Source organism: Pseudoalteromonas sp. B131b (genome assembly GCF_037162545.1).
Taxonomy (GTDB): Bacteria; Pseudomonadota; Gammaproteobacteria; order Enterobacterales; family Alteromonadaceae; genus Pseudoalteromonas; species Pseudoalteromonas fuliginea.
Window position 1 is genome coordinate 115,344 of the sequence record NZ_JARLUZ010000002.1, and the last position, 115,343, is coordinate 230,686.

Annotated in this window: 96 protein-coding genes and 14 pseudogenes (1 of these 110 only partly in view); 61 read left to right on the forward strand and 49 right to left on the reverse strand. The window is 38.3% G+C overall.

Translation table 11 applies throughout. The features are described from left to right. The first annotated feature begins 171 nt into the window (after positions 1-171). From P4S65_RS18465 to P4S65_RS18480, 4 genes and pseudogenes are all read left to right on the forward strand, one after another. Positions 172-576 carry a hypothetical protein gene (locus tag P4S65_RS18465; RefSeq protein WP_306724889.1) on the forward strand — a complete coding sequence of 135 codons (405 nt, stop codon included), beginning with the start codon at positions 172-174 and terminating at the stop codon, positions 574-576. A gap of 550 nt (positions 577-1,126) precedes the next feature. Then, on the forward strand, positions 1,127-1,321 hold the full coding sequence (locus P4S65_RS18470) for a phage integrase N-terminal SAM-like domain-containing protein (protein ID WP_337120832.1): 195 nt from the start codon (positions 1,127-1,129) through the stop codon (positions 1,319-1,321). A gap of 82 nt (positions 1,322-1,403) precedes the next feature. Then, positions 1,404-2,378 (forward strand): annotated as a pseudogene (locus P4S65_RS18475) (transposase). Between the two features lie 426 nt (positions 2,379-2,804). Continuing rightward, positions 2,805-3,293, forward strand: a complete 489-nt coding sequence (locus P4S65_RS18480) for a GNAT family N-acetyltransferase (protein WP_096794423.1) — start codon at positions 2,805-2,807, stop codon at positions 3,291-3,293. A gap of 87 nt (positions 3,294-3,380) precedes the next feature. On the opposite strand, the pseudogene P4S65_RS18485 reads toward P4S65_RS18480, so the two are convergent. Further along, positions 3,381-4,960 (reverse strand): annotated as a pseudogene (locus tag P4S65_RS18485) (tetratricopeptide repeat-containing sulfotransferase family protein). An 88-nt stretch (positions 4,961-5,048) separates the two neighbouring features. Next, positions 5,049-7,466 (reverse strand): TonB-dependent receptor, encoded by a 2,418-nt coding sequence (locus tag P4S65_RS18490; protein WP_337120833.1) that lies wholly within the window; start codon positions 7,464-7,466, stop codon positions 5,049-5,051. Between the two features lie 478 nt (positions 7,467-7,944). Here P4S65_RS18490 and P4S65_RS18495 point away from each other — a divergent pair, with 478 nt between their 5' ends. The 3 genes from P4S65_RS18495 to P4S65_RS18500 all read left to right on the forward strand — a co-directional run bounded on the left by P4S65_RS18495 (position 7,945) and on the right by P4S65_RS18500 (position 10,308). Next, positions 7,945-9,039: an NADH:flavin oxidoreductase/NADH oxidase gene (locus tag P4S65_RS18495; RefSeq protein WP_337120834.1), complete on the forward strand. Its 1,095-nt coding sequence runs from the start codon at positions 7,945-7,947 to the stop codon at positions 9,037-9,039. 73 nt (positions 9,040-9,112) lie between these two features. Then, positions 9,113-9,319 carry a hypothetical protein gene (locus tag P4S65_RS21970; RefSeq protein ID WP_337149895.1) on the forward strand — a complete coding sequence of 69 codons (207 nt, stop codon included), beginning with the start codon at positions 9,113-9,115 and terminating at the stop codon, positions 9,317-9,319. Continuing rightward, entirely contained in the window at positions 9,319-10,308 is a 990-nt protein-coding gene (locus P4S65_RS18500) for an MFS transporter (protein ID WP_442961884.1), read from the forward strand. The genes P4S65_RS21970 and P4S65_RS18500 overlap by 1 nt, the downstream gene beginning before the upstream one ends. Before the next feature lie 81 nt (positions 10,309-10,389). Here P4S65_RS18500 and P4S65_RS18505 read toward each other — a convergent pair whose 3' ends face one another. The 4 genes from P4S65_RS18505 to P4S65_RS18520 form a co-directional block, all read right to left on the reverse strand. Beyond that, positions 10,390-11,253: a DMT family transporter gene (locus tag P4S65_RS18505; protein WP_337121194.1), complete on the reverse strand. Its 864-nt coding sequence runs from the start codon at positions 11,251-11,253 to the stop codon at positions 10,390-10,392. A 284-nt stretch (positions 11,254-11,537) separates the two neighbouring features. Then, on the reverse strand, positions 11,538-12,278 hold the full coding sequence (locus tag P4S65_RS18510) for a FadR/GntR family transcriptional regulator (RefSeq protein WP_337120835.1): 741 nt from the start codon (positions 12,276-12,278) through the stop codon (positions 11,538-11,540). Positions 12,279-12,720: 442 nt separating this feature from the next. Next, positions 12,721-13,716, reverse strand: a complete 996-nt coding sequence (locus P4S65_RS18515; protein ID WP_096794429.1) for a Gfo/Idh/MocA family protein — start codon at positions 13,714-13,716, stop codon at positions 12,721-12,723. Positions 13,717-13,744: 28 nt separating this feature from the next. Then, positions 13,745-14,752, reverse strand: a complete 1,008-nt coding sequence (locus P4S65_RS18520; protein WP_033030711.1) for an AraC family transcriptional regulator — start codon at positions 14,750-14,752, stop codon at positions 13,745-13,747. Positions 14,753-14,853: 101 nt separating this feature from the next. Between P4S65_RS18520 and P4S65_RS18525 the strand changes: the two genes are divergently transcribed. Next, a complete protein-coding gene (locus P4S65_RS18525; protein ID WP_096794430.1) occupies positions 14,854-16,461 on the forward strand; it encodes a GMC family oxidoreductase in 1,608 nt (535 codons plus the stop codon). Here P4S65_RS18525 and P4S65_RS18530 read toward each other — a convergent pair. From P4S65_RS18530 to P4S65_RS18540, 3 genes and pseudogenes are all read right to left on the reverse strand, one after another. Then, positions 16,447-17,277, reverse strand: a complete 831-nt coding sequence (locus tag P4S65_RS18530) for a class I SAM-dependent methyltransferase (protein WP_096794431.1) — start codon at positions 17,275-17,277, stop codon at positions 16,447-16,449. The genes P4S65_RS18525 and P4S65_RS18530 overlap by 15 nt on opposite strands. Before the next feature lie 3 nt (positions 17,278-17,280). Continuing rightward, positions 17,281-17,681 (reverse strand): annotated as a pseudogene (locus P4S65_RS18535) (hypothetical protein). Positions 17,682-17,748: 67 nt separating this feature from the next. Further along, on the reverse strand, positions 17,749-18,168 hold the full coding sequence (locus P4S65_RS18540; protein ID WP_182716295.1) for a DUF3429 domain-containing protein: 420 nt from the start codon (positions 18,166-18,168) through the stop codon (positions 17,749-17,751). 281 nt (positions 18,169-18,449) lie between these two features. Between P4S65_RS18540 and ahpC the strand changes: the two genes are divergently transcribed. Both ahpC and ahpF read left to right on the forward strand, forming a co-directional pair. Continuing rightward, entirely contained in the window at positions 18,450-19,019 is a 570-nt protein-coding gene (ahpC, locus tag P4S65_RS18545; protein ID WP_337120836.1) for an alkyl hydroperoxide reductase subunit C, read from the forward strand. 155 nt (positions 19,020-19,174) lie between these two features. Next, complete coding sequence (ahpF, locus tag P4S65_RS18550; protein ID WP_096794432.1) at positions 19,175-20,755, forward strand: alkyl hydroperoxide reductase subunit F; 1,581 nt, start codon at positions 19,175-19,177, stop codon at positions 20,753-20,755. Positions 20,756-20,864: 109 nt separating this feature from the next. On the opposite strand, the gene P4S65_RS18555 is transcribed toward ahpF, so the two are convergent. The 3 genes from P4S65_RS18555 to P4S65_RS18565 form a co-directional block, all read right to left on the reverse strand. Then, on the reverse strand, positions 20,865-21,104 hold the full coding sequence (locus P4S65_RS18555) for a hypothetical protein (RefSeq protein WP_096794433.1): 240 nt from the start codon (positions 21,102-21,104) through the stop codon (positions 20,865-20,867). A gap of 32 nt (positions 21,105-21,136) precedes the next feature. After that, positions 21,137-23,161, reverse strand: a complete 2,025-nt coding sequence (locus P4S65_RS18560) for a hybrid sensor histidine kinase/response regulator (RefSeq protein WP_337120837.1) — start codon at positions 23,159-23,161, stop codon at positions 21,137-21,139. Between the two features lie 180 nt (positions 23,162-23,341). Next, on the reverse strand, positions 23,342-23,563 hold the full coding sequence (locus tag P4S65_RS18565) for a hypothetical protein (protein WP_007375621.1): 222 nt from the start codon (positions 23,561-23,563) through the stop codon (positions 23,342-23,344). A 642-nt stretch (positions 23,564-24,205) separates the two neighbouring features. Here P4S65_RS18565 and P4S65_RS18570 point away from each other — a divergent pair. From P4S65_RS18570 to P4S65_RS18580, 3 genes are read left to right on the forward strand one after another with little or no spacing between them, the layout of a single operon-like run. Then, positions 24,206-24,493, forward strand: a complete 288-nt coding sequence (locus P4S65_RS18570) for a hypothetical protein (RefSeq protein WP_007375620.1) — start codon at positions 24,206-24,208, stop codon at positions 24,491-24,493. Next, positions 24,490-26,085 (forward strand): PepSY-associated TM helix domain-containing protein, encoded by a 1,596-nt coding sequence (locus P4S65_RS18575; protein WP_337120838.1) that lies wholly within the window; start codon positions 24,490-24,492, stop codon positions 26,083-26,085. The genes P4S65_RS18570 and P4S65_RS18575 overlap by 4 nt, the downstream gene beginning before the upstream one ends. Further along, positions 26,082-26,327 carry a hypothetical protein gene (locus tag P4S65_RS18580; RefSeq protein ID WP_008134420.1) on the forward strand — a complete coding sequence of 82 codons (246 nt, stop codon included), beginning with the start codon at positions 26,082-26,084 and terminating at the stop codon, positions 26,325-26,327. The genes P4S65_RS18575 and P4S65_RS18580 overlap by 4 nt, the downstream gene beginning before the upstream one ends. Positions 26,328-26,336: 9 nt before the next feature. Here the strand turns inward: P4S65_RS18580 and P4S65_RS18585 are convergent, their stop codons facing one another. After that, positions 26,337-27,173 carry a patatin-like phospholipase family protein gene (locus P4S65_RS18585; RefSeq protein WP_096794436.1) on the reverse strand — a complete coding sequence of 279 codons (837 nt, stop codon included), beginning with the start codon at positions 27,171-27,173 and terminating at the stop codon, positions 26,337-26,339. A gap of 154 nt (positions 27,174-27,327) precedes the next feature. On the opposite strand from P4S65_RS18585, the pseudogene P4S65_RS18590 reads away from it, so the two are divergent. Further along, positions 27,328-28,199 (forward strand): annotated as a pseudogene (locus P4S65_RS18590) (SMP-30/gluconolactonase/LRE family protein). Positions 28,200-28,233: 34 nt separating this feature from the next. Here the strand turns inward: P4S65_RS18590 and P4S65_RS18595 are convergent. Both P4S65_RS18595 and P4S65_RS18600 read right to left on the reverse strand, forming a co-directional pair. Beyond that, positions 28,234-28,689: an NfeD family protein gene (locus P4S65_RS18595; RefSeq protein ID WP_008134418.1), complete on the reverse strand. Its 456-nt coding sequence runs from the start codon at positions 28,687-28,689 to the stop codon at positions 28,234-28,236. A gap of 21 nt (positions 28,690-28,710) precedes the next feature. Next, positions 28,711-29,664, reverse strand: a complete 954-nt coding sequence (locus tag P4S65_RS18600; protein WP_007375614.1) for a slipin family protein — start codon at positions 29,662-29,664, stop codon at positions 28,711-28,713. A gap of 447 nt (positions 29,665-30,111) precedes the next feature. Between P4S65_RS18600 and P4S65_RS18605 the strand changes: the two genes are divergently transcribed. Then, positions 30,112-31,008: a cation diffusion facilitator family transporter gene (locus tag P4S65_RS18605; RefSeq protein ID WP_096794438.1), complete on the forward strand. Its 897-nt coding sequence runs from the start codon at positions 30,112-30,114 to the stop codon at positions 31,006-31,008. Positions 31,009-31,056: 48 nt separating this feature from the next. Here P4S65_RS18605 and P4S65_RS18610 read toward each other — a convergent pair whose 3' ends face one another. From P4S65_RS18610 to P4S65_RS18625, 4 genes and pseudogenes are all read right to left on the reverse strand, one after another. Continuing rightward, positions 31,057-31,908 carry a putative bifunctional diguanylate cyclase/phosphodiesterase gene (locus P4S65_RS18610; RefSeq protein WP_442961895.1) on the reverse strand — a complete coding sequence of 284 codons (852 nt, stop codon included), beginning with the start codon at positions 31,906-31,908 and terminating at the stop codon, positions 31,057-31,059. Between the two features lie 30 nt (positions 31,909-31,938). Beyond that, positions 31,939-33,152, reverse strand: a pseudogene (locus tag P4S65_RS18615) (diguanylate cyclase domain-containing protein); the annotation flags it as partial. Next, positions 33,149-34,051: a hypothetical protein gene (locus tag P4S65_RS18620; RefSeq protein ID WP_337120842.1), complete on the reverse strand. Its 903-nt coding sequence runs from the start codon at positions 34,049-34,051 to the stop codon at positions 33,149-33,151. The gene P4S65_RS18620 and the pseudogene P4S65_RS18615, both read right to left, overlap by 4 nt. A gap of 190 nt (positions 34,052-34,241) precedes the next feature. Beyond that, on the reverse strand, positions 34,242-35,243 hold the full coding sequence (locus P4S65_RS18625; RefSeq protein WP_337120843.1) for a two-component regulator propeller domain-containing protein: 1,002 nt from the start codon (positions 35,241-35,243) through the stop codon (positions 34,242-34,244). 472 nt (positions 35,244-35,715) lie between these two features. On the opposite strand from P4S65_RS18625, the gene P4S65_RS18630 reads away from it, so the two are divergent. From P4S65_RS18630 to P4S65_RS18645, 4 genes are all read left to right on the forward strand, one after another. Then, positions 35,716-36,270 carry an isochorismatase family protein gene (locus P4S65_RS18630; RefSeq protein WP_007375611.1) on the forward strand — a complete coding sequence of 185 codons (555 nt, stop codon included), beginning with the start codon at positions 35,716-35,718 and terminating at the stop codon, positions 36,268-36,270. Positions 36,271-36,406: 136 nt separating this feature from the next. After that, positions 36,407-37,873, forward strand: coding sequence for a methyl-accepting chemotaxis protein (locus P4S65_RS18635; protein ID WP_033030742.1), 1,467 nt, complete (start codon positions 36,407-36,409; stop codon positions 37,871-37,873). Then, entirely contained in the window at positions 37,857-38,384 is a 528-nt protein-coding gene (locus tag P4S65_RS18640) for a DUF6436 domain-containing protein (protein ID WP_007375609.1), read from the forward strand. The genes P4S65_RS18635 and P4S65_RS18640 overlap by 17 nt, the downstream gene beginning before the upstream one ends. A gap of 87 nt (positions 38,385-38,471) precedes the next feature. Then, a complete protein-coding gene (locus tag P4S65_RS18645) occupies positions 38,472-40,625 on the forward strand; it encodes a TonB-dependent siderophore receptor (RefSeq protein WP_096794441.1) in 2,154 nt (717 codons plus the stop codon). A 121-nt stretch (positions 40,626-40,746) separates the two neighbouring features. On the opposite strand, the gene P4S65_RS18650 is transcribed toward P4S65_RS18645, so the two are convergent. The 3 genes from P4S65_RS18650 to P4S65_RS18660 all read right to left on the reverse strand — a co-directional run bounded on the left by P4S65_RS18650 (position 40,747) and on the right by P4S65_RS18660 (position 43,598). Then, positions 40,747-41,304 (reverse strand): TMEM165/GDT1 family protein, encoded by a 558-nt coding sequence (locus P4S65_RS18650; protein WP_096794442.1) that lies wholly within the window; start codon positions 41,302-41,304, stop codon positions 40,747-40,749. Between the two features lie 402 nt (positions 41,305-41,706). Then, a complete protein-coding gene (locus P4S65_RS18655; RefSeq protein WP_007375606.1) occupies positions 41,707-42,834 on the reverse strand; it encodes a zinc-binding dehydrogenase in 1,128 nt (375 codons plus the stop codon). A gap of 86 nt (positions 42,835-42,920) precedes the next feature. Continuing rightward, complete coding sequence (locus P4S65_RS18660; protein WP_007375605.1) at positions 42,921-43,598, reverse strand: glutathione S-transferase family protein; 678 nt, start codon at positions 43,596-43,598, stop codon at positions 42,921-42,923. A 190-nt stretch (positions 43,599-43,788) separates the two neighbouring features. On the opposite strand from P4S65_RS18660, the gene P4S65_RS18665 reads away from it, so the two are divergent. Then, positions 43,789-44,700 (forward strand): LysR family transcriptional regulator, encoded by a 912-nt coding sequence (locus tag P4S65_RS18665; protein WP_096794444.1) that lies wholly within the window; start codon positions 43,789-43,791, stop codon positions 44,698-44,700. A 367-nt stretch (positions 44,701-45,067) separates the two neighbouring features. After that, the gene (locus P4S65_RS18670; RefSeq protein ID WP_337120846.1) at positions 45,068-46,033 is read left to right on the forward strand and encodes an IS30 family transposase; all 966 of its coding nucleotides are present in this window, start codon (positions 45,068-45,070) and stop codon (positions 46,031-46,033) included. 395 nt (positions 46,034-46,428) lie between these two features. Here P4S65_RS18670 and P4S65_RS18675 read toward each other — a convergent pair whose 3' ends face one another. Continuing rightward, complete coding sequence (locus P4S65_RS18675; RefSeq protein WP_242401456.1) at positions 46,429-46,728, reverse strand: hypothetical protein; 300 nt, start codon at positions 46,726-46,728, stop codon at positions 46,429-46,431. Positions 46,729-47,363: 635 nt separating this feature from the next. Between P4S65_RS18675 and P4S65_RS18680 the strand changes: the two genes are divergently transcribed. Continuing rightward, entirely contained in the window at positions 47,364-47,861 is a 498-nt protein-coding gene (locus P4S65_RS18680) for a hypothetical protein (RefSeq protein ID WP_337120848.1), read from the forward strand. A 68-nt stretch (positions 47,862-47,929) separates the two neighbouring features. On the opposite strand, the pseudogene P4S65_RS18685 reads toward P4S65_RS18680, so the two are convergent. Further along, positions 47,930-48,348 (reverse strand): annotated as a pseudogene (locus tag P4S65_RS18685) (group II intron maturase-specific domain-containing protein); the annotation flags it as partial. A 359-nt stretch (positions 48,349-48,707) separates the two neighbouring features. On the opposite strand from P4S65_RS18685, the gene P4S65_RS18690 reads away from it, so the two are divergent. The 7 genes and pseudogenes from P4S65_RS18690 to P4S65_RS18715 all read left to right on the forward strand — a co-directional run bounded on the left by P4S65_RS18690 (position 48,708) and on the right by P4S65_RS18715 (position 52,066). Beyond that, entirely contained in the window at positions 48,708-49,082 is a 375-nt protein-coding gene (locus tag P4S65_RS18690) for a hypothetical protein (RefSeq protein WP_337120849.1), read from the forward strand. Between the two features lie 101 nt (positions 49,083-49,183). Next, a pseudogene (locus tag P4S65_RS21975) lies at positions 49,184-49,453 on the forward strand (transposase); the annotation flags it as partial. Between the two features lie 222 nt (positions 49,454-49,675). Continuing rightward, a complete protein-coding gene (locus tag P4S65_RS18700; protein WP_337120850.1) occupies positions 49,676-50,095 on the forward strand; it encodes an IS1096 element passenger TnpR family protein in 420 nt (139 codons plus the stop codon). 244 nt (positions 50,096-50,339) lie between these two features. After that, positions 50,340-50,417, forward strand: a pseudogene (locus tag P4S65_RS21980) (transposase); the annotation flags it as partial. Between the two features lie 90 nt (positions 50,418-50,507). Beyond that, positions 50,508-50,774: pseudogene (locus tag P4S65_RS21985) on the forward strand (transposase); the annotation flags it as partial. A 361-nt stretch (positions 50,775-51,135) separates the two neighbouring features. Beyond that, positions 51,136-51,507 (forward strand): hypothetical protein, encoded by a 372-nt coding sequence (locus tag P4S65_RS18710; protein ID WP_007375600.1) that lies wholly within the window; start codon positions 51,136-51,138, stop codon positions 51,505-51,507. Positions 51,508-51,871: 364 nt separating this feature from the next. Then, positions 51,872-52,066 carry a (2Fe-2S)-binding protein gene (locus P4S65_RS18715; protein WP_002960627.1) on the forward strand — a complete coding sequence of 65 codons (195 nt, stop codon included), beginning with the start codon at positions 51,872-51,874 and terminating at the stop codon, positions 52,064-52,066. Positions 52,067-52,133: 67 nt separating this feature from the next. Here P4S65_RS18715 and bfr (P4S65_RS18720) read toward each other — a convergent pair whose 3' ends face one another. The 5 genes and pseudogenes from bfr (P4S65_RS18720) to P4S65_RS18740 all read right to left on the reverse strand — a co-directional run bounded on the left by bfr (P4S65_RS18720) (position 52,134) and on the right by P4S65_RS18740 (position 57,881). Continuing rightward, positions 52,134-52,598 carry a bacterioferritin gene (bfr, locus tag P4S65_RS18720; protein ID WP_002958984.1) on the reverse strand — a complete coding sequence of 155 codons (465 nt, stop codon included), beginning with the start codon at positions 52,596-52,598 and terminating at the stop codon, positions 52,134-52,136. A 12-nt stretch (positions 52,599-52,610) separates the two neighbouring features. Next, the gene (bfr, locus tag P4S65_RS18725) at positions 52,611-53,081 is read right to left on the reverse strand and encodes a bacterioferritin (protein ID WP_007375598.1); all 471 of its coding nucleotides are present in this window, start codon (positions 53,079-53,081) and stop codon (positions 52,611-52,613) included. A 540-nt stretch (positions 53,082-53,621) separates the two neighbouring features. Further along, a complete protein-coding gene (locus P4S65_RS18730) occupies positions 53,622-55,757 on the reverse strand; it encodes a TonB-dependent receptor (protein WP_337120851.1) in 2,136 nt (711 codons plus the stop codon). A gap of 74 nt (positions 55,758-55,831) precedes the next feature. After that, positions 55,832-56,901 (reverse strand): annotated as a pseudogene (locus P4S65_RS18735) (PepSY-associated TM helix domain-containing protein). Between the two features lie 101 nt (positions 56,902-57,002). After that, positions 57,003-57,881 (reverse strand): cation diffusion facilitator family transporter, encoded by an 879-nt coding sequence (locus P4S65_RS18740; RefSeq protein ID WP_096794452.1) that lies wholly within the window; start codon positions 57,879-57,881, stop codon positions 57,003-57,005. 244 nt (positions 57,882-58,125) lie between these two features. Between P4S65_RS18740 and P4S65_RS18745 the strand changes: the two genes are divergently transcribed. The 7 genes from P4S65_RS18745 to P4S65_RS18775 all read left to right on the forward strand — a co-directional run bounded on the left by P4S65_RS18745 (position 58,126) and on the right by P4S65_RS18775 (position 67,151). Then, a complete protein-coding gene (locus tag P4S65_RS18745; protein WP_337120852.1) occupies positions 58,126-62,889 on the forward strand; it encodes a PAS domain-containing protein in 4,764 nt (1,587 codons plus the stop codon). A gap of 12 nt (positions 62,890-62,901) precedes the next feature. After that, positions 62,902-63,384: a GNAT family N-acetyltransferase gene (locus tag P4S65_RS18750; protein WP_337120854.1), complete on the forward strand. Its 483-nt coding sequence runs from the start codon at positions 62,902-62,904 to the stop codon at positions 63,382-63,384. A 76-nt stretch (positions 63,385-63,460) separates the two neighbouring features. After that, positions 63,461-63,967, forward strand: coding sequence for a hypothetical protein (locus P4S65_RS18755; RefSeq protein ID WP_007375592.1), 507 nt, complete (start codon positions 63,461-63,463; stop codon positions 63,965-63,967). A 22-nt stretch (positions 63,968-63,989) separates the two neighbouring features. Then, positions 63,990-64,601: a superoxide dismutase gene (locus P4S65_RS18760; protein ID WP_008133824.1), complete on the forward strand. Its 612-nt coding sequence runs from the start codon at positions 63,990-63,992 to the stop codon at positions 64,599-64,601. Between the two features lie 74 nt (positions 64,602-64,675). Continuing rightward, the gene (locus tag P4S65_RS18765; RefSeq protein ID WP_337120857.1) at positions 64,676-66,028 is read left to right on the forward strand and encodes a DNA-3-methyladenine glycosylase 2 family protein; all 1,353 of its coding nucleotides are present in this window, start codon (positions 64,676-64,678) and stop codon (positions 66,026-66,028) included. Then, positions 66,028-66,498, forward strand: a complete 471-nt coding sequence (locus P4S65_RS18770; RefSeq protein ID WP_096794457.1) for a methylated-DNA--[protein]-cysteine S-methyltransferase — start codon at positions 66,028-66,030, stop codon at positions 66,496-66,498. The genes P4S65_RS18765 and P4S65_RS18770 overlap by 1 nt, the downstream gene beginning before the upstream one ends. Positions 66,499-66,557: 59 nt before the next feature. Next, positions 66,558-67,151 carry a thymidine kinase gene (locus P4S65_RS18775; RefSeq protein ID WP_008133830.1) on the forward strand — a complete coding sequence of 198 codons (594 nt, stop codon included), beginning with the start codon at positions 66,558-66,560 and terminating at the stop codon, positions 67,149-67,151. Here the strand turns inward: P4S65_RS18775 and ltaE are convergent. Together ltaE and rlmF are read right to left on the reverse strand one after the other, a co-directional pair. Then, the gene (ltaE, locus tag P4S65_RS18780; RefSeq protein WP_337120858.1) at positions 67,125-68,129 is read right to left on the reverse strand and encodes a low-specificity L-threonine aldolase; all 1,005 of its coding nucleotides are present in this window, start codon (positions 68,127-68,129) and stop codon (positions 67,125-67,127) included. The two genes, P4S65_RS18775 and ltaE, sit on opposite strands and share 27 nt — an antisense overlap. Positions 68,130-68,151: 22 nt before the next feature. Next, positions 68,152-69,084 (reverse strand): 23S rRNA (adenine(1618)-N(6))-methyltransferase RlmF, encoded by a 933-nt coding sequence (gene rlmF, locus P4S65_RS18785; RefSeq protein ID WP_337120859.1) that lies wholly within the window; start codon positions 69,082-69,084, stop codon positions 68,152-68,154. A 128-nt stretch (positions 69,085-69,212) separates the two neighbouring features. Between rlmF and P4S65_RS18790 the strand changes: the two are divergent. Continuing rightward, positions 69,213-70,120: pseudogene (locus P4S65_RS18790) on the forward strand (alpha/beta fold hydrolase). Here the strand turns inward: P4S65_RS18790 and P4S65_RS18795 are convergent. From P4S65_RS18795 to P4S65_RS18805, 3 genes are all read right to left on the reverse strand, one after another. Further along, positions 70,117-71,550: a tetratricopeptide repeat-containing sulfotransferase family protein gene (locus tag P4S65_RS18795; RefSeq protein WP_337120861.1), complete on the reverse strand. Its 1,434-nt coding sequence runs from the start codon at positions 71,548-71,550 to the stop codon at positions 70,117-70,119. The pseudogene P4S65_RS18790 and the gene P4S65_RS18795 sit on opposite strands and share 4 nt — an antisense overlap. Before the next feature lie 242 nt (positions 71,551-71,792). After that, entirely contained in the window at positions 71,793-74,450 is a 2,658-nt protein-coding gene (locus P4S65_RS18800; RefSeq protein WP_337120862.1) for a TonB-dependent receptor plug domain-containing protein, read from the reverse strand. Positions 74,451-74,786: 336 nt separating this feature from the next. Continuing rightward, on the reverse strand, positions 74,787-74,954 hold the full coding sequence (locus P4S65_RS18805; RefSeq protein ID WP_337121196.1) for an oxidoreductase-like domain-containing protein: 168 nt from the start codon (positions 74,952-74,954) through the stop codon (positions 74,787-74,789). A gap of 95 nt (positions 74,955-75,049) precedes the next feature. Here P4S65_RS18805 and P4S65_RS18810 point away from each other — a divergent pair, with 95 nt between their 5' ends. After that, on the forward strand, positions 75,050-75,472 hold the full coding sequence (locus P4S65_RS18810) for a hypothetical protein (RefSeq protein ID WP_033023082.1): 423 nt from the start codon (positions 75,050-75,052) through the stop codon (positions 75,470-75,472). An 88-nt stretch (positions 75,473-75,560) separates the two neighbouring features. Then, the gene (locus P4S65_RS18815) at positions 75,561-76,925 is read left to right on the forward strand and encodes a leucyl aminopeptidase family protein (RefSeq protein WP_149605035.1); all 1,365 of its coding nucleotides are present in this window, start codon (positions 75,561-75,563) and stop codon (positions 76,923-76,925) included. Positions 76,926-76,963: 38 nt separating this feature from the next. Here the strand turns inward: P4S65_RS18815 and gloA2 are convergent, their stop codons facing one another. Together gloA2 and P4S65_RS18825 are read right to left on the reverse strand one after the other, a co-directional pair. Beyond that, entirely contained in the window at positions 76,964-77,350 is a 387-nt protein-coding gene (gloA2, locus tag P4S65_RS18820; RefSeq protein ID WP_096794464.1) for an SMU1112c/YaeR family gloxylase I-like metalloprotein, read from the reverse strand. Between the two features lie 70 nt (positions 77,351-77,420). Then, a complete protein-coding gene (locus P4S65_RS18825) occupies positions 77,421-78,500 on the reverse strand; it encodes a ketoacyl-ACP synthase III (RefSeq protein WP_096794465.1) in 1,080 nt (359 codons plus the stop codon). Between the two features lie 153 nt (positions 78,501-78,653). Here P4S65_RS18825 and P4S65_RS18830 point away from each other — a divergent pair, with 153 nt between their 5' ends. The 6 genes from P4S65_RS18830 (at position 78,654) to P4S65_RS18855 (ending at position 83,020) form a co-directional block, all read left to right on the forward strand. Next, positions 78,654-79,961 carry a metal-dependent hydrolase family protein gene (locus P4S65_RS18830; protein WP_337120865.1) on the forward strand — a complete coding sequence of 436 codons (1,308 nt, stop codon included), beginning with the start codon at positions 78,654-78,656 and terminating at the stop codon, positions 79,959-79,961. 8 nt (positions 79,962-79,969) lie between these two features. After that, positions 79,970-80,374, forward strand: coding sequence for a nuclear transport factor 2 family protein (locus tag P4S65_RS18835; RefSeq protein ID WP_008133851.1), 405 nt, complete (start codon positions 79,970-79,972; stop codon positions 80,372-80,374). Between the two features lie 61 nt (positions 80,375-80,435). Then, complete coding sequence (locus P4S65_RS18840) at positions 80,436-81,677, forward strand: sensor histidine kinase (RefSeq protein ID WP_337120867.1); 1,242 nt, start codon at positions 80,436-80,438, stop codon at positions 81,675-81,677. After that, positions 81,674-82,195 (forward strand): response regulator transcription factor, encoded by a 522-nt coding sequence (locus P4S65_RS18845; protein ID WP_337120869.1) that lies wholly within the window; start codon positions 81,674-81,676, stop codon positions 82,193-82,195. The genes P4S65_RS18840 and P4S65_RS18845 overlap by 4 nt, the downstream gene beginning before the upstream one ends. A gap of 24 nt (positions 82,196-82,219) precedes the next feature. Next, positions 82,220-82,642, forward strand: coding sequence for a thiol-disulfide oxidoreductase DCC family protein (locus tag P4S65_RS18850; RefSeq protein ID WP_337120870.1), 423 nt, complete (start codon positions 82,220-82,222; stop codon positions 82,640-82,642). Positions 82,643-82,741: 99 nt separating this feature from the next. Then, the gene (locus P4S65_RS18855; RefSeq protein ID WP_337120871.1) at positions 82,742-83,020 is read left to right on the forward strand and encodes a peptidylprolyl isomerase; all 279 of its coding nucleotides are present in this window, start codon (positions 82,742-82,744) and stop codon (positions 83,018-83,020) included. 184 nt (positions 83,021-83,204) lie between these two features. Here P4S65_RS18855 and cysB read toward each other — a convergent pair whose 3' ends face one another. Continuing rightward, on the reverse strand, positions 83,205-84,182 hold the full coding sequence (gene cysB, locus P4S65_RS18860; RefSeq protein ID WP_007375573.1) for an HTH-type transcriptional regulator CysB: 978 nt from the start codon (positions 84,180-84,182) through the stop codon (positions 83,205-83,207). Between the two features lie 300 nt (positions 84,183-84,482). On the opposite strand from cysB, the gene P4S65_RS18865 reads away from it, so the two are divergent. Next, complete coding sequence (locus tag P4S65_RS18865) at positions 84,483-85,241, forward strand: hypothetical protein (RefSeq protein WP_337120872.1); 759 nt, start codon at positions 84,483-84,485, stop codon at positions 85,239-85,241. Positions 85,242-86,529: 1,288 nt separating this feature from the next. Here P4S65_RS18865 and P4S65_RS18870 read toward each other — a convergent pair. Next, entirely contained in the window at positions 86,530-87,789 is a 1,260-nt protein-coding gene (locus tag P4S65_RS18870) for an IS4 family transposase (protein WP_337119945.1), read from the reverse strand. 291 nt (positions 87,790-88,080) lie between these two features. On the opposite strand from P4S65_RS18870, the gene P4S65_RS18875 reads away from it, so the two are divergent. Then, entirely contained in the window at positions 88,081-88,599 is a 519-nt protein-coding gene (locus P4S65_RS18875; RefSeq protein ID WP_337120873.1) for a hypothetical protein, read from the forward strand. A 242-nt stretch (positions 88,600-88,841) separates the two neighbouring features. Continuing rightward, positions 88,842-89,150, forward strand: coding sequence for an ISAs1 family transposase (locus tag P4S65_RS18880; RefSeq protein WP_337120874.1), 309 nt, complete (start codon positions 88,842-88,844; stop codon positions 89,148-89,150). 777 nt (positions 89,151-89,927) lie between these two features. On the opposite strand, the gene P4S65_RS18885 is transcribed toward P4S65_RS18880, so the two are convergent. The 5 genes from P4S65_RS18885 to P4S65_RS18905 all read right to left on the reverse strand — a co-directional run bounded on the left by P4S65_RS18885 (position 89,928) and on the right by P4S65_RS18905 (position 93,759). Beyond that, entirely contained in the window at positions 89,928-90,587 is a 660-nt protein-coding gene (locus P4S65_RS18885) for a DsbA family oxidoreductase (RefSeq protein ID WP_337120875.1), read from the reverse strand. 114 nt (positions 90,588-90,701) lie between these two features. Beyond that, on the reverse strand, positions 90,702-91,922 hold the full coding sequence (locus P4S65_RS18890; protein WP_337120876.1) for a M24 family metallopeptidase: 1,221 nt from the start codon (positions 91,920-91,922) through the stop codon (positions 90,702-90,704). A 101-nt stretch (positions 91,923-92,023) separates the two neighbouring features. After that, positions 92,024-92,632 carry a flavin reductase family protein gene (locus P4S65_RS18895; protein WP_337120877.1) on the reverse strand — a complete coding sequence of 203 codons (609 nt, stop codon included), beginning with the start codon at positions 92,630-92,632 and terminating at the stop codon, positions 92,024-92,026. A gap of 9 nt (positions 92,633-92,641) precedes the next feature. Continuing rightward, positions 92,642-93,364 (reverse strand): SDR family NAD(P)-dependent oxidoreductase, encoded by a 723-nt coding sequence (locus P4S65_RS18900; protein WP_337120879.1) that lies wholly within the window; start codon positions 93,362-93,364, stop codon positions 92,642-92,644. Next, a complete protein-coding gene (locus P4S65_RS18905; RefSeq protein ID WP_096794478.1) occupies positions 93,361-93,759 on the reverse strand; it encodes a thiol-disulfide oxidoreductase DCC family protein in 399 nt (132 codons plus the stop codon). Before P4S65_RS18905 ends, P4S65_RS18900 begins: the two co-directional genes overlap by 4 nt. 118 nt (positions 93,760-93,877) lie before the next feature. Between P4S65_RS18905 and ppc the strand changes: the two are divergent. Beyond that, positions 93,878-96,522, forward strand: a pseudogene (ppc, locus tag P4S65_RS18910) (phosphoenolpyruvate carboxylase). 135 nt (positions 96,523-96,657) lie between these two features. Further along, complete coding sequence (gene cdd, locus P4S65_RS18915) at positions 96,658-97,584, forward strand: cytidine deaminase (protein WP_337120881.1); 927 nt, start codon at positions 96,658-96,660, stop codon at positions 97,582-97,584. Between the two features lie 68 nt (positions 97,585-97,652). On the opposite strand, the gene udp is transcribed toward cdd, so the two are convergent. After that, positions 97,653-98,408, reverse strand: coding sequence for a uridine phosphorylase (gene udp, locus P4S65_RS18920; protein WP_096794481.1), 756 nt, complete (start codon positions 98,406-98,408; stop codon positions 97,653-97,655). Positions 98,409-98,873: 465 nt separating this feature from the next. Here udp and P4S65_RS18925 point away from each other — a divergent pair, with 465 nt between their 5' ends. The 9 genes and pseudogenes from P4S65_RS18925 to P4S65_RS18965 all read left to right on the forward strand — a co-directional run bounded on the left by P4S65_RS18925 (position 98,874) and on the right by P4S65_RS18965 (position 111,109). Beyond that, complete coding sequence (locus P4S65_RS18925) at positions 98,874-99,983, forward strand: arginase family protein (protein WP_337120883.1); 1,110 nt, start codon at positions 98,874-98,876, stop codon at positions 99,981-99,983. 88 nt (positions 99,984-100,071) lie between these two features. Then, positions 100,072-100,752, forward strand: coding sequence for a substrate-binding periplasmic protein (locus tag P4S65_RS18930; protein WP_096794483.1), 681 nt, complete (start codon positions 100,072-100,074; stop codon positions 100,750-100,752). Positions 100,753-100,906: 154 nt separating this feature from the next. After that, complete coding sequence (locus P4S65_RS18935) at positions 100,907-102,187, forward strand: hemolysin family protein (protein WP_008134367.1); 1,281 nt, start codon at positions 100,907-100,909, stop codon at positions 102,185-102,187. Positions 102,188-102,495: 308 nt separating this feature from the next. Continuing rightward, positions 102,496-103,664: pseudogene (locus P4S65_RS18940) on the forward strand (efflux RND transporter periplasmic adaptor subunit). Between the two features lie 12 nt (positions 103,665-103,676). Then, positions 103,677-106,810: pseudogene (locus tag P4S65_RS18945) on the forward strand (efflux RND transporter permease subunit). After that, a complete protein-coding gene (locus tag P4S65_RS18950) occupies positions 106,807-107,412 on the forward strand; it encodes a TolC family protein (protein ID WP_337120887.1) in 606 nt (201 codons plus the stop codon). Before P4S65_RS18945 ends, P4S65_RS18950 begins: the two are co-directional and overlap by 4 nt. Further along, the gene (locus P4S65_RS18955; RefSeq protein ID WP_337120888.1) at positions 107,310-108,206 is read left to right on the forward strand and encodes an efflux transporter outer membrane subunit; all 897 of its coding nucleotides are present in this window, start codon (positions 107,310-107,312) and stop codon (positions 108,204-108,206) included. The genes P4S65_RS18950 and P4S65_RS18955 overlap by 103 nt, the downstream gene beginning before the upstream one ends. Before the next feature lie 96 nt (positions 108,207-108,302). Further along, positions 108,303-108,929 (forward strand): TetR/AcrR family transcriptional regulator, encoded by a 627-nt coding sequence (locus tag P4S65_RS18960; protein ID WP_096794486.1) that lies wholly within the window; start codon positions 108,303-108,305, stop codon positions 108,927-108,929. A gap of 560 nt (positions 108,930-109,489) precedes the next feature. After that, positions 109,490-111,109 (forward strand): diacylglycerol kinase family protein, encoded by a 1,620-nt coding sequence (locus P4S65_RS18965; protein ID WP_096794487.1) that lies wholly within the window; start codon positions 109,490-109,492, stop codon positions 111,107-111,109. Between the two features lie 50 nt (positions 111,110-111,159). On the opposite strand, the gene P4S65_RS18970 is transcribed toward P4S65_RS18965, so the two are convergent. Beyond that, positions 111,160-111,468 carry a VF530 family DNA-binding protein gene (locus P4S65_RS18970; RefSeq protein WP_010553962.1) on the reverse strand — a complete coding sequence of 103 codons (309 nt, stop codon included), beginning with the start codon at positions 111,466-111,468 and terminating at the stop codon, positions 111,160-111,162. A 54-nt stretch (positions 111,469-111,522) separates the two neighbouring features. Beyond that, positions 111,523-111,825, reverse strand: a complete 303-nt coding sequence (locus tag P4S65_RS18975) for a DUF1496 domain-containing protein (RefSeq protein ID WP_096794488.1) — start codon at positions 111,823-111,825, stop codon at positions 111,523-111,525. A 122-nt stretch (positions 111,826-111,947) separates the two neighbouring features. Here P4S65_RS18975 and P4S65_RS18980 point away from each other — a divergent pair, with 122 nt between their 5' ends. After that, positions 111,948-112,181 (forward strand): TIGR02647 family protein, encoded by a 234-nt coding sequence (locus P4S65_RS18980; protein WP_007582405.1) that lies wholly within the window; start codon positions 111,948-111,950, stop codon positions 112,179-112,181. A gap of 33 nt (positions 112,182-112,214) precedes the next feature. On the opposite strand, the gene maiA is transcribed toward P4S65_RS18980, so the two are convergent. Continuing rightward, entirely contained in the window at positions 112,215-112,844 is a 630-nt protein-coding gene (gene maiA, locus P4S65_RS18985) for a maleylacetoacetate isomerase (RefSeq protein WP_096794489.1), read from the reverse strand. Between the two features lie 2 nt (positions 112,845-112,846). Further along, positions 112,847-114,148, reverse strand: a complete 1,302-nt coding sequence (gene hmgA, locus P4S65_RS18990; RefSeq protein ID WP_337120890.1) for a homogentisate 1,2-dioxygenase — start codon at positions 114,146-114,148, stop codon at positions 112,847-112,849. A gap of 150 nt (positions 114,149-114,298) precedes the next feature. Between hmgA and P4S65_RS18995 the strand changes: the two genes are divergently transcribed. Then, the gene (locus P4S65_RS18995) at positions 114,299-114,730 is read left to right on the forward strand and encodes a MarR family winged helix-turn-helix transcriptional regulator (RefSeq protein WP_337120891.1); all 432 of its coding nucleotides are present in this window, start codon (positions 114,299-114,301) and stop codon (positions 114,728-114,730) included. Between the two features lie 52 nt (positions 114,731-114,782). On the opposite strand, the gene P4S65_RS19000 is transcribed toward P4S65_RS18995, so the two are convergent. Further along, positions 114,783-115,343: the 3' end of a TonB-dependent receptor gene (locus P4S65_RS19000; protein ID WP_337120893.1), read on the reverse strand. 2,559 nt of this gene lie beyond the right edge of the window; the window shows 561 of its 3,120 coding nt (coding positions 2,560-3,120); its start codon lies off the right edge, out of view — the gene reads right to left on this strand; it ends in the stop codon at positions 114,783-114,785.

A 115,343-nucleotide genomic window follows, 5' to 3' on the forward strand; every position in this document is an offset into this window, starting at 1 on the left:
AGCGCAAGCACACTGAATGAGCGCTTAGTCTGTAGTGGCGCAGCCAAAGCGCTGGATAAAATTGCGATGATTGTTTGTTTACATAATAGGTATGGAGTGCGAATATAATTTAAACAGTTATTGTTATGTAATTTACTAGGTATGTTACTTGGTAATAAAAAGGAACTAACAGTGAATAAAGTCTTAGTGATTATTTTATTGGTGCTTTCGTGGGCAACCCAAGCCGACTCTATCAAAGCGCTAAATGTTGACCGTGCAGTACCAAATAGCATGCACTTATCGTTTGCAAACGATAGCAACATAACCCCTAAAAAAGGGGATTTTAAAATCGTTAATTATGTATTAATGAGCAATGAAGAGGGCGAACGCTGGGCTGTTATAACGCTAACTAACTTATCGTCGGGCAATCGAGAATTAGGCGAGGAGCATTTACTTGCACTTTTTGCTGACGGCAGCCGATTCATGCCAATGGAATTTAAACTCGGTTTTAAAGGCAACGAAACACAATCGGTAACTGTATCGTTTGCCGATTATAAATTCCCTATTTTAAGTGTGTATTCGAGTAACGATTTGTAACTAATATTAGTGCAATTATGCTGCCTTAGAGTATTGTTGCGTATTGTATTAAATGCCAATTTTGTAATTGGCGGGATCACTGAGATACTATTTGTGCTAGTAATACTTACCCAATCAAAAGTATGGTCTTAAAAACAGAATAACAAGCCCCTATAATGGCAAAATAGTGTGCTGTTGGAGTTACTTTTCAGCTTGGTAATATAGCGAAGGTTTTTAAAGTATTGAGTATCTGCAAATTGCATGTATCCATTAGTCGGCTTAGAGCTATAAGCGGTCATTCAGGTGAGTCGTTATTAACTTAGTAAGAATAAGAGGAAACTTTCCCTTTTTTTACATAGCGAAATAATCTACAGTAAGCATAATATTTATAGCTGGTAATAACTTACACTATTTGCTATTAATATAAGTTCACAAAATAAGGACGTTTTCGCGCTAAAATAGGGAAAGTGTCCTTTGATAAAGATGTTGAACTAAGCCGCTACGCGGAGATCCTATTCTGACCATTTGAGCCACACTTACCTTGGGGTTATCCCATATTTGGAGGTAAGTCATGAATACACTCATTGAACAAGTCAAAACTGAAATAGCCTACCGTGGTTATTCACAAAGTACCTGTAAAAGTTACTGCGAGCATTTACTTAAACTCAGCCATTATTTTAATAAACCACTCGATTTAATTACTGATGATGAGCTGAATATCTTTTTTAAAGATCCCGCCATTCGCAAGCTCTCCAGGAATAAATAGAATAGACACCCAATCTAAATTTTGCACTTTATGAAAAGAAGTACTAGGCTTTATTTAGTGCAAAAAACAAGCAGGGTGTCTCATGGCTATCGCAAGAAAGCGTCAAATAAGTTTGGTTGATACAAAATATTACCATTGTATTTCACGCTGTGTTCGTCGTGCATTTTTATGTGGCGAAGACTGTTTTACAGGCAAATCTTACGAGCACCGCAGAGGCTGGGTTGAAGATAAGCTGCTTGAATTAGCGAAGGTATTTTGTATTGATGTATGTGTTTACGCTGTTATGAGTAATCACACCCACTTAGTACTGTATGTTGATGATAAAAAAGCGAATCGATTAAACGATAAAGCGATTATCATTCGCTGGCATAAGCTCTGTAAAGGCACTGTACTTACGCAAAAATATGTACAAGGTGAAAAGCTAAGTAAAGCCGAACTTATCTTTTTCAATCAAACAGTAAACGACTACCGCGAGCGCCTATCCAGTATTAGCTGGTTTATGCGATTACTAAATGAAGATATTGCCCGCAGAGCGAACAAAGAAGATAACTGCACAGGTAGGTTTTGGGAGGGACGTTTTACGTCCCAAGCACTTCTGGATGAAGCGGCACTTGCTGCTTGTATGGCGTATGTCGATTTAAACCCAATTAGAGCCAAAATGGCTAACACCCCAGAGGAGTCAGACCATACCAGCATCAAACAGCGTTTAACGTATGCAAAGGATGGCAAGCAACCAAAACAACTACTGCGCTTTGCAGGCATGCCACGTCAAATTATGCCAAAAGGGCTGCCGTTTGAGCTTAAATCGTACCTTGAACTTGTTGAGTTAACTGGACGTTGTATATGAGAAGACAAACGAGGTTATATTGAAAGTTCGCACCTACCCTTACTCGAAAGAGTGAATATATCCCCAGAAAACTGGTTAAAACTCACCACACAATTTACGCGTGTATTTCATGGTGCAGTAGGCAGGCCAAGTTCACAAGCAAGTTACTGTGAAAATTTAAATAGAAAGCGACGGGCGAATATCAGTAACTGCGAAAAGCTACTTGCATAAAGCTTAAGCTACTCAGTAAAACTATTCAGTAATAAATCACAACTGCACCATGCAGCCATTTTTATGCGTGTGATTTAGGTTTAATAGAGTTAATGACTTATTTAATAGGTGAAATGAAAGTAATCCAGTAGGAAAGGTAAATTTTTAACCTAAAAGATAAATTTTATGACACAGTTTGGCTTGTATAATTAAAGTGGCTGTCTAGTTTCGCCGTAGTTTCGCCGTTTTCTAGTTTCGCCGTTTCTCAAACCCGGTAACCCCTTTCAAAACACTAATTAAAACAACACCAAACGCCCACTTTATATTCTGCATAAAACACTGTAATCGATTGAACCAAAATAGGAACTCAGCTATGGTTAAACCATCAATAAAAATAAATTAAAAACGAGTTAATCTAAAGGCTCGTTAGTTGCCTCGGAGGGATTTGTGATTATTCGTGCGTTTGATAAGGCTGATTATCCTTCAGTGCAAAGTATATATAAGCAAGGTATTGATACCGGAAACGCCACCTTCCAGCAGGTAACTAAAAGTTGGGATGAGTGGAATAATTCAATGCTTAGTCACTCTCGGATTGTGGCAGTGGACAATAATAATATTCTAGGCTGGGCTGCACTTTCAGCCATATCAACTCGAGAAGTATATTCTGGCGTAGCAGAAGTTAGTGTGTATGTTGCACTGGATGCTCAAGGAAAAGGAATTGGGCAAAAATTACTTTCAAATCTAATTTCAGATTCTGAGAGAAATAACATATGGATGCTTCAAGCTGCTATTTTTCCTGAAAATAAAGGTAGCCTCAAACTTCATAAAAATAATAACTTCCGCCAACTAGGTATTCGTGAAAAACTTGGTCAAATGAATAATGTTTGGCGTGACGTTGTACTAATTGAAAGGCGAAGTAAAGTTGTAGGTGTGTAACTTCGCACATTATGATTTATCTCTGCTAGTAATTGGAATAAAGCGACCAGCTTCGCTGCTTTCACTAACCATAATAAAACACGCTTACTAAGCGCTAATACCTTGTTTTAAAAAGTACTCCACTGCTTTATCAGTATGGGGCTTAAACGCCTTCCAACGCCCAATTGCTTTGCTATTTAATGGTTTGCGTACTTGTACTTTACTGGCGGTAGAGACCGGTGCGGTGTTTAAGTGAAAATCTATACATTGCTCCTGCCACTCTAGGTTACAAAAGCTGACTAACTCTTTTATTTGTTGCTCAGGCTGTGCGACTAATTCTTCGTATTTTACTAATTTTATATTGCTGTGCAGGGCGCTGAAGTGCTGCATAAGTTTGTAAAAACGGCTGTAAAATTTTGCTGTGTCGAGTAAATCGAGCGAGTACGCGTAGTAGGGGTTATTAATGGTAAATAATTGGCGGTAGTTACCAATACAGGTGTCCATTGGATCGCGCAGCATGCAAATTATTTTGGCGTTTGGCAGTGCTTTGGTTATTAAGTCGATATAAAAAAGTTAAACGGGAGTTTATCTATAAAGTGTTTATGGCTGCCTGTTATTACGCGTGTTGCATTTAAATAGGTTGACCCAAGCTTATTAAAATCAAGCTCGTAGGCTTTACTGAGTGTTTGAGTGTCGAGTACATGAGGTGTTTGTGTTTGGCTTAGCTTTTTTACACTTAGGCCAAAGTCTTGTAATTCACCGGCTGATTGCACGTCGCTGTGGCTCGATAAAATACGCTCAACCAATGTGGTGCCAGAGCGGGGCATGCCTAATACAAAAATAGGTTCGGCCGTTGGGTTACCTTGTGTTAGCGCTTGTTTATGCTGCTCACTTAAGCGTTTAATATGTTCAAATAAAGCAGTTGAGCTTTTATGATCAAACGGCTGCACAGCACGTTTTGCTACTTTACCTTGCTCTAACACGTTAAAAGCCTCTGAAAATTCACCAAGATCTTGATACTCTTTTGCTAAAGCATGGCCTATATGCAATTTTGCATCAGGGTGTGTTACTTGCTCAAACACGTTTTTTAAGCGCTCAATATGATTGTTTTGCTTACTTACTTTAGTTAAATCACTTAATGCAAAATGACTTTGGTGGTGCAGCGGGTTAAGCGCTATGGCATTTTCAAAAGCGTGTTGGGCTTTATCAAATAGTCCTAAAAACTTAGCGCTTACACCGTAGTTATAATAAAACGGGGGTTGAGCTTTGTTAGCCGCTGTAGCCAGTGTAATAGCATGCTCAAAGTAGTTAAGTGCTTGCTCGTGAATGCCAGCTTGAGTAAGTGCAACGCCGAGTGTGTCGGCATCAAGGGCTTTAGTTATTTGTTTTAATGGCACCGATAGTGCGGTGTTTTTGGCTTTTTGTAATTCGCCAGTAAGTGCGTAACATTTAGCAAGTTGCGCGGTGTATTCAATACTTTGGCCAAGGGTAAGAGCTTTTTCGATGAGCTTTATTGCTTTGTGTATTTGCCCAACAGTTAAATTAACCATTGCTAACAAAAAATACCCATCAGCAAAGTCTGGTTTGAGTGTAACTAACTCCACTAGGGCTTTGTGTGCTTGCTCTATTTTACCTTGGTTTAGGGAGTGTATTGCGCTTTGATGAAGTTGCTTTAAATTTGGCTGCATGGTTTTTGGTAATTATTATTTTGTAAAAGAAAATAAAAAGGCTCAAATAAATTTGAGCCTTACAACATTGTTTAAAAATTACTATAAATTATATTTCAAATTTGTAGTTAAATTTAACACCTACCGTAAGCGGGCGATTAATGTAATGGCCGTAGTTACGTTGTATGTCGGCACCATTTGCTGATGTTATATCGGCATCTGAACGACGAACGGATGTAACCGCGTATTTGTTGAATAGGTTATCAACATATAGGGTAGTTGACCATGCATCAGCTGTTAATTTAGCTGATATATTACTTAAGCTGTAACCTGGTAGTGTTTCGCCGTTGTCACGAAGCCCTACTATTGAAAACACGTCGCTTTGCGCGGTTAAACCGTAGTTTATATCAAGCGTTTTGTCGTTAAATACGTCTGTTTGATAGTTAACACCCATCGAAAATTGGTTTTCAGGCGAGCCAGGTAAACGGTCCCCGTCTTCCGCGCCATCGGTACCATCAGCATTAAACAAAAATGGTGCGTCTGATGTTAGTTCTGCTTTTGTATAAGCATAAGTTGCATAAACCGAGAACGAGTCAGATAAAATTGCACGGGTTGAAATTTCAATCCCTTTTGCATTAGCGCTGCCTGCGTTTGAAAGGTACGTTAATTGACCTATATCTGTAGCGCCTGTAATTTGTGCATCATCCCAATCTACGTTAAATAGCGCGGCGTTAAAGTGAAGTTGGCTTCTAAACCATGTACTTTTAAAGCCTAGCTCGTAGTTTGTTGTGGTATCTGCATCAAAAAGCCTTTCGTCAGCGTTACCACACCCTGTTTGCTGGTTTTTAGGGATAGGATCAGGGCAAACAGCTAGAAGGTTGGAACCGCCAATTCTAAAGCCTTCACTTACTGTTACATAACCCATTACTGAATCAGTGAACTGGTATTTAGCATTGAATTTAAATAAGTTACCGTTATCGCCTGCTTCGTCTTTTTCGTATGCAACGGTGATTTTGTCAGGATCTACTCCACCATACAATGTATTGGCTAGCGGGAAGTCAAAAGCCGCTTGCGACTCTATATCGTATTTGTAAAAACGGGCACCAATGGTCACATCTAATTTGTCGGTAACTTGGTAGCCAACTTCACCAAATAGTGCAGACTCAGTGACGGTACTTTTTGTAAGCTCTAAGTATTCTAATGAGTCAGGTCTTAGCTGCTCGCCACCAAAGTTATCAATAGCGAATTGGTCAAACCCAGGGGTAAACTCTCGGCTTGACGCTTCGGTTTCTGTTTTGTTGTAAAAGCCACCCACAATCCAGTTAAAGTCGCTGTCGCCTTGCGACACTAAGCGAATTTCTTGAGTGAAGGTATCTTCTTCGTCAATTTCACGGGTAAACGTTGAAAACGAAGGGAATTCTTCATAGCCATAATCAAGACGAATAAGTAAGTCTGTTTGATCGCGTTGACCGTCGGCATCAAAGCTCGAAATACCGGTTGCCGATACTAGCTCTGCAAAACCTAAATCGGCTTTTAGCTCAAGGCTTAGTAATTGATCTTTTTTCTCGCGAGGCTCTTCAAAGCGATAAGCTGATTCGTATTTACCTATTACGTCGCTTAAACCGTTGTTTGCATTAAGGCTGTTGTAATGAACAATCGAGCGGCCTTCGCTGTCTTGGTTTTGGTAAAAGTAGTTAAGCGTACCTTCAAACGATTCATTTGGTTTAAAGCGAACAGAAATACGACCAGTAGTGGTGGTTTCGCCGTTGGCGTCTTTTACATTTTTAAGGTTGTTATTAACTGCTGAGCTATCGCTCCAATCTGGATCTGGCAACGATACGCCAGGCTCACGTACTACGTAGCCGTAATCGATAAAACCAGGGTCTTCATATACGTTTAAGCTGGCGCGAACTGCTAATTTATCTTCAATAATAGGAAGGTTAAATATAAAACCGCCTTCGCCACCTAAAGAGTCACTTTCTTTTGTTTGAAACAGGTCGCCGTAAACTTCAAGCGATGTAAAATCAAGCTCAGGCTGTTTAAGCATGTAGCGAATTGCGCCGCCTAATGTGCCTGCACCATAAAGCGTGCCTTGTGGCCCAATTAATACTTCAACACGCTCAATATCTACTAGGCGCATATCTACCGAAACCGGAATTTCGTTAATGTAAGTAGATACGGTGCCGCCATCTGACGATGGACCAGATGAATTAGTATTTAAACCACGAACAATAATAGGCGAGCCAGAGCGGCCACCTTGATCGGTAATTGTTAAACCAGGTACCCAGCGCGCTACATCCGCAAGCTCATTGATATTTTGATCTTTCATAATATCTGCATCAAGGGCTGTAATATTTAACGGTGCATTTTGCACAGAGCCGCTGCGCCTTGTTGCTGTAACTTCGATTACTTCGAGTGATTTGTTTTTAGCTGCAACTTCTTCTTGAGCAAGTGCGGCATTAGGCAATAAAAATACGCTAGAAACAGCGCTCGAAATAGCCAAGGTTAACAAGCTTGGTTTAAACATAAAAAGTGATCCCCAGTTCAAATGTTTTACATTAGTAAATTAAGTTAAGCAGTTTATCAGGGAGTGAAGTAGCTTGGAATATTTAAATTGAATTTTAATTCACTTTTATAGAATAAATATGGTTTATGTGTGGGGTTTTTATTTAGTTAATAGGCAATATATGCAATAGCTTAGTGCTATTAGGTACAGTTAGGTTAAAAATCACACCCTTGTTTAAAGGTAAATAGTCATTCATATTTTTAAGATGGTGTTATGACGTGCTCGTTAAACAAATTATTACATTAAAATTAATATTTCATAATGTCATTACTTATACTTTTATTAGCACTATTAAAGTGTATTTTGATCCCCATTAAGAATGTTAAGTCGCCATTACTAGTGACAGTTTAAGTTATTGAGTGAGCGTGTTTGATTGCCGCTTCGTATTCTCTTTTTTATTTTGTCCGCACTTTTTTGTGCGTGTTTTTAAGGATTAACAATGAGCCAACTATTTTCGCCTTTATCACTTGGGCAAGTAACACTAGATAACCGTATTATTATTGCCCCTATGTGCCAGTATTCAGCCAATAATGGCGCTGCTAGCGATTGGCATACTATTCATTTAGGCCAATTGAGTTTAAGTGGTGCAGGATTACTTATTTTAGAGGCAACAGCAGTAAACCCAGAGGGGCGTATTAGCTATGGTGATTTAGGGCTTTGGAATAATGAAACCCAGCAAGCACTAGGCAAAAGCCTAAAAGCAGTAAGGCAATACAGCCCTATGCCTATTGGTATTCAGTTAGCGCATGCTGGGCGTAAAGCTTCAACTAAAAAACCATGGGACGGTGGCGATGCCATTGCACCTGATGACGTTAATGGCTGGCAAACGCTCGGCCCTTCGGCAATTGGGTACGACGATAAAAGCCCAGTACCAAAAGCAATGAGCCAATCTGACATAGATTCACTAATTAAAGACTTTGTCAGTGCAGCTAAACGCGCTGATGAACTCGGCCTTGATTTAATCGAGCTGCATGGTGCGCACGGTTACCTGTTACACCAGTTTTTGTCGCCACTTTCAAACAAGCGCGACGACAACTACGGTGGTAGCCTAGAAAACAGAATGCGCTTATTGCTTGATGTTTTTAAAGCGGTAAGAGCGGTATTCCCCAGTAATAAAGCAGTGGGTGTGCGTATTTCGGCAACTGATTGGGTTGAAGGTGGCTGGGATTTAGAGCAATCGATAGTGCTTAGTAAAGCGCTTGATGAACTCGGTTGTGACTTTATTCATGTAAGTACGGCGGGCCTAAGCCCAGAGCAACAAATACCAGTTAAACCTAATTTCCAGGTACCGTTTGCAACAGCCATAAAAGAAGCGGTTAAAATGCCTGTTATAGCGGTGGGTTTAATTACACAGGCGCAACAAGCAGAAGATATTATTAGTGAGCATCAAGCCGATGGCGTAGCACTAGCGCGTGGCATTTTATATAACCCGCACTGGCCGTGGCATGCAGCTGCAGAGCTTGGCGCTACAGTAACTGCACCTAAACAATATTTACGTTCAAGCCCACATGGGCAGCCATCACCAATAAAATAAGTAAATTACGAGGTTATAACCCAACCCGCGTTTGCTGGTTGGGTTTTATTATTTTTGTAAAGTAGAGACACACATGACCCAAACAGGCGTTTCAGCGCAACCACTTAGCAATACACTCGTTACTATTATTGCTTTGTGTTGCGGTCTTATTGTTGCCAATATTTATTACGCTCAACCTATTATTGAGTTGCTTGCCCCAGAAGTTGGATTAAGTTCACGCAGTGCTAGCCTTATCGTATCGCTTACACAAATAGGCTACGCTTTGGGGTTGTTTTTTTAGTGCCATTAGCTGACTTAATTGAAAATAAGCGTTTAATGCTTATTACTCTAGCTGTGTCGTTTTTGAGTTTAGTGGGTACGGCACTTGCTGATTCACCTAATGTAATGCTTATTTTATGTTTGATGATAGGTATAAGTTCGGTTTCTGTTCAGGTGCTTATTCCACTTGCTGCGCATTTATCGTCTGACGAAAAACGCGGACAAGTTCTTGGCAATATTATGGCGGGTTTGTTGCTAGGTATTTTGCTGGCAAGACCTATATCGAGCCTAATAGCCGATCACTTTGGTTGGCGCGCTGTATTTTACTTTGCAGCAGGGTGTATGGTGTTTATTGCAGGCGTAATTTATTTTGCTATTCCAAGCAGGCAACCTACTCATAAAACAACGTATTTTAAGTTATTAAAATCGCTTAAGCAGTTAATGATAAGCCAGCCAGTGCTACGCCAACGTTCACTTTTTCAAGCGTTAATGTTTGCATCGTTCAGTTTATTTTGGACAAGCGTACCGGTTGTGCTTGCCCGTGAGTATGGTTTATCCCAATCAGAAATAGCATTGTTTGCACTAGTGGGCGCCGCAGGTGCAGTAGCTGCCCCCATTGTTGGGCGTTTGGCTGATAAAGGTTATACGCATCAGTTATCGTTATTTGCCAAACTAATTGCAGCATTGTGCTTTTTACCAAGCTTATTTGAGTTACCTTACGGCATTATAGTATTGGCATTAACCGGTGTGTTTATTGATTTTGCTGTGCAGGCCAATATGGTATTGGGTCAACGTGCAGTGTACGCACTAGAGCCACAAAGCCGTGCGCGTTTAAACGCTATTTATATGACGAGTATATTTGTAGGTGGCGCAGTAGGCTCGCTTATTGCCAGCCCATTATATGAAGCGGGCGGTTGGACAGGTATTGCATTGGTGGCTACTGTTATGCCGCTTATTTCGTTGATTGGCTATTTGGTTACAACTAAAAAGCAAAGTGAGGCTGTGAGTTAAAAAATTACCGGATACAACACAATAAAGTCACCATGTTGCGTGGTGACTTTATTTGGGTTCTTTAGATTATTTGGTAGTTAATTAAGAAGTCTGTTTTTTTGCGTTTGAAAACGAGCTACCAACAGATGCAATAATTACAAGTAAAATAGCGAGCCACTGCCATAAAGTAAGTAACTCACCCAGTATAATAAACCCTGCGAGCGAGGCTATTGCAGGCTCTAAACTCATCATTACGCTAAACCCTTGTGAAGGCATGTTACGCAGTGCAACCATTTCAAGTGTGTAAGGCAGTGCGCTTGATAAAATAGCAATACCAATACCCAGTGGGATAATTTCCCATGTAAACGCGGCGCTTTGCATAATGCCGCCGTAAGGGACTAGCACTATAGCGGCAACGGTCATTCCCAATGCGACAGTGGCTCCACCAGAGCTTTGTGAGCCTGTTTTTTTACCAAATAATATATAACCTGCCCAACATGCACCGGCACCAAGCGCAAGCGCTACACCTAACGGATCAAGGCTGTCTTGGCCGCTCATATCAGGAAGCAGAAGCAAAATACCGGCAATAGCACACGCCACCCAAAATAAATCACGTTTGCGGCGAGAGGAAAACAAGGCAACAGCAAGCGGACCTGTAAATTCAAGCGCTACACCAATGCCTAGTGGAATGCGTTCAATGGCGTAATAAAACAAAATGTTCATGCCGCCTAAACTTAAACCATACACAATTATAGGAATACGATTACTCGACGAGGGTAAGTGTTTCCAAGGCTTAAACACTAAGCAAAGTATAAAGGCAGAAAAACCAAGTCTAAGGGCCGTAGTACCCTCAGGGCCAACAATTGGAAAAAGCTGTTTTGCAAACGACGCGCCCGTTTGAATGGTCATCATGGCAAGCAGTACACACACGATAGCCAGTAAATAACTTTTTGAAGATGCTTGCATCATACTCCTTAATTATACCAATCTGCATAAATATTTCATTTAGAACAACTAGATACAAAAATTTTTGCCTAGTTCTAGCGTGATTTTCTTATCGTCAAATAGATCCAATACAAGCAGATTGCTATTACAACCAGTTGAATGGCAGGCATAGTATCTTTTTTTATATTTATACGTAAGGTTTTATGTTCAAAAGTAAGGAGGGTTATTCTAAATTTAAGTGGTATTTTTATTGCTAAAGAGGAGAAAAAGCTAGCAATCAGGACGAGTGCTAGCTTTTCATTGTATTAATGAGCGCTTTTTACTAGGCCATCTAAAGAGTAGAGGCCTCGTTTTTCGCTATTTTTACGTTTCACTTCTTCTAAAGCGCGTGACTCAACGGCATCAAATAACGCGTTAATGAGTCGATTAAAATGTTGATGCATTGCTGCACGAGCAGCATTTGCATCATGTTGCTTTAATGCATTATAAATAGCAGTATGTTCGTCCATTACGCATTCGTTGTTATTAGCACATACGCTACTGTAATCAGTTACAATTTGTGCATTAGTTAAGCGTAAATCCCATAAATTAGCGACGGCAAATTCAAGCGCTTTGTTACGCGTTGCACGTGCTATTATTTCATGAAATTCTCTGTCTGCTTGCTCAACATATAAGCCTTCTTGCATGGCTTCAAGCGTCTTGTTTAGTTTTTCAAGTTCTTGTTCTGTAATACTTAACGCTGCTAAAGCTGCAATTTCACCTTCGATGAGTGCACGGGCTTGAGTTAGTTCAAAAGCACTGATTTCTTGGGATTTAATTGGTGCGTCGAGGCTTTCTACTACGTAAACACCTGAACCCGTTTTTACTTCAACACGACCGCGCACTTCTAATGCGATAATAGCTTCTCTAATTGTAGGGCGGCTAACGTCGAACATCTCTGCTAGTTCTCTTTCTGGCGGTAAACGCATGCCAGCAGAAAATTCACCTTGCTTTATTAAAGACTCAACCTTATCAACGATGCGCCAAAATAAGCGACGATTTCCCATATTTTACCTTTATATACCTTAAGGACTGTACGCGCTAGATCTTGTAAAACTTAAAGCGTAGACCAAATGTTAAGACCAAAGGTTACCGTAAAGTTAACCACTATGTCAAAATTGCAAAGTCATATTATAACTAAAATCATAGTACATTATTGGTAATTTTTACATGTATTACCAATTTAATTTAAAATAAATAATTGGTAATCTTGATTGGTAGGTTTTGCTGTGATAGTTTTGCATCGTACTTTTTTGAAACAAATAATTTACATATTGAAAGTGCATGTGCCATTAGCAGCAATTGTAAAAAGTAATTTAAGCCAAATTGATTGCCCATGGAAGGGGGTCGCTCTGGCTTAGGTAATATTGGTAGCTAAGTCATATTATAAAATAAATTACTGTGGGCGTTAATTGTCGTTGGTTAACGCCTACATTTATTTTTAGATCTTTAGGATACCGTGTCGTTTGGGTAAATAACCCCTAATTGTTTACGGGCCTCGTCAAGTACTGCCATCACATTACGTGCTAATTGATGTGTGTTAATGTCCGATTGTAACTTTTTTTGACTAACCATTTGCATAAAATGCTCAACTTCAAATTTCATAAAGTGCTCGTCAAATGCGATAGACACTAACTCACGCTCTCCATTGTTAGCAATAAACTCTATTTTTTTAAGTTGTGATACGGCTTCGATACGAATACGGCCAAGTTCGCCTTGTATTTCGGTTATGTTGTCGCCTTGCGATATTTTGGAGTAACTAATAACAGCTTGTTTATCTGCGTAATTTAGTAATACATCGCCCGCACCATCTACACCTGTATCAAGCAATACGCCACTGGCACTCACGCTTTTTGGTGCGCCCCAAAGTGCAATGAGTAAATAAAGCGGATAGATACCTAAGTCAACCAGTGCACCATTAGCAAACTCAGGTAAAAATGTATTTGGCCGTTCGCCATTTTTGTACTTATCGTAGCGAGATGAATATTGACTATATTGCCCAATGTATTTACGTGGTGTGCCAATTTTTACCATTGCCTGTTGCAGCCGTGCAAAGTTAGGCAAGTGAGTGGTCATCATGGCTTCCATGTAAAGGCGCTGATGCTTTTTTGCTGTAGCTATAATGCTTGCAAGCTCTTTAGAATTGGCTGCTGATGGTTTTTCGCCAAGGACATGTTTACCCGCTTCTAGGCACATAACGGCATATTGTTTGTGTAAGCTGTTAGGGGCGGCTATGTAGACAGCATCGACATTGTGATCTTGGCAAACTTGCTCGATTGAGGTGAAAATTTTAGCTTGTGCATTTTGTGGGTGTTTGGCTAAAAACGCTTCGCCGCTTGATACTGCACGCGAGCACACTGCGTACAAATTAAAATCGTTTAACGTATTTGCAGCGGCTAACAATGTGTCGCTAATAAAATTGGTGCCAACAATAACAAAGTTCATACCCGCTCCTTAGAAAATATAAGAGCGCTTAGTCTATCACTTTTTTAGCCCTGTATGTACGAGGAGAACACCCAAACCAGCGTTTAACATTAGCACATAATGTTGCTTGCTCCTGATACCCTAAAAGCTCAGATATAGTTGATATTGTATATTGGTTCTGCGCTAAGTAATGAGCAGCTAAAGCGCGGCGAGTGGCATCTTTTAGTTTTACAAAGCTCGTATTATGTTTTGCAAGTTCTCGGTGTAGGGTGCGAGGGTGCATACCCAGCGCAGCAGAAATAGTTTGGTTACTGCATTGATAAATAGGCAACATTGGCCTTATTAACGCACTGACTTGGTTGGGTAATGATTGCGTGTGCTCTGCATTTTTGGCTAAAAAACTCAGCGCAGCTTGTACCTTATTTAGCTCTGATTGTTCAAGCTTAAGTGCCAAGTCGCTTTTCACTATTACAATGCCGGCGCTATTACGGTGCTCTATAACGTCACAGCCAAAATAAGCGTTATAAGCGCGAGCGTTAGCACTTAATCTTTGTGGCAAAAATACATTCATTGGTTTACAGCGGTTATTGCTCAGCTTTTTTATAATAGCGAGTGCTAAACCAATGGTAAGCTCAATTGCTTGGCTAATGTTAGGTAAGGGTTTAAGGTTAATTTCGAATGAGAGAAATAAGCTTTTTTCATCCTCTAAAGGGTGCGACGTTAAACTCAGTGCAGGGCTATGTAAATGCAAGTATTTAACAACCCAATTGAGCGCATCACCTAAGTTAGTGCCGCTTTTGGCTGCTATTGCAACGTGTCCTAAAATATCAAAATTTTGCCTGCTTGCAAGCTGAAGGCCAAAGCTGAGGCAATTAAATTTACACGCGCAGTACTCTAATACCTCGGCGTAGGCACGATAAGGCAGATATTGGTTTTCCAGGCATTCAAAGTCAATATTAATATTATTACTTCGCATGATCATATACGGGTCGCCGCCAAACTCTCTAATTAGGGTATCTATACCTTGTAGTGACGTAGCTCTAATTAGGCTGCTCATAGTTAACCTCAAATAAACGGTGTCTAAAAATATCAAGTTTTGCTGAGTTTTTCTATGCACTATTGCCATTAAAGCCGTTTAAATTCTAATTAAGGTACACCATGAACAACACCGCATTTGACTACATTGTTATTGGAGCTGGCAGTGGCGGTTGCGTTATTGCATCGCGCTTGTCAGAGGATAAAAATGTAAGCGTTTGCTTAATTGAAGCAGGAAAAAGTGATAACAGCGCATTTGTTCAAATGCCAGCGGGAATTGCGGCGAGTGTGCCTTATGGTATTAATAGTTGGCATTACAATACAGTAGTGCAAAAAGCGCTGAATAATCGTTGCGGGTTTGTACCTAGAGGCAAAGTATTGGGTGGGTCAAGCTCGACTAATGCAATGGTTTATATTCGAGGTAATAAATACGATTACGACCAATGGGCGGCTAGTGGCAATACTGGTTGGGATTTTGAGAGTTTACTTCCATATTTTATTAAAGCTGAAAACAATAAAACGTTTATAAATAATGATCTTCACGGTACAAAAGGCCCACTGCATATACAAGAGCTAAATAGCCCAAGCCATGTCAATCAATACTTTTTAAATGCCTGTGCTGAGCAGGGCGTTAATTTAAGTACCGATATAAATGGCGAAGAACAAAGTGGTGCACGTTTATCGCAAGTAACGCAGCATAATGGCGAGCGGTGTAGTGCAGCAAAGGCATATTTAACACCGTATTTAAACCGCCCAAATTTAACTGTATTAACCAATAGCCATGTTAATAAAATAAATATAAAAAATAACACAGCGAAAGGCGTGCAAATAGAGCGCAATAATCAGGTTATTAATTTGCTCGCACGTAAAGAAGTAATATTAAGCGCAGGTGCTATTAACTCTCCGCAAATATTGATGCTTTCAGGCATTGGGCCAAAAAATCACTTAAAAGCGCATAATATTGACGTTGCTGTGCCGCTTGAGGGAGTCGGTAATAATTTACAAGATCATTTAACCGTGGTGCCATTATTTAAAGCCAAATACAATAAAGGCACGTTTGGGATGAGCCCGTTAGGTATAGGGCATATTTTAAAAGGTTGTGTAGATTGGTTCAGTAAACGACAAGGGCGTTTAACCAGTAATTTTGCAGAGTCGCATGCGTTTATTAAATTATTTGAAGACTCGCCAGCGCCAGATGTTCAATTAGAATTTGTTATTGGGCTGGTGGACGATCATAGTCGCAAATTACACACTGGGCATGGTTACAGTATACACAGCAGTATTATGCGTCCTAAAAGCCGAGGCACGATTACGTTAGCTGATAACAACCCGCGTAGTGCACCGCTTATCGACCCTAATTATTTAAGCCATCCAGATGACTTAGCAGCAATGTTATTAGGTCTTAAAAAAACGTTGATGATTATGCAAAGCAAAGCCTTTGATAGCATACGCGGAAAAATGGTGTATCCGCTTGATATAAATAACGATGAGCAACTTATTGCATTCATTCGTCAAACAGCAGATACCGAATATCACCCAGTTGGTACATGTAAAATGGGACAAGACTCAATGGCTGTGGTAGATACAAACTTAAGGGTTCATGGGATGAGTAATTTACGCGTGGTTGATGCGTCTATTATGCCTAGCATTATTACTGGTAATACTAATGCACCCGTTATTGCTATTGCAGAAAAAGCGGCTGATTTAATTAAATTATCACTTAGAGATTAACGAGCTATAAAAATCATTTAGCCATTGTTGCCAATCGCTTTCAAGGTGCAGCATTTGCTTATGTTTTTTAGCATTTATATGCTTAGTTTCATCTTCATTTGCCATATAGGGGCCAACGCGACAAAGCGGGCAATGGTTTGGTGTTAAGTATGTAGGCTTTGTAAGACGTGAGCTTAATTCGCTAGTATGTTTATCGATACTTTTTGGGCTGAAAACGTAAGTTATACCGCTGGTGTCTTTAACGTGTTTATCGCGGTCAACATTACGAATTTTATAACCTTCAAAGCGGCTAATATCAAAAGGCATTTGCCCACAATACTCAATGTTTAGATGAGTATTTAAACTGCCTTCTATATTCCATTCGCGATAGGGTTTTACATCCTTTGAGGTGATGTAGCACAGCATTGGACCATTTTTATCAAGCGCGTATTCGTTAGCGTATTTAATAAACTGGTGCAGTAAAGCGCGGTTAAGTACATTCATGCTGGTTTGGCGCGTGTTGTTTTCAAACGCTTCACGGCCAACAAACGCAGGTATGAGTGGAAACTGAAAAATAACCACATCAAAGCTGTGCTTGCTTTCACTTAGAGCTTGCCAACACGCAGGGTTTGTTACGTCAAAGCCATTGAGTACTTCAACGTTGTGCGCTTTTAAATTGCTAAGTGCATTGTGCTGGTACTTTTGCTCAATTGTGGTCTGGTCATCGAAAGTAGATGCAACTAAAGCTTTTGGCGATAGGTGAGTGTAAATAGCATTCGAAAACGATAAATCGCCATCGCCTACAGTGAGTATTCGCCATTGAGGATTTAAGTACATATTTTATTTAGCGTTTATGTTTGTAGCAGTATTATTTATATCGCTATTTGTTTGTGAGTCTTTTGCTAGTAAACGATGAAACGCAAGTCTGGTTTTTAACCCTTCGATTGCGATTTGTTTAATAATAAGATTAAAAGTAATTAAAACAGCAAAGGCAATATGAATAGGGCCATGAGTAAATCCTGCATCTGTATCGTAAAGTGTTAAACCGAATAACAAAAATAAGACGACTAAAAATATTTCGAGTAATTGACTTGAATAAAAGCTTAAACGACCTTCACTTTTATGATCTTTTTTAATGCGAATAGCACAAAAAATGGGATCACTTTGATTTTAAATGCAGCGTTTTTTTCTACGTAGTTTTCGCCAAGTTCGTCGAGTTGTTGGCGTAGTTGGTCAATCATGGTGTGTCCTCAAATAGCAGTGCGCGGATATTACCTTATTACCACGCAATATTTAAGTTTACAGCTGCTATTTAGGATAAATACTCATACCAATAGTAAGGATATGACACACAAACACAACAGAGGTAAGTACAAAGCGCATTTTTTGATAATCTTTATGATAGGTTTGCCATTGCGGCGTGGCTTTTTCAAATAAAAGTACTAACCAAAAACTAGCACCTAACCAAGCGAGTGCCCACTCAACAGGTAAAAATGATAAAAATGGTATAGGTATTACAGGCGCAACAGCTTTTATAGCATTGTTATAAGTTTGCTCTCCGGCGCGCCATAAGTTACCCGCCATAAATGCTAAAATGGCGATACTGTAAAAAGTAAAAAACTCCAAGTTAAGGCTATTACTGCCAAACATGAGTGGCCAACCTACACACCCTAGAAACGGGATTAAGCCTAGGTAACCTAGCTGTATATGGTTAACAAATTTTTCCATTACGGTGTGCCTTATATTTGATGACTTATTTGAAGCGGGGCTATTGTAGCAGTATTGCGATTAGCGGTCTTAATAATTCGCCAGCGTTTACAATTCAAATAATGCTTACGATAACAATGATTATATAGTTCAACCCAAAAAATCGATTGTTTTAATCTAAACAATCAATTTTATTTAATTTCCCATTGGCCTTATTGTATTAATCAAGCCAACGCAGAAGGTCGTTTAAAACGAAAGCGTTGATTACTTTTAAAATACATAAACACAGATGAGGAAATACCATGAGCACTTCATTAATCAATACAAAATTACAACCATTCAATGCAACCGCTTACCACAACGGTGACTTTGTAGAATTGTCTGAAAAAGATGTTCTAGGTAAATGGTCTATCTTCTTCTTTTACCCAGCAGACTTTACATTTGTATGTCCTACCGAATTAGGTGACCTTGCAGATTACTATGCACAACTTCAAGAAATGGGCGTAGAAGTTTACTCAGTATCTACTGACACTCATTTTACTCACAAAGCATGGCACGACACGTCAGACACTATCGGTAAAATTACTTACCCAATGATTGGCGACCCAACAGGACGTATTACACGCAGCTTTGGTGTAATGATTGAAGAAGAAGGCTTAGCACTTCGCGGTACATTTGTAATGAACCCAGAGGGCGAAATTAAAATTATCGAAACTCACGATTTAGGAATTGGCCGTAGCGCTAAAGAACTTGTTCGTAAAGTACAAGCTGCACAATACATTGCAACTCACGACGGTGAAGTTTGTCCTGCATCTTGGCAGCCAGGTGAAGACACACTTGCACCTTCACTAGACCTAGTTGGTAAAATCTAACTACCTGATTTTCCAATCAAGTAAGGGCAGGTAACTGCCCTTAAATCAACAAACGTACGCTTGTTGATGCCTCCTATATCAATATATTTGTTTAAGCACATGCATTATTTGGCTTGGGAGGCTTGCTGTTTAAATTTTCCTAAAAGGGTTAAGCCATGTTAGATAACAACATAAAAAATCAATTAAAAAGCCATTTCGAATCGCTTACTCAACCTGTTGAGCTGCTTATTGCCTTGGATGACAGCAAAAAATCAGCAGAGGTAGAAAGCTTAGCAAACGATTTAGCCTCACTAAGCGATAAATTTACGGTAATAAACAATCCTGATAAAAGCGCGCGTCGCCCATCAATGGTTGTACATTCACCTATTACAAACACTCATATTACGTTTGCAGGCGTACCTATGGGTCACGAATTCACAAGTTTAGTGTTAGCACTTTTGCATACTGGCGGACACGCAAGTAAAGCTAAAAGCGAAGACATTGAGCAAATACAATCGCTTACTCAAGAGCTAAACTTTGAAGTATACATAAGTCTAAGTTGCCAAACGTGCCCGCAAGTCGTGCAAGCACTTAACACTATGGCTGCGACAAACAGTAATATTAAAGCCACCATGATTGATGGCGCATTATTTCAAGATGAAGTAGAAGAGCGAAATATTTTAGCTGTACCGGCTGTATATTTAAATGGCGAACCATTTAGCCAAGGTGCACTAAGCCTTACCGACATACTCAATAAAGTAGATAGCAAAGGGGCACAGCGACAAGCTGAATCGCTAAGTAAAAAAGATAAATTTGATGTACTTGTCATCGGTGGTGGGCCTGCGGGCGCATCGGCTGCTATTTACTCAGCGCGAAAAGGGTTAAATACAGGCATTGTTGCCGACAGATTTGGTGGGCAAGTTGCCGATACATTAGCAATAGAGAACTTTATTTCAATAAAGGCGACTGAAGGGCCAAAGTTAGTTGCTCAGCTTGAAGAGCACGTTAAAGAATACGATGTAGATGTAATGCATAATCAGCGTGCAGCGGCACTTGGTTATAACAATGGTTACGAAATTACACTAGAAAATGGCGCAGTACTTAAAGCTAAATCGCTCGTACTTGCCACTGGTGCACGCTGGCGCGAAATGAACGTTCCAGGTGAGCAAGAATATCGCGGCCACGGTGTGGCATATTGCCCACATTGCGACGGCCCTTTGTTTAAAGGCAAACCTGTTGCTGTAATTGGCGGTGGTAATTCAGGTATAGAAGCGGCAATCGATTTAGCCAATATTGTGCAAAGCGTTACGGTACTTGAATTTGCAGACACATTACGAGCTGATGAAGTGCTTATTCGTAAAGCTAAAAGTATGGCTAATATTACTATTATCAAAAGTGCACAAACAACCGAAGTACTTGGTGATGGTAAAAAAGTAACAGGCTTAATGTACACAGATAGAGTGACTGGGGAGAGCAAAGAGCTTGAACTTGCCGGTATATTTGTACAAATAGGCTTAATACCAAATACCGAGTGGTTAAAAGACAGCGACCTTGAATTAAGTAAATTTGGTGAAATACTGATTGATGCTAAAGGCGCAACGTCATTACCTGGCATTTACGGCGCGGGGGATGCAACCAATACTCCGTTTAAACAAATTATTATTGCAATGGGCAGTGGCGCAACGGCAAGCTTAGGCGCATTTGACTATTTAATTCGCCACAGCGATGAAACCGAGCAAGATCAAAGCGCTGCTTAGTTAACCAGAAATCTCTCTTGATATAACAGCGTTCACCCTTAGCTGTTTGTTCACCCAAGCCGCCCTTCTCCAAAGGCGGCTTTTTTATACTTAAAAATTAACATGCGATTTAATCGCAGCCACCACCAGAATCACCACCGCCGCAATTGCTATCCGTATGAGACGTGCCACCGCTTACATAAATTGACGAGCCTGTAGTAGATTTAGCCTTTGTAACAAAAGTTGAGAGTAGTAAAATACTGATCCCCACAATGACAATAATTAATGCCTGCCATTGTTGAGTTGAAAAACCTTTGAATAGCACTACAGCTAATATAGCGAACAGTACGGTTCTAAATATATTTTTCATTGTTGAATTCTTTATACAATTATATTTTCTTATTAATGTTTGAGTTTCAGCCGCTCAGCAGCCGATGCAATCGCAATTTCTAATGAGTGCATTTTAAATGGTTTTGAGATAAACATATCCATACCAGCTTGTTTGCATGTTAGCTTATCTTGCGCTGATGTATTAGCTGTTAAGGCAACAATATAAGTTGAGTCATGCCTGCAAATGTTTTTTGAACGCAGTTGTTTTGTTGCCTCAAAGCCATCGAGTATAGGCATAATACAATCCATAAAAATAAGATCGTAGTGTTTTTGCTGACACTTTAATATGGCGTCTTGCCCATCAACTGCAAAGTCGGGTCTCACATTAAACTTATTTAATGATGCATCAAGTACTAATCTATTTATATCGTTATCATCGACAACTAAAACAGAAAGCTTGCAAGCATAAAGATTAACTTGCGATATGTTACTTGAGTGATGTATTTGTTCTTTGCCCGGTTTAATTGGAATACTCAGTAAAAAATGTGTGCCTTTATTTATCTCACTCTCTACTTTTATTGTACCGCCCATATATTCTACAAGTTCTTTAACTATTGCTAAGCCAAGTCCTGTTCCACCTTTGCTGTTTTTGGCGTCGACTTCTTGAGTGAAAGGCGAAAATAATGACTTTAAAAACCCACTTGTCATGCCTCTGCCTGTGTCATGCACTTCAATATTTAAAGTGAATTGATTACTCGCTTTAGTTATTGATGTTTGCAATTTTACCGACCCTTGCTCGGTGAATTTCAAAGCATTACTTAATAGGTTAGAGACTATTTGACTTAATCTTGTATTGTCTGAATAAGCCCAGCAATGGTCGGGTATATTATTGCTAACTTTTAAGTCCACATTAGTATTTGTAAACAATGGGGAGTACAAGGAAGTAAGATCAGTAAAAATTGTTTTAAGTAAGAAATCGGTTGGTTCGAGTTTCAATTCACCATGATTGATTTTAGAAAAATCGAGTACTTCATTGATTATGCTCAGAAGAATATCGGCACTGCGTAATGCAACTTTTATTTTTTCAGACCGTTTTTCTTCGTTTTGTTCATCTATTAATGTGGTTAGCATGCCTGTTATACCGTTGAGCGGTGTTCTTAGTTCATGACTTATTTTTGCAAGTAACATGCTTCTATCGTCAAGTAATCGTTCCGCTTCGGCCTTTTTATTTTTAAGTTCTTCTCTGAGGGTAACTGACTCTGTCACATCTTGAAATGTGCCAAAAAGTCTTACGCAAATACCGTCATCAAACTCAGCTTCGCCAAAAGTTGACACCCAAATATGTTGCTTTTTAGCTGTGATTATCTCCAGTTCTAAATGCCACTTTTCACCTGATTGTACGGCGAGTTCGACTGCTTTTGTTATACTATCTCTGCTTTGACCTTCTTTATAAAATTCAAGCGCAGAGTCTATTTTTGGTTGATAATTTTCGTCAACTTGATGGATGCGTTTAGTTTGTTGACTCCAATAAATATTATTATTAGTTAAGTCTACTTCCCACGTGCCTATATTAGCTACACTTTCTAGTTTCAATAAACTATTACTGTTTTTAGTGAGTTCTTCTCTTGTGATGCTGCGAGCAAATTCAGCCCCTAACCATTGTGCAAACAACTCAATGTAGTCGTAGGCGTCGTCTGAAAATACTGGTGATTCAGTTGCAGAAGAGAAGTTAACAGTACCGTATACATTGTTACCTACTTTTATAGGTGCACCAATGTACGATTCTAACTGAAAATTAATATAGCATGGGTGATCTGCAATTATGCTCTGTGATACTTTATGAAATGCAAGTGCGGAACCTGCCTCAAGTGTGTGTACGCAGTAGGTGCCATCCAGATCAAATTGAGTGCCTATTTTTAATTCGTTATTAGGGGTTATGGCATGTAACACTGAATAACAGTTATTTTCAACACGGCTAATGATTGCTAAATCGAGGTTAAAAACCTCGAGTCCGAACTCTAAAAGCTGGTGGGTTTTATCCTCAAAATTAAGGTCTTGATCCGATACTATATCGTGAAAACGTCTAAGAAAATTCAATAGAAAACATCCCTTAATTTTTTAGAATCTAATTAATATCTTGATATGGAACTAGCTAGTAAAGCAGCTTAACTAAAGATAGCGTTATTCAGCTTTTATTTGTAGTACTTGTTCAATATTTCTTACTGAATTTGAGCACAAAAGATTATTTATAAATCTTTTAATTATCAAATCATTATATTAATAAGTTGAATTGGGTGTGTACTCAGGGTTGATATCGCCGCCTACTTCTTCAGGATCAACATCGTTAATAAGCAATGTTTCGCGTACAGCTTCAATGTGATCAAGCACACTTTGGTAGCGCTCGCCATATTCATACTTTGTCACTTCAATCGCTTTAGGCATGTAAGTAAAGGCTATTTTAAGTGCGTGGAGTGCTTCTTCGTTTATTTTTTCGCTCATAATGTTCTCTTATGTGTAGGTTATAGCTAACCTGAGTTCTGGATAATAAATCTATCTCAAGCAGCTGTTTTTAGCGCTAACTGCGTTGAATTTCCTTGCAATAGACCAGCTATTGACGCGTAAATTCGCCTTGTTTTCACCAAAAATTTCTAGCTAGAGAGAAACAGACTTAAATATCGTTATTATTTATAGTGTTTTTAAATCTCTTAACCAGAATTCAGGTTAGTTAATAAAATACCACCAAATACGATTCGGTAAAGACCAAAACTAACAAAAGTGAAATTTTCTAGAAACCGTATGAATAGTTTAATAGAAAAATAAGTGACTATAAAAGGCTTTAAAAGGGCTGTTACGCCATCTAATGTTTAAGCAACTCGTAGCCTGAGGGAGTAGCTAATACAGGTAAGCCAAGAGAAAACGAAAAAATCAAACTCGGCTTCACTGAAAAGGGGCATTACTGCGTACCTAAATTGCACTGCATAGCATAAAAGCTAATAAGAAAAACCAACCGTGTTTTTAGTATAAAAGCGGCTTAATTTGTTTAATAAATTGCATTAAGTAATAAATGCACAATATAATGGCAATTGTTATCATTTGCATGTGCGGTTTTGTATATGTTTAGGCAAATTTAATGAGCGAAGAATGGATAATAAAAAAACGTTTACAGCCACACGGCGAAGACACTTAATTGCGTGTGTATTAGCACTAATTACTGCGGTAATAATAATTCCGGGTATGACAACCTACTTACCGTTTCAAATGAATGAACAAATATTACTGCCTATTTTACTTTTTCCTGTTATTTGGACTGCGTTGTTTATTTATGCGTATTTGGCGCAAAAGGTATGGCAACCTTTTGTTGTGATGATTGTACTGTGTGTATCACATGGTTTATTGAGTTTTTGGGCGTTAACGCAGGGGCAGGGATGAAGTCGATCACTTTAAAAAAGCTATTTTTATTACATAGCTGGGTAGGAATTATTACTGCGGTACTGCTATTTATTGTTGCATTTAGTGGGGCATTAGCAGTGCTGTCGCGACCTGAGTTAAAAATATGGGCAAATCCAGAGCTACAATCTAGCCAACACGTTGCCAGCGCGCAAATTAATCGACTAGTAAATGAATACCATAAACAAGTACCTAGTGAATTTGGCGAAAACATTCATGTGTTTTTGCCAAGTGGGCATAACTTTCATTTATTAACGTTGGTATTTGAATCTCACCATGGTGATGAAAATTACGACCAAGAGGTGGCCAGAGTATTTCAATTTCATCCCAATACATTGGCGCTGGAAAATACTTACTATGGGCCTAGTAAAGAATTTTACGCTAATAAAAAAACGGATGCGCCAACTTATATAGGCGAGTTTCATGCAGACTTGCATTTAGGGCGACCAATTGGGTTAATACTCACTGGGTTTTTAGGCCTAACGCTTTTAGTAAGTGCGGTTACAGGCTTGTTTATTCATCGTAAATTGATAAAAGAGCTTTTTACGTTTAGACGAAATAAAGGGTTAGATATTGCAGTCAGTGATGCTCACAAAGTTATAGGTATTTGGGGCAGCGTATTTAATATTGTGATTGGTTTTACAGGATCATTTTTAGGGCTCGCGACCATTATTTTACTACCAGCAGCTGCGTTTGTGAGCTTTGGTGGCGATCAAGATAAGTTAATAGAAACGTTTACCGCCATTCCTGAGCCGGTAGTTAGCCACATTAAGCAACCTACAAAAATAGACACTATTTTAGAGAATGCCCATAGCCGTTACCCTGAAGCAGTAATTAGGGATGTCACAATAATGGCGCATAACGATGCGAATGCGCAGGTGTATTTGCGTTTGTTAGGTGGCGAGGCTGTTGCTTCTCAGTTACTGCATTATCGTGGTAATGGTGAGTTTGTGCAGTCGATGAGTAGTTTTGGTGATATTTCGGGTGTATCAATACAAGTAATTGAGTTGATGTTTCCGCTGCACTTTGGGAACTTTGCAGGGGTGTTTGTAAAATTACTTTGGGTATTGCTTGGCTTAAGTACCGCGCTTTTACCTATTTCAGGGATGATGATGTGGCTGGCAAAGCGTACACGTGGCAGTAGCCCGTCGCTGAGTATGCAGGCATATGCACGATGGAATCGTTTTATTATTGGCAGTTGTGGAGGTTTGGTATTAGCAAGCTTTGTGTTATTTCCTTTACAAGTTGTACTTAATTATACCGTTATTGGTGTGGCGCAAAATAGCTTTTTTGGACCCGTGTTTTTTTATACGTGGTTGGCATGGTTACTCTTAAGTGTATTGCCTGTAGGTTATAAAAACTATTTTAAGCTGACTCTTTTGCTATGCGGCGCTTCGCTTGCGTTCGTGCTGCCGCTCAATATTATATTTGGCGTGAGCAATGTTATTAACCTTAATAGTACGTTTGTTGCGGTAGTAGATATAAGCTTTATGGTGGTGGGTATCGCGTGTATTTTTGGTGCCTTAAAAATAAAAAACACACAAAAATTACAAGCAGAGGTACAACCCGCATGAACGAGCTACTAATTACAATTGCAATGGTGAGTTTGCTACTAATGATGCTCAACATACGAAAAAATACACTAACAATAGTGACTAAAACATTTTTAAGTACACTGTTATTTGGTTTAGCGCTGATATGTTTTATGAGTATTTACGGTATTTTAGGCGGTGCAATATGCACCGTTGTGGGAGCTATGTTAGCTGGTTTACTAACTGCAGTTATTGCGGGTAAAGCACCGCAATTATTAGGTTAAAAAATGCAGTTATTTAGCTAAAAAGGCCTTAGCAGCATCAATTCCCATGTTGTAACCACTATTAAGTATTTCAAACTTTTTAGTGGTACGCCCAACTTTAAAATTAGCCGGTGGTGCAATGATATTGATTTTGCAGTCATTAGGTGGATTCATAATAAAATCGATAGACTTATTATAAAAATTAGCCCTGTTTAAGGTCGTTTGAATTAATGCTGGATAGTTTTTATACATTTTTTTAGTAAGCCAAGGTGCCTTACTTGGTTTTTTACGATAGCCTAAACATTGAGACAAAATAACGGTGATTTCGTGTGCACCCATTTCGTAAGCTTTTATAACCGGAATTGAATCAGCAACACCGCCATCGGTCATCGCTATGTCATTAATAATAGGGTAGTCACGATATGCAATGGGTATAGCGCATGATGCTTTTAATTGATGCACCATTTCGGCGCTGGTGGCTTTTAAATAGTGTGCTTTGCCTGATTCGATTGCCGTAGATACAATATAAAACTCGTGTGGAGTTTGTTCGAATACCTCTGTATGGAGGCGTATTTCGCGAATTGTTTCTTGCCATAACCAATCTAAATCAAATAAATGACCACCTTTAATAAAGCGCGCTAAATTAATAAATTCAGGACGGCACGAGTAGTCGGTAATCACTTTATAATTTCGCATTGGTTGTTTGCATAAAAATGCGGCTATATTAGTTGCCCCGGCTGAAACACCAAAATAGCGTTCAAACGGTTGGTATTGTTGTTTTAAAAACTCATCAAGTACACCTGCGGCAAATATACCGCGCATTGCACCGCCTTCAACGACGAGTGTATTTTTATTATTGTTGTTCATGGTCAATCCTTTTATGAAATTTTATGTTATCAACTCAGTCTAAAAATTACTAATGGTGTTGATAAATTAAAGCTGAGTACACATCGCGAAATTCACTGTTTTCTGGTAAGGTTTAATATTACAAGGCTTTGTTAATAATAAAGAATAATTACTTATGTTTGATCCTAGCGTAACCATTTTTGACAGCACACAGTATCAGCTTGCAGAAAGTCCACTTTGGCATCCTGTGCTGAATACCTTTTTTGGGTCGACATAAATAAAAAATTACTTTTAAGCAAAAACATACACAGTGAAAGCCAACTAAAAACAGTTAATATGCCCGATACGCTCAGTGCAATCGCTTGGATTGATGAGCTGCACTTGCTGCTCTGTACAAGTACTGGCTTATATAAATATCATATTAATTCAACTACTCGCCATCTTATTCTTAATATTGAAAATACACAGCTAAATAGGCGTTCAAACGACGGCCGTGCTGATCCATGGGGTGGCTTTTGGTTAAGTACAATGGATGTAAATGCTAAAAAAGGGGATGGTAAAATATACCGTTATTATAAACGCCAGCTTAAAGCCGTTGTAAGTGGTTTGAGTATCCCAAATGGATTGTGTTTTGATAAGCCACGTTTACGCGGTTATTATTGCGACTCTTTAACGAGCTGTATTTATGTATTAGATTTGGATGAGCAAACTGGCGAACCTTGCGCTGAGCCACGTGTTTTTTATCAATTTAATAATACTGATGTTGACCCCGATGGCTGCGTAACCGATAAATTAGGTAATTTGTGGCTAGCTGTTTGGGGAATGGGATGTGTTATTTGTTTATCCCCAGACGGTGCGTTAATTAAAACGATAAAGCTTTGTGCATTAAAACCGACATGCGCTGCATTCGGTGGTAAAAATGCTGAGTTGTTACTTGTGACATCGGCGTTTGATGAGGCGATTAATAATACTGTTAGTGAACAAGGCGCTGTATTTCAAATCTCAGGCATAAAAAACGGGCAGTTTGAGCCGCCCGTTTTACTGTAATTTATTATACACAGTGCTTGTTTTAAAGTGATGATTAGCTTTTAGGCTTAACCCACATAACACCCACTTCTTTTTTGGTTACTAAGACCTCAGTACCGGCGCTAATTGGTTGCTCACTTTTGAGTTTCCAGCTAATACCTGAGTATTGATGTGTAGTTAAACCTTGTTCTGTTACATCGCTAGCAAGTACAAAAGTAAGTTCAGCAAAATCACTATTTACCTGTTTTTTATCTACGCGATTTTGCATTTGTTTTAATGGTTTCCAAAGTACAACCGCCAAGCCTGCGGTTACAACTGCGTTACTCCAAAGGGCTATGGTTAATGAGTCAGGTAAAATACCAAAACTCATTAATAATCCGGTAAGGAATAACGATAATCCAAAAAACAATAAAATAAATGTAGAAAGGCCAAGTACTGCTACTTCTATTATTAAAGCAACAATACCAAGTACCATAAGTGTTTGCGGTAAATTTTGCGTAATAAAATCCATACAAACCTCTTTATTTAGTTATTAACCCTGATGCTTTTTATTTAAGCTATTAATGATTGCCATACCTTGGGCAACCATTGAACTTGCATCTGTCGCGTTGTCTGGCAGTAATACAATTGATGACTCACGAGCAATGGCTTCTTTAGCAGCGATTGCTTTAGTTGCTAAGTCTAACTGAATTGCTTTTTGGCCTTGCTCTGTATCTGCGGCTTCACCTATTTTAATAAGTGCATTTGCTTGTGCTTCTGCAACCGTAGTAATAGCTGTTGCTTCACCTTCAGCGCGTAAAATTTGCTCGGCTTTGTCGGCTTCAGCAGCAAGTACTTGTGCTTGTTTTTTACCTTCAGCAACGTTGATATTTGCTTGGCGATCACCTTCTGACTCTAAAATTTGAGCTCGTTTAACACGCTCAGCTTTCATTTGTGCTTCCATCGCTTCCATAATAGAGTTAGGCGGCACAATATCTTTAATTTCGTAGCGAAGTACTTGAATACCCCAAGGCTCAGATGCCTGATTTATAGCTGCAACAATGTTTGTATTAAGTAAATCACGCTCTTCAAATGTTTTATCAAGCTCCATTTTACCTAATTCTGAACGCATGGTTGTTTGCGAAAGTTGTACAACCGCAAACGTATAGTCGTCAACGCCATACGTTGCTTTGTACGGGTCTAGTACTCTAAAGTACAGTACGCCATCAACTATAAGTGAGATGTTATCTTTAGTGATAGCTGACTGCGATGGTACATCTTGAGCTTGTTCTTTTAAGCTACGATCAGCCGATATTCTATCAATAAATGGAATAATAAAGTTAAGGCCAGCTTCTTTAGTTGATTGGTACTTACCAAAACGTTCGATTAACCAAGCGCGATTTTGTGGTACAAATTTAACGCTACTTTTTAAAAGCACGATAACAAAAACAAGTAAAAAAGCCTCAACAGTAAAAACCATATCGAGAATTTGTGTGACTGGATCCATTTAAACATTCCTTATAATAATTAAACGCTGAGCAGTTGTATTGTTTATAATTTCAGCGTGTGTAGATTATCACTACTAAGGCGTTTTAACCACAAAAATAGGCACTAGAGAAGTGGGGTGATATAGCATTTTTTGAAAGTGCTGGCATTTTAATTTTATCAATTTTTACTGCACGAACCGAAAAGTTTACTTCCACAAAAATATTCTATTCTCAGTTTTATATTGGATGTAACTCAATAAGTGTATATTAATTTACTTAAATATAGGGCTATTTAACAATGAGAAAACCACCCCATAACGAGACAAAATTATTATATCTATTTACTTAACTTTTTAGTGCGTTTAAGTGCGTAAAGTATTACAATTGATACTGTATATCATTACTCCTTCCAGTTGAGCCTTTTAATGGCTTACTTGCATTTTAAGTATAGGTAATTCAAGCACTTCATGACAGAGATCACTACACACCAAGCTTCACGCCGTAGGCTACTGATTGCCCTGGCTATCACTTGCTCATTTATGGTTATTCAAGTCATCGGGGCTTATTATTCAAATTCACTTGCGGTACTTGCTGATGCGGGTCATTTATTTGTCCATAATAGCTCACTTTTTATTGCTTTAATTGCGTCTAGCTTAGCGATTCATTTTGCTAAAACCTATAATGATGGACATCAACGGGCTGAGTTATTAGGTGGACTTGTAAATGGTGTTTTGTATTTAGCTATTAGCTTAATTATTTTGTATGAAGGCGGTGAACGGTTCATGCATCATAGTGAGGGGCATGAGCTTGCTATTAATAGTTATTTAATGTCGGTAATTGCGGGGATCGGGTTTTTGTTTCATGGCGCAGCTGCTTGGGTTTTATACAAAGGACGCAAAGCAAGTATTAATATCTATGCCGTATTCTTACACTCATTTTTTGATTTAATTTCTACTGTATCGACTTTTGTTGCTGGTGTGCTTATTTATTTTACTGGCTGGGATGTAATTGACATTCTATCGAGCATGTTGATTGCGTCGTTTGTTTTATTTACTGGTATTAAAGTAATTATTAGTTGTATTAAAGGTTTACGTTTAAATAAAGCGCAGTTACCAAAAGCAATTGATATTGAAAACGAAATTACGCATATGGAGCACGTGCATGATGTGCATAATGTCACTGTTACTCGTAAGTATAGAGGGATCGTAGTTGGTGCCCATGTTGTACTTAAACAGCACTGCACTATTGAAAAACACGACGAAGCGTGTCGCTTAAAAGTAGAGCAAGTGCTGTCAGACAAATTCAATGTTAAAAGTAGTGTGTTGCAAATAGAGAGCCATGCTGAGCATACGCATGTTCATTAATTTATGAACATGCTGGGCGTGATTTTATTCGCATGCGAATTAGTAAAATTAAATTAACCCCAAAATTTCTTCAAAACAACTATTTTTGCGTAACTCTTTGGCGCTCATTGGCTTTGCAAAGTAATACCCTTGTAGTACATGGCAACCTATATTTGCTAAAAATATCATTTGCTCTTGTGTTTCAACACCTTCAGCAATGCAATAAAGCTCTAAGTTTTCAGCTAACGAATATATGGTTTTAATAATAGATTCATCGTCTTTATCAATACCAATACTATTAACAAAACTTTGATCAATCTTAATTACATCTATAGGGAACTGACTTAAGTACGTTAATGACGAGTAACCCGTGCCGAAGTCATCTAGCAGTAATTTAAAACCAGCTGCTTTTAAGTTTTGTAATTGTTTAGCTGCTTTAAATTTGTCTTCAAGTAAAATACTTTCTGTAATTTCAAGTCTGATCTGCCTTGGTGATATTTGTGATTTTGCTAATATATAGAGTAGCCGCTCAGTTATATTCGCTTTTAAAATATGTTTAGGTGATAAATTCAAAGAAATATAAAACAATGGGTTATTGCTCAGAATTGGAGCAAGCTCAATAAGTGCTCGTTTCATTGCTTGCTCTGTAAGTTTTTCTATTAATCCTGTTTCTTCTGCGATAGGGATAAATAAAGCAGGTGACACTAATTGACCTTTATTATCCCAGCGCATCAGTAGCTCTACGCCATTAATAGTTTTTGTTTTTATATCAACTATAGGTTGGTAATGATTAAAAAACCGATTGTCTTTTACGGCATCTTTTAAATCATTTTCAAGAATAAGCTTTTGTTTTATTTCTTCATTCATTTCTTCACTAAAAAATTTAAATCCATTTCTGCCAGCTTGCTTTGCATGCATCATCGCAACATCAGCATTTCGGATCAGTAGATCTGCATTTATAGCATCGAATGGATAAAGGGCAACACCAATACTGGCAGATATATTGATAGAGAAATCCTCAATAATGACTTTGCTTGCCAATTCGCGGCTAATTTTTTTACTGTCTCAGTAAGCGACTTTAGTGAATCTACATGCTTTATCAGTACTAAAAATTCATCACCACTTTGGCGGCCAAGTGTTGCTTTGTTACTCAGTATATTTGTTACGCGTTCTGTAATATTACAAAGTAGCTTATCGCCTACGGCATGCCCAAATGAGTCATTAACGGGTTTAAATTTATCAAGGTCGATAAATAGTAGTGCACATTGCTTATTACTTTTGTCTGCATGATTAATCGCTTTTTCTATTTTTTGATGCATTAAACTACGGTTTGGTAAGCGTGTTAGGGGATCAAAGTTTGCTAGATAGCGAAGCTCGTTTTCTGCGTTTTTCTGTTCGGTTAAATCAGAAATAACGACAACGTAGTAGCTTACGTCATTGGTGTCTTTTGCTACTGCTGTAACGCTTATATGTATAGGATGTTCATTGTTTATTGCTGTGTTGATATAGGCATCTGTACGCCAATTTTGTGTTGGCTTTAACGCCTTTAATATTGCTGAATATTCTTTACACTTGGCTTTACCTATCGCTTTAATGAAAAGTTTAGGGTTTAATTCGGCAATAGATTTTTTGTTTGAAAATGTATTAATAAAGCTATTATTGGCTGAAAAAGGCATAAGTTGATCATCAAGGATCAATAGCCAATCGGTTATTTGACTAAAAACCTGACCAAGAATAGCCGCTTGTTGTTCATTGGCTCGCTGCTCTGTAATGTTTGTATAAATACCTGAAATATACAAAGGCTCAGAGGATTGTGGTTTATACACAATTTGGCCAAGGTCTTGATACCATAACCAATGACCTGTTTTATGGCGTAATCTATATGTAGCTTGCCAATTATTTTGCAAGCTTAGCGTATCGTTTTGCTGAGCATATGAAAGTAATTGCCCCTCAATTTGTCGGCGATCATCTGGATGTATCAAGGCTAAAAAATCATCTAGTTGAATACGTTTAGGTAAGTCTAAATAACCTAGCTCTTTTCCGCGTTGTGTGTTTACAGAGTTATCCTTAAAGTAATAGTTCCATACACCGCTTTTATTATTTTTAAGCGCAAGCTCAGTTTGCTTTTGCGAATCGATCGTCGCTCTGTGAGCTTTTCCAATCACAATTTGGCGACTGCGATACTGCCAAAAAGTAAAGACAAAATGATGATAATACCGAATAAGTAGGCAGTATAGGCAATAGGTGATTGCCAAGGGGCATACGCTACATTAAAGTTGAATGTTTTTGGTATGCTTATATTAACTCCATCTCTGGTGTATGCCGATACAGTGAGAGAGTAATCGCCGGGTTGTAATTTAGTAAAAAAGACTTTATTTACTTTTAAATCATCATAGGTAAGCAAGGTTGGTCCTGATAAAGTGACTTTATAACGTACTTTGTCTTTGTTTTGATAATCAAAGATAGAAAAGCTAATCATCAGGCCCATATCTTTATGGCTAAGCATTAATGGCTTGTTAGTGTATTCATTTGGATAATAACTTAGGCTTTTTGAAAATAGGTCTATATCAGTAATTTCAAGGCTACTCTTTGAACTGGTAGTGATAAAATCAGATGGATCAAATACCTGTAGTCCAGAGTTACTGCCAAATGCGAGCTGATTATCTTGCAGTCTAACGGCTGAAATTGGCTCAAATTCATTTGTACTTAAACCATCTTCTATTGTGTAAGTATTAGTATTAAGCGTATCTAAATTGAGTTGATATAAACCATTATTACTACTAACCCATAAAAATCCGTTGTGATCATCTGCAAGCAACGAATAGATAGAATCAGTTCTCAGTGTGTTTTTTAAGCCTATATAATGTTTTCTTTGATACGTACTTGGGTTTACACCAATTAGCCCTTCCTGAGTAGTAGCTAGCCACAAAGTATCACGAGCTTCATCAAGGTAAATATTTTCTACTGTATGAAAAACATTATCTTTAGTGCTGTTCGATTGAAAAATAGTGGTGAGCTTTTGCGTTTTCTCATTATAGCGATATAGTCTTTTTGCAGTGCTCAATAGCAGCTCTTTAGGATGCGATTTCAATGGTTGGTGAAATGTATAAGCCTTTAGAGGGTTTACTTTGTCTTTCAATCCATTGATTACTCTGCTTTCTCCTGTTTTTCCACTATAGATATAAAAGTTTTCACTAGACATATAGGTAAAAACATCGGAGCTGAAAGGGAAAACCCATATAAATTATCACCATTCACGCCACTTTTTTCTGGTTTCTTTTTTCGATAATTTTGCCGGTGCTTTTGTCAAATAGATCCAGTCCATTAAACCGCACTAACCAGAGGTACTTATCATCAAGCTGAGAAGGAAAAATGTCGTATACGGAATATTCACCATAAACCGCTTTAGAGTCAGTTGATTGCAAGTATGTTTTACTGTCTTTTGTTGTTAAGTTGTAGCGAGTTAGACCATCGTTGGTGCCTAACCAAAGAATGTGATTTTTATCTTGATAAATTTTATTTATGGTATTGTTTTTAGGTAAGGTAATTTGCTTAAATCTACGAGTCTGAGTTGCCCATGTAAGTACGCCTTGTGTTCGAGACGCGAGCCAAAGTACACCTGATCTATCAAGCATTAAATTGTTTATTGTATTTTCGGTGATGTTAAATTTGCTTTTATCAAAGCTTAAAATGAATTCTAATTGGGTTGTGTCTCTGTGATATTGAAACAAGCCACTTTCAGTTGCAATAAACTCACCATATACAGTGTTCGCATAATCCCAAATATTATAATCAGCAATAAGAGTGGTAATCTGGGTAGGATCAATCTGTTTAGTGGTGTTAAATGCAATGCGATACATCCCTTCCACAGTGCCAATTAACAGCCCTAAGTCATCATCAATTGTTAAAAACTTGATGTCATTGTTGTCGACTGTTGTTTTTTTAGGTTGGTGAATTGTCAGCGGCGCCAGACTTTGTGTTTTTAAATTATACGTAAAAAGTCCATTATCTGTACCTATATAGAGTGTATTGTCGTAAATTTTGAGAGCTCTGATGTAATAATTTTTATTTTTTAGAGCAATTTTTAAGTCTAATTTTTTTTGATCATTATTAAAGCTAAATATTTTTTCGTTTATCGCAAAATAAAATGTATTTTCTAATTGTGTGATACTAGATATAGGAGAGAAATCTGTTTGTTTTTTATCTAGTTGACCCGAATAAATTTTTTCTGTTTTTAGGGTCAGCGGGTTAATCATGTATGCGCCAGATACATCGGTAGAAACAATTATTTGACCGTCTTGGGTTTTAAACAGTTTATTGATGTAGTCTTGGTCTAGGTCGAAACCCCCATCAAAGGTTTTTATTTGATAACCATCATATCTGTTTAGTCCTTGTGCCGTGGCAATCCAGATGTAACCAATATCATCTTGAATCGATTGCAGTGCATAACTTTGTGATAAGCCTTCATCAGTTGAGATGCGTTGTAGCTGTTGAGCATAATTTTGCGAAGCTGATACACTTCCTATGCAAAGAAAACAAACAGCGATGGTGAGGAAAAAAACTTACTCCAATACACTTATAAACTCGCCCCATAATAAGTAGGATAGTATTGTAATATAGCATAAATTTAAATTTTGACTCGTATGAAAGATACATGAGTCAAACATTTTTTGGTGATTGAATTAAGTTAACTTTTAAATACTGGTGTTATAAACCCATGAGGTAAATATGAGTAGGGTATTTAATATTGATGCTTCACAAAGTGTGCTTTTAGTGATTGATTTGCAAAGCAAGTTGGCACCTGCGATAGAGTGTTTTCCTACAATCTTGAGCTGTACTTTACAGCTGGCTCAAACGAGCCTTATATATGGTATACCCGTTTTAATTACAGAGCAGTATAAAAAAGGCTTAGGTGGCACACAAGATGAAATAAAAGCGCTTTTGCCAAAAGCAACCTATTTCGATAAAACACATTTTAGTGCCTGTGCCGAACCTGGTTTTCTGGCGAGTATGAAGCAGTTTGCTCGGCCTCAGATAATTGTTGTTGGTACTGAAGCACATGTTTGTGTATTGCAAACATGTTTAGATCTTTTACAAAGCGGGTTTGACGTAATTGTGATTGCAGATGCCGTTGGTTCTAGAAATGAAAAGCATAAGCAAATTGCTATTGATCAATTACAACAAGCGGGTGCTATAATTTCGTGTGCTGAAACTGTTATTTTTCAATGGGTAAAAAATTCAGCAACGACAACATTTAAAGAAGTTTTGTCTATAATAAAATAATGAATAGACCCTGCTTTAAATTAAAAATAAAGCGGATAAATAAATTCACCAAATTTTCCTGATTCCAATGAACTTATTGGCGTTTAACTACGTATGAATCGGGCTTAACTGATAAATCAAAAGTAGTAAGGTTTTTATGTCTAATGTTTCTAGGTTATTTACAATTATATTTAGTCTGCTATTTATTGAATCAATAGTTTTAGGCTTATATTTTGATACGTTGATGCAAGCTTTTGTTGTAGGTTTGCCACTTTGTTTGTTACCTATTTGGTTACTCAACACAAATGTAAATAGTCAAATAACACCACATATTGTTGCAGCAGCAACTATGATGTTTTCTTTTTTGCATATACAACAAACGTTTGGTCTGATTGAAGTGCATTTTGAAATATTTATTTTAATGCCCATGCTAATCGTATTTGTACAATGGCGTGTATTTATAACTGCAATTTTATTTGTCGCTGTCCATCACTTTTCTTTTTATTACTTACAAACTCAAAATACAGGTGTGTATGTATTCGACCCTGACAGACTTGCTTTTACAACGGTACTTATCCATGCCGGGTATGCAATAGTTGAAGTAATCGTAGCTGGGTATATCGCAGTAACATTACGACGAGAGCGTAGAGCTGGTTTATCGCTAAGCTATGCAACAGAGCAAATAATGCAAGACCCTGCTCATATTAAGCTTTCTTTACGGGCTGACGCTACTGAAAGTGAAGCTGTTTTAGGTTTTAATACGTTGCTCGACTATTTATCTGATGTAATTAAAGAAGTGCAGACACAATCTGACTCTTTACAAGGTAACTCTCAAGAGTTGATTCAAGTACAGGCTCAATTAGCTGACGGGGCACAGCAACGAACACAACAAACTGATGATATTGCCAGTTCGGGTGCCCAAGTTGCGCATGGCTTTAAACTTGTAGAGCAAGAAAGTGAGATTTTAAAACATCAAGTAGATAACATCACCCAAGCCGCAAGTGATGCCCTGCATGAAGTGCTACAAACTGACAGTAAGAGTAGAGAACTACTAACTCTTTTAAATCATACTGAAGAGCAAATTAATCATTTAGTTGCCGCTGGGGATGTTATTTCAAGTCTTCTTAATGAAATATCAGGTATTGCTGAACAGACTAATTTATTAGCATTAAATGCGGCAATTGAGGCTGCGAGAGCGGGTGAGCACGGCCGTGGCTTTGCTGTGGTTGCTGATGAGGTTAGATCACTTGCGAATAACAGTAAAGCGACGACAGACAAAATTAGCCTTACATTAAAAGATTTAGTTAATAACAGTAAAACATCAACCCAGTCTATGAGCCAGTGTGTTGATTTTGTTGTTGATTTAACACATATAAGTACTGCAATGAAAGAGAATATTTCTGCAATGAGCGAGCAAATTGCTGCGGTATCTACAAGTACAAATTCGGTATCACAGGTTGTTGCAGAACAAGCAGTAAACACCTCGCAAATAGCTACGAGCACTGATCATATGCGAAAAAATCAATATGAAGACACTAAAATAGTTCAACAACTGACCTCTAAAGTACAATTAATACATGTCAGTATTGACGTGCTAGAGCAAAGTATTGCCAAATTTAAATAAGGTTAATTATTGGAATGCCATACTTATCATTGTGTGGTTTAGCGTTGTTATAACTGGGCTGGTGTATTTTCAATTAGGGCAGTTAAAAACTTTTGATAGCGCTAAAGTATTTATGCAAAAAAGTTGGTTTAATGATTTTAAACAACAGATTGTGTGGGACAATAAAGATACAGCGTCGCTGCTACTCGTTACTGAGGAAAGTTGTGGCTGTTTTACGCAGGCTAAGCCGCATATAAATTCACTCACTACTTTTGCCAAAAGCAAAGGACTTGGTGTTGTGCAGGTTCAACTAACACAGCAATTGAAGCGAGTTGTACCTGCTACGCCTGCTGCTGTCATTATAGATAAGCACGGGCAATTTGTTTATGCAGGGCCATTGTCTGAAGGATTAGCGTGTTCACAGGGGAGTGGCTTTGTTGAAACAGTCATTACTAATTTGGCTTCAGGGTTTAATTCTGAGTTATTAATTACTGACACAAAGGGCTGTTATTGCACAAATAACGAATCATAAACACGCCTCGTTAAGTAATTACGTTATTGCAAGTGAGATTTATTTTCATTATCATGCCCGCACCGTATTTTTGCCTATTTAATTCTAATGAAATTTTCTCTTTTATCTCTTGCAATCACATCTATTATTTTTAGTTCTGCAAACGTAATCGCTAGTGAAGTAGAACAAACATCACCTAATTCATTAAACAAAGCTGAAAACGCTATTGAGACTATTGAAGTAACGGGTCGCGCTTTTTCATTATATCGACCAACAGAGTCAGCATTTGGCACACGCACCAATACTCCACTAGAAAAAATACCACAATCAATTCAAATATTGCCACAAGCTTTAATAAGTGACCAAGCTGCACGTCAAATTACCGATTTATACAGTAATATCGCAGGTGTAAATGGTTTTAGCTATTCGGGTGTCACTTTTAGAGGATTTCGCCAAGACGAAATTTTATATGATGGCGTAAAAGGTGATCCGTTTAATGGCTTTGCTGTTCCGCAGTTATTTAACATTGAGCAAGTTGCTGTGTTAAAAGGTCCCAGTGGGGCAGTTTATGGAAGTGGTAATCCTGGTGGGATTATTAACTATATGACTAAAAAGCCACAATATGACGCTAATACTGCCATTGAATTAGAAATCGGGAATGATGACTTTATAAGTGGCGCATTCGAATCAACGGGTAGCGTGAATGATGAGCAAACGCAAGCTTACAGAATTGGTATTTACAAAGATAGTCAAAACCCGTTTAGATATAACACGTCAGAAGATAATACCATTATAGATTTAGGCTATCGCTTTGATTTTAATGATGAGTCTAATCTTGTGCTGCAATATACTAATATAGATCAAGATTTAGGAGGAGCACGTTTACGTGGTGTGCCTGTTGACGAAAATGGTGATTTTATTGCAAGTAGAGATTGGAATCATAATGAAGCAACTGACTATCAAAAAATGTCTGCGGACGTATACCAAGCAACGTATAAAAACGAATTAAGTGATGTGTTTAGCTTAGATGTTACGACTCGTTATTTTACCAATGAAGAGCAACAAAACTATCATGAGCCACGTGGCTTGTCTGATACCGATAATGATGGTGTTGTTGATTGGAGTGAACGCGAATTTAGAGATCAAAAGCGCGAGAATGAAGGGCTAAGTATTACCGCTAATTTAATTGCTGAAACAACCATAGCCAATATGGAACATATATTTTTAGTGGGCTCTGATTGGTACTCATCAAAATTTGATGCCGTGTACCGCACTGCGACTCAACAAAGTAAAGGCGGCCCTGTACCTGGACTCTCGCTGATTGATCCACAATATGGTTTAACATCGGCGGCTAATTACGACTTAGAAAATATAACACCGCGAATTATAAGCACAGACTCAAAAAGGTTAGGTATTTATATCCAAGACCAAGTAGATATCACTGAAAAATGGAATATAACCGCAGGCTTGCGCTACGATCATTTTGAAGACACGGATAAAGTATCTAACGTTGAGTTCTCTGATAGCGATGTTACTTTTAGGGTAGGTACTAGCTACAATATTAGCGATACTTTTTTTCCTTATGCTTTATATGGCACCGGTTTTTTACCGCAAGATGCAGCAAGCCAGTCGCAAGAAGTTGGTGGACCATTTGAGCCTGAAAACAGCCATATTACAGAGCTAGGTTTACGTACTAAGTTACTTGATGACTCGTTAGCCATTAATATTGCGACGTATCAGATTATTCGTAAAAATATATTACAAACCAGCTTATTGCAAAACGACACGGGAATTGATCAACTTGAATCCCTAGGTGAAGTACAAAGTGATGGTTTTGAGCTTGAGATAGTGGGTGATATAACTGACAAGTGGGTTGTAACCGCAAGTTATGCGTATAACGACACGCGTATTAATGAGCAAAGTGAAGATTTTTCTGCGCAAGCAGAAGGCACTGATAAATTTGCAAATGCCCCACAAAATACAGCTGGCTTATGGACGCGCTACGATTTACCAAACATCAACTCATCAATAGCTGCAGGGCTTGACTATGTTGACGAACAAGTAAGCCTTGATGGCGCACACGTTAAACCATATACAATTTATAACATGGCCTGGAAAACGCAAGTAGAAAACTGGACATGGCAAATATCAGTTAAAAACGTCTTTGATAAAGAATATGCATCGAGTGGCTTTATTGACCGTACTGGGCATTTTCCTGGTGAGCCAAGACGCGTATATTTATCTGCAAAATATCAGTTTTAATACCAAAGTACCTCTAAGATAAAAGTACGAAAGCTCAATAATATTGAGCTTTCGTTTTAAATTAAATGTAGTTAAGGTTGGAAATAGCTGCTTGAGATAGGTTTATTCTCCGGAGTTTAGGTTAAATAGTAGCAAAGCCATATAACCCTAGTAAAACAAATACACTGGCCGAAACTGCACGCACTGTATTTAATGGCACTTGGCTTAAAAGCGCATTACCTGCAAAAATAACAGGTACATTTGCTATTAACATGCCCAGTGTAGTGCCAAGAGTAACCCACAAAATTGATTGGTATTGCGCGCCTAATAGAATGGTTGCTATTTGTGTTTTATCACCAACTTCGGCAATAAAAAACAATATACACGCGACAAAAAAAGCACCATATTTATCGTGCTTATGGCTAATTTCTTCATCCTTATCAGGAATAAGCAGCCAAAGGCCAACGCCAATAAAACTAGCATTAACAATCCATGGCATGTACTGAGTTGCAAAGTTATTGCTCAGCCAATTTCCAAACCAAGCACTGAGGCCATGGTTAATAATAGTTGCGGCTAATACACCTAAAATAAGTGCTATTTTATTGTGAAAACGTACGGCAAGTACTAACGATAAAAGCTGTGTTTTATCGCCTATTTCAGCTAAGGCTACTGTGACGGTTGATGTGAAAAAAACTTCCATAAATATTACTTACAGGCGGGAATATTAAACCAAGGCAAACAACTATCTCCCGCCATGAGGATAGTGCCTACCTAGGTCTCGCCGATAATGCTGCTACAACATTACAAACCTACCATGCACGTGAGGTGCAATTATGTTGATAAGTTTACTCGTCTATCAATTAATTAAAATATAAGTGCTCTAGTTCACTAACTAGTTGTTTATTGTAATTGACAGTACTGAGTAGGCTACTCCCCAAGAGAAATTGCATTATTCCATAAATTTTTTATTCGGTAAATATTAAGAAGAGTATGGCGTTTGCTTTTATTTTAAAAAATGAATAAAAAGCAGACGCTATAAATAGCATCTGCTTTTACATATTTAAAATCAATTAGTTAAACCATAGTGAGCTTTAAAATTCACTTAAGCCTGAGGTTTAATTAAGTATTTTTCACCGGTTGCTTGTTTAGAGTAAGCCGCAATTGATTTTAAATGCAATACTTCAGCTAATGACACTTCATGTGTGTAGTGACTTGCAAATGTGGTAGTAATTTCATTTGCAACACGTTCGCGCATCGCCATTACTGTATTAGTTCCTAATTTACCTAATGCATTAAATAATAAAAATCCATTTACAGCCCAAGCAAAACCAAAGTTACGGTTTAGCGTAATTGGGCCTCGATCTAATGCACCATAAATATAAACTTGCTTGAATGTGTCAGAGCCATAAATAGTGTGCTCTTTCATATCACGAGCTGCAGCAATTTCCATACAATTAAGAATATCACTTGTTAATTGACCACCGCCAATGGGGTCAAACGCAATCGTTGCACCCGTTTCAATAATTGCCGCCGTTAAGTCTGAAAGAAAAGAGTCGCTACTTGAGTTAACAATATATTTTGCACCCATGTTACGTAATAGTGTTTCCTGTTCTGCTTTACGCACAATATTTATTAAATCAATACCATCGGCAATACAAATACGGTTTAACATTTGGCCTAGGTTAGAAGCTGCAGCGGCATGAATAATGGCTTTATGACCCTCCGCGCGCATGGTTTCTACCATTGCTAGTGCGGTAAGCGGGTTAACAAAAGATGACGCACCTTCTTTAGCTGTAGTCCCTTCTTTTAATTCTAAACAGCTCTGCACATTGGCACATATAAATTGACGATAAGTTCCTCCACCAATTACAGCTACGGTTTTACCTATTAATGCTTGTGCTGCTGGCGATGAGCCAGCTGCAACAACAGTCCCAGCACCTTCATTTCCAACTGGCGTTGCTTTATCAACTCGCGTTTTAAGTGAGGGCATAAATTGAGCCGGAACATCAGCTGTAATAACAGGGTTTTGCACAGTACCTGATTGCACCGCTGTAGACATATCAGCTGCGCTGAATAAAACGCCTAAGTCTGAAGGGTTTAGTGGAGCAGCTTCAAGACGAACAACAACCTCATCGGGGCCAGGTTGCGGCATTTCGATGTTTTTTAAAGCAAGTGTTAGTTTACCATTTTCACTAATAGTTGAAGTAAGTTGAATATTTGTATCAGTCATTTGGGTCACTCCTGTCAATAATTAAGTTCGTTGAACCAATCGCTTTATTGTATTGGTTATTTTTTGATTACACTTAGCGTAAAATATTACTTTGGATTCACTGCTTGAATTTGAGTTTTAATCTTTTGCATAAACTCAGGTATATTTGCCTGTCGATCCGCTTCTACTTTTTGGGCAATAGCAGATTGACTCATCGAATCGTTCCACTCTTTCATTTTAGGTACTTGTGCAAGTACATCCCAGTCAAGTTGGCTAGAGCCAAAAGCACTGACAATGGTGTTAACGTAATAAACGTAAATATCAGCCATTGTAAATTGCTCACCCGCAATACAAGGAGAAAATTTACATAATCGACTTAAGGCAATAACGCCACGGCTTAATACTTGGCGTACTTCAACTTTTAGTGATTCAGGGGCTTCAGTGCCTGAAAATACATAAGGTATTAATCGTCTACTTGGCAATTCAAAATAAAGTTCAGCTACTTTCATTATTTGGCGAACAACAGCGCGTTCTCCGGCATTTTCTGGGTATAACGCATTTTCAGGATAAGTTTCTTCAATAAAGTCACAAATAACACTCGACTCTGAAATATTAAGTCCTTCAGATGTAGTAATAGCCGGGACTTTACCGACCGGACTGATGGCCAATAAGTCATCGTTACCACTATAAATTAGGTGTTCTTTAAATGAGAGTTCTTTATACAAAAGTACATGTTTTACTAAGTTGTAATAGTTACTCGCGGCGAAACCGTGCAAAGTAATCATAAATCAGTTCCCATTATTAATGTGAAGGTACTTTTTAATTGCATCAAAAATGCAAATTAAAACCTCATTTGTTAAGCTAAATACATTATTACTTGTTTTAATTTGGTTATATATAAGAGAAAATGCGAATCACTTTTGCCTTTAAGACAATAATAAAGGCATTCGCAAATTTACTTAATGGAGAGAAGAGTTGGATCAACTTCGGGCAATACGATATTTTAATAAAGTAGTAGAAACAGGAAGTTTTACTAAAGCGGCAAAAGTTTTTAATGTACCGCCATCTTCTTTATCAAGGCGAGTTGCAGATTTAGAAAAAAGTTTAGGTGCAACGCTTTTAAAGCGATCGACCCGTATTGTAAAGCTGACTGAAGTAGGCCAGATTTATTATAACGACATGCAGCAAATACTAAATCAGTTAGAGCAAAGCAATGAAACTGTTCGTAGTTACCAAACTACCCCAATGGGACGTCTACGTATCAGTTCGATGGTGGGTTTTGGCGAAAAAATCCTACTTCCTTTACTTGATGAGTTCAGCCAGCTGTACCCAGAAATTATATTAGATGTTAGTTTAAGTGATGAGTTATCAACACTTGGACGTGATGATGTTGATATTGCTATTCGTGGCGGTTACGCCCCAAATGAGCGAGTACTTGCAATAAGGCTTATGGACAATGGATTCATTCCCGTCGCTTCACCCCGTTATTTAGAAAAATACGGTGTGCCGATGAACGCGATGGAGTTGCAGCATCATAAAGGTCTTTATTTTAAAGCTCCATTAGGGCCAACGCCTTGGTTGTGCAATATGAATGGTCAATGGCATGATGTTTCAGGTCCTGCTGTCGCTATTTCAAACAATGGACCTTGGCTTGCAAAAAAGGCGTGCAACGGTGAAGGTATTTTAATGTCTACCCGATGGGCGTTAGCTTCATATCTAGAGTCAGGAAAGTTGCAAGAGCTTACGTTTGAACATGAACTTACCATAACGCAAAGCGCCGAAATGGCCGTGTACTTGTTATATCAAAAACAACGCTACTTAGTACCAAAGGTCAAAGCGGCTGTGGATTTTTTAGTACAAAAAATAAAAGTAACAAATGAAAGTTAATAAAGTGAGTAATCTCAGGGCGCTATATTTATTTTTAGGTACTTAAACTGTGTAATTACCCTTTTTAGGAGAAAATCCTATTATTTTGAATCGATTGTTTTTAACCAGCGACCTATTCGTTCACTATTATCTAATGGATGGAATGAAAATAACCCGCAATAAAAGGTAAATTATTAACTTAAAAATTAAATTAAATTGCCACCGTTTTGTTTGCGTAATTAGAGTGGCTGTCTAGTTTATTCTCTAGTTTATTCCCGAATTCATTTTGCAAGTGCACCACTGACCATAACCCACCAATAAATATGACATTCTGAAGTATTTGCTAATGTAGTAAGTGCGACCAAACTCATTATCGAGGGAATTCAGAATGTCTTATGAACATCTTAACAGTTTCGAACGAAAAGCTATCTACTATCGATTCAACAGTGGCGAAAGCTGCCGATCCATTGGTAAACTATTAAATCGACACCATGCAACTATCATGCGTGAAGTTAAGCGAAATAAGCCACCCTACTATGATTATTTCGATGAGGCAGCGCACGAAAAAGCGATGGCAAGAAGGAAGGTCTCTAGGCATGCAAGAAAAAGAAACAATAAGGCACTGTACGAGCTTGTGCTGAGTAAGATAGCAATGGGATGGTCTCCAGATGCTATAGCAGGTCGGCTTAAGAAGGATAACCCTTCAGATGAATTAATGCATGTCAGTCATGAAACAATCTATCAATGGGTGATTAAGGATTTTAAAGCAGGTGGAGAGCTATACAAAGACTTAGCTAAGAGGCATAAAAAAAGACGTAAACAACGTAAATATGGCGATTTACGTGGGCAAATTAAGAATAGAGTAAGTATTAGCGAACGACCAAAAATAGTCGAAGACAGAAGCCGAATAGGTGACTGGGAAGGTGATTTAATTGAAGGCAAAAAGGGCTCTGGTTTTTTTGTAACCCATGTTGACCGTAGCTCTCGATATTTAATCGCGCAAAAAATAGAGACTAAGCAAGCTGAGTCATTCAATACGGCTACAGTAGAGATGTTTAAAGAGATTCCAGAGCATAAACAGTTAACTCTGACCTTGGATAATGGAAAAGAATTTTCGAAATTTAAAGCTTTGGAAGAAGAACTAGATTTTATTATTTACTTTGCTGATCCTTATTGTTCGTGGCAACGAGGAACAAATGAACATACAAACGGTCTGATCAGGCGTTATTTCCCAAAGAAAACTGATTTTTCAACTATAACTAATGAACAACTCCAAGAGGTTGTAATGAAAATTAATACTCGCCCAAGGAAAATACTAAATTATCAGACAGCTGAAGAGGTCTTTATTAATTAGTGATTTAAGGTTTGGTGCACTTGGAACCTGAATTCGGGATTCTGTTAGAAAATCGTGTCGATAACAAGGCAAAAATTTCGTTATTTAGTTGTTCTATATCAGAAATTTTTAACGCAGTTAGCGTTAAATTTAATCCCTAAAATTGATTAAGTATTATTGCGGATTGGTATTACTACTTATCTTTATGCCGCTTAAAAATTAAGCCATGGACCAGAGCTGACATAAAGGTAGTACACCCAACCCACATAAAATATGTATCTCATTAAGCAGAAAATAAATTATATTCAACGTCTTAGTTTCTTAGCTTAGTTCTGAAATTGAATTTTAGTAGGTCAGGATATAATCTATTAAGTCACTCAGTCGTAACAATATGACTAAAAGGCTACAACGTCTTATTAGTTAATCTTTGATAAACCAATTAATGCATTCTCACTTTCACCATCATGGCAACGGCTATCATTACCGTCTCTATTCTCTATAATTAAAGTGTATTCACTGCCATTTTTTCCTTCAGCTATTGCCACTAATACCGGTGCTAATAGATATGCCTGTTCTGGGTATACAATAACAGGTTCAAGCTCAAATCCAGAAGCTCGTTCATAACGAACTTCAAAAGTATCAAACGTTGAAAATACGTCTGTAATAATACCACTGCAAGTAAATACTTTGGCTTGACTTGAAAATGATATCGCCAAAATAAGACTTAAAACTACTTTCAAAAATAAATTTTTCATCACTGTAATCCTATATTATTTACCAACCTAATTGTTAGTGAAATGATAATACCTAGTAACCTACTTAAGATTGGTGACAAAAAAATTAACATTTAATGACATAAGTGAAAGTAACAAAGACGCCCATCCTAAACTTTCGCGAGTATTTCATGATGTACTAGACAGGCTGTCATAATAAGCAAGTTACTGTAAAATTTTTAACCGAAAACGGCGAGCGAATATCAGTAACTGCGAAAAACTATTCGCATAAAACTTAAACTACTTAATAAAAAGTTAAAATTGAATCATGCAGCCATTTCATGTGTGTAATTTAGGTTTAATAGGGCTAACTGACTTATTTAATGGATTAAATGAGAATAACCGTGCATTTACTTGTTCAATTAGAGTGGCTGTCGGCTTTAGTTTGAACCCCTAAAATAAACTCCTAAAACCCCCGTAATTCCTTGTAAAACCAGTTAAAATAACAGCAAATCCTCTTTTTATATTTTACGTAAAATCGAAGTAACTAATTGAATCAGAATAGGAACTCGGCTATGGTTAATACATCAATAAAAACAAATAAAAAACGAGTTAATCTACAGGCTCGTTAGGCACTCATGAAGAAACAGCGACCCACAATACCAATTTCAGAGTGGAAGCTAGCTACTCACCTAGAGGCTACCCGAGAAATACAGAATCAAAAGGGTTTGCCTGCCCATGATTGCAATTGCGAATGGTGTTTTATCTGGAAATGCGGATTTACAGAGTTGCTACCTAAAGATTTGCGGGTGCAGTTAACTAGAATAGGTATCGAGATAAGGCATCCCACTGATCTATATAAATTCGGAGATACTGATAACGGTTCATCTATTCGGGTTGTCTTTCACGCCATAGGAAAAATATTAAGTGGTCCAAATCAATGGACGGCCAATGATTTGGGTGAAACTCTGATGTACCATACTGTTCGTAAAGAGCCATTCCTATCTTTAGTAGTTTTTCCTCAATGTAAATCATTTGATGAAGCGCCTACTCTCAAAAACACAGCTGCTGGGGATTTAGTTCGTATCGATATTCGTTTAGAAATACCAGCTGAGGTAGTAGATATATATGCCTAATCGGGTAGCCGGAGGTCTCTAACCTCCAGCCCCCACACTACCCATCATCCGGGTCCGCAATGGGCGGTTCATCTCCCGTAATGAATACCGATACAAATATCTCTCAATGACACTAAACCTTGTGACGCTAAATAGTCATTGCCTAGCGCAATGTTAATTCCTTTTGTTTTTGAGCTTCGACAAGGCCCTTTACTGGTGATACCACAGGCTATGGCGAGTCGTTCGCTAACACCCAGTTTTATTAAACTGCGTACTTTGGTGCGTGGTTTACGCCATTGCCGCCAGTAGCACATTTTTATCCTACGGCGGATCCAATGATCTAAATCCACCGTTAACTGATAAGCGTTGGCTATTAGGTAATAGTGTCCCCAGCCACGTGAATACTCAGTGAGTTTATGAATTTTTAGGGTCATTGAGATCCCCAGTTGCGGTTAGTGAGTTCCCTTACATTTGCTTTAAATTTCTTTAGCGCCTGTTCGTGGATCTGTGGAAGATTAGGATGGCATCCATCCTAATTATTACGAAAAAAGCCAACAAAAATAGCATGAAGAGTGCATTTTTATAAATAATGAATCACGCAAAAAGCTGAGCTATGTTCATAATATAGAAAAGCTGAAAAACACGATGCATTAAGATAGTTAAGCCCTTTTAACATAAAATAAAGCAACTCAACCCCCGTAATTCCTTCCAAAACACCTATTAAAACAACATCGAACTCTTTTTATATTCTATGAAAAACACAGTAATCGATTGAACCAAAATAGGAACTCAGCTATGGTTTGTTTATCAAAAAAATAAAAAACGAGTTAACCTAAAGACTCTTTAGTTGTACCTAGAGGATTCAGTTTGAAATTTATCACTTGCATAAAAATAATATTATCGATCATTGGCTTTATATTCATATCAGCTTTGATAGCTTTACTCATGGCACATCAAGTCCGTGGTGAATTCACATGGATCTCACAAGTCCACGAAACAACATGTAAATTAGATGGCAAACGCAGTAAGGACGACTGCGTAGAGTTAGAAAATCTTTCAAATAAACTTATCTATTTGGATAGAAACCTTCAAACTGCAGATGTTGCATTTTGTGCAATTGTAGAGTTGGTAAAATTAGGGAAACTAAATGACCGTTGTTCTGGATATATGGTGGCTACTGACTTGTACAATGAAATAGGGCTACTTATCGATTCAGCAAAAATTTTGGAAAAACACAACTAACAACACGTCCTTAGGTGAACAGCAAGAATGATAATTAGGATGATACCCATCCTAATTATTACGAAAAAAGCCAACAAAAACAGTATGAAGAGTGCATTATTATAAATAATGAATCACGCAAAAAGCTGAACTATGTTAATAAGGTGAAAGTAAAAATAGAGAGCACAATCGGACGGCGACAGCTGTTTATTAAAGTATGGCAAACGATTCGGCTGTATTGAACCTGCTTTCCTTTAAATAAAAAGCGGAATATTACAGTGAATAAAGGCATGAATAAATTGACCTTACGGAGTCAAGCGAAAGTGAACGCCCAATGGCAACAGTATTGCCTTGTTCATAATATAGAAAAGCTGCAAAACACGATGCATTAAGAGAGGCCACCCCTTTTAAGCCAAAATAAAGCCACTAAAGCCCCCGCAATCCCGTCCAAAACGCCAGTTGAAACAATATCAAACATTTCTTTATATTCTGCGTAAAAATACAGTAATCAATTGAATCAAAATAGGAACTCAGCTATGGTTGATTCATCAATAAAAATAAATAAAAAACGAGTTAATCTACAGGCTCGTTAGGTAACAAGGTAAAGTCTGAGTATGATTGAAACTTTAAAGATAAAATTACTTGATGGTATGCACGCCCATAGTGAATGGGAATGTGCTTTAGAAATCCCTATTGACCATAGCTTGGATGAATTACATCAGGCAATTTTGTGTGCTGTAGGTTTTGATAATGACCATATGTATGAGTTTTGTATTGCTAGCTCTTATTATTCTAGAAGTGCACAGCGCATATCATGCGATGATGACAAAGTAATTCAAGAAACAATTGAAACTATATTCTCAAAAGCAAAAGGCAAGAAGCTCTTTTATATGTTTGATTATGGCGATAGCTGGTTGTTTCAAATAAATAAAAGTCGTAAAAAGTGTTTTAGTGAAAAGCCAAATACACTTTATCCTAAAGTAGTACTTGAAAGTGGTGTAAAACCAGAGCAGTACCCTGAGTGGGATGAATAGTATTACCTAATCGGGTAGCCGGAGGTCTCTAACCTCCAGCCCCCACACCACCCATCATGCGGGTCCGCAATGGGCGGTTCATCTCCCGTAATGAATATTGATCCAAATATCTTTCAATGACACTAAACCTTGTGACGCTAAGTAATCATTAACGCAATTAGGATGATAACGCAATTAGGATGACACCCATCCTAATTATTACGAAAAAAGCCAACAAAAACAGCATGAAGAGTGCATTATTATAAATAAGGAATCACGCAAAAAGCTGAACTATGTAGACAAAATGAAAGTAAAAATAGAGAGCCCAATCGGACGACGACAGCTGTTTATTAAAGAACGCAATTAGGATGACACCCATCCTAATTATTACGAAAAAAGCCAACAAAAACAGCATGAAGAGTGCATTATTATAAATAAGGAATCACGCAAAAAGCTGAACTATGTAGACAAAATGAAAGTAAAAATAGAGAGCCCAATCGGACGACGACAGCTGTTTATTAAAGTATGGCAAACGATTCGGCTGTATTGAACCTGCTTTCCTTTAAATAAAAAGCGGAATATTACAGTGAATAAAGGCATGAATAAATTGACCTTACGGAGTCAAGCGAAAGTGAACGCCCAATGGCAACAGTATTGCCTTGTTCATAATATAGAAAAGCTGCAAAACACGATGCATTAAGAAGGGTAAGCCCTTTTACCCTAAATAATAGCCACTAAAGCCCCCGCAATCCCGTCCAAAACGCCAATTAAAACAATACCAAACCAGCTTTTATATTCTATGAAAAACACAGTAATCGATTGAACCAAAATAGGAACTCAGCTATGGTTTGTTTATCAATAAAAAAATTTAAAAACGAGTTAATCTACAGGCTCGTTGAGGCTGTAGAATTACTCATTTTTAAGAAAAACAGCCTGTTGTATGGGTTCCAAATGCATTACCTAATGCTTTAAAAACGCTTAGCGTTGATTTTAGGCGCTCGTTTTTAAATTAATTTGGTTGTTGGAGTTCTACAGTCTCGTTATGTTCGAAAAGGAATATTATGTTTAGAATTTTAAAGTTAGTAATTATAGTTTTTTATTTCGCTAGTTTTTACTCGTTCGCTGAAAATATTGACGACAAAGCGCAATTAGAAAAAATGGTAGTAAAATATGAGTCGGCGGTTGAGTTAAGCAAAGAATGCATATCTTCAAAAATGAAAAATATTTCGAGTTGCAAAGCGTTTCAAAAGATTTATCTCTTTGAGTTAAAGGACAGCTTCGCAGCGTTTACGACTAATTTAGGTTCGTACATAGAATTAGATGTAGACATCACCTTGCGTGGTGTGGCAGCTATAACCTCAGCAAGTGAAGCGGCGCTTGATATATACGCACATAACAAAAACATTAAGACGAACAATTCACAAGAGCAGTAAATCGCCGCTTATATGAGTGTTACCAATGTCTGCTCATGGTACAAACCGGAAATCACCTTCCCATAAATTCCGTACTTATACATTAAGGCTTCTGAAGCCTTAATGTCATTAATTTTTAACCATTCAAATATTTACCTAAACCTAACCTTACTTAAATTTAAGGTCGACTCTAGTAAATCTCAATCTGTGTGCCACACCTTGCTTAAAATTAAAACAATTCTCAAGCTGCCGCGAATTCTCAATTTAAGTGGCGCTGGCCACATAAGCTGAAAAAAGATACATATTAGCCAATAAAATAATTGATAACTATTTTCGTTTAGATTAATATGTACATACTAAATGTAATTGAGAGTGGTTTGTATTCATGTATATTTGTCTATGTCACGGTGTGACAGATAAAAAAATTGAGCAAACAATTGACGATGGTGCAACGACCATGCGTGAATTAACTAAAGAGCTTAAAGTGGGCAGCCAATGCGGTAAGTGTTGTGGTTGTACTAAAAAGATCCTTAATCGCAGACTTATTCAGATTGCGGATGTAACGGATCAAGTTGCTTAATTACATATAAAATTTAGATATAAAAAAAGCAGCTTTTTAGCTGCTTTTTTTATGGCTGAATTATTGTTTACAGTTGAGACTGTAAATAGTTTTTAATGCCCGTATTTTTAATAAGTAACTGTTGGGTTTCTAACCAATCAATTTGCTCTTCTTGTTCATTTAAAATGTGATCAAGGGCTTCACGGGTAATATAATCTTTTTTACTTTCAGCCAGTTTAACTGCGCTTCGTAATTCATCAATCGTATCGAGTTCAAAGCTCATGTTAGCAGCAATCATTTCTTCGCTGTTTTCACCAATACGTAATCGGCCTAAGTCTTGAAGGTTTGGTAAGCCTTCTAAAAACAAAATACGTTCAATTAATCGATCGGCGTTTTTCATTTTTTGGATAGATACTTTGTAATCTGCTTTGTCTAGTTGAGTGAAGCCAAAGTCTTTAAACATGCGTGCATGTAAAAAATATTGGTTAATACCAACAAGCTCATTAGCGAGTACTTTATTTAGCGCCGCAATAACGTCTTTATCGCCTTTCATAATATGCTCCTACTAAGCCATTTGTGCTTGATGATAATTTTCAGAACCAATTTTATCAATTAGACCAAGTTGTTGCTCTAACCAGTAAACATGATCTTCTTCGGTATCAAATAACAGCTTTTCTAAAATGCTACGTGATTGGTAATCTTGCTGTTCTTCACATATTGCGATTACGTCTTTAACACACGCTACTACTTCAAGCTCTAGTGTTAAATCGTTTTGCATCATACTTTTTACATCGCTACCGATAAGTAAGTCACGGCGCTTAGTCATATTTGGTACACCTTCTAAAAACAAGATGCGCTTAATAAGCCAATCTGCGTGATCTTTTTCTTCTTCCATTTCATGGTTAAGGCGTTCGTATAGCTTGTTTAAACCCCAGTCGTCATACATGCGCGAGTGTATAAAATACTGATCGATTGCTGCTAATTCGTTAGCTAACAATGTATTAAACGCATCGATTACTTTTTGATTACCTTTCATGATAAATCGCCTTAACTATTTCAATTGTAAGCAGTGTAGTATAAATTGAATGAATTGCAAGTTTTCTCTATAAAAATCATTGTGTTACTATTGGTTTTGATTCTTATTTAAGTTTGCGTTATTGCTTGGTTTATGGACAGTTTTTTATTTGTATCTGGGCGTGTTAATCTTTGTGGATTGAAATTTGTTCAATCTAGGGGCGATTAAATCGCGGCGCGAGGTTTGTAACCTAGTGGGCTAAGTAAAAACCGAGCAACAAAGAGTTAATCGTCCCTAGAAAGAAGCCAAAGGGCAGTGCATGTTTGGTATTTATGCTGCGTTATCGCCTATTTATGGGGAATAACCACACTACATAAGCTCTGCCTTGCCTAAAAACCAAACACTCTGCTGCAAACTCACCCACTAAAGATCAACACTCCCTAGCATCTGAGAATGATTACTAGAGGTATTTATAAACAATAAGTTGAGATACTGCTTTTCATATTATTTTTTAAATAAATAGGTATGCTGATGATGCCTATTTATTGAGTCTATTGCTAATTAAAACTGGTATTTAGCACCGAGGGTAGCCGTTGTGCCTAATCCTTTGATGTTATAGCCGCCGTAAGTGTAAGATTGTGCGCGGGCAGGGTAGTAATCGCTATTGAACAGGTTTTCGATACCAAAATAGCCACTCCACCTGGCGTTAACGTTGTACTGGCCACTTAAGTTAAATGTGTTGTAGCTACTCACCGGGCCCTGATCTCCGGAGTATTGACCTTGTGCATTTTTATCAAAGCGCTTTCTGTCACCTACATATAAAAAACTCATTGCAAGTGATAACTTTTCGTTAGTTTGCCATGTTAAATTAGCAGTGGCTTTAGGTGGGCTGATTTGTTTTGCGCCTAAATATTCATCCGCTTCAGTATTTTTTCCTTCTACGTAGCTGTATGTAGCACTTAATTTAAGATCTTGATTAATAGTATAATTAACTAAACCTTCGTAACCCCATATTTCTTGCGGTGCGCGTACGGGTTCGTAAACACCCGTTACTTCGTTAAATTCATTACTGGTGCCAAGCTCTGAAGTACTTCTGTACAGTGCAAATTCAAAACGAACGTTTTCAAACTGTGAAGTAAAACCAACTTCGTAGTTGTCAATTATAGATGCTTGTGTCTGAATAAGTGCAATATCGTCAACGGTTGCAGCGCGAAGTAAGCGCCCAATATCAGAAATATCAGATCCCTGTGAATAACTAAAAAATGGGCTGAATACATCTGTTAAATTGTATTTTATGCCTGCATTATACGTTGTAGCGTCATAGTTTATGGTATCACCACGCACATTTAATGGGACTGAGCATTGCGAAGGGGTTCTACACAGTTTTAATGTTTGGTAATCACTTACGCTCAAATCAATACTTTCGTTTCTTACACCTGCTTTTACAATAATATCGTCGTTTATTACCCATTTTGTTTGTAAAAAACCAGCAACACTTTCCATGTCCATTTCTGGCACCCACACACGGCCATCCACCAAAGGTTGTGATGTTTTATCGTTTAAGGCATCAATGCCGTAGATTAGGGTGGCTGCTACGTTTTCAAAATCAAACTGGCTATTAAATGTAGCCCTTGCACCTTGCTTTTCTGATTTAATAACGGACTGACCACCGGTATAGCCTTCATCGAGGTTAGCTAGGTTAGTGGAGAAAAAGAATACGTTTTCTATATCTTGTTTATAAAGATCGAGGGTCATTTGTGTGTTTTCAAACAACGCGTAGTCAACATATTTTAGAGTAATATTAACGTTGCCATCGGGTCCTTGCGGCTTACCTTGCTTTTGTAGTTCTGTAGGTACGTGAATAGCGTATGTTTTTTCCCCTATATTGCCATCGCCAGTAATATCACCTAAGTCAGTTTTTTGCTGTGAGCTGTAAAAGTTATAGCTAAACTGCAATTGCTTTTCGTCGTCAAAATCGTAACTTAGTTTAGTAAAGTAATTTTGAGTTTCAGAGTCTGATAAACCGTATTGTAAGCCTAAAATATCGCCCTGTGCATCGCGTTGCACGCCGTTTTCTTCATAGTTTGCCGTTAACAGGTAGCTTAATTTATCGATCTTGCCGTTTACTGCTGCTGATATTCTACCGCCGCCACTTTCTGCTAATTTAACAGCGCTAAAGCGGCTTGAAATACTTATTTCACCTTCAGGCTTACCATCACTGCGAGCCTGTTTTGTTATGTAGTTAATAATGCCACCTGAAGCACCATTACCATAAATAGAAGTCGCGCCTTTTATAACTTCAATGCGCGCTATGGCACTTGCATCAAGTGTTTTTATGCCTAAAGAGCCGTTACGAAGAGGGGTTGATTGCGGTACACCATCAATCATTATTAAAGGTGCACGGCCACGTAGCGTTTGTCCTGAATTACTTGAGCTGCCTGTATCTGGGGCAAGTCCTGGAACCATTTGTGCAAGTAAACTCCCCAGTTCTGAGCTTACTTTTAAATGCTGCTGTATTTGTTGTTGATTAATAACGGTAATAGAGGCAGGTACTTCGTCAATACTTTCTGAGATACGACTGCCAGATACAATGACATGTTCTAATTGTTCAGAAGCGTATTCATTTTTATTATTTTCATCTGCTAGCGTGTTAGTACTTACTGCAACAGCAATAAGGCAAAACGAAGTTTTTAACATGGGAGAGCTCTTAGTTGATAATAATTTTCGCAATGGTAATTATTATCAACTAATCACGCAAGTGTTAATGAGATTTATTTTCGTTTGTGGCGTTTTAACCAAAAATACACACCGCTTACAATAAAAAATGCGAGTGAAAGGGCAATCAATAACCATATAAATTGCACTATGGGGCCTGCAAAATCCCCAATGTGAAATTTATACTTAAAGTTCCATGCTTGCGTCGTAAAGTTGGCTTTACTTGCGTCAAATGAGTTTAATACTTTGCCTGTAAATGGATTTACCCATACCCAACTATAAGCATGGCTTTCACCAAGGTTTTGAATTCTGAGCGCAATGGCATCGTCTGCTTTTTTAGGTAAGTAAATTCTAAATAATCGACCATCAGGGAATACATCCCCAGCATTTCTAATTGCTTCGTTATAGTTTATATCAGCTTGAGAAGGCGCTATTATTTTTGGCGCTTTGGGCCTCTGCTCTACTTTATTAAACGTTACAAATTCTAATACTGATTGAGTTTGTGTTTTCCAATTAAATGCCATACCAGTAAAGGCAATAAGTACAAGCGGTATAAAAAAGTAAACACCAAGTACGGTATGTAATTGATACATTAGCACTCTAAATTTGGCTTTAGGCTTAATAGCTAAACGCTTAATTCTGTTTTTTGGTTTTATCCATAGGTAAAAGCCGATTAGTACATTGATTAAAAGTAATAATGCACACACTGACATCCAATTTTTAAATGGTTTTTTACCATCACTATCTTCAAATAATAACCAGCGATGTAAGCCTAAAGCAAAGCCATAAATTGTGTCTGTTGTTTGATAGCTATGAATTATTTTTCCAGAATAAGGATTGACACTCACGTAGTGCTTGTTAGCCAATCTAAATTGCCAAGCTAATGCTTTATTTTGCTCGGGCATAAAAAAACAATTTTTTGTTGTGTTTGCGTTTGCACGCTTTCTATCAATTTTTGATTGTTTAATGTACGAGGCTGCGGAATAACTTGCCATTTATCTGGCTGAATGAAGTGCTGTATGTCTTTTGCATAAATCATAACAGCACCGGTTAAGCTCACTATTAATAAAAATAGTCCGCTAATGAGGGCAAGGCCTAAATGAATTCTACGTAACCAAAGTTTCAAAAACAGTATCTCATTATAAGTTAGTAGCAATATTGTAAATGATAATACGAGATGTTTTCAATTAAATAGTTATGTATTTGTTTAGCTCATTATTAACGCTATTATTCTGCGCTTTTATTTGCAATAGGTCTGGTTTCTATTATGCAATTTTCGATGTTAAAATTGTCGTGTAAGAAGCCTTTTACTGCGGGTAAATCAATTGTTTGTTGAGTGCTAATAACAAGCTCACAATGATTTTCTTTATCATCTAGTTGCCAAAGCTTAATGCTGACTACCGATTCGATATTAAATTCATTACTAATAGCATGTGATATTGCGTGTGTATCAATGTTATTAGGGGCTGCTTGCATTAAAATTTTGCCGCTTTGCTTTAATAATAAAATACCATGATAAATTACATACACAGAAATAAGCACTGTGGCAATTAAATCAACGATATACCACTGGTATAAAATAATTAAAGTGCCAGCAATAATAACAACAATAGAGGCCATTGCATCTGAGATGTTGTGAATAAAAGCCGCTTTTATGTTTATGCTGTGATTTGCACCAGCTCGGTAGGTTAAATACGCTGTTGCTAAATCAATAACTAATGCTATTGCTGCCACCCACACAACTATCCAACCATTAATAGGCTGTGGATTTAAATAGCTAGAAATGGCTTCAAAAATTAAATATAGGCCAATTATAATTAATGTAGTGCTATTAAAAAGAGTAGCGAGGATTTCAGCGCGCTTATAGCCAAAATGATGAGTTACGTCAGCTGGTTTATTACCGATTTTACGTGCAATGAGCGCTATAAATATTGCCCCAGCATCGCTTAAATTGTGAAGTGCGTCGGCTATAAGCGATAAGCTACCCGAAAATATCCCGCCAATAACTTGGGTTACGGTTAGTAATACGTTAATGATAACAGCAACGGCGAGCTGTTTATCGCTTTGGTTTTCGTCTACATGACTATGTGAGTGATCGTGCGCCATAATGCTCTCAAAACACTTTTATTGAATAATGCTTATATCATGGGGAGTTTAAAACAGCTACAAGAGTGACAAAGGAGTCAAAAAATTAATCCTATTGGCATGTTTTTTATTGTAATGCTAATTTGACGTTATAACGCTAAATACCGATTTTTTAAGGCGTTTATAGCTCAAAACTTGCGTCTTTATATATTTAATGCATTAATATAGTCACTATAAAATGACTATAAGCTATTAGGCAATAAGCATGGATAAGGGTTTAAACTTTGGAGTGTTAACAGGTAAAGGACAATCTGTTCGAAGTAAATTAATTATTACCTTTATAATTATAGCATTAGGGCCGTTATGCTTGCTAACGTGGTTTAGTTTTCAGCACGTAAATAATACGCTTAAGCAAAGTGCGCATAGCGAACTAAATGAACTCAGCAATATTGGAAAGGAATTTGCTGAAATTTGGTTTTTAGACCAAGTTAATGATCTGTATTTATTAAAGTCGCAATTAAGTATAAGTCCAACCAAGGAACACGCTTTAATAAATGATTTTGTCAGACAATATGATTTTATAAATCATATTGAAATCATTGACGTGTTGTCTAACAAAGCAAAAATAGAACTTTCCTTATTTAATCAAATTCAAGAATCAGAACTCACTAAATTATTCATAGCACAAAATAAAACAGATAAAGCATTATTTCACTCTATGGTGGTTGAAGGATATGCGCATCATATAGTGTCGTTACCTATATTTGACGATCAAAATAAACTAAAAAGTGTATTACTAGCCGATGTGAACTTACAGGGACTGCTAAACAACTTAAGCAAAATACAGGCAAAAAATACGAGTGTTGCATTCTTTATACTGCACAATAACAAAATCGAAAAGCAAACAAGGGCTTCCGTTACTACTCCACCGCTTTTAAATCAAAACAGCTCCGCACCAAAACAAGTGTTTAGTTATGCTAATAACAATGAAAAAATATTTTATGCATACATTAATGAACTTGATTTTTTAGGCCAGCAAGGTTGGCAATTATTAGTTTCCAAACCAGCTGAAGCAGCATTACAAGGCAGTCTCTATTATAAGCGGCTTGCTATTTTAACTAATGCAGGATCTTTGCTGCTTATTTTATGTTCGTCTTGGTGGTTTGGTCGTAGATTATCTCGCCCGTTAATTCGTTTAACTAATATTGTTGAAAGTATAACCAGAGGGAAACATGTAAAAATCCCTATTTTAAACGACAGTATTGAGTTTAATCAGCTTTCAAAAGATCTGCATGAGCTTGTAAAAGTAAATCAAGAACAGCAAAGTACTTTGCAAGAACAACGAGCTGCATTGCAAATTGCACTTAAGCAATTAGCAGAGCAAAAATCAGCGCTTGATAAGCATGCAATTGTTGCTGTTACTGACTTACACGGAACAATAGTTTTTGTGAACGGAAAATTTTGTGCAATAAGTGGTTATGAAGAATATGAGCTTATAGGTCAAAATCACCGGTTATTAAATTCAGGCACGCATTCACATGCTTTTTTTGAAGAAATGTATGCAACGCTTAAGCGTGGTGAAGTTTGGAATGGGCAAATTTGTAACAGATCAAAGGACGGTAGCTTATATTGGATGGACACCACTATAGCGCCATTTTTAGATGATGAAGGTAAACCACAAAGCTATATAGCAATTCGCACTGATATTACTCCACTTAAGTTACAGGAATTTGAATTAGAACAGCATAAAACACAACTTGAACTTGTTATCAATAGTACCGCTGTTGGTATTTGGGATTGGTATGTAGATACAAGCAAAGTTACGTTTAATAAACGTTGGGCTGAAATCATTGGTTATACACTTAGTGAAATAGAACCTTGCAGCATAGATACTTGGTATAAATATGCACACCCAGAAGATCTAGTTGAATCAGAATTAAAATTAAAAACCTACTTAGCTGGCGGCAGTGATTTTTATGTTAGCGAAGCTCGGATGAAGCATAAGTTAGGGCATTGGGTCTGGGTACTTGATACAGCTAAAGTAGTTGAATGGAATAGCGACGGCTCACCTAAACGAATGATTGGGACGCATGTAGATATTACTCAAAGAAAAACAACGGAGTCTGAACTACAAAGCAGCCGTGATCAGTTTGCGTCTCTTGTTGAAAATATTCCCGGTATTATTTATCGCTGCGAGTCAGATGAAATATGGACGATGCTTTATTTAAGTGATCAAACTAAAGATATCACTGGTTATGCCGCAGATGATTTTATTAATAATAAAAATAAGCGTTTCTTTGATCTTCTTCATGAAGAAGATATTGATCATATAAAAAAATCAATTAACCAATCTATTAAAGAGCATAGTACGTGGTCAATTGAATACCGAATTATAGCAAAAAATGGTTATGTTCGATGGGTTAATGAAAAGGGTAAGGCAATCTATGACTCTGACGGTACTGTTCTGTACCTTGATGGCTTTATATTGGATATTACTGAGCGCTACAATATACAGTTAAAAATAAAACGTCAGCAAAGTTTACTTGAATCAATGAGTAAGCAGGGACAAATTGGCGCGTGGGAAATAGATTTAAAAGCCCATACTCTTTATTGGTCAGATGAAGTTAAAGTTATTCATGGTGTACCTGATGAATATGAACCCGATTTAGCGACCGCAATAGATTTTTACAAGCTGGGAGAACATCGCGATAAAATCTCTAAGCTATTTGAAAATGCAGTTACTTTAGGTGAAAGCTGGAGTGTTGAGCTGATAATTTTAACCCATCAAGGTAAAGAAAGGTGGGTTAAGTCTATGGGTCAAGCTGAATTTAAAAATGGTGAATGCATACGTATATTTGGCTCATTTCAAAGTATTGATGCTCATAAACGTTTAGAGATCGAAAGTGAAAAAGCAAACCGATATAACAAAAATCTTGCCCAATTAACCATCGCGCCTGAAGTACAAAGTAGTGATGTAAGCGAAGTGAACAAACTAGTTGTTAAATCAATGTGTGAGGTATTGAATGTAGAGCGTGCTTCGTTATGGATTTTTAATGAGGCCGGTGATGCTATGGTGCGTCATAGTTTACATACTAAAGGCGAGGGACTGGTTCGCACGGAAGATGAGCTAAAAGTTAAAGACTTTCCTGCGTATTTTTCTGCTATTTACAAGCATAACTTAATTGCGGTTGATAATGTAAATATGCACCCTGCAACAGCTGAGTTTATTGATGACTACACCAGGCCGCTAAATATTAAATCGTTAATTGATGTTGTAATTTCTTCGGGCGATGGGAATTTGGGGATTTTGAGTGCTGAAAAAGTGGATGAACACCATTATTGGACTCAAAACGAAGAAACTTATTTACGTTCATTAGCAACCTTAGTCGGAAGTACGCTTATATCGCAACGCCGTAAAAAAATAGCAGAAGAGCTTAGTGTTGCCCTCGTTAAGGCTGAAGATGCTGCGGTTGCTAAAAGTCAATTTTTAGCGACGATGAGCCATGAAATTAGAACGCCGATGAATGGTGTACTTGGCATGCTAGAGCTTATTGAGCTTGAAAACTTATCGAAACCAATTGAAACAAAAGTAGGGATTGCTAAAACAAGTGCTCACTCATTGCTGGGGGTTATTAATGATATTTTAGACTTCTCTAAAGCTGAAGCGGGTAAAATAGAGCTCGAAAGTATTAATTTTAATGCGGGTGATTTAATTGGTGAAGTTGCAGCTGCGCAAGCTTTTACAGCTCAAGATAAAGGCATTGAAATTATCTTAGATTTAGTCGCTTTAGAGCCTTCACAATTGTGTGGCGATCCAGGTCGTATCCGTCAAATTCTTACTAATTTATTGAGTAATGCGGTCAAATTCACCAGTAAAGGTGAAGTTGTCGTTAGTGCTCAAATAGATAAAGTAGAACAAGGCTTAGTGCTACAAATAAAAGTAAAAGATTCAGGTATTGGTATTAATGAGCAAAAACAGCATCAATTATTTTCACCTTTTTCTCAGGTAGATGCTTCAACAACGCGAGAATATGGTGGCACTGGACTCGGTTTAGCTATTTGTAAACAGCTGTGTGAGCTGATGGGTGGGGAAATTTCACTTAAAAGTGAAGCAGGCCAAGGGAGTGAATTTACTGTGACTATACAAGTCACCCAAAGTGAGCAAAAAGAACGTTATATACAAAAGCTAAATATAAAAGGTTTATCTGTCTTAGTTGTTGATGATAATGAAACTAATAGAATTGTTATATCCCAGCAGCTAGAGCATTGGGGCGCCCATGTAGCGCTTGCATGCGATGCATATGATGCACTTGCAATGTGTGAAAGCCGGATCAGTAGTAATCTAAAAATGTATGATATTGCAGTGCTTGATATGCAAATGCCTGGCATGGACGGGATTGGACTTTGCAAGGCTTTAAAAGCAAACGATGACTTTAAAAACATGCCCCTTGTTATGATGACGAGTATTGCTGGTATGGAAGGTGCTCAGCGTTATTCAAGCATTGGATTTCAAGCTTATTTCCCTAAACCTGTTACAACGGCGGATCTGATTTCAGCGTTGTCGGTAATTACAAATAATGAGCATGATGAAGCATTACCGTTGGTTACATCCGGTTATATCTCATCTTTGAAAAAAGAAAAATTAGGTGAACCTATTCAAATATTACTTGTAGAAGATAATCCAATTAATCAGCAAGTATCCACATTAATGCTTAAAAAACTTAATTGTAATATTACGCTTGCTGAAAATGGACAGCTCGCTATTGATATTTTAAATACTCATGGGCAAGGTTATTTTAAAGCGGTGTTAATGGATTGCCAAATGCCAGTGATGGACGGCTTTGATGCCACAAAAGCTATTAGAAATGGCTTAGCGGGCGACAAACACAAAGATATTAAAATAATAGCATTAACGGCAAATGCGATGGATGCAGATAAGCAAAGGTGTTTTGCTGCCGGAATGGATGATTATTTAAGCAAGCCAATACAATTGGATTTTTTAAAAGATAAATTAGAACAATATATTTGAGGTATAAAGTATATGAGTGAAATAATTGAAATTCGTGATGCGCGACCAAGTGATTCAAAAACGATTTTACATTTTATAAACGAGTTAGCCATCTATGAAAAAGAACCAGACGCAGTAAAAACAAATGAACAAGCCATATTAGATACATTATTTAGTGAAGGGGCGACAGCACATAGTATTATTTGTTTGGATGGCGATGAACCAATAGGCTTTGCTGTTTATTTTTATAACTACTCTACATGGTTAGGTAAGAATGGCTTATATCTCGAGGATTTATACGTAAGTCCAGATAGCCGTGGGAAAGGCGCAGGAAAAGTAATTATGAAACACTTAGCTAACATAGCGATTAGCAATAACTGTGGTCGGTTTGAATGGGTGGTTTTAGATTGGAATAAACCGGCCATTGATTTTTACGACAGCATGGGTGCTAAAGCGCAAAATGAATGGATTATTTACCGATTAGCAGGAGATGAATTAATTAATTTTGCAAAATAGATAATGAAAATCATTTGCATTTGCGTTTTATGGTGTGTAAGTTAATAGCATATTAAATAAACGCATAGATGATTTTATGATCTTAGGTCAAAAACAGCAGCAACCTGATTTACTTTATCTTGAGCAAGCATTGAGCCCTTGGCAGTCAAACATCATGCAAGGCAATTATGCCTTTGAGCAAGGTGCACTACTTGAAGCGCGTGACAAGTACTTATTAGCTAAAACACTCGCTGGCCATCTATTACAACAATTCTTATGTGCGCAAATTAATACTAATGTCATTTATGCTATTGAACATTGTATTCCTGCACTTGTTGTTGCCTCCCATAATTTAGCTGATACCTATATTGCAATGCAGCAACCTGAAAATGCATGTAAATGGTTATGTGAAGTTCACTTATCATTATCTCCACTTATTAAGCACACTCATTACGATGTACAAAAGGTAAGTAAGCATCATTATCTTAAAACATCAGCTGAGCTTGTGTCATTTGCACGTCGTTACCCCTCTTTACCCGAACTTATTGAGCAAGTAAATTTTTGCTTATGCTCAGAGAGTACTACAAACAATCAACTGCACTAATTTAAAAGAAAAAGGAGTATTTATGGCTTTTACTTTGCCTGCACTTAACTATGAGTACGATGCGCTTGAGCCTCATATTGATGGTAAAACAATGCATATTCATCATACTTTACATCATCAAACCTATATCAATAAAGCTAATGCTGCTTTAGCGAATACACCGTTCGCTGATTTAGATGCCGAAAAGTTATTGAGAGAGATTAATGGCTTACCAAATGATTTAAAAAAAGCAGTGCAGGAGCATGTTGGTGGGCATTTAAATCATAGCTTATTCTGGTCAGTCATGAGTCCCCACGGAGGAGGAGAGCCAAGTGATATTATGGCACAAGCAATTAATGAGCAGCTTGGTGGTTTTAATCAATTTAAGGAAAAGTTTACTGCAGCGGCTGTAAGTCAATTTGGCAGTGGTTGGGCATGGCTATGTGTAGCACCTGATGGGTCATTAGTTATACAAAGCAGTACTAATCAAGATAGTCCCTTAATGGAAGGTAATACACCTATATTAGGCCTTGATGTGTGGGAGCATGCGTATTATTTAAAATATCAAAATAGACGCCCTGAATATATTGCTGCTTTTTATAATGTGGTTAATTGGGCTGAAGTACAAAATCGCTATTTAGCTGCTATTGGTTAAGTGCCGAATATGGCTAGTAATACAGTTTATTTTCTATAAGCTAGGCTCTATTAAATTAGTTTGTAGAGCCGTTTATGAAATTTTTACATTGGCAAAAAGCACGTCAAAGTCGAGACCCTCGTTTTGATGGTCTTTTTTATGTAGCGGTTAAAAGCACTGGAATATATTGCCGACCAATTTGTCCGGCACCAACGGCTCATGAAAAGAATGTGGCTTATTATCAGTTTGCGCACAATGCAGCGCAAGATGGTTTTAGGCCATGTATTCGATGTAGACCTGATAGTGCACCTGGCAGTGCAGCGTGGCAGGGGACAAAAACTACCGCGTTGAGAGCAAAACAATTAATAGATCAAAATGATGAACATGACTGCGAAAAATTAGCAGGTCGTCTAGGTATTAGTAGTCGCTATTTAAGACGTTTATTTAAACAATATTTTGGTGTGTCTATTACACACTACAGGTTATTCAATCAATGCCATTTTGCTAAAAAACTGATTCAAGAAACAAACCTACCAATGACAGAAATAGCTTTTTCCGCTGGCTTTAAAAGCATTAGGCGCTTTAATGATGCATTTTTACAGCAGTTAAATATAGCCCCCTCGAAGCTGCGCAGTGGCGATAAAAAACCAACGTCAACACTCACATTAACTTTACCATTTAGGCCGCCTTATAATTGGCCTGCTTTGCAGTGTTTTTTACAAAGGCGTTTGATAAAACCAATGGAGTGGATAACGCAAACGAGTTACGGGCGTACTTTTGCAAGTGAGGAATATAAAGGAAGCTTTACCGCTGAATTTATAGCGAGTAGAAACCACTTTAGGGTGTTTATTGACATAGATAATACGCGTCATCTGCAACCAGTAATAAATAATATACGTCGTGTACTTGATTTGGATGCCGATATTAATTTAATTGAAACGCATTTAAGCGCTAATACAAACAATGCATTTACAGTGTGCGAGGGACTCAGGCTTCCAGGAATTTGGTCAAGCTTTGAAGCCGGTATAAGGGCGGTACTTGGGCAACAAGTAAGTGTTACTGCGGCGCATAATTTAGTAACAAAGTTAGTTGATGAATTAGGCGAAAAAAAGGGCGATGCCATTTATTTTCCTACGGCTAAAATTGTTGCTAATAGTGATTTTACATTTTTTAAAATGCCACAGGCGCGTAAAAATGCGCTGCATAACTTAGCGCAATTTTGTGCGTTAAACCCTCAAAATGATGATTTAGACGAATGGCTTAGTTTAAAAGGAATTGGCCCTTGGACGGTAAACTATGCAAAGCTGCGAGGACAAAGCCAACCCGATATACTACTTGATGGCGACTTAGGGATTAAAAAAGCACAAGCGGCAGCAAACCCTTTTGAGCCTGCTCATTGCGCTCCTTTTCGCTCTTATTTAACGTTTCAACTTTGGCAGCAATTGTAATGATAATTCAAACAAAAATACCAAGCCCAATAGACGACATTATTATTCAAGCAACCGATAAAGGTGTGAGTTATGTTGGGTTTTATCCACCAGTTGAGCACTCTCATACGCCATTTGAGCAAGTCACTAACAAAGCGGTGCTTATTTGCGCTGCGCAATTGAACGAGTATTTTGCAAAAAAACGCACTACTTTTGAGGTACCACTTGATACAAACGGTACAGTATTTCAACAAAGTGTATGGCAGGCGTTATTAACAGTTCCTTTTGGGGAGTCGCAAACATATGGTTATATTGCAAATCAACTCAACAACCCCAAAGCAGTGAGAGCGGTAGGCGCTGCGAATGGTAAAAACCCGATTAGTATTATTGTTCCGTGTCATCGGATCATTGGTGCTAACGCAAAGTTAACGGGTTATGCGGGAGGCTTGGATAGAAAACGGTGGTTATTAAAACATGAAGGGCTAATGTGAATTGGTATTAATTTAATATTAAGGTAGCATAAGCGCACTTTTTATAAAATGGCACAGCAATGGCTCAATTATATTTCTACTACTCTGCAATGAATGCAGGTAAATCAACCACGTTATTACAATCGGCATTTAACTATAAAGAGCGTGGTATGGAACCTGTGATCCTCACCGCAGCCATTGATGATAGGCTAGGTGTGGGTAAAGTATCATCTCGTATTGGCTTACAAGCAGATGCGCATGTTTTTGATGCTAGTAAAGATGTTTTTGATCTTATTCAATCACTCAATAATGATAAAAAACGCCATTGTGTATTGGTTGATGAATGCCAATTTTTATCAAAAGAACAAGTAATGCAATTAACCGATGTAGTTGATGAATTAGGTATACCGGTATTGTGTTATGGCTTGCGTAACGACTTTAGAGGCGAGTTATTTATAGGCTCGCAATATTTGCTAGCGTGGGCTGATAAGTTAATTGAGCTTAAAACTGTATGCCACTGCGGACGTAAAGCAAACCATGTACTGCGTACCGATGAAAATGGTGAAGCAATAGCCGATGGTAACCAAGTCGAAATTGGCGGCAATGACCGATATGTTTCGGTATGCCGCAAACATTATAAAGCTGCGTTAAATATGGGCCGACAAAGCATTTAGGAATGTATCAATATCTTCGCGCGTAATATCTAAATGCGTTACTAGCCTAAGCTGCTTGCTTGGGCTAAATAATATACCTTGTTGTTTAAGGGCTTTAGCAACCTCTTCAATGCTTATATTACCAGCGTAAGTTGCGTAAACCATATTAGTGGTGTTAGTCATATCGACAGTAAAACCACTGATTTCACTTAATTGTTGAGCCAAATAACGTGCATTTTCATGATCGTCTTTTAAGCGCTCTATATTGTGCTCAAGTGCAAACTGCCCAGCGGCTGCAAGCATTCCGGCTTGGCGCATACCGCCACCAAGTACTTTTCTCCATCGTCTTGCTTTATTAATAAGTGCTAGTGAGCCTAATAATAAAGAGCCTACGGGGGCCCCCAAACCTTTAGATAAACAAATAGAAACTGAGTCAAAGTGCTTTGTGATTTCAGTAATATCAACTTTTAGCTCAACAGCGGCATTAAAAGCACGTGCGCCGTCTAAGTGCAGCGCTAAACTATGCGTATTAACAAAGTCACGTGCTTGGGCTAAGTACTCAAGCGGGAGTACTTTTCCGCCAATGGTATTTTCTAAGCTGAGCAATCGCGTTTTTGCAAAATGGCAATCGTCAGGTTTTATAGCCGCCGCTATTTTACTAAAAGGGATGCTGCCATCAGCTTCGTTTTCAATAGGCTGTGGCTGAACAGATCCTAATACAGCTGCGCCGCCACCCTCAAACTTATAATTGTGAGCATTTTGGCCACAAATGTATTCGTCACCTCGCTCACAGTGCGCCATTAACGCAAGTAAGTTGGCTTGTGTGCCTGAGCTACAATAAAGTGCGGCTTCAAAATTAAAACGCTTACACGCATAGACTTCTAACTGGTTAACGCTTTCATCATCACCATATACATCGTCACCAACCGGTGCGTTGTACATAATATCGCGCATTGTTTTTGTTGGTTTTGTAACCGTATCAGAGCGAAAATCTATCATGGTTTGCTTTTCCTTTTATAGCTTAATCAAGCTCGCTACATATTTGTTCACGAGTTTCTTTATCAAAATAGCTCCATGCAATAAAGCGGCTAATTTTTTGACCCTGTGCCATATCAACTATTTTATACTGTGCTATTGGGTGAGCTTTTAACACTTCTTCAAGCGCTGCAATATTATCTTTTTTAGAGACTAACGACGTAAACCACAGTACTTGTTCTGCAAAGTCTTCGCTTTCTTTAATCATATTAGAGATAAACCGTACTTCACCGCCTTCGCACCATAATTCATTATTATGACCACCAAAGTTAAGCGTGCTACTGGGTGTTTTTCCTAAGTTTTTCCATTTACGTTCACTGCCTTTACTTGCCTCTTCTTCACTTGCATGAAACGGCGGGTTACAGAGCGTTAAATGGTATAGATCTTTTTGATTAATAACGCCTTTAAAAATATGTGATGCGTTTTTTTGTTGTTTTAGGGTTATTTTTAAACCATTAAACTGCGCAATTTGCTTTGCTATTTTTACTGAGGCTGCGTCAATATCAGTCCCTGTAAAATGCCACTTATATTCACTTGTACCCGTAAGTGGATAAACCAAGTTAGCGCCAGTGCCAATATCAAGCACTTTAATTTGCCTACCTAGAGGTATTTGTTGTTGATTATCATCACTTAATAGGTCGGCCAAGTAGTGAATATAGTCAACACGCCCAGGTATAGGCGGGCATAAGTTATGCTCGGGTATATCCCAAAAATCAATATTATAATGCGCTTTTAAAAGAGCTTGATTAAGTGTTTTAACAGCCTTGTTATCACTAAAATCAATGCTTTTAGTACCTGCAGGTGTGGTTATAACAAATGGCAGTAGAGCAGGGTGCTCTGTTGTTAATAAATCGAAGTCGTACCCATTTTTATGTAGGTTGCGAGGGTGTAATTTTGAACGTGTTTTATTTTCTTTCATGGCTTCATTTTAACAACAGATATAATGACGTAAGTGTAACAAATGCTGATGAGTAAAGTGCAGACATTTCCTTTGGTATATTTAATATTACTGGTAGGATGAGTTGAAAATAATAAAAAGGAATAACTGTGGCAATTTCTCAGCAATCAATAATTATCAATTTAGCTGATCAACAAACACTTCATTTACGCCGTATCAGTGATGAAAATCAGCAAGGGCCTGTCGTATTTTTTATGCATGGAGCTGTAGAAAACGGTAAAATTTTTACACGCACTCCAATAAAGGACTTGCCCCTTTTTTGGCTGAGCATGGGTATAGATGTTATGTGGCTGATTTACGTGGCCGAGGTGATAGTAAACCGGTTATTTCAAGTGACGCTAAATACGGGCAAACTGAGGCCATTTTAGAAGATATCCCAGCCTTTATTAAGCAAATAGAGTTGATTGAAGGTAAAAAGCCTGACTACTGGGTTGCTCACTCTTGGGGCGGGGTATTGATGAACAGTGTATTTGCACGCTTTCCAGAATATATTAATGATGTAAAAGCGTGTGTGTATTTTGGTTCTAAGCGTTCTTTATTTAATAATCATCCTCAAAAATTATTACAAGCCAATTTGATTTGGTATTTTATGGCACCTTTACTTGCTAAAAAGCATGGCTATTTAAATGCTAAAAGTTATAAGTGGGGAAGCGATAATGAAACTCAAAAGTCGCATTATCAAAGTATGCAATGGGCTAAAAAGAAGCCATGGATAGATTCTGATGATAATTTTGATTATGCAAAAGCGCTAAACAGCCTGCATTTACCGCCAACACTTCATATTGCTGCGGTAAAAGATAAAGCATTAGCGCAACCAATCGATATTCAAAAATTTATGGACGAATCGGGGCCAGGCATTCAACAAATGCGAATTTACGGTCGTAAACACGGGCATAATTTTGATTACGACCATATTAATATGCTTACCCATCCGAGTGCCCGCGATGATCAATTTAAAGATTTACTTAATTGGTTTGAAGTACATTCTGTTAACTAGTTCTCATCAAGCAATTTAAGCAAAGGCGCTCTATAGCGTTCCCATTTTGTAAGTGCTGAATTATTAACAGGCTTTCGAATGGCATGCTTACTAAGCGTAGTAACAGCTGATGTACGCTTATGAAATGCTAAACAACCATCTTCATATTGACAACCTAAAAAGTTAAGTAATGCAGTTAGCTGACCTTTTGGGTTGTTTATTAATGCTTCGTAATTCATGTTGTAAATTGGCATATTTTCAAGAGACTGCCAATGACCCATTAATTTCTCATATAAAGTATGGTATTGCTTAAACTCCACGAGAGAGCAAAAATAAGGCTCGTTTTCAGCAAAGTAATTACTAAACACTGAAAAAGCAGTTGCATTAAAGTCACGCGTTAAGTTTATAAATTTGGCATTTGGAAAAAGGACATAAATAAGTCCAAGAGATAGGTAGTTACTTGGCAGTTTATTTATTATAAAAGGCCTGATGGGCGATGCTGTTTTTAATGTTGTGATATACATTTCGCGGGCTTTTTTGATTAAATCAGGCGTTAAATGCGCTAAACATTGCGGGTAAGCAATCCCCGTTTTTTGTTCGATAAAAGCAACTGCGTTATTACTAATACTCGTACTCTCTCCTAGGCTCGAAAACTGACTATGGCTTGCCAACATTTGCTCTACAAGGGTAGAGCCACTTCGAGGCATGCCGATAATAAATACGGGCGCGATATTAGTTGTAAAACTTTTATCACGTTTTTGCATAAAGGCATTGGTATTGTGTTTAATTATTTCGCTGTAAAAAGGTTCAAGCTCTTGAGTATTAAAGTTACTTAATTTTCGTTGTAGTTTATTTGCTAGTACAAAGTAATTAAATGCTTGTTCAATGTCTTCAAGTTTATCGTAACTTTTAGCGAGTGCGTAATAACACACCATTTTGAGTCGTAAATTATCTGTTTGCATTAATAAATGATGCAGATTACTTATGTAGTTGTGTTCTTTGTCAAAGCGGCCTAATTGAACTAACTCAAATAAAATATAAGCAGTTACGGGGTAAACCCCCATACTCAATGCGTGTGCAAATGTGGTATGCGCTTTATTTAAATTGCCATGTGTTAAATAGTGCTGAGCTAAGTAATAATGAGGTTCAGGGTTATTATTTGCTAGACTTTTTACATATTCAAGCACAGTAAGTGCATCTTTTGGTGAGTTGACACCATTAAACGCATCGGCTAGTGCATGCAGTGGCTCAAGCATATGAGGCATGCGTTCACACACTTTTTGGAGTAAGTACACAGCAGCATCAAATCGCTCTAACCTCAATGCGATTTTGCCTAAACCAAATAAAGCTTCACCATTTTCAGGGTTGCTTTTTAATAGTGTCTTATAGTGAAACTCAGCTTCTTTGAGCATGTTTTGTTGTAGTAACTGATTAGCTTTTTTGAGTAGCATAGTTATACCAATTTTATTAAAAAATAATCATTCTATCGCATTAAATAGCGTACTCACTGCGTTAAAAATTATTCATATAGAGCAACTATATATCATAGTTTTCGCCTTGTTATTACGCTATTTTCTGAGCGCTATAATAGAACACTTATTCAATGCAATTGGTATTGTTCATTTTTATTTACTATAAAATAAAAAAGGCGAAATGTCTTAACATTTCGCCTCCACTTCTTTATGTAAAAATATTAGAACGTGTATGTTGCTTTAGCGTAGTAAAAGCCACCATTAATACCGAACGGAGATGTTTCGTAATACTTACCACCCCAGTTGTTATTTGGCGCGCCAGCTGCTTCAGCAAAATCAAGTTTTTCAGCATCCTGATCAAATAAGTTTTGAGCTCCAACCGAGAAGCTAATTGACTCATTCATGAAGTAAGTAATTTCAGCATCAATAGTTACAGCTGCGTCAGCAGTTTTTGCTGTTGCATCGTAATCTACGTGAACGCCTTGGTATTCGCCGTAGTAATTTGCACGAGCAAATGCAGAGATAGATTCCCACTGTTGAGACAATGTGAAAGTAGCACGGTGATTAGGTAAGTCTTCTTCTAAACGCTTAACTTTAAATGCACCGGTAATATCACTAAATTGAGTTACTTCAGTATCATTCCAGTTGTAAGCAAGGCTAAATGTAGAGCTACCACCCATTAATTCAGCTGTATAGTTTGCAACTAAATCGATACCTTGTGTTGTTGTATCAAAGTCATTCGTGAAAAAGCTTACTTGTGCAAGACTCTGTACATTAGGTACGCCAGCTGCTTCAAGTGTATCTTTATCGCTTTGGCTTAAATTAATCTTATCTGATTGGCTAATACGATCTTCTACTTGGATATTGTAGTAATCAAGTGTTAAAAATAAATCACCAATAGTGTATACAGCGCCAAACGTGTAGCTTTGAGATTCTTCTGGCTCAAGCTCTGTACCACCTAATTGTACCGCAATTGGGTTTGTTGGTGGAAGTAGTGCTGAATCTTGTAATACACCATTGTCTAAGCTTGTTTGTACGTTACTTACATTAGCTTGACCAACCGTTGGTGCACGAAAGCCTGTACTAATAGAGCCGCGCACGTTTAAATCTTCCGTTACATGGTACTGCGCCATAACTTTATAGTTTGTTGTTGTGCCAAAGCTGTCGTAATCTTCAAAACGTAAAGCTAAGCCCATTAAAAAATCTTCAGTAAATGGGGCTTCAATATCAACAAATGCAGCGTAGTTACGGCGAGTGTATTCACCCGCGTCAGATGGTTTAAAACCAGGGAAACCATTAGAACCTATACCAAAACCTTGCTCAGTAAACTCACCTGCAGTAAATGACGCTACATCACCAGATGTTACTGTAAATGTTTCTTCATGCCACTCTAAACCACCGGCAATATTTACATCGTATGCTAAATCAAAATCAAATCCTTTAGAAATATCTAAATTGAAGTTTTTCTCTAGTTGCGAGTATTTACCTGGACTAAAGTCGCGTGGTGAGTCTAAGCCTAATGACGCATTAACTGTATCGTAAATAAAGTAGCGAGATTCATTAAAGCCAACCGTACCACTAATGTCATAAAATGCATCTTTTAAGAAGCCACCAGTGAACATGCCTTTAGTACCAATTGTTAAAGAAGTATCGGTAATGTTACCACCAAAGTTAGGTGTAAAACCGCCAGGCAGTGTTTCATTAAATGCAAAACAGTTAGCAGAAGTTAGTGAATCTATTGCAGATTGATCTGGTGCACCGTTAGCTTGAATTTCTACTACTGGACAATCTAATTGAGCGTCATAACCGTCTAAAGATCCAACTAAAACAGTAGGTGTAGCAGCATCCCAAGCAGTTTGTCCAACTGGGTTGTCATCACCAGGGCGGCGCATATTTACACCATTAACATCGCGAATGTTACCACCATATACACCTGGGCGAGATGTAGGGTTACGATAATAGAAGCCACCTCGTACATCGCGCTCAGAGTAGTTACCAAACATGTAAAATTCAGAATCGTTTGTTAGCTCTAATCCAACATTACCAAAAATTGAAATATCATCATCGACTTCTGGTGCGCCCCAAACTTGAGCTAAAGGCGATACGTCTTGAACACCGGCTGCTGCAAGACCAGCAGCATCAGGACGCTGTACAGAGCGACTAGTTGCATCAGCTGTTTTGTATTGAAAGCTTAAGTTAGCAAAACCGTTGTCGGTAAACGGTAAACCAATGTTACCCGATACTTGAGTTGTATCGCCATCACCTTCGTAGAACTGGCCGTGGCGAACTTCTAATTTACCGCCTTCTGACGCGTCTTTAAGTTGGAAGTTCATTACACCTGCAATTGCATCAGAACCATACTGAGCTGCAGCACCATCACGAAGTACTTCTACTTGCTTGATTGCAATACTAGGGATAACTGAGATATCAGCACCTTGTGCACCATCATTAATACCACCACCTAAAAATGCGATTACAGAAGCACGGTGACGACGTTTGCCGTTTAAAAGAACCAATGTGCTGTCTGATGGTAAGCCACGTAAGTTTGCTGGGCGAACAAGTGATGCTGCATCACTAATAGGGTTTTGGTGAACATTGAAAGATGGCACTGCACCTTTTAAAAGCTCAAGCATGTCAGTATTCCCTGACTTTTCAAGCTCTTCACCACCAATAATATCGATAGGAACCGGTGAATCACCAATTGAACGTGGAGCTGAACGCGTACCTACTACAGCAATTTTTTCAACATTTTTATTAACTTTAGCCTTTGCTTGTTCTTCATCTGCAGCAATAGCAGAGCTTGAGAAGAATAAACCAGCGGTAGTGGTTGCTAGCGCAAACTTAATTGCCTGATTTAGTACGTTGTTTTTTAATTTCATTCTAATTTTCCCCAGTTAGAATAATTTTTGTTTAGTAAGACTTTGTAAGTATTACTTATTTTATATTTTTGGACTGGAATACAGTGGATGTTAGGAGGAAGTTTAATTACTTGACCCCTTAGAGTTTTAGCTCACATCTAGTGAAGTCCTAATTACAGACTATACATAAAAAACAACGAGAGCAATTATTAATTAACTATTAAATAACAAAAGTTTAAATTAACTAAAAGCAGCTAGAGTGGTGCGTTATAAGAAGTAAAGTGGACTAATTAAGTGCAATATGGTGTTTTTAAGGGAAGTTAATGCATTTTTTAGGTTGTTAAACTGTCGGATTTGTTAATTAACTGTATCTATTTTGAGTTGTGTTAGCTGCCATTTTTTAAGCTTTTCTTTGTATGTATCCCATACGCACGGGCAGCAAGAGCCTCCGCCACAACATTCATCAGATTTTGGTTTTTCAGGTTTTAAAATATTTTTAGTATTTTTTTGAGCATGGAAATAAATTTATTCGGCACTAGTTTGGTGCAAATAATAGTAGATGAGGCGAATCAAGTAAATTATTCTTTGTGAACATGGATGCCTGTGTGAAAATGCATGTTATGCGATTATATAAAGTTATTCACCGTGCACCTTGGCGGGTAGTTAAAATTAGTAAAAAACGCCAACAGCTGCGTTTTCGCCGTGCTATGGTGGCGCTTAAAATCGCACTCGCCCAAGAAAAACAAGAAACAAAAGAAATGCTTTCTATCTATAGGCGCTATACGCAAGGACAAACAAATCAAGCTGAGTTAAAGCGTGCCAACGAACAATTTGTCGATATTTTAAAGGGCCTTGGCTTGGGTGTATTTGCTGTATTACCATTTGCGCCTATCACTATTCCCTTAGTGGTTAAATTAGGAAGTTTAGTTGGGGTGGATGTACTACCTAGCTCCTTTAACATGAACAAATCAATTAAAGAGCTCGACGCAGAAATTAATCAAGAAAATCAAAAAGAAACTCAAAAAAAACAGACTAAAAAGTAATCTTACAAACCGTTAAATTAGCGATACCTTTTAGGTGCGCTTATTGATATGCTCTTAAGTACCATTTTTATATTATACGAGCTATTTAATGAGTGCATTACTACGTCATACATCTTCTGGTATTCCTTTATCTTTTATTTTAAAAAACGAATTATCTGACTGGCACGCACAGCAGCCTGCATTTATACAAAATTGGTTAACTAATACAGGTTTTGAAAAGCAAGGTGTTGCTTTAATTCCTGATGCTAAAACGGGCGAGTTAAGCCAGGTATTTTGTTTAATGCAAAGCAGCGATGATTTTTGGGCTGCGGGTAATTTAGCAAATACACTTCCTACAGGTACTTATCAAATTCAAGGCGACAGCGCTTTTGTAGAGCAGGTTGCTTTAGGGTTTGTACTTGGTGGTTACGAATTTAGTGAATATAAAGAAAAACCAACAGCAAAAGCGCAATTAGCCATTAGCGATAAAGCGTTATATGAACGCATTAGCCAACAAGCTGATGCCATTACACTTGCACGTGATTTAGTAAATACTCCAGCGGTAGATATGATGCCGCAACATTTATCGCAAGTAATGGAAGATTTAGCTGCAACTTACAATGGCGAATTTTCACAGTGGGTTGGCGATGAGTTACTAGAGCAAAACTACCCGACTATTCATATGGTGGGTCGTGCAAGCGAAAATAAACCGCGTTTACTTGATTTAAAATGGGGTGCAACAGATGCTCCATTAATTACACTAGTCGGTAAGGGCGTATGTTTTGACTCAGGCGGACTTGATTTAAAACCAAGCTCTGGCATGCGTAACATGAAAAAAGACATGGGCGGCGCCGCGCATGTAATTGCACTAGCGCAGCTTATTATGGCAGCTAACTTACCAATTAGATTACGTGTACTTGTACCCGCTGTTGAAAATGCGGTATCGCGAAATGCATTTCGCCCTGGCGATGTTGTTAAAACACGCAAAGGCATTATGGTCGAAATTGATAATACCGACGCAGAAGGGCGCTTAGTATTGTGTGATGCATTAAGCGAAGCACAAAACGATAATCCTGAGCTAATTATTGATTTTGCTACCCTCACGGGTGCATGTCGTGTTGCGTTAGGCACGGAGCTTCCGGGCTTTTTCTCAACAGAGCGCGATGTAGCAAACGGTATTATTGATGCAGGTTTAAGTGTCCATGATCCTGTTTGGCAACTTCCGCTGTTTGAGCAATACAAAAACTTACTAAAAAGTGATGTAGCCGATATGGCAAACTGTGCAAGTACACCGTTTGGTGGTGCTATTACCGCAGCGCTTTACTTAAAAGAATTTGTTGAACCAACAACACCGTGGGTACATTTTGATGTAATGGCGTGGAACTTACGTGCATTACCAGGTCGTCCAACGGGTGGTGAAGCATTAGGTATTCGTGCTGTATTTAACTACTTACAAAATCGTTTTAATAAATAAGTTTTTGATTCAATAGTAAGAACTTGAGCTTATGAGTTTTAAACCTCATAAAGCTCAAGTGGCAAGTTATCTGGATCGGCAAAAAAGGTAAACTTTTTGCCGGTTATTTCATCCACTCTAATATCCTCAACGTTTACATCGCACGACTCTAAATACGTTTTTGCAATCTGTACATCCGCGACCTTAAAAGCTAAATGTCTTAAGCCTTGTGCTTCGGGATAGCTGGGTCTTGCGGGCGATCCATCAAACGAAAATAGCTCTATTTGGCTACCATCGGGCATGGCTAAATCTAATTTATATGAATTACGATCAGCTCTAAAGTGCTCATTAATAACGTTAAGTTTAAGTAAATTGCTATAAAAGTGTTTAGAACGTGCATAGTCACTACAAATAATCGCAGCGTGGTGAATACCGAAAAGTTTCAAATTTAATTCCTTAAAAAGCAAAAACGCACTTAAATAAGTGCGTTTTATATGTTGCTTACTACATGTTGTGTTAGCTTTGCTGCGCTTCTTTACATGCTCTAACGGCCGGTGCTACAAGTTCTAAACCGGTTTTATCACATGGCGGTAAAGCGGCATCGCTTACACTAATAGGCGTTACGCGTTCGCCCCACTTTATGTAACTTGCAGCCCACGTAAGGCCTGCACCAAATGCAGCAGACATAATATTTGAATGCGGTTTAATTAACCCTTGCTCAACCGCTTCACATAACGCAATAGCAATAGTCGCAGCAGAGGTATTACCATACTCACCAATGTTAACCATTACTTTTTCGTCAGGTACTTTTAAACGATGCTGAATAGCTTGAATAATACGTAAGTTAGCTTGGTGTGGAACGAGTACATTAATGTCATCAAGGCTCAAATCGGCTTGTTTAAGTACATCGTCGCACGCTTCGCTCATGCCTTTAACAGCACGTTTAAAAATTTCACGACCTTCAAATAATAAATCTGATGGACCAATTGGCTCATACTTATTTAAATCGCTACCAAAGTTGGTGATGTGTAAAATATCGCGGTCTTCGCTGTCACAACCGGTTTTGGAACCAAGTAAACCCGCTGGCGTATCGGCAGCTTCAAGTATTACTGCACCTGCGCCATCGCCAAATAAAACAGCGCTGTCGCGACGTGCCCAGTTTACATACCAGGTCATACGTTCAGCGGCAATGACGACTGCTTTTTTGATCATACCCGCTTGAATTTGTGCTGTAGCAGCTTGCAACGCATATAAAAAGCCCGAACATGCCGCGTTTGTATCCATTGCGGCAGCGCCTGTTGCACCAATATTTTTTTGCACTTGTGAGGCGGTATTTGCCACAACAGTAGAAGGTGTACAGGTTGCTAATATCACTAAATCAATATCTTTAGGATCAATGCCTGCGCACGCAATAGCATGCTTAGCAGCAACGGTTGCCAGCTCGGCGGTACTTACATGGCTCACTCGGCGAGATTTAATGCCTGTACGCGTGGTTATCCACTCGTCGGTGGTATCAACTATTTCACTAATTTCATCGTTGCTAATGCTTGCTGGTGGAATGCATTTACCCCAACCAGTGATATGTGCGTAAGGCATAGTATGTTCTCTTAAGGTGGTCTGACATGTGTTACTAATGGGGGAGTTATACCAAAAAACGGCTTTCAAGACTAGTTTATAGCATGCTTTGTATCGTAAATATTCGCAATTACAGGTTATTTAAGGTAATGCTAGTATAAAAAAGGAGCAAGTATGAAAACAACACTAATAACAACATTCACTTCAATAACTATGGCATTAATAGCAAATGGGGCTTTTGCTCAACAGCATAAAATTATTTATGCGGGCAGTTTACTTGCATCCGAAGATCAAAAAGTAAAAACAGAGCAAACGTTAATCATAACAGATAATACAATAACAGCCATTAAAAACGGCTACCTCACAAAAGCAGAACTTAACCTACCTGATGCCGATATTATCAATCTTAAAAATCAATTTGTAATGCCTGGTCTTATTGATATGCATGTTCACGTTACGTTTGAGCGAGATACTAAAGCAAATCCTCACCGTTGGGCAACAGAATATGATGCGGATTATGCTTTGCGTTCAATTAAATATTTACAACGTACGCTCGATGCAGGTTTTACATCAGTGCGAGATTTAGGTAGCGATCACAAAGTAATATTTCCGCTAAAGCGCGCTATTGAGCGAAATGATATTAACGGCCCTCGCATTTTTGCAGCGGGTAATACAATATCACCTACCGGTGGACACGCAGATATGCACGGATATCGAAAAGATATTACAGATGCGGTTACAGGCGGGATTGGTATTTGTAATGGCGCGGATGATTGTAGCCGTGCGGTACGCGAGGTAATTAAAAGTGGTGCTGATGTAATTAAAATTACTGCCACGGGTGGAGTACTAAGTAATACCGCTGCTGGTGTTAACCAACAACTTACAGATGCAGAGCTGGTTGCAATAGTTGATACGGCTCACCACTTAGGGCGTAAAGTTACAGCCCATGCACACGGTACACAAGGTATAAAAGCGGCCTTAAAAGCCGGTGTGGATTCCATTGAGCATGGCTCTTACTTAGATAAAGAGGCAATAAAGTTATTTAAAAAAACGGGATCTTATTTAGTACCGACGCTTTTAGCGGGTGCAACGGTCAGTGAAGAGGTGCTTACAAATCCAAATATGCCACCGGCAATAGCCGATAAAGTGCGTGAAGTAACTCCAAAAATGCAGGCTTCGTTTAAACTTGCACTGAAAAATAAGGTTAATATAGCCTTTGGAACAGACTCTGGGGTGTCGCGTCATGGGCTTAATGCTAACGAATTTAGTTTAATGGTAAACAATGGTATGAGCGAAGCCCAAGCTATTAAATCAGCAACCATACATGCAGCTAAACTGCTGGGGCAAAGCGCACTCATTGGCGACTTGAGTGTTGGTAAACAAGCAGATATTATCAGTGTGAATGGCTCACCGCTTAAAAATATCGACGTACTGAAAAACGTGCAATTTGTTATGAAAGCCGGGCAAGTTTATAAACAATAGGGAAGGTTATGAGCAGCAAAATAAAAGTGTCGTTGTTTAATCATTTGATTGACGCTGAGCGCCAGTTACTAGACCCAGAAGTTCGCCAATCTGAGCGCGCATTAGATGCTTTACTCGATGATGAATTTATCGAAATTGCTGCCAATGGCACTACCTTTAATAAATACCAAGTACTTACCCGCTTACCTACCGAGGTTGTGCCACAGTTTTATAATCAGCATTTTAAGGGCCGAATGCTAAGCGATGATGTAGTGCAACTTAGTTATCAAGCAGCTTATAGGCGCTCTGCTCGCGCTGAGTTTAATTATTCTTTACGTATGTCGCTTTGGCGTAAAAGTAATGAACAATGGAAAATGGTGTTTCATCAAGGAACGCCTTGTGCACCGTTTTCAATTTCGATGGATGATGATTAAAAATCACATAACCGTTAAAATAACCTTATTAAACATTTGATTGGGCAATTACCTCTTGTTAATGCGTACCGACCCCACCATTAGTCGACTATTAATGCTGCGAAGCGGCGCTATTGCCGTGCAATTAATTGCGGTGCTTAGCGTTTATTTTTTATTAGAACATCAAATTGCATTACTGCCTTTACTTATTGTTATTGCCGTTGAGGCTTTGTTTCAGCTTATTAGCCTATTTGCTTATCGAAATGTAAGCCGTGCTAAACCTTTGGGTATGTTGATGCAGTTAACCGCTGATGTATTATTTTTAACGGTTTTGCTATCGCTAAGCGGCGGTGCGACCAATGCATTTGTTTCGTTATTATTGCTCCCAATAATGATAGCTGCTGTTACGCTGCGAGAAAAAGGATTAGCTTATATTGCGGTATTAGCCATTGCCGCATACAGTTTTTTACTGATAAAGATGCCCGATCACAATATGCATCAAATGAATATGAGTGGTCACTTTATTGGTATGTGGGTTAATTTTGTTTTAAGTGCTAGCGTAATCGCATTAGTGATTGGCGCAATGAGCAGGGCACTTAAAGAGCGAGAGCGAATTATTGCAAACGTGCGTGAAAAACAACTGCGTAATGAGCAGCTTGTTACCCTTGATGGGGCCGCTGCACAAATAACTCATCAACTAGCGACCCCAATTGCAAACTTACAGTTACTGTTTGAAGAGTTATTAGAAGAGCAACCAAACAATCCTATTGTTAAGCACATGCAAGCGCCGCTTTCTCAGTGCAGCACACAACTTAACGACTTTAGAAAACTCTCAGAGCAGTTACGCCTTAAAAATTCACAAGAGCATGTAACGGTAAAGCAACTGCAAACACAAATTACAGACACACTTTTACTGCAATATCCTGATCAACAAATTAAATGGATTACGCCACCAATTGCAGCAACGCTATTGAGTGATGCCATGTTATTGCCTGCTATTTTAAATTTATTGCAAAACGCCGCGCTTGCTAATCAAAAACAAGGTAAAACTCAATTAGAGCTGAGTTGGCAGCAAGATAACTTACATAGTGAATGCGTTTACTTGTTAATTCGCGATTTTGGCCCTGGCTTTTCATCATCGCAATTAGCAGAGCTTGGCGGGCAACTTATGCCAAGCGATCAGGGAATGGGGCTTGCTGTGCTTTTATCAAATGTTACTTTTGAGCGTTTAAATGGCTCACTTACCTTGTTTAACCATGCTGATGGCGGCGCTGTTGCCAAAGTTAAACTCGCTATTGTAAACATTGAGAATAACGCCTCATGAAGTTACTTATAATTGAAGACGACATTAATTTAGCCAGCACACTGGCAAGGCGCTTAACTAAACAAAGCTTTACCTGTGAGGTGGCGCATAACCAAAGTGATGCGTTACTTGCTGCGCGTAAATTATTGCCCGACTTTGTTTTATTAGACATGAAACTAGGCGACGATAACGGACTTACACTCATAAAGCCGCTGCGTAGTTTGCTCCCCCAAACTCATATTGTTTTACTAACAGGGTTTGCAAGTATTGCAACCGCAGTAGAGGCAATGCGGTTAGGCGCAAACGATTACCTTACTAAGCCGGTTGATATGGCAACATTATTAAAAGCGCTTAACACCGAGCCTGTGGCATCGAATGTTATTGATGATGCGGTTATGTCGCCAGAGCGCTTAGAGTGGGAGCATATTCAACAAGTACTGCACAGTAATAATGGCAATGTGTCGGTAACCGCAAGGCAACTTAATATGCATAGGCGTACTTTGCAGCGCAAGTTACAAAAAAAGCCGGTGCAGCAGTAAAGTACTTAATTTAAGGAAGGTGTTATGAGCGATGATGTAGCGACAATAATGCAAAATCAAAAAATTATATTATTTGATGCGCAATGTAAGCTGTGCAGCGCGTGGTGTAACTTTATTATTGCTCACGATAAAAATACTATTTTTAAATTATGCAGCGTGCAATCTCCAAAAGGGGAACTGTTGTTAACGCATTTTGGTTTTTCAACAATTGAATATGCTTCAATGGTTTACCTAGAAAACGGCAAAGCGTATACGCAAAGCCATGCTTTTTTTAATGTTGTTAAGCAGCTAGGTTACCCATATAAGCTAGCAACTGTATTTAGTATTTTGCCAAATAGGTTTAATAACTGGTTATACGATAGGGTTGCTTTAAACCGCTATACCTTGTTTGGAAAATATCAGTATTGCAGAATTCCCAACCCAGAGGATGCTAAACATTATTTTTAAATTGGTATTTTTATCTCACATATAAGTAGATGCTAGGTTTAAGGAGCTGTGTTAAAATCGCCGCGTTTAATTTTAGCTAACGGTATAAAGGCTTTCTTCATGGCAAACACAGCACATGCACTTCACATTTTGGTAAAGCACAAAGAGATTGCAGAAGATATTATTAGGCAATTAGGTAAAGGTGCAAAATTTCAAACCTTAGCTAAAAAGTATTCGTCATGCCCATCGGGTAAAAAAGGCGGTGATTTAGGTGAATTTGGTCGTGGGCAAATGGTTCCACAGTTCGATAAGGTTGCGTTTAAAGGCGCAATTTTAGAGCCTCATCTAGTTAAAACAAAATTTGGCTGGCATGTAATTAAAGTACTTTATCGCACGTAATAAATTGATTTTTTGGTATTTACGCGTTGTGATTGCTTGTATATGGGAAATGACCACATCGCTGTAAATTTAACCTTTGAAGATAAACACGCGCTAACCTAAAATTTTGGGTTGTTTACTATTATAAAGTATTAAAAAAACCGCATTTTATATCTACGCGGTTTTTAACTAATTAAATTATTGATTACTTAACTGGTAATTCGATATCTGCAAATAATTTATCTACATCATCTTGGTTACGCAATAAACTTGCTCGTTCAACACGTTCTTTTGTTAGGTGCGGTGCAAAACGCTCAATGAAGTCATACATATAAGTGCGTAAAAAACTGCCTTTTCTAAATCCAATTTTAGTGGTACTTGCCTCAAATAAATGGCTCGCATCAATACAGACTAAATCGGTATCACTTATTTGATCTATTGCCATTGAAGCGACTACACCGACCCCTAACCCTAGACGAACATAGGTTTTAATTACATCAGCATCGGTTGCTGTAAATACAATATGGGGTTCAAGACCATGTGCACTAAATGCTTTATCTAGTTCTGAGCGACCCGTAAAGCCAAATACGTAAGTAATGAGCGGATATTGCGCTATGTCGGCAACAGTTAAATTATTTACTTTTTTCGCAAGAGGATGGTCTTTTGCAACAACAATACTGCGATTCCAATGATAGCATGGCAACATAACCAAATCTGAATAAAGATGAAGTGCCTCAGTCGCAATTGCAAAATCTGCGTCGCCACGAGCAGCTGCGTCTGATATTTGTTGTGGTGTTCCTTGGTGCATATGGAGTGAAACCGCAGGATATTTCTTCATAAACCCTTGAATAACACTCGGAAGAGCGTAGCGGGCTTGCGTGTGAGTTGTTGCAATATTAAGCTTACCTTGATCTGGTAATGTATGCTCATTTGCAACCGCTTTTATGCCTTCTACTTTGGAAAGTATTTCTCGGGAAATATTAATTATTTCTTCGCCAGCGCCCGTCACATGGGTTAAATGTTTACCACTGCGGCCAAAAATTTGTACACCCAACTCATCTTCTAACATACGTACTTGTTTAGAAATACCAGGTTGAGAGGTAAATAAACTTTCAGCAGTTGCTGAAACATTTAATTTATGATTTTGTACTTCTACGATATATCTGAGTTGTTGTAATTTCATAGCTGCATATTTTAACGTTGTTATTCATATAATTTATAAAGGTAATACGTGTTAAACCCAAGCGTTTTTTAATTTTAAAATTCACCTTGAGTTTTAGGCATACACATTTATCTGTTTGGGATCTAAGGCTAGCACAATAAATATGCTTCAGATAGCAATGATTATCCGAGATAATCTTATAATAGGCCCTCCTTGTAATGCTTTTTTAGCATATTTATAAGTTAAGCAGCGCAAAGCTACCCTGTTAGTATATATTTAATGTAAGATTAAAAAATTAGATATGAATCCGAGAATTACACTATGATCGTTTCAATTATTATTGTGCTCATAGTCGCACTTATTGTGATTGCGCTTTGGGTAAGTGCTGTACAGCAACACAAAGAGAAACAAGAAGGCGAACGTCGCAAAGAGCTTACAAAACAAAAGGCGATAATAGAAGAGACTGAAGAAGCACTTGCGAATAGTGCCAACATACCTTTGTCCGAACCTATTATTCGCGTACTACAACGCCGTGTTTATGAAGCGCTGAAAACTATGGTGGCAAATTCCACTGGTTCAAAGGCGCTTAAAAATAGGTTAAGTGAAGCAAAAGAGCATCTTACGCAACCTGTTCAAGGCAATAATAATGACTCGCTGTCTTTACCGAGTAACGACAAACAGCTTGTAAGTCTTATCCAAGGTATAAAAAAATTACGCATAGTGTTACGCTCAGAACACAATAAAGGGCGAGTTGATAGCCAAGTGTTTACAGTTGAAGATAAACGATTAGAAAAGCTTCAACTTCGTATCAATATAGAAAGCCAAATAAAACGCGGTTTATCAGCACGTTCGGCAAACATGGTAGGTTCTGCTAGGCAATATTTTGAAAAAGCCCAAGTTACTCTTAACGGAGTGACTTATTCAGATGAATATGTTTCAGCTAAACGTCAAGAAGTGGAAGGTTATCTAGAAGCAATTAGTGTAGAGCTTCGGGCATCAAATGCTAATGCGCTTAAAAAGAAAAACGAACAAGAGCAGGACGACTTGGATATATTATTTGCTCCTAAAAAGAAATGGTAAATATGTGTTATCAGCGATAAGCATCCTTTCATCTTAAATTGTTATTTGAAAGCCAGAAACTTTCTGGCTTTTTATATTTTTATTTCAGCCTACCCCTCAGCTAAAATGCTTGATTAGCTTGTCGTGTTGTTACAGGTAATCGGTACTCGAATGATAAATCTAACACCCATCCTAATTTCCTTAGCGAAAAATGGAATGAAAAATAAACTTTAGCCAAAAAAGTAAATTTAGTGGCGCAGTTTTGTTAGTCCAATTAATGTGGCAGTCTACTTTGGTTTTTGAAGCAACTATTACTTAGCCAAGAATCTATATATGGTAATTAAATGATTGAAAAAATTATTGGTTTCGTTCTTTTATTTTTATTCTTACTATCATTTTTAAGTGTGCTCGGCAATTTATTAGCTGCTTTACTTAATCCTATTGAACTGAAGTTAATTGCCTTCAAAAGGTTGAGTATATCCTTGGCTATACTGATAGTTACATTTTTAGTCGCATATAAATTAGGTTATTTTATTGATAAGTATGAATAAATAAAAGGAAATAACGAAAACACATATGGACGCTCTTTTAAAATCAAGGCGAGTTAGTTTATAAACAAAAAAATTAATGCTTTTATCTTGTTTTAGTGTATTTCAATAATGAGATGAAAGCTCGTAAATTATATATTTTTGATATTATTTAAAAAATCTAGCTTTGTGGCGTGTTTTTTAATGATAAATTAAAGTGGGTGTCTAGCTTATTCTTGCTGCAGGACAAATCACTGCCCATGCAGTTGCTGGTGGGGTTATAGCGGATTTACAAGGTGGTAAATTTGGTCATGGATTTTTTGCTGCGGGTGTAACTAAAGGGGCAGGAGGCCGTTTCTTACCCGGAGGCAATGATTTAACCGCAAGTCAAATTGTTCAAGGAACTGTTGCTTCAGCCGTTATCGGTGGTACTGCATCTGTTATTTCCGGTGGGAAATTTGCCAATGGCGCTAGGACTGCTACTTATCAGTATTTGTTTAATCAGTGTTTGTCAGGAGGCTGCAGTTTCAATAATGAAAGAGAAGCAGGTCAATATGCTGGAGCTATAGATAAGGAAATTGATCGGATAAATGGCATGAATAGGGAAGAATTAAGGAAAATGCTAATCAGCTTGAATGTTGACGTTACTAAACTACGAAGTGCTAATATGTTGAATATTTATAAAGCTAGTATGATAAATAGTCTAAGTTTATATAAAGTTCAAGCAATGGGATATATAGCTGGTAATAATACAGGGTTAAGTCTACCTCATAGCTTAGTTCTTAAGGAACACAGACCGTGTGACTTCCTATCTTAAAACGGCAAATATCATTGTTTTTCTCAATGCTTTGCCGCTTACAATTTACCGCTAGTAGCTCAAATACACGATGTATCTTATGGCTGCACCGTGTTTGTTCTATGCAATCCAGAATATCATCCAACCAAAGATAACTGCACTTACTCGCTCTAAATGTCGAGATCGCACACTTAAACATACCCGCTGCACTATGGCAGATAAAACGCTTGATAAGTGTTTGCAGTATGCTCAGCCAAACCAATGATTCGGCAATATGAGGATCTCGTGTGATGAACCCTTTAAGATTATTCCATGACTTTAGTTCTTTGAAAAACAACTCAATTTGCCAACGAGTTGCATATATATCGAGTAGTTCGTCAAAGCTAAACTGTGCCTCTTTTAAATTAGTAACAAGGAAAACGGGGCGCTTTTCATTCGGTAAATAGATAAGCCTGTACTCGGGCCCATTTTTCTTCCAACGTACTGTTAATTCAAGTGGTTGGCTTGCGAATTTATCGAGTAACGTTTTGATTTTAATGTTCTTTTCTTTAAGTTCTATACCCGCGCAATAAGCTGATGTAACGATTGGGTTAATGTTTTTATTTGCTCTGATCAAAAAATATCCGCCATCTTGAGCTACTTGCTCAAAGTAATCTAAGTCAAAATACCCAGCATCAGCAAGTAATAACGTATCTTCAAGTGTGTGGCTACCTGGTAAAAAGGCGCGCTCAGTTTCAACATCAGGACGAATATCTATTTCGCAGGGTTGTTCATTAAATAGGTCATAGGTAACGTGCAACTCAATTGCGGCAGGACTTACAGCAGTAAAACGACCAGCAAAAACCTGCGCTAATTCATCATGTAGAGCAAATGAAGAACCATCTTGCAATAACACTCGCTGTATTCCTCGCTGGGTAAAAAAGGTTTTATCCAGCGTGTTTACAGTCAATTTAGACATCGCTTGAATAACGAGCTCACGGACAAGCTCAGTCAAGGCTGGTTTTCGAATTTGATTATGAAAGGGTTTATAACTTATCGTGCAATCAGCCTGCGTTCGCAAGTTTTGATGGATATCTGACAAGTTAGCGTCTTGCAGGCAAGATAAGCTTTTAAATACGGCTTTGAGCAGAGAAACGATCGACAGGCAACGGTGTCGAACTTGAAATCCAGAGGTTTTTGCAAGCTCAATGAGGTGTTTTTCTGAGATAAGGGCTTTTAATTGGTTTGAAACTTGGTTAATCTGCATGTGAACTCTGTTTTTAGTCATGTTTTTATTGGCGTAACTATTTGATCATTAACAGAGTTCAACTTCAAGTTTTCTTAAGATCCAACCTATGAAGTCTACCTAACAGTCTAAATGTAACCGGCCTGGCTCTTTATGATTTAGGATATCGTTCATTAGGTGCCTCTTTTGGGGCCGCGGGAACCGCATGGTCTTTAGCCCCAGTGATTTCAGGTTTTTTGGGGATTGATGATAATATAAATGCTAAGTTTTATTACAAATGCACAAATATATGTAATTCAGGGGTAATAGTAGATGGAAATTAATAAGTTAATGCGATTAGCTTTGCTCACTGTTCTATTTTCTTCGTTTACTACTTATGGTAAAGCCTTGGATAGTTTAGGGTGTGGGTGGTATATACCAACAGCTTACTCTGAAAATGAAGATGGAAACGGTTATTTTGAAAAAATCGACAAAAAACATAGTTTAACGGTAACAAGGCAAAGTACTATTTTTAGTGATGAATCATCCAATAAAGAGTGGGTTGTCGGTATGTTCGATACAAGTTTTATTAGTAGATTTAGTTATAAAGATTACCTTGTCGAAACTTATAAAAAAGATTATGGATTTGGCATTGCTTATTTAGTAACTGTAGTTGAATACTCAAAAGAGAACGAAATCTTAGTTTTTTTAAATCTAAGTTTAAATGACTTAATATATGCGACAAAAAGTTGTTTAATATTGCCAGATGATTTACTGGATTTGTATAAGAAGAACGATTATGAAATTAAAAAGCTTAATGAAGTAGTAAAGAAGAAATTAAAAAGAATATAGTGTAAAAAGGTATTCCCTTTTGCCATGATAATTGTTTTTAATAAGGATATTAAATAAAGTTTTATTAAGAGTATTTATATTTAATAGTGTTTTATTTTCTGCTGATGCAATTGCAGCTATTGGCAAAGGCCATGTTAGCGGAAAAATCACGAATATTACCAGTATTAGCTCCAGGGCAAGATCACGAACTTTACCTTGACTTAAAAGTATGATCTTATACTCCTTTTTTAAGGAGCATCCCCATGTCTAACATTCAGCTATTTAAATATTTCGAATCAATCGACGACCCTCGCCAACAAGGTAAAGTTGTTCATAAACTATTTGATATCATATTCTTAGCTGTTAGCGCTGTTGTATCAGGCTGTCAGGGCTGGGAAGAGATTGAAGATTTTGGTCATGATAGACTAGATTGGCTCAGAAAATATGTTCTTCTTGAACAAGGGATCCCTCGCTATGACACAATTGCTCGTGTAATGAGCCGTATTGACATGACGCAATTCCAAGATTCCTTTTCTTCTTGGATGAAAGCCTGCTCCAAATTAACTCAATAAAAAAATTAACGTGACACCCATCTTAATTGGGAGAGCTTTGCTTGTTCAATTAAGGGGCCAGCACCACTGAATTTTGCTATATAAATTAGCTGTTTATGTTCGTCGAGACTCAAATAAGTTACTGTGTCGGATGGCGCTTTGCTTATCCGACCTACGTTTTTAAATATATATGATGGGTGGTACCTTCTCTGCCAAGCTAGTTGCCAATATTGAATATTAGGCGGGTTCAACTTAAATTTTTACGCAGACGAAAATAGCGTTGCCTGAGCGTTCTGCCCATCAGCCGAAATTAGTTGACCACTACAAATCCCCATCCTTATTTTTATATTGTAAAGATCATTTATGAGAATCCTAGAGGCTGTGTTAGAGATAAATCACTTATGATGTTACGAATAACCACACGCATTTAGTGCTGTATGTTGACGATAAAATATCTAATAAATTTATAGTAGGTGATTATTGTTCGCTTACTTATACGTAATAAAAAAAGCTGCAATGTGCAGCCTTTTTTAAGTGTTAAACAACAATCTACTCGTTAAGCGTCTTGTTTGGCTTCTTCTTCACTAATTTGTTTTAGTGCTTGAATTGAAAAATTAACGTGACACCCATCTTAATTAGGATAGCTTTGCTTGTTCAATTAAGATGGGTGTTCTGCTAAATTAATGACACCAAAAGGGATTTAAGGTAAGTAATAAATTTGTATTGTTTTTGAACTGATGAATAAACAAGAAAGGCTGCAATGTGCAGCCTTTCTTAATTTTAAACTTTATTTGTGTATTAAGCGTCTTGTTTGGCTTCTTCTTCACTAATTTGTTTTAGTGCTTGAATGAATGAGTCGCTTGGTTGTCCGCCAGTAAGTGCATACTTATCGTTTATGATAAATGTAGGTACTGACGTAATACCCATTTGTTTAAAGCGGTCTTGCTCTTGGCGTACGTCTTGTACATATTTGTCTGAATGTAGAATACCGCGCGCAGTTTCTTTATCAAGACCTACTTTTTCAACAACGTCGAGTAGTGCTTCTTCTTGATTTAAGTATTTTAAATCAGTGAAGTGCGCTTCAAAAAAGGCAAGTTTTAATTCGGTTTGCTTACCTTCTTCACGTGCCCACATTAATAAACGATGCAAATCAAAGCTGTTGATCATGATGCGTTTGCCATCAAAATTAAAGGTAAACCCAGCACGCTTTCCTGCTTCGAACATGTTTTTACGATTTTCGTCGCCTTGCTCTTCACTTAGGTTGTACTTTTGCATTAAATGTTCGTTTAAATCCTGACCTTCAATTGGCATATCTGGATTTAGTTCAAAAGGATGCCACGTAATATCTGCGCTCATTTCGTCTTTAAGTTGCTCTAGTGCAGTTTCTAGGTTTTTATAACCCACTACACACCAAGGGCACATTACGTCTGAAACGATATCAATTTTAAAGTTTTTCATATTTATCCTTTTGAGGATTGCTTTGGTATAACAGGGGATATTGGGATGAACTGCACTTTATCAATACCAAACTAAAAAGAGCAGCTAAACAGCTGCTCTTGAAGGTATTCAGTTTTAAGCGTTAAGCCCAAATGGGTCGTCAATGCTATAACTTGGTTGTGTAAACCAATGAGGGCCGTTGTCGGTCATGTAAAAATGATCCTCTAGGCGCACGCCAAATTCATCGGGTATAACTAACATTGGCTCGTTACTAAAGCACATGCCTGGGGCAAGTGGGGTTTTATCACCGCCAACTAAGTATGGCCATTCGTGAATATCTAGCCCAATGCCGTGCCCCGTTCGGTGTGGGCAACCCGGTGCTTGGTACTGCGGGCCTAGCCCTTGCGCCGCTAAATAGTTACGTGCGCCCGCGTCTACGTCTTCGCACGTAGCACCAATTTTAGCTGCATTAAATGCCGCCATTTGCGCTGCTTTTTCATGATCCCAAAACATACGCTGGCGCATTGTTGGTTCGCCAAATACATAGGTACGGGTTATATCTGATAGGTAATCGTGTGCTTTACAGCCGGTATCAATTAGTACCATATCGCCTTTTTTAAGTATTTGGGCATCTTTAACACCGTGCGGGAAAGACGTTGCAACACCAAATAAAACAATACAAAAATAGTTACCTGGCGCACCTACTTTTTGGTGTGCTTGCTTAATAAAGGCTTCTACTTCGGTGGTGGTTATTCCCTCATAAAGCATACTTGCTGTGGCTTGATGTACGGCTAAGGTCATGTCCATCGCGCGTTGCATTAAGCTAAGCTCGTGAACTGATTTATGCATGCGGCAATGCGCCGTTACAGGCTGTGCATTTATGAGTGTTAAACCCGTTTGTGCTTTATTAATGCCGTCGAATATAAAAAATTGTGCGCTTTCATCAATGCCAATAGTTGCGTTTTCATTAATGTTTAACTTTTTTAATACTTCGACAAAAAGTGCATAAGGATTTTCGTGCTCTTGCCACCCATGGATAGGTCCCTCTATTACTTTAAAGCCGTTTAGTGAACCAATTTCGAAATAAGGCGCAATGTATTGTACTTCACCAAGGGCGGGTAATATCGCACCAACCATGCGCTCGCTCGCGTACCATTTCATGCCTGTAAAGTAGGTAAGGTTGGTGCCAGCGTTTAAATAAATTGCATCTATGTTGTTTGCTATCATATAGGCTTGCGCCTTGGCTATGCGCTCTAAATGTTCGTCAGCAGCAATAGGGGTTAGCGTTTGCGTCATGTTACTTAGGCTTGCCAACGCTTGCTCGCTTGATTGTGTACCTATACCTATGGTGGTCATGTTTTTCTCCTTGGATTTTTAGCTAGTGTGATTAATACCAAGGTAAAATTCAATGTTATGCGATAAGAGGCTATTAGTTTACAGCCTCTTTAAAGGGCATACTATTTTTTAGCGTAAGGTAAACGCGTGAGTTTATTGCTTGTGTGGTAGCTATCAAGCCCTGTTACTGCCACGGTTTCAATAGCTTGTAAATCTAAAAAGCCATCACTTTGAAGTGCTACTTCATCTAAATACACATCAGTGATTTCACCAATTACAAGCTCTGTGCCATTGATGGCTAAATGTTGGTTTTCTACAAATTTAACCGAGTACTTTAAGCGGCTTTCTTTTACAAAAGGCGCTGCAAAGTCGTTTAAGTATTCGGGCGTTAGACCCGTCGTATCAAACTCAGACTCGCCTTTATCGTAGCGGGCTGATGTTTGATGGGCTTGCTTATAAATCGCTTTATTAACCTGGTTAATGGTGTAACTACCGGTTTCGATTATGTTTTCGAACGTATGTCGAGACACGCTATTTGGGCGCATTATCATGCCAACTAGTGGCGGGTGAGCGCCTAAATGAATAACAGAGCTAACAATGGCGAGATTAGTATTGCCTTGTTTGTCTTGCGTGCCAATTAAGTTGGCGCTCTTAAAACCCGAAAGCGAATTAATTAAATGAGTACGGGTGTGTTTTTCAAGTGCGTTTATGCGCTCTTTAGTAAAATGCATTAAAGGTCCTTACCACGGTATAGTTTCGCCTTGCCAATCTAAGTAGGCAGGCTCACCATTGAGTTCTAAATGAGGGTTATTAAAAGTAAGTGTAAAAAGCTGCTTAGCTACAAATTCAGCTGTAAAGAGTTTTCCTGCGGGTACGTTTTTTTGAAATGGCTTTGAAAGCGCAGTATCAGTAGTCCCTGGGTGAAATAAAACGAGCTTGGTATTTTTAGCTCGGCGTGCAAGCTCAATCGCTGCGGTTTTAAATAGCATGTTAAGCGCAGCCTTGGAGGCGCGATACGTATACCAACCGCCTAATTTATTGTCGTTAATGCTGCCCACACGCGCACTAAGTGCTGTAATAGTACACTGCGTTTTATGTGTTAAAAGCGGCAAAATACTCTGCAAGCAAAGTAGGGGAGTTAGGGTGTTTGAATTTAGAAGTTGGCTAAAATACTCAGCGTCTAAATCCTCCAGCTTTTTTTCGGGCATATGGGTTTCGTTGTGCAGTGTACCATTGAATATAATAACTTGTTGTATATCGGCATTTTGCGCTTTTAGGTAATTAGTAACGCGCGCTAAACTTTGTTTTGTGTAGTCAGTATGCAGGTGGACAACACTTGAGTCAGATTCAATACTTTTTGAACTAATACAAACGATCTGATGAGTAGGCGTGTTTATTTGTAGATGTTCTATATATGCATTTGCTATGGCACTGCTTGCGCCGAATAAAACAATAGTTTTCATTTATCACCTTTTGCTTTTAGTCCACATTGGCCGTTACTGCACTGAGTATTTGGCATTAAAAAGCGACTGATGGGGTGCCGATACTTAGCAAATAACAGGTATCCGCAGTCAGCGAAAAAGCGAATTATTGGCAAGCGAAAAATTTTCAACCAGCCGTGTTTACCCACTATTTTCCATGCTTCGTACGTTACATCAAGCCCGTAAATCATTTCACCTGATAGCTTTTGAGCTTGCAGATAAGTCATTGCTTGGTCTTTATCAATATACGAGTAGCGCTCACTAAAGTCGCTCGCGTTAAGATCTTCAAGCGTAATTAGATTTTTAGAATCAGCGTGTTTTAGTTGCTGCATTTCGGTGCTGCAAAGGGGGCAGTTACCATCGTAAAAAATGATCATGTAATTGCTTTGTGATTATTTTATATATATTTTTACGACAAGACATTGCAAATGGATCTATTAAATATCCCTACATGATGATATTAATAGTGCCCTACGAAATAAAGGAGAATGAGAAATGAGTGAACAATACGCCGCCTTGCGAGGTAATGTAAATTTATTAGGGCAACTTCTAGGACAAACAATTAAAGATGCTCAAGGCCAAGCTATTTTAGATAAAGTAGAAGAAATTCGGGCTTTATCTAAATCATCTCGCAGTGGTAATGAAGACGACAGACAAGCGCTAATAGATGTTTTACATGCGCTTAGTGATGAAGAGCTTTTGCCGGTTGCCCGTTCATTTAATCATTTTTTAAACCTTGCTAATGTAGCAGAACAATTTCATACCGTTTCGCGTTTTAATGACGTTGGCCTTGGTCAACAAAACCCTCTCACTCAAACATTAAAAACGTTAGTTACAAAAGCAGAACAAGGCCAGCTAGATAGTAATCATTTGGCCGAAACACTCTCAAAACTCCACATAAACTTAGTATTAACCGCTCACCCAACCGAGGTGACGCGCCGTACTATTATTAATAAACATGTTGAACTAAGTGATTGCTTAGCGTCGCTTGAGCGAAAAGATAACTTACCGCTAGAGCGAGATGCTATTTTAAATCGTATTGAACAGCTGATTAGCCAGGCTTGGCATACCGACGACATTCGTCGCTCTCGCCCAACGCCAGTTGATGAAGCTAAATGGGGTTATGCGGTAATAGAAAATAGCCTGTGGCACGCTGTTCCGCGCTTTTTACGTGAATTTTCAGCCAATGTTAAAGAGCAATTAAGTTTAGAGCTACCAAAAGATTACAGCCCGATTGAGTTCACATCTTGGATGGGTGGAGACCGTGATGGAAATCCATTTGTAACATCGCAGGTTACAGCAGAAGTGCTTGACCATGGTCGTTGGATGGCGCTTAACTTATATATTCAAGATTTAAAAACGTTATGCGCTGAACTCTCTATGTCAGATGCCAGTGATGAGCTTATTGAGTTGGCAGGTCAAGACTTTGAACCATACAGAGCGGTGATCAAAAAGCTTAAAAACCAAGTTGCAGAAACAGTAGCTCATCTTGGCGCTAAAATTAAAAATAAGCGTAGCGATTCACAAGATTTAATTACCGATATTAATCAGCTTAAACACCCTGTAGAGGTCTGCTATCGCTCGTTATTAAAGTGTAATATGAAAGTAGTTGCTGATGGCTTATTGCTTGATTTACTGTACCGTATAAATAGCTTTGGCTTGCGTTTAGCTAAACTCGATGTGCGCCAAGATTCGTCTCGCCACAGCGATGTGTTTTCAGAGCTGACGCGTTATTTAGGTTTAGGCGACTACAACCAATGGCAAGAGCAAGATAAACAAGCTTTTTTACTTACTGAGCTTAACTCTCGCAGACCGCTTATTCCAAAACATTGGCAACCAAGCCCTGATGTTCAAGAAGTGCTAGACACCTTTGATGTTATTGCTAAGCAAGACGAAGCAACATTTGGCTTGTATATTATTTCGATGGCGCGAACAGCATCAGACATTTTAGCAGTACAATTATTGCTAAAAGAAAGCGGCTGTAGCTTTGATTTACCAGTAGCACCGTTGTTTGAAACACTCGACGATTTAAACGCAGGCAGTGATGTAATTACTACATTACTTGATAATGTTTGGTATCGCGGGCACATTAAAAACACCCAAAATGTAATGATTGGTTACTCTGATTCTGCTAAAGATGCCGGCATGATGGCAGCAGGTTGGGCCCAGTACGAAGCAATGGACAAACTAGTACAACTTGCTGATGAGCGTGGTATTGAACTTATTTTATTCCACGGACGAGGTGGCACAGTAGGGCGTGGCGGTGCACCTGCCGCACAAGCGCTGCATTCACAACCGCCAGGTTCGTTAAAAGGGGGTTGCGTGTAACCGAGCAAGGCGAGATGATCCGCTTTAAATTTGGTTTACCCGATGTAGCACTGCAAAGCTTAAATATTTACGCAGGCGCGGTACTACAAAGTAACTTATTACCGCCGCCGGAGCCAAAACCGCAGTGGCGCGAAGTAATGAAGCTAATAAGTGAGGAGTCGTGTGAACACTACCGTAATGTAGTTCGCCACGATGAAAACTTTGTACCTTACTTTAGAATGGCAACACCTGAGCTTGAGTTGTCTAAGTTACCGCTTGGCTCGCGTCCTGCAAAACGTAATCCTAATGGTGGTGTTGAAAGCCTGCGTGCTATTCCATGGATTTTTGCTTGGAGTCAAAACCGTTTAATGCTTCCGGCATGGTTAGGTGCGTTAACAGGCTTAAAGGCTGCGCTTAATAAGTACGGCGCAGAAACTCTAACCGAAATGAGCTTACAGTGGCCGTTCTTTAGATCGCGCTTAGAAATGCTAGAAATGGTATTCAGTAAAGCCGATTGCTGGTTGAGTGAGCATTACGACAATGCGCTGGTGGAAGATATGTACAAACCATTGGGGGTAACACTTCGTAAAGAGCTTCAAGAAGCTATTAGCTTGGTGCAATCACTTAGCCCACAAAAAAGCCTACTAGCCGAACAACCTTGGATTAAGGAGTCGATTAGTTTACGTAATCCGTATACCGATCCACTTAACTTACTACAGGTTGAGCTTTTACGCCGTGCTCGCTCAGAGGAAAAACGAAACGAAGGTGACATTGATAATGCGTTAATGATCACTATGACAGGTATAGCTGCAGGTATGCGTAATACCGGCTAACACTTTATTTTGTTAGGTATACCTATTGGTATTAAAAGGGAGCACGCGATGTGCTCCCTTTTTTGCGTTAAATAGGCTGGTATTTAACACCCTAACCTTTTAAACTACTTAGCCATTGAATAATTAAAAAATGTTATGGCTTCAGCAACTTTTACTGTACAGCAAGATACAGCACTTACAAATTCGCACATCACATTAAACGTAGCGCAAACAGCGTCATTACGTAGTCAATTAAAATCACAACGTGGCATATTAAATTCTAGTAATATTAAAGCGTTATGCGCTCAACTCAATGTGTCTGATGATGCATTACTACAAGGTTTAGTACCTTTAGCTTCTGAGTATGCCGTTGCGCCAGTGTCAGATTTTCATGTAGGCGCAATTGTTAAAGCACTTGATGAAAACGGTGAGGTAAACTTTTACTTTGGTGCAAATGTAGAGTTTGATCATCAAGCATTGAGTTTAGTGGTTCATGCAGAGCAATCGGCTATAAATAACGCATGGTTAAACGGCGCTAAAAAAATAGTTAAAATTGCGATTAGCGATGCGCCTTGTGGGTATTGTCGCCAGTTTATGAACGAACTAGCTGATGCGAAAGAGTTTGATATTTTACTTCCTGATCAGCAATTTAAACTTGCTGAATTACTGCCGCATTCATTTGGACCTACCGATTTAGGTAACGAATTTAGCTTATTTAACCCAAAACCACAGCAAGGTAATTTTAGCTTTGATGGCCTTGATGAAACCCTTGCGCGTTTTGCACTTAATGCGTACGTGCCTTACAGCCAAAACTTTAGCGCCGTAAAAATAAGTACATTTAGTGATGGTGATTTTTACGGAAGTTACGCCGAAAATGCAGCTTACAGTCCAAGTTTATCGCCACTACAAAGTGCACTAAGTCAGTTCTTTTTAGCTGGGCTTAGCTTTAACGAAAGTACAGTAAAATCAATTACACTTTTAGAAACCGCAGGCCATGAAAACCAAGCGGGTGTAGCACGTGCTGTACTTGCAAGTTTTAAAAATCTACCGGCAATAGAAGTAATTAGCGCTCAGCTAAAATAACCTCTTAAAAACAATAAAGCACAGCCAGAGCTGTGCTTTACAATTTTATCTATTGAGTTTACTTGGTATTAATCAAGTAATACTTTAGCTGCTTCTAATACGACTGCTACAGATTTACGCTCAATTTCACCGTGGTCTACATTTGGTATTTCTTGGCGAGTACGGTTAACAAGTACGCCTGCTACACATGCTGCTTGTAAACCAAGGGCTGCACACATAGTAAATAATGTTGCCGATTCCATTTCGTAGTTCATTACGCCCAGTTTTTGCCACTCTTCGCAGCTACCTTGTAGTGATTTAGGAACGTAACCAGAATGCGTATCGTAACGCTCTTGTCCTGGGTAGAATGTATCGCTTGATGCCGTAATACCAATGTGGAAATCGATATTTAAGTTTTTACATGCTTGTACCATAGCTTGTGTTGCATAAAAGTCAGATACAGCAGGGTAGCTAAGTGGTGCAAAATGTTGGCTTGCACCGTCTAAACGTACAGACGCTTGGCTAATTAAAATTTCGCCTTCGTTAATGTGTGGCTGAATTGCACCGGTTGTACCAATACGTAAAAATTTACGCACGCCAAGTTGTGCTAATTCTTCTACTGCAATCGACGTAGATGGGCCACCAATACCCGTAGAACAAACAACCACAGAGTGGCCGTTTAGTTGGCCTAAGTAAACATGAAACTCACGAGTTTGAGCTAGGCAGGTTGGGTTGTCTAGGAATTGAGAAATACGTGCTGCACGATCTGGATCGCCCGGTACAATCGCAAGTTTTGCACTTTTAAGATCGTCAATACATAGTCCTAAGTGAAATACCTTTTCCATAGCTAAGCCTTTTTATAATAAATTGTTGTCAATCTAGCATCATTGCTAGAAACGTTTATTAAGTACAGGACGATTGTCCGTTTTATCTTAACTCCTTCAATTAAGTCTTAATAATTTTAAGGGCTAATTTGATTTATTCATCAACTATGAATATTCAATCAAGTACTAATATACGTAGCCTTGTTACGCTGTTGACATGTTCAAGCAGACATAATAAGTATCACCCAAGCGCGTAACTACGATTAAATGGATGATTACAAATTTTCATTAATATCAAATAAATTCAATGGCTTAATCTTGTAGTGAACACGTGAAAACTAACGTGTTTACTGATATTAAGCACTGACTTGTTTAGCAAAGTGACATTTATTTGAAGTTTAGGCACTTTTAGTGATTTTGCATAACTAATCAAAAGTAATCAAAACTAATTAGCTACGTACAGAATAAAAACCGAAGGAGTTTATTATGAGCACACAATTTGAAGCATTTAAAAACAAAGTTGAGCACTGTTTGTGCGCACCGGGCGATGGCGTATACACAGTAAATACTGCAAAAGAGCGCAAAGCCGCACTGCGTAATAAACTTTACGGACAAACTGAAAACGTTGATAACTTGTGGCGCGAGTCTTTAAACGAATTACCAAGCTCACCACATAAAGCCGTTATGTTAGGTATTAGTTCAGACTGTGGCGGTGGGATTTTACGCGGCGCAAACTGGGGGCCATTGTTTGTGCGCTCAGCTTTAATTGATCAGCAACCGCAGTGTCATTCGTTTGATTTAGGTGATGTTCGTGTAATTCCACATTTACTTCATGACAAATACCTAAATGATGCAACCATTTCTAATTGCCAAAAAGCCTTATATGGTGATGAAGATAACGACTATTACGTAAGCCCGTTATCAATCACTGAAGATGTCTGCGACAGTTTTTACGCAACGTTTAAAGATAAAGGATTATTTGGTATTGGTGGCGATCACTCAATTAGTTACCCACTTACTAAAGCGTACTTAAAAGCAAAACGTGAGCAAGGTAAGCGCACGGCTATTATTCATTTTGACGCGCATACCGATTTACTTGTGGAGCGCTTAGGTATTGATTTATGTTTTGGCTCGTGGTGTACACATATATTAGAGTTTTTACCGGCACCGCATCATTTAATACAATTTGGTATACGCTCAAGTGGCAAGCCTAAAGCGCACTGGGAAAGTACCTTTGGCGTTAAGCAACATTGGGCACATGAAATCATTGAGCGCGGCGCAGCAGCGGTTGCTGCCGACGCTATTGCTCAGTTAAAAGCCGATAACGTTGATGAAGTATATGTAAGCTTTGATATTGATGCGCTTGATGCCGAGTTTGCATCTGCCACAGGTACGCCAGAACATAATGGTTTAACACCACAGCATGCGCTTGATATTTTATCAGCCATTGCGGATGAGTTTCCAATTACGGGGGCTGATATGATGGAAATAGCGCCATTCACCGACAGTTCGCTTGTTGGCCAGTCTAGTTCTGAAACAACGCTCAAAGAAGGCGCTAAAATATCGGCCTTTTTAATCAACGCAATGAACAAGTAAATTGGTCGTGCTTATACACTACTAAAAACTAGCAGTTCGCAGAGCCTCAGCTATATTTATTAATATACTTATCATGGGGCTCAGTTAAATGAAGTGGTTTATCTTTTTACTGTGCGTTATCTGTATTAAGGTTAACGCCACTGAAATTACAATCGTAACGGAAGTATTTCCGGACTTTCAGTACATCAATGAAGATAACAAACTCATTGGCCGCTCTGTCGATAAAGTTCATAAAGCGCTAGAAGGTACAGGTATAAATTACACTATGTTTGCCTATAGTTGGGCCATATCGTACAACGCAACATTACGTGATAAAAACACCTGTATATTTTCGATAGTGCGACTCCCTAATAGAGAGAATAAGTTTACTTGGATAGGCGAGCTAGAAAGCTTTGACTCTGCTATATATGGGCTTAAGTCGAGAGGTATAAAGTTAAATACTCTCAATGATGCCAAAAAGTATAAAATAGCAGTACTGCGTGATAACTTTAGTCATCATTATTTGTTAGAGCGTGGCTTTAGCGAAAGTAAGCATTTATTACTTATAGATAGCCTAGACAAAATAGATAAACTTATTAGTACTCGCGACGATATTCTAGATTTTGTTGTGCTTAGTAAAAAGCAATTTGACTATCGAATTCAAGCTGAGCCAAGGCTTAAATTACTTGAACCTGTTCTGAGTTTGAATACAACACAATCCCCTTTGTACTTTGCTTGCAATATTAATATGGATCCTGCCTTAGTTACGCAATTAAAAGCTGCATTTTAAAATATTAGAACAGTAAAATAAGTGGTTTTATTAATATAACACCATGAAATATAATTACTTTAATATATTTTTTAAATTTAAATTGCTGCGTTTAAAAAACCGACTATAATCAGCTGCTTTTGTTTCAAAAGCACTAACTTTTTTGGAGCGTTAAATGGGTGATTTAATCGGGATTAGCTTATTGATCTTGATCAGTGCGTTGTTTGCTATGTCAGAAATAGCAATTGCGGCGTCGCGTAAAATAAAACTGCGAGTAATGGCAGATGAAGGAAATATAAAAGCAGCAGCGGTATTAAAGCTACAAGAAAATCCAGGGGCTTTTTTTGCCATGATCCAAATAGCACTCAACGCGATTGCGATATTGGGTGGTATTGTGGGCGAGCAGGCTTTATCTCCTTATGTTGAAAGCGTGTTGGTACTATTTTATCAAGGCGCACATGTAGAGAAAATTAGCTTTTTATTTTCGTTTTTTACTATTACGTCTTTGTTTATATTGTTCGCCGATTTAATGCCCAAACGCTTAGCGATGATCATGCCAGAAGCAGTCGCTGTGAGAGTGGTGACTATAATGCGTTGGGTGACCTTTGCCTTAACCCCGTTAGTGATGTTTTTTAATGGTGTAACTAACTTTGTACTGCGCTTATTTAAAGTACCTGCAGAGCGGGAAGACAATGTAACAACTGAAGATATTGTTGCGATGATGGATGCAGGTGCTGCATACGGAAGCTTGCAAAAGCAAGAGTATGAATTAATAGGCAATGTGTTTGATTTAGAAGCGCGGTTTTTATCAAGTGTAATGACGCCACGCGACCAAATTGTCTATTTTGATTTAAACGAATCGAGTCATGATATTGCGACTAAAATTATTGATCATCCTCATAATCACTTTTTAGTGGTGTCAGGGAGCTTAGATAAGTTACATGGCTCTGTTGAATCAAAAGATATTTTACGACAAGTATTAAAAGGTGAAGCAGCCAATATAAATGATGAGTTGATTGATAAAGATGTTTTTTATTTACCCGAGACATTAAGCCTATCAGAAGCATTAAATGCCTTTAAAAGTGCAGCCAAACCGTTTGCCGTTGTTGTTAATGAATACGCTTTATCGGTCGGTATCGTTACGGTAAAAGACTTAATGAAAGGCTTTATGGGGGATTTAATAACTCACCAAGGCGATGAATTAATTATAGAACGCGATCAAGACTCTTGGTTAGTTGATGGTTTAACTCCGATTAGCGATTTAGCAAAACTGCTGGACATAGAAGAGTTTCCTGAGCAAATGCACTATGAAACCGTTGCAGGCTTTTTAATTTACAATATGAAGCGAATACCCAAGCGTGCGGAACATTTAACCTTTTCAGGCTTTAAATTCGAAGTGGTTGATGTAGAGGGTATTAGGGTAGAGCAGTTATTAGTTTCAAGAGTTATTACTTAGCATAGTGCTAATATCCTTTAAAATAAGGTGCGCTTTAGTTTTTATATAAATAGCCAAGCTGTATTTGCTTGGCTTTTTTGTGTCTGTTAAACACTTCGTTTCTAAAATGAGATATTATTTCAGTATGTTCAGTTGTTTTATTTTCATACAGTCTTGATTCTATTTTCATCTAATTAACATTAAATGCAACCTAAGACGTATATTGTACTGAGGAGTGTAAGTTTGTGTAAATTTCTTCTAATTAAGATTCATTCTCAGCGCGTTTTAATTTAGAATGATCGTTCACTCTAAACTAAAAGGTATTTAACATGCAGCGTTCCCGCATCGCTTTATTTGTATTGTCCGCCCTCGTAGGTTCTGTTGCTTTAACTGGTTGTGACCAAGCAACTGAGCAGTCACAAGCTTCAGCTCCTCAAGCTGTGCCAGTGGGTGTACTGACATTAAAAAGCCAAGCGCTTACTCTCAAAAAGAACTTCCTGGGCGTATCAGTGCATTTCAAATTGCTGAAATTCGCCCACAAGTAAGTGGTATTGTGCAATCTCGTTTATTTGTCGAAGGTAAAGAGGTTAAGCAAGGCCAAGCACTGTATCAAATAGACCCAGCTACATTTGAAGCAGACCTTGCAGCAAGTGAAGCGAGCGTTGCACGCGCAGAGGCAAGCATCGCCAGCTCTAAATCAAAAGCATCACGTTACGGCGAACTCTTAAAAATCAAAGCAGTGAGTCAACAAGATTTTGACGAAGCGGATGCTGCGTACAAACAAGCAAATGCTGAATTATTAACGGCTAAAGCCCAGTTAAAATCAGCGCAAATTAACCTTGATTACAGCCATGTGTCTTCCCCTATTAGTGGCCAAATTAGTAAATCAAGCGTAACAGTGGGTGCACTAGTAAGTGCTAATCAAAGTACAGCACTTGCAACGGTGACTCAATTAGACCCAATTTATATTGATTTAACACAATCGAGCAATGAGTTGACGCAACTTAAAAAAGCGATTGCATCTGGCCGTTTAGGTATTGATGCAAACAGCCAAACAGATGTTGAATTAATAATGGAAGATGGCTCGGCGTATTCTCACAAAGGAACGTTGCAGTTCTCAGAAGTGACTGTTGACCCAAGTACCGGCTCTGTAACTTTGCGCGCTAAATTCCCTAACCCTGAAAAGCTATTATTACCAGGCATGTATGCACGTGCATCTATTGTTGAAGGCGTTAAAGCGGATGCGATTTTAGTACCGCAACGGGGTGTAAGCCGTAACAACAAAGGCGAGCCAACAGCAATGGTTGTCAGTAAAGACAATAAAGTAGAAAGTCGCGTGTTAAAAGTGGATAGAACCGTTGGTTCAGATTGGCTTGTTACTGATGGACTAAGTGATGGCGATAAATTAATTGTAGAAGGCTTACAAAAAATTCGCCCGGGTGCGCCAGTGAGTCCTTCTGAAATTCAGTCATCTACAAAAGCTGATAAAGCGCAATAACGGAGAGTTGTAATGTCACGATTTTTTATCGACAGGCCCATTTTTGCATGGGTACTGGCAATAGTAGTGATGCTAGCAGGTATTTTGGCTATACAAAGCTTGCCAATTGCACAGTATCCGTCAATTGCACCGCCAGCAATTAGTATTACGGCAACGTACCCTGGTGCATCTGCACGTACGCTTGAAGATACGGTTACGCAAGTTATAGAGCAAAAAATGAAGGGGCTTGATGGCTTACTTTATATGTCATCAACGTCTGAATCGAGCGGTTCAGCAACGCTTACTCTTTCATTTAGTGCCGAAACAGACCCTGATATTGCACAAGTTCAAGTGCAAAATAAATTAGCGACTGCAACACCACTTTTACCTGAAGAAGTACAAAGGCAAGGTGTCGTTGTTGCAAAGTCTGCTCGTAACTTTTTGATGGTATTAGGTTTTGTGTCTAAAGATGGCAGTATGACTAACATCGATATTGGTGATTATGTATCATCAAACGTGCAAGATATTGTTTCACGTGTTGAAGGTATAGGTGAAGTGCAATTATTTGGCTCACAATACGCTATGCGAATTTGGTTAGACCCTTCAAAACTGCAAAATTACAAACTAACGCCAGCGGATATTAGCGCCTCAATTAGCGCGCAAAATGCACAAGTATCTGCGGGCCAATTAGGAGGGATGCCAGCAGTTGCTGGGCAGCAACTTAATGCAACGGTGACAGCGCAAAGTCGTTTACAAACGGCCGAGCAGTTTGAGAATATTTTAGTAAAAACAAATCCTGATGGCTCTTTTGTCCGCCTTGAGGATGTTGCACGTGTAGAGTTGGGTGGCGAAAGCTACCGTGTTGTAGCACGCTACGATGGACAACCTGCTTCGGGTTTAGGTATTAAATTGGCCAGTGGCGCGAATGCACTTGATGCAGCGGCAGGCGTTAAAGCCGCAATTGAAGAGTTAAAACCTTATTTTCCTGAAGGGTTAGATGTAGTTGTACCCTATGACACCACACCATTTGTATCTTTATCAATTGAAAAAGTAGTTCATACGCTTATTGAAGCGGTTATTTTAGTGTTTGTCGTCATGTATTTGTTTTTACAAAACTTCCGAGCAACGCTTATTCCGACCATTGCCGTGCCTGTGGTATTGCTTGGTACGTTTGGTATTTTGTACGCATTTGGTTATTCAATCAATACGTTAACCATGTTCGCGATGGTGCTTGCCATAGGCTTACTTGTGGATGATGCGATTGTTGTAGTCGAAAACGTTGAGCGCTTAATGACCGAAGAGAAGCTATCGGCACTTGAAGCAACGCGTAAATCTATGGATGAAATTAAAGGCGCGTTGGTCGGTATTGCCATGGTACTTTCTGCGGTATTTATACCAATGGCGTTCTTTAGCGGCTCTACTGGGATTATTTATCGTCAATTTTCTATAACACTGGTATCTGCGATGGGGTTATCGGTTTTAGTGGCCCTAATTTTAACACCTGCATTGTGTGCAACGCTTTTAAAACCAAGCCATGTACATAACAATAACACGTTATTTGGCCGATTTTTTACAGGCTTTAACCGTGGTTTTGATAAAACAAACTCTGGGGCACAAAGTTTTGTGGGCCGTATGCTTACGCACTCTAAGCGCTATCTGCTTATTTATGGCGTGATTGTGGGCGGCATGGTTTATGTATTCTCAAGCTTACCAACGGCATTTTTGCCTGACGAAGACCAAGGTATTTTGTTTAACCAAGTGTCATTACCGGCAGGCTCTACAACACAAGAAACACTTGAGGTTGTTAAAAAAGTAGAGAACCATTTCTTAAATGATCAATCCGAAGCAGTAAACGGTATTTTTACCGTGACTGGTTTTAGTTTTGCAGGTTCTGGTCAAAACTCAGCGATTGCGTTTGTTAACTTTAAGCATTGGGATGAGCGTCAGCGAGATGATTTATCTGTTAAAGCGGTTGCAGGTAAAGCAATGGGCTACTTTTCAACAATAAAAGAAGCCTTTGTTTTTGCATTTCCACCGCCGGCAATTGTTGAGCTGGGTACGGCCAATGGCTTTACTCTCTTTTACAAGACCGTGTTGGCCTTGGACATGATGATTTATTAGCGGCAAGAAACCAATTATTAGGTATGGCGAGCCAAAGCCCAATTTTAGCGGGCGTACGTCCAAATGGACAAGAAGACATGCCAGAACTTCAGCTTGATGTAGATTTAGCTAAAGCTGAAGCACTTGGTGTTTCACAAGGCGATATAAACAGCACGCTTGCCACTGCTTGGGGTAGTAGTTATGTAAATGACTTTATAGACCGTGGTCGCGTGAAGAAAGTATACCTACAAGGTGATGCGCAATCGCGTATGGTGCCTGAGGATCTAAACAAGTGGTATGTGCGCAATGATAATGGCGACATGGTGCCTTTTTCAGCTTTTGCTAGCTCGTTTTGGACATACGGTTCACCACGCTTAGAGCGTTACAATGGTTTTTCAGCAATGGAAATTCAAGGTAGTGCAGCGCCTGGTTACAGCACGGGACAAGCAATGGATGAAATGGAGCGATTAGTTAAACAGCTGCCTAATGGTATTTCGTCTGAGTGGACCGGTATTTCATTCCAAGAGCGCTCAAGTAGTGGTCAAGCACCCTTATTATATGGCTTATCGCTGTTGTTTGTATTTTTATGTTTAGCCGCGCTTTATGAAAGTTGGTCGGTACCATTTGCGGTAATGATGATTGTACCACTGGGTATATTTGGTGCGATTATGGCGGCACTCGCTGGTGGCTTATCTAACGATATTTACTTGCAGGTAGGCTTGTTGACTACCATTGGTTTGGCATCTAAAAATGCGATACTTATTGTTGAGTTTGCGATTCATAAAATGGAAGAAGGGCTTGGTTTAGTTGATGCTGCTATTGCAGCTGTACGCTTACGTTTGCGCCCAATACTCATGACTTCGATGGCCTTTATTTGTGGTGTTTTACCACTAGCAATAGCCTCAAGTGCGGGTTCTGGTGCGCAAAATGCGTTAGGTATTTCGATTATTGGCGGCACACTCGCATCATCAATATTAGTTGTTGTATTTGTACCGTTATTCTTTGTGTTAGTTCGCCGTATATTTCCTGGTAAAACTAACGAAACAACAAAGGAGAGCGCAGAATGAGCATTAAAACATTCAGCCTAAGTGCAATTGCTTTATTGGTGCTAAGCGGTTGTCAATTAGCGCCAGAGCAAAAAGACCTTGTGCTACCAGTATCTGATGCTTATGCATCAGGTACTGCGCAAAGCGCTGCGCAGCAATTAAATTGGCAGCAGTTTTTTAATGATGAAAAACTACAAACGTTAATTAGCCAAAGTCTTGAGCATAATAAAGACATGCAAATTGCAGTGCTTAATGTGCAGCGTGTGCGTGGTTTGTATCAAATTGAAGACTCTGCTTTGTATCCGTCTCTTGATTTAAATGCATCAGGTACGCGTCAGCGCTTACCTGCTGATGCTACTATTAGCTCGCAGTACAGTGCAACAGTGGGTATTACCTCCTACGAGTTAGATATTTGGGGCAAAGTGCGTAACCAATCAGCGCAAGCCCTGCAAAATTTATACTCTACAGAGCTTAGCCAATACAGCACGCAAGTGTCGCTAATTTCAGAGTTGGCAAATGCATGGCTCAATTACGCGACGGATTTACAACTGCTAGAGCTTGCAAAAGAAACGCTCACCTCTCAGCAAGAGTCATTATCGCTTACGCAAAAAGCTTTGATTTAGGTGCAACTTCTTCAATTACCCTTGAGCAGCTTAGAAGTACAGTTGCTACAGCAAAAGTAGACATAGCAACGTACAAGCGTTTGTTAAAGCGTGATAAAAGTGCCCTAGATTTATTAGTGGGTAAATCTGTTTCAGCTGATTTACTGCCAAATAAAGACTTGACTAACTTGATCAGCATGCCAGAAGTACCCGTTGGTTTACCGTCTGACTTGTTATCGCAGCGCCCTGATATTAAAGCCGCTGAGCATTTAATGCTTGCTGCAAATGCCAATATTGGTATTGCACGTGCGGCGTTTTATCCAAGCATTAGCTTAACAGCCAATGCCGGCTCTGCTTCAAGTGATTTAAGTGGCTTGTTTGATTCAGGCTCGGGTACATGGAGTTTTGTGCCGTCAATTAGCTTACCTATTTTTAATATGGGACGTAACCAAGCAAATCTTGATGTAGCAAAAGCAGATCAAGAAATTGCGGTAGCAACGTATCAGCAAAAAATTCAAAATGCATTTCGCGAAGTTGCTGATGCACTTGCCGATAGAGAGGGCTACCAAGAGCAATTAAGTGCACTTGATATGCTTATAAGTAGCCGACAAATCACGTTTGATTTATCAAAAATGCGTTACGAAAAAGGTGCAGATAGCTACTTGCAAGTACTTGATGCTCAGCGTACATGGTACGGCGCACAACAGCAGTTAATTGCGGGTCAACAAGCGTATCTTGCGAGTCAAATTAACTTGTACAAAGCGCTTGGTGGCGGATGGAACGTAACCAGTGAAATAACTCAGGAAGAGAAATAATATATGCGGCTTTTTAAAGCCGCATTACAATTTATATGGCGAGACTATTTATAGCTCTTGCTTTACTGAGCTTATAACTTGGTAGTGGAGTTGAACATGAAGCCTAAAGCAAAAAGGCAAACTGATCCCGCGATAGCACTGGCTAGGCGTGAGCAAATATTAGCGGCTGCTGCAGAGTGTTTTCGCCGAAAAGGTTACCACGGTGCAGGTATGGCAGAAATATCTAAAACGGCAGGGATGAGTGCAGGCCATATTTATAATTACTTTGAAAGCAAAGAAGCCATTATAGAAAGCATTATTGAAAAAGATATGGAAGAAATGTTCTCTATCTTTCAAAAGTTTGAAGATCACCCCGGTGATGTTTTAGCAGCTCTTTTAGATGGCTTAAATATTGGTGTGCAACGACACATGGATACGGGCTCGTGTGTTATTGATTTAGACATGATGGCAGAAGCAGGTCGTAATATGAAAGTCGCTACTCTTTTGCGCGAAACTGATATTCAAGCAAGAGGGCGCATGAGGCAGCTTTTAACAAGCGAGCGAAGTGCGCTCAAAGACATTGATGAGCTTGAACTTGAAAGCCGAATTAATGTTATTTTTTCGATGATGGCAGGGTTATTACTCAGAAAGTTACTTTACCCTGAACTAACCGAAGAAACGGTATTAATAGCGCTTCGCCCTGCGATGAAAACATTACTGATGCCATTTGATAAAGCCCAGTAACGTTAAAAATAGATAACTAAAAGTAAGCTAGCCAATACCTTGGCTAGCTTTTTTATTTTAGCCCACAAATTTGTCCATCAGTATCTCCTTGCTCTTTTGCGCTAAAAAGAGGGCGTTGGTTACCGTTATCCACAGTGGTCCTGTTTTCTTATTATCATTGAGTAAACGTTTGAAATGGTGATTTGGAGGCAAAAATTGCTATTCAACTTGAACTTTGGTTAAGAGAATTACTAACGTATTGAACCATATTTATTTTTCTCTAACCATTTATTTTCCAGAGTTCAAGTTATTTATACTGGCTGAGTTATACGTTAATACAAGCAACAACCGTTAAGATATTGAAACTAAACATGTAGGTATAATTTATTCACATGTCTGTAAAAAGTGCACAAAGAATGAGGATACTTGAGGGAGTGTATTTTATTATTTTAAATATCAGTTGGTTAAGATATATTTTTGAGTTTTAAGTGTTTTTTATATGGCGTGATACTTGCACAAGAATTTATACAGCCGTTTAAATTAAGATTAAAAAACGGGATTATTTATAACAAGGAGAAATTATGTGGGCTGCAATTGGTTATTCACTTTTAGCACTACTGCTTATTTTTATTGGTTGGGAAGTGGACTCTGTTTATTTTGCTATTATTTTTTATTGGACTGCACTGTCACTTTTATTAGTGAGTACCGCATATATTTTTAATACTGCAAAAATATTTAGAAAACGTGAAAATGGGGTGATCCCTTTTTATATACGCTGGGCGTTTGTGCCATTTCTGCTTGGTGTACAAATCTATAATGCTTGGTCACGTAAGCGCGATAAAGTACCGCCCATTCAACAAATAAACGAAAATCTATTTTTAGCTTGCCGATTATTCCCCTCAGATATAGATACATTAAAAAGTAACGGGATCACGGCTATTTTAGATGTAACGTGTGAATTTGACGGCCTCGAATGGAGCTCTACGCAAGAAAGTATTGATTACTTAAATATTCCGGTACTCGATCATAGTATTCCTACCCATTCGCAGTTAAATCAGGCTATTAATTGGATACATCACCATATTAAAGAAAATCATCGCGTTGTTGTACATTGCGCTTTAGGGCGTGGGCGTTCAGTTTTTGTTATGGCGGCTTATTTATTGAGTCAAAATAAAAATGCAGATGTACATGAAGTGCTTGCACAAATAAAAGAAACCCGCGAAACCGCAAACTTAAATAAGCATCAGCTTCGTCATCTAGCTAAACGCCATAAAAAAGGCGAACTGCTGATTAAAAACAAAGCCGTTTTAATTGCAAACCCTGTATCGGGTACACGATTATGGCAAGAAAAAGAGCATTTAATTGTTGCGCGGCTATCGGCTTATTACGATTTGAAAGTACTTACTACTTCAAAAGAGGTTAATGGTATTGAGCTTGCTAAACAGGCAATTGCGCAAAATCCAGATATTATAATAGCGTGTGGTGGCGATGGTACCGTAGCAGAAGTTGCAAGCATACTTGTAAATACACGATGTAAACTAGGTATCATCCCAATGGGTACAGCGAATGCACTAGCCCATGTATTAATGGGTATTAGCTCTAAATTTATTCCTGTAGAACAAGCTTGTGATTTAATTATAGATGGTCAAACAAGCCTAATAGATACTGCTTATTGCAATAATGAATTGGTATTGTTGCTTGCGGGTATTGGCTTTGAGCAGTCAATGATTGAAAAAGCAGATAGAAAATCCAAAAATAAATCAGGGCAACTTGCTTATTTGAACGGCTTTTTTCAAGCCTTTAACGAGCAAAAATCATTGTTACTTAACGTAAAGCTTGATGACAATGAACCTCAAGAAATTTGCACCAATAGCTTTATTGTGGCTAATGCTGCGCCTTTTACAACGTTATTGGCGCAAGGTGGCGGGCAACCTGATCATAGTGACGGACTACTCGATGTAAATTGGTTAACACCAAATAATGAAGATTCAACTACAGTACTAAGTATTGCAGAATTGATGTTTAGTAGTTTAACGCAAACACATTTAGCAATAAATTCGCACCATACAAATGCTAAAAGGGTCGAGGTTACAGGCGAAGGAGAGCTTAAGTACGTACTTGACGGTGAGGTTAAAACAGCTCAAAAACTGGTTATTACTATTGAACCAGCCTCATTAAATGTGATTTGCAAAGAGCAATAAATCGCGCTTGCTACAATCAAAAAAGGAGCTAAATTAGCTCCTTTTTTATATCATTTTTTAATTGATGGCCAAACAAAACCTGTAGTATCCGGCGCTTGAGAAGATGTTTCTCTTGGTGCACTTTTTGGTCTACGAATAGGTTTGTTATTTATAGTGTGAATATAAAGTGCTTCCACTTTATCGCGAGCCCAAGGCGTTTTACGCAAAAACTTTAAACTCGATTTAATGCTCGGTTGATCAGTAAAGCATTTGATTTTTACTTGCTCGCCAAGTGTTCTCCAGCCAAGTCGCTGTTCTAACTCAACAAGTATTTGTTCTAACGTTACCCCATGTAAAGGGTTTTTAGGTTGATTATCCATAGCCATACTACTTATTTAAACTGCGTGTATTGTAGCTCAAATCAGCTTTTAGCGCTAATTCACAGTGATTTTTTTAGGAGCTGTTGGGTAAATAGCATTACCTTGTTTATCTATTTTAAGCCAAATGAGTTGGCTGTTACTGTGCTGGGGTGTTTTAGCACCGCACAAAAGTGTAAATGAGTGAATTTGTATTAACGCCCCTTCGCTATAGCGTTTGTTGTCATACCAACAGTTTGATTCTTCATTTACAAACTGGTTTGCATCAATAATTGAATGGGTTTTAAGCGTTGTTGCTTCACTAAGTATTGAATACGATAAGCTGCTAAAACAAAAACATAGAATTAAAAAGTTACGCATTAGAGGCCTTTAAATAGGGGGTAAAAATAATACATTAAGCTAAAAAACGTGCTAGTGTAAAGTACACAAAGTGATTTAATTATAAACTTAGTTATTCACAGAACAATAATAAGGTGCACACAATGCAATTTAATCAAACAATGATCGAAGAATTCACACTATTAGCAAAATTCCCTCGCGACAGTAAAATGCAAGGTATTAAATTACATTCAGACGCAGAGCCAAGCTTACTTAGCGCAGCGCAACGTTTATTTGAAAAAGGGATTATAGATAGCCCAGATGGCGGATATTTAACTGATCTGGGCTTAGATTTAATTGAGCACATTACGGTTATTCATAGTGCGCTACAAAGCTAGCTAACCTGAACTCTGGTTAGTTACTGAACTAGCTTAATTTGCATCGGGTTGATTTTGCGGTGCAGCATCATTAAATGCAGCTAATTTATTACAGTGTTCGTAAATGGCTGCAATTTTTGGATAAGCGCTCATATCTACGTTAAAACGAATTGCATTAAATACTTGCGGCACTAAACAAATGTCAGCAAGTGTTGGTTGGTCACTAAAGCAGTAGTCATCATTTTCGTTTAGCATCAGTTCTATTTTTTCAAAACCAACTTCTATCCAATGTCGATACCACTTATTTTTAGCCTCATCATCAACACCTAATTCGTTCGATAAATACTTCAGCACGCGTAAATTATTAACAGGATGAATATCGCAAGCAATGGCAAAGCTTAAGTTTCTTATTTGCGACTTTTGCCACGCAGTCCCTGTAATTAATGGCGATTGCGGATAAGTTTCATCTAGCCATTCCAGTATTGCAAGCGATTGTGCTAAAACACCATTATCGGTTTCAAGTGCAGGTAGTAACCCTTGCGGATTAGTCGCTAAGTATTCTTCCCCAAGCTGCTCCGATTTTAAAAGGTTAACAATAGCAAGTTCATGATCGATTGCTTTTAAGTTAAGCGCTATACGCACTCTATAAGCCGCTGATGAGCGAAAGTAGCTGTATAATTTCATAATTAATCCTGTGAACCTGTAAATTGTTTTTTAATAGTACGCCAGCAATCGGTGTAGTTTAGTTGGCGCTCTTTACCTTCTAATGCATATTTTGTCGGTGAAATTATATAGCGCGACTCAAACATAAAGGCCAATGTGTTTTCGTATTTTTGTGGTGTAAGCTCAGCGTTTGAGGCTTTTTCAAATACGTCGGCTTCAGGTCCATGTGGCGACATACAATTGTGTAAACTTGCGCCACCAGGTACAAAACCATGCTCTTTTGCATCATACACACCTTCAATCAAGCCCATAAATTCACTCATAATATTGCGGTGATAATAAGGCGGGCGAAATGTATTTTCGGCTACCATCCAACGCGGTGGAAATATCACAAAATCGACATTTGCCATACCCTCAGTAGCAGAAGGAGAGGTTAGCACAGTGAATATAGATGGGTCGGGATGATCAAAACTTACTGTATTCATCACATTAAAACGCGATAAGTCGTATTTATAGGGGGAGCTGTTACCTGTCCATGCAACCACATCAAAAGGAGAGTGCTTAATTTCACAGCTAAATAAATTACCGTTAAATTTAGAAACAAGCTCAAAGTCACCTTCTTTATCTTCAAAGGCAGCAACGGGGTATTGAAAGTCTCTGTCGTTGGCATAACCGTTTGCACCAACAGGTCCTCGCTCGGCAAGCTCAAGAGCATGGCCATAATTTTCACAAATATAACCACGGGCTGTATCGTCAATTAAATCAACAGAGAACTTAATTCCTCTGGGAATTACAGCAATTTCACCTGGTTTAATGCTTAACTTACCGCACTCGGTGTGAATTAATAACTCACCTTGCTGAGGGACAAACAACATTTCGCCATCGGCATTGCAAAAGTAACGTCCTTGCATTGACTGATTAGCGACATATACATGAATGCCAATACCCGATTGCCCATTAGCACTGCCATTAGCTGCCATAGTTACCAAGCCATCAATAAAATCAGTAGACTGTGAAGGCATATCAATAGGATTCCAACGTAGCATTGTTGGTGGTGTTACGGCTTCAGTGATTGGAGCTGTTCTTATTAGGCCGTTATCAATTGCTTGGTAATCTCCTTGCACTACAGACGGACGAAGACGGTAAAACCAAGTGCGGCGATTTGAAGCGCGAGGAGCCGTAAACGCAGTCGAACTAAATTGCTCGGTGTATAAATCGTATTTAACCTTTTGTGGGCTAAATTGCCCTATTGGCAGTGCACCGGGTAGCGCTTGTGTTTCAAATTCATTACCAAAGCCGGTCATATAACTTAATTGTGTCGCCATTACTGACTCCTGTGAGAGGGGTTGGTTTAATATTATTTTTATTTCAGTTAAGATACTCTCAAGTGAGACTAATATCAAATGTGCAACTACGCACCTGCGTAAATATTAATGAACACCAAAGTAAACCTTATAAAGCTGGGATAACCAAAAATGAAAATTGATTTAGCAACGTTTTTACCTTATCAATTAACCAATATTGCAACACGTGTAAGTAACGACTTTGCCGAGGTTTATCAAACTAAATACGGTTTAAATATTCCCCAGTGGCGAATACTTGCTAATTTAGCGCAGTATGGCCAAAGCAACGCAAAGGATTTATGCACGCAAGCAAATATGGACAAGTCGACAGTGTCACGCGCGGTAAAAGTTTTAATAGATAAAGGTTTAGTGAAAAGTGAGTTAAATGCACAAGACAAACGCGCGGCCTTACTTGTACTGAGCAAAGCAGGTCAGAGCTTATATGAGCAAATAGCGCCCGATGCACTGAATTGGGAAAAACAATTACTGAGTACTTTGACTAACAAAGAATACGAAGTGCTAGTGAGTATTTTTGAAAAGTTAAATAATAAATTAAAGGCATAAAAAAGCCCACCAAAGTGGGCTTTTAAAATATTAACTAATTTAATAAGTTAAATTAGAAAGTGTAACGAACACCTACACGCATTTCCCAAAGAGATGCATCACGTTGAGTTGTGGTGCTTGCATTATTACCGTTAAAGTTTGAATAAACGTAACGGCCTTGGTCATCAATGTCTGTTGAAATCATACGAGCGCCAACGAATGGACCTTTCTTAAGTACACCCCAGTCATCATTTAACATATTAGTTAAGTTATCGATAACAAAGAATGCTTCGCCTTTATGACCATCCATAAAGCCAGGTACTTCTTGAGTTAGTTTAAAGTTAAATTTAACAAACCAATCAGAATTTTGCGCGTTACGGCCCGCAATTTCACCACGTTTTAAGCCTTCAGATGCAATGAAATCATTAAATTCATTAATCTCGTCTGCTGACATGTTATAAACAACGTTAGGATCATTTACTAATGGTACATAAAGTAGTTGGCGAGAATCATTTGAATTAAAATCACCAAATGTATCTTCATCGTTACCATTAAATGTGAAGCTGTAAGGTAGGCCTTTGTATGCTTCGCCGAATAAATTAAAGCGAGTACTATACCCATCGAAAAATTCATG

Coding starts and splice junctions, on each gene's coding strand:
- P4S65_RS18470 (WP_337120832.1), top strand. CDS start 1,127: ATGAATACACTCATTGAACAAGTCAAAACTGAAATAGCCTACCGTGGT.
- P4S65_RS18490 (WP_337120833.1), bottom strand. CDS start 7,466: ATGTTTAAACCAAGCTTGTTAACCTTGGCTATTTCGAGCGCTGTTTCT.
- P4S65_RS18495 (WP_337120834.1), top strand. CDS start 7,945: ATGAGCCAACTATTTTCGCCTTTATCACTTGGGCAAGTAACACTAGAT.
- P4S65_RS21970 (WP_337149895.1), top strand. CDS start 9,113: ATGACCCAAACAGGCGTTTCAGCGCAACCACTTAGCAATACACTCGTT.
- P4S65_RS18505 (WP_337121194.1), bottom strand. CDS start 11,253: ATGCAAGCATCTTCAAAAAGTTATTTACTGGCTATCGTGTGTGTACTG.
- P4S65_RS18510 (WP_337120835.1), bottom strand. CDS start 12,278: ATGGGAAATCGTCGCTTATTTTGGCGCATCGTTGATAAGGTTGAGTCT.
- P4S65_RS18515 (WP_096794429.1), bottom strand. CDS start 13,716: ATGAACTTTGTTATTGTTGGCACCAATTTTATTAGCGACACATTGTTA.
- P4S65_RS18520 (WP_033030711.1), bottom strand. CDS start 14,752: ATGAGCAGCCTAATTAGAGCTACGTCACTACAAGGTATAGATACCCTA.
- P4S65_RS18525 (WP_096794430.1), top strand. CDS start 14,854: ATGAACAACACCGCATTTGACTACATTGTTATTGGAGCTGGCAGTGGC.
- P4S65_RS18530 (WP_096794431.1), bottom strand. CDS start 17,277: ATGTACTTAAATCCTCAATGGCGAATACTCACTGTAGGCGATGGCGAT.
- P4S65_RS18540 (WP_182716295.1), bottom strand. CDS start 18,168: ATGGAAAAATTTGTTAACCATATACAGCTAGGTTACCTAGGCTTAATC.
- ahpC (WP_337120836.1), top strand. CDS start 18,450: ATGAGCACTTCATTAATCAATACAAAATTACAACCATTCAATGCAACC.
- ahpF (WP_096794432.1), top strand. CDS start 19,175: ATGTTAGATAACAACATAAAAAATCAATTAAAAAGCCATTTCGAATCG.
- P4S65_RS18555 (WP_096794433.1), bottom strand. CDS start 21,104: ATGAAAAATATATTTAGAACCGTACTGTTCGCTATATTAGCTGTAGTG.
- P4S65_RS18565 (WP_007375621.1), bottom strand. CDS start 23,563: ATGAGCGAAAAAATAAACGAAGAAGCACTCCACGCACTTAAAATAGCC.
- P4S65_RS18570 (WP_007375620.1), top strand. CDS start 24,206: ATGGATAATAAAAAAACGTTTACAGCCACACGGCGAAGACACTTAATT.
- P4S65_RS18575 (WP_337120838.1), top strand. CDS start 24,490: ATGAAGTCGATCACTTTAAAAAAGCTATTTTTATTACATAGCTGGGTA.
- P4S65_RS18580 (WP_008134420.1), top strand. CDS start 26,082: ATGAACGAGCTACTAATTACAATTGCAATGGTGAGTTTGCTACTAATG.
- P4S65_RS18585 (WP_096794436.1), bottom strand. CDS start 27,173: ATGAACAACAATAATAAAAATACACTCGTCGTTGAAGGCGGTGCAATG.
- P4S65_RS18595 (WP_008134418.1), bottom strand. CDS start 28,689: ATGGATTTTATTACGCAAAATTTACCGCAAACACTTATGGTACTTGGT.
- P4S65_RS18600 (WP_007375614.1), bottom strand. CDS start 29,664: ATGGATCCAGTCACACAAATTCTCGATATGGTTTTTACTGTTGAGGCT.
- P4S65_RS18605 (WP_096794438.1), top strand. CDS start 30,112: ATGACAGAGATCACTACACACCAAGCTTCACGCCGTAGGCTACTGATT.
- P4S65_RS18610 (WP_442961895.1), bottom strand. CDS start 31,908: ATGATGCATGCAAAGCAAGCTGGCAGAAATGGATTTAAATTTTTTAGT.
- P4S65_RS18625 (WP_337120843.1), bottom strand. CDS start 35,243: ATGATTAACCCGCTGACCCTAAAAACAGAAAAAATTTATTCGGGTCAA.
- P4S65_RS18630 (WP_007375611.1), top strand. CDS start 35,716: ATGAGTAGGGTATTTAATATTGATGCTTCACAAAGTGTGCTTTTAGTG.
- P4S65_RS18635 (WP_033030742.1), top strand. CDS start 36,407: ATGTCTAATGTTTCTAGGTTATTTACAATTATATTTAGTCTGCTATTT.
- P4S65_RS18645 (WP_096794441.1), top strand. CDS start 38,472: ATGAAATTTTCTCTTTTATCTCTTGCAATCACATCTATTATTTTTAGT.
- P4S65_RS18650 (WP_096794442.1), bottom strand. CDS start 41,304: ATGGAAGTTTTTTTCACATCAACCGTCACAGTAGCCTTAGCTGAAATA.
- P4S65_RS18655 (WP_007375606.1), bottom strand. CDS start 42,834: ATGACTGATACAAATATTCAACTTACTTCAACTATTAGTGAAAATGGT.
- P4S65_RS18660 (WP_007375605.1), bottom strand. CDS start 43,598: ATGATTACTTTGCACGGTTTCGCCGCGAGTAACTATTACAACTTAGTA.
- P4S65_RS18670 (WP_337120846.1), top strand. CDS start 45,068: ATGTCTTATGAACATCTTAACAGTTTCGAACGAAAAGCTATCTACTAT.
- P4S65_RS18680 (WP_337120848.1), top strand. CDS start 47,364: ATGAAGAAACAGCGACCCACAATACCAATTTCAGAGTGGAAGCTAGCT.
- P4S65_RS18700 (WP_337120850.1), top strand. CDS start 49,676: ATGATTGAAACTTTAAAGATAAAATTACTTGATGGTATGCACGCCCAT.
- P4S65_RS18710 (WP_007375600.1), top strand. CDS start 51,136: ATGTTTAGAATTTTAAAGTTAGTAATTATAGTTTTTTATTTCGCTAGT.
- P4S65_RS18715 (WP_002960627.1), top strand. CDS start 51,872: ATGTATATTTGTCTATGTCACGGTGTGACAGATAAAAAAATTGAGCAA.
- bfr (WP_002958984.1), bottom strand. CDS start 52,598: ATGAAAGGCGATAAAGACGTTATTGCGGCGCTAAATAAAGTACTCGCT.
- bfr (WP_007375598.1), bottom strand. CDS start 53,081: ATGAAAGGTAATCAAAAAGTAATCGATGCGTTTAATACATTGTTAGCT.
- P4S65_RS18730 (WP_337120851.1), bottom strand. CDS start 55,757: ATGTTAAAAACTTCGTTTTGCCTTATTGCTGTTGCAGTAAGTACTAAC.
- P4S65_RS18740 (WP_096794452.1), bottom strand. CDS start 57,881: ATGGCGCACGATCACTCACATAGTCATGTAGACGAAAACCAAAGCGAT.
- P4S65_RS18745 (WP_337120852.1), top strand. CDS start 58,126: ATGGATAAGGGTTTAAACTTTGGAGTGTTAACAGGTAAAGGACAATCT.
- P4S65_RS18750 (WP_337120854.1), top strand. CDS start 62,902: ATGAGTGAAATAATTGAAATTCGTGATGCGCGACCAAGTGATTCAAAA.
- P4S65_RS18755 (WP_007375592.1), top strand. CDS start 63,461: ATGATCTTAGGTCAAAAACAGCAGCAACCTGATTTACTTTATCTTGAG.
- P4S65_RS18760 (WP_008133824.1), top strand. CDS start 63,990: ATGGCTTTTACTTTGCCTGCACTTAACTATGAGTACGATGCGCTTGAG.
- P4S65_RS18765 (WP_337120857.1), top strand. CDS start 64,676: ATGAAATTTTTACATTGGCAAAAAGCACGTCAAAGTCGAGACCCTCGT.
- P4S65_RS18770 (WP_096794457.1), top strand. CDS start 66,028: ATGATAATTCAAACAAAAATACCAAGCCCAATAGACGACATTATTATT.
- P4S65_RS18775 (WP_008133830.1), top strand. CDS start 66,558: ATGGCTCAATTATATTTCTACTACTCTGCAATGAATGCAGGTAAATCA.
- ltaE (WP_337120858.1), bottom strand. CDS start 68,129: ATGATAGATTTTCGCTCTGATACGGTTACAAAACCAACAAAAACAATG.
- rlmF (WP_337120859.1), bottom strand. CDS start 69,084: ATGAAAGAAAATAAAACACGTTCAAAATTACACCCTCGCAACCTACAT.
- P4S65_RS18795 (WP_337120861.1), bottom strand. CDS start 71,550: ATGCTACTCAAAAAAGCTAATCAGTTACTACAACAAAACATGCTCAAA.
- P4S65_RS18800 (WP_337120862.1), bottom strand. CDS start 74,450: ATGAAATTAAAAAACAACGTACTAAATCAGGCAATTAAGTTTGCGCTA.
- P4S65_RS18810 (WP_033023082.1), top strand. CDS start 75,050: ATGCGATTATATAAAGTTATTCACCGTGCACCTTGGCGGGTAGTTAAA.
- P4S65_RS18815 (WP_149605035.1), top strand. CDS start 75,561: ATGAGTGCATTACTACGTCATACATCTTCTGGTATTCCTTTATCTTTT.
- P4S65_RS18825 (WP_096794465.1), bottom strand. CDS start 78,500: ATGCCTTACGCACATATCACTGGTTGGGGTAAATGCATTCCACCAGCA.
- P4S65_RS18830 (WP_337120865.1), top strand. CDS start 78,654: ATGAAAACAACACTAATAACAACATTCACTTCAATAACTATGGCATTA.
- P4S65_RS18835 (WP_008133851.1), top strand. CDS start 79,970: ATGAGCAGCAAAATAAAAGTGTCGTTGTTTAATCATTTGATTGACGCT.
- P4S65_RS18840 (WP_337120867.1), top strand. CDS start 80,436: ATGCGTACCGACCCCACCATTAGTCGACTATTAATGCTGCGAAGCGGC.
- P4S65_RS18845 (WP_337120869.1), top strand. CDS start 81,674: ATGAAGTTACTTATAATTGAAGACGACATTAATTTAGCCAGCACACTG.
- P4S65_RS18850 (WP_337120870.1), top strand. CDS start 82,220: ATGAGCGATGATGTAGCGACAATAATGCAAAATCAAAAAATTATATTA.
- P4S65_RS18855 (WP_337120871.1), top strand. CDS start 82,742: ATGGCAAACACAGCACATGCACTTCACATTTTGGTAAAGCACAAAGAG.
- cysB (WP_007375573.1), bottom strand. CDS start 84,182: ATGAAATTACAACAACTCAGATATATCGTAGAAGTACAAAATCATAAA.
- P4S65_RS18865 (WP_337120872.1), top strand. CDS start 84,483: ATGATCGTTTCAATTATTATTGTGCTCATAGTCGCACTTATTGTGATT.
- P4S65_RS18870 (WP_337119945.1), bottom strand. CDS start 87,789: ATGCAGATTAACCAAGTTTCAAACCAATTAAAAGCCCTTATCTCAGAA.
- P4S65_RS18875 (WP_337120873.1), top strand. CDS start 88,081: ATGGAAATTAATAAGTTAATGCGATTAGCTTTGCTCACTGTTCTATTT.
- P4S65_RS18880 (WP_337120874.1), top strand. CDS start 88,842: ATGTCTAACATTCAGCTATTTAAATATTTCGAATCAATCGACGACCCT.
- P4S65_RS18885 (WP_337120875.1), bottom strand. CDS start 90,587: ATGAAAAACTTTAAAATTGATATCGTTTCAGACGTAATGTGCCCTTGG.
- P4S65_RS18890 (WP_337120876.1), bottom strand. CDS start 91,922: ATGACCACCATAGGTATAGGTACACAATCAAGCGAGCAAGCGTTGGCA.
- P4S65_RS18895 (WP_337120877.1), bottom strand. CDS start 92,632: ATGCATTTTACTAAAGAGCGCATAAACGCACTTGAAAAACACACCCGT.
- P4S65_RS18900 (WP_337120879.1), bottom strand. CDS start 93,364: ATGAAAACTATTGTTTTATTCGGCGCAAGCAGTGCCATAGCAAATGCA.
- P4S65_RS18905 (WP_096794478.1), bottom strand. CDS start 93,759: ATGATCATTTTTTACGATGGTAACTGCCCCCTTTGCAGCACCGAAATG.
- cdd (WP_337120881.1), top strand. CDS start 96,658: ATGGCTTCAGCAACTTTTACTGTACAGCAAGATACAGCACTTACAAAT.
- udp (WP_096794481.1), bottom strand. CDS start 98,408: ATGGAAAAGGTATTTCACTTAGGACTATGTATTGACGATCTTAAAAGT.
- P4S65_RS18925 (WP_337120883.1), top strand. CDS start 98,874: ATGAGCACACAATTTGAAGCATTTAAAAACAAAGTTGAGCACTGTTTG.
- P4S65_RS18930 (WP_096794483.1), top strand. CDS start 100,072: ATGAAGTGGTTTATCTTTTTACTGTGCGTTATCTGTATTAAGGTTAAC.
- P4S65_RS18935 (WP_008134367.1), top strand. CDS start 100,907: ATGGGTGATTTAATCGGGATTAGCTTATTGATCTTGATCAGTGCGTTG.
- P4S65_RS18950 (WP_337120887.1), top strand. CDS start 106,807: ATGAGCATTAAAACATTCAGCCTAAGTGCAATTGCTTTATTGGTGCTA.
- P4S65_RS18955 (WP_337120888.1), top strand. CDS start 107,310: ATGGCTCAATTACGCGACGGATTTACAACTGCTAGAGCTTGCAAAAGA.
- P4S65_RS18960 (WP_096794486.1), top strand. CDS start 108,303: ATGAAGCCTAAAGCAAAAAGGCAAACTGATCCCGCGATAGCACTGGCT.
- P4S65_RS18965 (WP_096794487.1), top strand. CDS start 109,490: ATGTGGGCTGCAATTGGTTATTCACTTTTAGCACTACTGCTTATTTTT.
- P4S65_RS18970 (WP_010553962.1), bottom strand. CDS start 111,468: ATGGATAATCAACCTAAAAACCCTTTACATGGGGTAACGTTAGAACAA.
- P4S65_RS18975 (WP_096794488.1), bottom strand. CDS start 111,825: ATGCGTAACTTTTTAATTCTATGTTTTTGTTTTAGCAGCTTATCGTAT.
- P4S65_RS18980 (WP_007582405.1), top strand. CDS start 111,948: ATGCAATTTAATCAAACAATGATCGAAGAATTCACACTATTAGCAAAA.
- maiA (WP_096794489.1), bottom strand. CDS start 112,844: ATGAAATTATACAGCTACTTTCGCTCATCAGCGGCTTATAGAGTGCGT.
- hmgA (WP_337120890.1), bottom strand. CDS start 114,148: ATGGCGACACAATTAAGTTATATGACCGGCTTTGGTAATGAATTTGAA.
- P4S65_RS18995 (WP_337120891.1), top strand. CDS start 114,299: ATGAAAATTGATTTAGCAACGTTTTTACCTTATCAATTAACCAATATT.